Source organism: Floricoccus penangensis, assembly GCF_001832885.1.
Lineage (GTDB): Bacteria > Bacillota > Bacilli > Lactobacillales > Streptococcaceae > Floricoccus > Floricoccus penangensis.
Genome location: NZ_MKIQ01000027.1, coordinates 115,344 through 230,686 on the forward strand (window position 1 = coordinate 115,344; position 115,343 = coordinate 230,686).

At 32.7% G+C, this 115,343-nt stretch carries 134 protein-coding genes, 1 tRNA gene and 2 pseudogenes (2 of these 137 cut by a window edge); 120 read left to right on the forward strand and 17 right to left on the reverse strand.

From position 1 onward, the window contains the following. On the forward strand, positions 1 to 978 hold the 3' portion of the coding sequence (locus BG262_RS05175; protein WP_070787816.1) for an alpha-amylase family glycosyl hydrolase. 591 nt of this gene lie to the left of the window's left edge; only the last 978 of its 1,569 coding nucleotides appear in the window; its start codon lies beyond the left edge, outside the window; its stop codon occupies positions 976 to 978. A gap of 46 nt (positions 979 to 1,024) precedes the next feature. On the opposite strand, the gene BG262_RS05180 is transcribed toward BG262_RS05175, so the two are convergent. From BG262_RS05180 to BG262_RS05195, 4 genes are read right to left on the reverse strand one after another with little or no spacing between them, the layout of a single operon-like run. Then, positions 1,025 to 1,846 carry an energy-coupling factor transporter transmembrane component T family protein gene (locus BG262_RS05180; protein ID WP_070787817.1) on the reverse strand — a complete coding sequence of 274 codons (822 nt, stop codon included), beginning with the start codon at positions 1,844 to 1,846 and terminating at the stop codon, positions 1,025 to 1,027. After that, positions 1,839 to 3,545 carry an ABC transporter ATP-binding protein gene (locus BG262_RS05185; protein ID WP_070787818.1) on the reverse strand — a complete coding sequence of 569 codons (1,707 nt, stop codon included), beginning with the start codon at positions 3,543 to 3,545 and terminating at the stop codon, positions 1,839 to 1,841. The genes BG262_RS05180 and BG262_RS05185 overlap by 8 nt, the downstream gene beginning before the upstream one ends. Before the next feature lie 8 nt (positions 3,546 to 3,553). After that, positions 3,554 to 4,099 carry an ECF-type riboflavin transporter substrate-binding protein gene (locus tag BG262_RS05190; protein WP_070787819.1) on the reverse strand — a complete coding sequence of 182 codons (546 nt, stop codon included), beginning with the start codon at positions 4,097 to 4,099 and terminating at the stop codon, positions 3,554 to 3,556. Positions 4,100 to 4,113: 14 nt separating this feature from the next. After that, complete coding sequence (locus tag BG262_RS05195) at positions 4,114 to 4,974, reverse strand: SAM hydrolase/SAM-dependent halogenase family protein (RefSeq protein ID WP_070787820.1); 861 nt, start codon at positions 4,972 to 4,974, stop codon at positions 4,114 to 4,116. Between the two features lie 156 nt (positions 4,975 to 5,130). Here BG262_RS05195 and udk point away from each other — a divergent pair, with 156 nt between their 5' ends. From udk to BG262_RS05365, 36 genes are all read left to right on the forward strand, one after another. Then, complete coding sequence (gene udk / locus BG262_RS05200) at positions 5,131 to 5,784, forward strand: uridine kinase (protein ID WP_070787821.1); 654 nt, start codon at positions 5,131 to 5,133, stop codon at positions 5,782 to 5,784. After that, positions 5,784 to 6,428 carry a uracil-DNA glycosylase gene (locus BG262_RS05205; RefSeq protein WP_070787822.1) on the forward strand — a complete coding sequence of 215 codons (645 nt, stop codon included), beginning with the start codon at positions 5,784 to 5,786 and terminating at the stop codon, positions 6,426 to 6,428. The genes udk and BG262_RS05205 overlap by 1 nt, the downstream gene beginning before the upstream one ends. Positions 6,429 to 6,497: 69 nt before the next feature. Continuing rightward, a complete protein-coding gene (gene pta, locus BG262_RS05210; protein WP_070787823.1) occupies positions 6,498 to 7,523 on the forward strand; it encodes a phosphate acetyltransferase in 1,026 nt (341 codons plus the stop codon). 243 nt (positions 7,524 to 7,766) lie between these two features. Beyond that, a complete protein-coding gene (gene nifJ / locus BG262_RS05215) occupies positions 7,767 to 11,447 on the forward strand; it encodes a pyruvate:ferredoxin (flavodoxin) oxidoreductase (RefSeq protein WP_070787824.1) in 3,681 nt (1,226 codons plus the stop codon). A gap of 48 nt (positions 11,448 to 11,495) precedes the next feature. Beyond that, positions 11,496 to 12,362, forward strand: coding sequence for a diadenylate cyclase CdaA (cdaA, locus tag BG262_RS05220; RefSeq protein WP_070787825.1), 867 nt, complete (start codon positions 11,496 to 11,498; stop codon positions 12,360 to 12,362). Further along, entirely contained in the window at positions 12,359 to 13,321 is a 963-nt protein-coding gene (locus tag BG262_RS05225) for a CdaR family protein (RefSeq protein WP_070787826.1), read from the forward strand. The genes cdaA and BG262_RS05225 overlap by 4 nt, the downstream gene beginning before the upstream one ends. Positions 13,322 to 13,352: 31 nt before the next feature. Further along, positions 13,353 to 14,705: a phosphoglucosamine mutase gene (glmM, locus tag BG262_RS05230; RefSeq protein WP_070787827.1), complete on the forward strand. Its 1,353-nt coding sequence runs from the start codon at positions 13,353 to 13,355 to the stop codon at positions 14,703 to 14,705. A gap of 146 nt (positions 14,706 to 14,851) precedes the next feature. Continuing rightward, positions 14,852 to 16,171 carry a GTPase ObgE gene (gene obgE / locus BG262_RS05235; protein ID WP_070787828.1) on the forward strand — a complete coding sequence of 440 codons (1,320 nt, stop codon included), beginning with the start codon at positions 14,852 to 14,854 and terminating at the stop codon, positions 16,169 to 16,171. 24 nt (positions 16,172 to 16,195) lie between these two features. Beyond that, complete coding sequence (locus BG262_RS10825) at positions 16,196 to 16,369, forward strand: hypothetical protein (RefSeq protein ID WP_099098622.1); 174 nt, start codon at positions 16,196 to 16,198, stop codon at positions 16,367 to 16,369. A 25-nt stretch (positions 16,370 to 16,394) separates the two neighbouring features. Further along, on the forward strand, positions 16,395 to 17,354 hold the full coding sequence (locus BG262_RS05240; RefSeq protein WP_070787829.1) for a PhoH family protein: 960 nt from the start codon (positions 16,395 to 16,397) through the stop codon (positions 17,352 to 17,354). A 5-nt stretch (positions 17,355 to 17,359) separates the two neighbouring features. Continuing rightward, positions 17,360 to 17,815 carry an HIT family protein gene (locus tag BG262_RS05245; RefSeq protein WP_070787830.1) on the forward strand — a complete coding sequence of 152 codons (456 nt, stop codon included), beginning with the start codon at positions 17,360 to 17,362 and terminating at the stop codon, positions 17,813 to 17,815. Between the two features lie 2 nt (positions 17,816 to 17,817). After that, complete coding sequence (gene ybeY / locus BG262_RS05250; RefSeq protein ID WP_070788076.1) at positions 17,818 to 18,312, forward strand: rRNA maturation RNase YbeY; 495 nt, start codon at positions 17,818 to 17,820, stop codon at positions 18,310 to 18,312. After that, positions 18,296 to 18,697, forward strand: coding sequence for a diacylglycerol kinase family protein (locus tag BG262_RS05255; protein ID WP_070787831.1), 402 nt, complete (start codon positions 18,296 to 18,298; stop codon positions 18,695 to 18,697). The genes ybeY and BG262_RS05255 overlap by 17 nt, the downstream gene beginning before the upstream one ends. A 35-nt stretch (positions 18,698 to 18,732) precedes the next feature. Continuing rightward, the gene (era, locus tag BG262_RS05260) at positions 18,733 to 19,632 is read left to right on the forward strand and encodes a GTPase Era (protein ID WP_070787832.1); all 900 of its coding nucleotides are present in this window, start codon (positions 18,733 to 18,735) and stop codon (positions 19,630 to 19,632) included. Between the two features lie 107 nt (positions 19,633 to 19,739). Beyond that, positions 19,740 to 20,264, forward strand: a complete 525-nt coding sequence (locus BG262_RS05265; RefSeq protein WP_070787833.1) for a DinB family protein — start codon at positions 19,740 to 19,742, stop codon at positions 20,262 to 20,264. 100 nt (positions 20,265 to 20,364) lie between these two features. Then, on the forward strand, positions 20,365 to 21,195 hold the full coding sequence (mutM, locus tag BG262_RS05270) for a DNA-formamidopyrimidine glycosylase (protein WP_070787834.1): 831 nt from the start codon (positions 20,365 to 20,367) through the stop codon (positions 21,193 to 21,195). Between the two features lie 9 nt (positions 21,196 to 21,204). After that, positions 21,205 to 21,822 carry a dephospho-CoA kinase gene (gene coaE, locus BG262_RS05275; protein ID WP_070787835.1) on the forward strand — a complete coding sequence of 206 codons (618 nt, stop codon included), beginning with the start codon at positions 21,205 to 21,207 and terminating at the stop codon, positions 21,820 to 21,822. After that, positions 21,809 to 23,041 (forward strand): multidrug efflux MFS transporter, encoded by a 1,233-nt coding sequence (locus BG262_RS05280; RefSeq protein WP_276526097.1) that lies wholly within the window; start codon positions 21,809 to 21,811, stop codon positions 23,039 to 23,041. Before coaE ends, BG262_RS05280 begins: the two co-directional genes overlap by 14 nt. Then, positions 23,031 to 23,177, forward strand: coding sequence for a 50S ribosomal protein L33 (gene rpmG, locus BG262_RS10385; RefSeq protein WP_075201828.1), 147 nt, complete (start codon positions 23,031 to 23,033; stop codon positions 23,175 to 23,177). Before BG262_RS05280 ends, rpmG begins: the two co-directional genes overlap by 11 nt. Before the next feature lie 189 nt (positions 23,178 to 23,366). Beyond that, on the forward strand, positions 23,367 to 23,687 hold the full coding sequence (locus tag BG262_RS05285) for a GntR family transcriptional regulator (RefSeq protein ID WP_075201827.1): 321 nt from the start codon (positions 23,367 to 23,369) through the stop codon (positions 23,685 to 23,687). Positions 23,688 to 23,690: 3 nt separating this feature from the next. Next, a complete protein-coding gene (locus BG262_RS05290) occupies positions 23,691 to 24,407 on the forward strand; it encodes an ATP-binding cassette domain-containing protein (RefSeq protein ID WP_070787836.1) in 717 nt (238 codons plus the stop codon). Then, positions 24,400 to 25,152 carry a hypothetical protein gene (locus tag BG262_RS05295; RefSeq protein WP_070787837.1) on the forward strand — a complete coding sequence of 251 codons (753 nt, stop codon included), beginning with the start codon at positions 24,400 to 24,402 and terminating at the stop codon, positions 25,150 to 25,152. Before BG262_RS05290 ends, BG262_RS05295 begins: the two co-directional genes overlap by 8 nt. A gap of 47 nt (positions 25,153 to 25,199) precedes the next feature. Next, positions 25,200 to 25,547 carry a LytTR family DNA-binding domain-containing protein gene (locus tag BG262_RS05300; RefSeq protein WP_070787838.1) on the forward strand — a complete coding sequence of 116 codons (348 nt, stop codon included), beginning with the start codon at positions 25,200 to 25,202 and terminating at the stop codon, positions 25,545 to 25,547. A 159-nt stretch (positions 25,548 to 25,706) separates the two neighbouring features. Further along, positions 25,707 to 26,930 (forward strand): FtsW/RodA/SpoVE family cell cycle protein, encoded by a 1,224-nt coding sequence (locus tag BG262_RS05305; protein ID WP_070787839.1) that lies wholly within the window; start codon positions 25,707 to 25,709, stop codon positions 26,928 to 26,930. Between the two features lie 124 nt (positions 26,931 to 27,054). Continuing rightward, positions 27,055 to 28,032, forward strand: a complete 978-nt coding sequence (locus BG262_RS05310) for a 4-hydroxy-3-methylbut-2-enyl diphosphate reductase (RefSeq protein WP_070787840.1) — start codon at positions 27,055 to 27,057, stop codon at positions 28,030 to 28,032. A gap of 159 nt (positions 28,033 to 28,191) precedes the next feature. After that, positions 28,192 to 30,021, forward strand: a complete 1,830-nt coding sequence (dnaG, locus tag BG262_RS05315) for a DNA primase (protein ID WP_070787841.1) — start codon at positions 28,192 to 28,194, stop codon at positions 30,019 to 30,021. Positions 30,022 to 30,031: 10 nt separating this feature from the next. After that, on the forward strand, positions 30,032 to 31,141 hold the full coding sequence (gene rpoD, locus BG262_RS05320) for an RNA polymerase sigma factor RpoD (RefSeq protein WP_070787842.1): 1,110 nt from the start codon (positions 30,032 to 30,034) through the stop codon (positions 31,139 to 31,141). Between the two features lie 112 nt (positions 31,142 to 31,253). Next, the gene (locus BG262_RS05325) at positions 31,254 to 31,586 is read left to right on the forward strand and encodes a metal-sulfur cluster assembly factor (RefSeq protein WP_070787843.1); all 333 of its coding nucleotides are present in this window, start codon (positions 31,254 to 31,256) and stop codon (positions 31,584 to 31,586) included. Between the two features lie 249 nt (positions 31,587 to 31,835). Beyond that, positions 31,836 to 33,533: an endolytic transglycosylase MltG gene (gene mltG, locus BG262_RS05330; protein WP_070787844.1), complete on the forward strand. Its 1,698-nt coding sequence runs from the start codon at positions 31,836 to 31,838 to the stop codon at positions 33,531 to 33,533. A 19-nt stretch (positions 33,534 to 33,552) separates the two neighbouring features. Continuing rightward, a complete protein-coding gene (gene greA, locus BG262_RS05335) occupies positions 33,553 to 34,026 on the forward strand; it encodes a transcription elongation factor GreA (protein WP_070787845.1) in 474 nt (157 codons plus the stop codon). A 74-nt stretch (positions 34,027 to 34,100) separates the two neighbouring features. Continuing rightward, the gene (locus BG262_RS11040) at positions 34,101 to 34,331 is read left to right on the forward strand and encodes a DUF1146 family protein (RefSeq protein WP_070787846.1); all 231 of its coding nucleotides are present in this window, start codon (positions 34,101 to 34,103) and stop codon (positions 34,329 to 34,331) included. Positions 34,332 to 34,501: 170 nt separating this feature from the next. Continuing rightward, positions 34,502 to 36,988 carry a DNA gyrase subunit A gene (gene gyrA / locus BG262_RS05345; RefSeq protein ID WP_070787847.1) on the forward strand — a complete coding sequence of 829 codons (2,487 nt, stop codon included), beginning with the start codon at positions 34,502 to 34,504 and terminating at the stop codon, positions 36,986 to 36,988. 3 nt (positions 36,989 to 36,991) lie between these two features. Then, entirely contained in the window at positions 36,992 to 37,744 is a 753-nt protein-coding gene (locus BG262_RS05350) for a class A sortase (protein WP_070787848.1), read from the forward strand. Between the two features lie 115 nt (positions 37,745 to 37,859). Continuing rightward, complete coding sequence (locus BG262_RS05355; RefSeq protein ID WP_070787849.1) at positions 37,860 to 38,690, forward strand: DegV family protein; 831 nt, start codon at positions 37,860 to 37,862, stop codon at positions 38,688 to 38,690. Between the two features lie 62 nt (positions 38,691 to 38,752). Then, complete coding sequence (locus BG262_RS05360) at positions 38,753 to 39,439, forward strand: YpmS family protein (protein WP_158006646.1); 687 nt, start codon at positions 38,753 to 38,755, stop codon at positions 39,437 to 39,439. A 105-nt stretch (positions 39,440 to 39,544) separates the two neighbouring features. Then, positions 39,545 to 39,820, forward strand: coding sequence for a non-specific DNA-binding protein Hbs (locus tag BG262_RS05365; RefSeq protein ID WP_070787850.1), 276 nt, complete (start codon positions 39,545 to 39,547; stop codon positions 39,818 to 39,820). A 95-nt stretch (positions 39,821 to 39,915) separates the two neighbouring features. Here BG262_RS05365 and BG262_RS05370 read toward each other — a convergent pair whose 3' ends face one another. The 5 genes from BG262_RS05370 to BG262_RS05390 all read right to left on the reverse strand — a co-directional run bounded on the left by BG262_RS05370 (position 39,916) and on the right by BG262_RS05390 (position 43,147). Next, on the reverse strand, positions 39,916 to 41,097 hold the full coding sequence (locus tag BG262_RS05370; RefSeq protein ID WP_233278822.1) for a tyrosine-type recombinase/integrase: 1,182 nt from the start codon (positions 41,095 to 41,097) through the stop codon (positions 39,916 to 39,918). Positions 41,098 to 41,468: 371 nt separating this feature from the next. Further along, positions 41,469 to 41,858, reverse strand: coding sequence for a hypothetical protein (locus tag BG262_RS05375; protein WP_070787851.1), 390 nt, complete (start codon positions 41,856 to 41,858; stop codon positions 41,469 to 41,471). After that, entirely contained in the window at positions 41,830 to 42,051 is a 222-nt protein-coding gene (locus BG262_RS05380) for a hypothetical protein (RefSeq protein ID WP_070787852.1), read from the reverse strand. The genes BG262_RS05375 and BG262_RS05380 overlap by 29 nt, the downstream gene beginning before the upstream one ends. Positions 42,052 to 42,410: 359 nt before the next feature. Further along, complete coding sequence (locus BG262_RS05385) at positions 42,411 to 42,806, reverse strand: hypothetical protein (protein WP_070787853.1); 396 nt, start codon at positions 42,804 to 42,806, stop codon at positions 42,411 to 42,413. 14 nt (positions 42,807 to 42,820) lie between these two features. Further along, positions 42,821 to 43,147, reverse strand: a complete 327-nt coding sequence (locus BG262_RS05390; RefSeq protein ID WP_070787854.1) for a helix-turn-helix domain-containing protein — start codon at positions 43,145 to 43,147, stop codon at positions 42,821 to 42,823. A 282-nt stretch (positions 43,148 to 43,429) separates the two neighbouring features. Here BG262_RS05390 and BG262_RS05395 point away from each other — a divergent pair, with 282 nt between their 5' ends. The 5 genes from BG262_RS05395 to BG262_RS05415 all read left to right on the forward strand — a co-directional run bounded on the left by BG262_RS05395 (position 43,430) and on the right by BG262_RS05415 (position 45,354). Beyond that, positions 43,430 to 43,615 (forward strand): helix-turn-helix transcriptional regulator, encoded by a 186-nt coding sequence (locus BG262_RS05395; protein ID WP_070787855.1) that lies wholly within the window; start codon positions 43,430 to 43,432, stop codon positions 43,613 to 43,615. Between the two features lie 11 nt (positions 43,616 to 43,626). After that, entirely contained in the window at positions 43,627 to 44,298 is a 672-nt protein-coding gene (locus BG262_RS05400; RefSeq protein ID WP_070787856.1) for a Rha family transcriptional regulator, read from the forward strand. A gap of 11 nt (positions 44,299 to 44,309) precedes the next feature. Further along, positions 44,310 to 44,621, forward strand: coding sequence for a hypothetical protein (locus BG262_RS05405; protein WP_070787857.1), 312 nt, complete (start codon positions 44,310 to 44,312; stop codon positions 44,619 to 44,621). Next, positions 44,614 to 44,766, forward strand: a complete 153-nt coding sequence (locus BG262_RS10745; RefSeq protein WP_158006647.1) for a hypothetical protein — start codon at positions 44,614 to 44,616, stop codon at positions 44,764 to 44,766. The genes BG262_RS05405 and BG262_RS10745 overlap by 8 nt, the downstream gene beginning before the upstream one ends. A 357-nt stretch (positions 44,767 to 45,123) precedes the next feature. Beyond that, positions 45,124 to 45,354 (forward strand): hypothetical protein, encoded by a 231-nt coding sequence (locus BG262_RS05415; RefSeq protein ID WP_070787859.1) that lies wholly within the window; start codon positions 45,124 to 45,126, stop codon positions 45,352 to 45,354. A gap of 98 nt (positions 45,355 to 45,452) precedes the next feature. Here the strand turns inward: BG262_RS05415 and BG262_RS05420 are convergent, their stop codons facing one another. Both BG262_RS05420 and BG262_RS05425 read right to left on the reverse strand, forming a co-directional pair. Then, positions 45,453 to 45,833: a hypothetical protein gene (locus BG262_RS05420; protein ID WP_070787860.1), complete on the reverse strand. Its 381-nt coding sequence runs from the start codon at positions 45,831 to 45,833 to the stop codon at positions 45,453 to 45,455. A gap of 12 nt (positions 45,834 to 45,845) precedes the next feature. After that, positions 45,846 to 46,250, reverse strand: coding sequence for a hypothetical protein (locus BG262_RS05425; RefSeq protein ID WP_070787861.1), 405 nt, complete (start codon positions 46,248 to 46,250; stop codon positions 45,846 to 45,848). A 110-nt stretch (positions 46,251 to 46,360) separates the two neighbouring features. Between BG262_RS05425 and BG262_RS05430 the strand changes: the two genes are divergently transcribed. The 53 genes and pseudogenes from BG262_RS05430 to radC all read left to right on the forward strand — a co-directional run bounded on the left by BG262_RS05430 (position 46,361) and on the right by radC (position 85,309). Continuing rightward, positions 46,361 to 46,759 carry a hypothetical protein gene (locus tag BG262_RS05430; protein WP_070787862.1) on the forward strand — a complete coding sequence of 133 codons (399 nt, stop codon included), beginning with the start codon at positions 46,361 to 46,363 and terminating at the stop codon, positions 46,757 to 46,759. Positions 46,760 to 46,767: 8 nt separating this feature from the next. Continuing rightward, positions 46,768 to 47,490, forward strand: a complete 723-nt coding sequence (locus tag BG262_RS05435) for an ERF family protein (protein WP_070787863.1) — start codon at positions 46,768 to 46,770, stop codon at positions 47,488 to 47,490. Further along, the gene (gene ssb, locus BG262_RS05440) at positions 47,480 to 47,911 is read left to right on the forward strand and encodes a single-stranded DNA-binding protein (protein ID WP_070787864.1); all 432 of its coding nucleotides are present in this window, start codon (positions 47,480 to 47,482) and stop codon (positions 47,909 to 47,911) included. The genes BG262_RS05435 and ssb overlap by 11 nt, the downstream gene beginning before the upstream one ends. A gap of 16 nt (positions 47,912 to 47,927) precedes the next feature. Then, the gene (locus BG262_RS10750) at positions 47,928 to 48,878 is read left to right on the forward strand and encodes a Lin1244/Lin1753 domain-containing protein (protein WP_070787865.1); all 951 of its coding nucleotides are present in this window, start codon (positions 47,928 to 47,930) and stop codon (positions 48,876 to 48,878) included. Continuing rightward, positions 48,875 to 49,075 (forward strand): hypothetical protein, encoded by a 201-nt coding sequence (locus tag BG262_RS05450; RefSeq protein ID WP_070787866.1) that lies wholly within the window; start codon positions 48,875 to 48,877, stop codon positions 49,073 to 49,075. Before BG262_RS10750 ends, BG262_RS05450 begins: the two co-directional genes overlap by 4 nt. Continuing rightward, the gene (locus tag BG262_RS10755; RefSeq protein ID WP_158006648.1) at positions 49,072 to 49,233 is read left to right on the forward strand and encodes a hypothetical protein; all 162 of its coding nucleotides are present in this window, start codon (positions 49,072 to 49,074) and stop codon (positions 49,231 to 49,233) included. The genes BG262_RS05450 and BG262_RS10755 overlap by 4 nt, the downstream gene beginning before the upstream one ends. After that, positions 49,220 to 49,567: a YopX family protein gene (locus BG262_RS05455; protein WP_070787867.1), complete on the forward strand. Its 348-nt coding sequence runs from the start codon at positions 49,220 to 49,222 to the stop codon at positions 49,565 to 49,567. The genes BG262_RS10755 and BG262_RS05455 overlap by 14 nt, the downstream gene beginning before the upstream one ends. Beyond that, a complete protein-coding gene (locus BG262_RS05460) occupies positions 49,567 to 49,980 on the forward strand; it encodes a RusA family crossover junction endodeoxyribonuclease (RefSeq protein WP_070787868.1) in 414 nt (137 codons plus the stop codon). The genes BG262_RS05455 and BG262_RS05460 overlap by 1 nt, the downstream gene beginning before the upstream one ends. Positions 49,981 to 50,082: 102 nt before the next feature. Next, positions 50,083 to 50,292, forward strand: coding sequence for a hypothetical protein (locus BG262_RS05465; protein WP_070787869.1), 210 nt, complete (start codon positions 50,083 to 50,085; stop codon positions 50,290 to 50,292). Beyond that, positions 50,279 to 50,731: a hypothetical protein gene (locus BG262_RS05470; protein WP_070787870.1), complete on the forward strand. Its 453-nt coding sequence runs from the start codon at positions 50,279 to 50,281 to the stop codon at positions 50,729 to 50,731. Before BG262_RS05465 ends, BG262_RS05470 begins: the two co-directional genes overlap by 14 nt. Next, positions 50,728 to 51,015, forward strand: a complete 288-nt coding sequence (locus tag BG262_RS05475; RefSeq protein ID WP_070787871.1) for an EexN family lipoprotein — start codon at positions 50,728 to 50,730, stop codon at positions 51,013 to 51,015. The genes BG262_RS05470 and BG262_RS05475 overlap by 4 nt, the downstream gene beginning before the upstream one ends. Continuing rightward, positions 50,999 to 51,698, forward strand: a pseudogene (locus BG262_RS05480) (putative HNHc nuclease). The gene BG262_RS05475 and the pseudogene BG262_RS05480 overlap by 17 nt, the downstream one beginning before the upstream one ends. Next, positions 51,685 to 52,311, forward strand: coding sequence for a hypothetical protein (locus tag BG262_RS05485; RefSeq protein WP_070787872.1), 627 nt, complete (start codon positions 51,685 to 51,687; stop codon positions 52,309 to 52,311). Before BG262_RS05480 ends, BG262_RS05485 begins: the two are co-directional and overlap by 14 nt. 1 nt (position 52,312) lies before the next feature. Next, positions 52,313 to 52,642: a hypothetical protein gene (locus BG262_RS05490; protein WP_070787873.1), complete on the forward strand. Its 330-nt coding sequence runs from the start codon at positions 52,313 to 52,315 to the stop codon at positions 52,640 to 52,642. A 104-nt stretch (positions 52,643 to 52,746) separates the two neighbouring features. Beyond that, positions 52,747 to 53,160: a hypothetical protein gene (locus tag BG262_RS05495; protein WP_070787874.1), complete on the forward strand. Its 414-nt coding sequence runs from the start codon at positions 52,747 to 52,749 to the stop codon at positions 53,158 to 53,160. Between the two features lie 220 nt (positions 53,161 to 53,380). Continuing rightward, entirely contained in the window at positions 53,381 to 54,022 is a 642-nt protein-coding gene (locus BG262_RS05500; RefSeq protein WP_070787875.1) for a hypothetical protein, read from the forward strand. 93 nt (positions 54,023 to 54,115) lie between these two features. After that, positions 54,116 to 54,664, forward strand: coding sequence for a hypothetical protein (locus tag BG262_RS10910; RefSeq protein WP_070787876.1), 549 nt, complete (start codon positions 54,116 to 54,118; stop codon positions 54,662 to 54,664). Next, complete coding sequence (locus BG262_RS05510) at positions 54,661 to 56,007, forward strand: PBSX family phage terminase large subunit (RefSeq protein ID WP_070787877.1); 1,347 nt, start codon at positions 54,661 to 54,663, stop codon at positions 56,005 to 56,007. The genes BG262_RS10910 and BG262_RS05510 overlap by 4 nt, the downstream gene beginning before the upstream one ends. A gap of 32 nt (positions 56,008 to 56,039) precedes the next feature. Next, positions 56,040 to 56,110, forward strand: a tRNA-Cys gene (locus tag BG262_RS05515). A gap of 23 nt (positions 56,111 to 56,133) precedes the next feature. Continuing rightward, positions 56,134 to 57,285 (forward strand): hypothetical protein, encoded by a 1,152-nt coding sequence (locus tag BG262_RS05520; RefSeq protein ID WP_070787878.1) that lies wholly within the window; start codon positions 56,134 to 56,136, stop codon positions 57,283 to 57,285. Positions 57,286 to 57,319: 34 nt separating this feature from the next. After that, on the forward strand, positions 57,320 to 57,760 hold the full coding sequence (locus BG262_RS05525) for a hypothetical protein (protein ID WP_070787879.1): 441 nt from the start codon (positions 57,320 to 57,322) through the stop codon (positions 57,758 to 57,760). Further along, positions 57,753 to 58,028: a hypothetical protein gene (locus BG262_RS05530; protein ID WP_070787880.1), complete on the forward strand. Its 276-nt coding sequence runs from the start codon at positions 57,753 to 57,755 to the stop codon at positions 58,026 to 58,028. Before BG262_RS05525 ends, BG262_RS05530 begins: the two co-directional genes overlap by 8 nt. Further along, positions 58,028 to 58,636 (forward strand): hypothetical protein, encoded by a 609-nt coding sequence (locus BG262_RS05535; RefSeq protein WP_070787881.1) that lies wholly within the window; start codon positions 58,028 to 58,030, stop codon positions 58,634 to 58,636. Before BG262_RS05530 ends, BG262_RS05535 begins: the two co-directional genes overlap by 1 nt. Further along, entirely contained in the window at positions 58,637 to 59,503 is an 867-nt protein-coding gene (locus BG262_RS05540) for a head maturation protease, ClpP-related (RefSeq protein WP_070787882.1), read from the forward strand. A gap of 11 nt (positions 59,504 to 59,514) precedes the next feature. Next, positions 59,515 to 60,810, forward strand: coding sequence for a hypothetical protein (locus tag BG262_RS05545; protein ID WP_070787883.1), 1,296 nt, complete (start codon positions 59,515 to 59,517; stop codon positions 60,808 to 60,810). Positions 60,811 to 60,813: 3 nt separating this feature from the next. Further along, entirely contained in the window at positions 60,814 to 61,503 is a 690-nt protein-coding gene (locus BG262_RS05550) for a hypothetical protein (protein ID WP_070787884.1), read from the forward strand. 198 nt (positions 61,504 to 61,701) lie between these two features. Next, positions 61,702 to 61,884: a hypothetical protein gene (locus BG262_RS05560; RefSeq protein ID WP_070787886.1), complete on the forward strand. Its 183-nt coding sequence runs from the start codon at positions 61,702 to 61,704 to the stop codon at positions 61,882 to 61,884. 3 nt (positions 61,885 to 61,887) lie between these two features. Further along, complete coding sequence (locus tag BG262_RS05565; protein ID WP_070787887.1) at positions 61,888 to 63,180, forward strand: hypothetical protein; 1,293 nt, start codon at positions 61,888 to 61,890, stop codon at positions 63,178 to 63,180. A gap of 157 nt (positions 63,181 to 63,337) precedes the next feature. Further along, positions 63,338 to 64,045 (forward strand): hypothetical protein, encoded by a 708-nt coding sequence (locus BG262_RS05570; RefSeq protein WP_070787888.1) that lies wholly within the window; start codon positions 63,338 to 63,340, stop codon positions 64,043 to 64,045. A 119-nt stretch (positions 64,046 to 64,164) separates the two neighbouring features. Further along, positions 64,165 to 64,569 (forward strand): hypothetical protein, encoded by a 405-nt coding sequence (locus BG262_RS05575; RefSeq protein WP_070787889.1) that lies wholly within the window; start codon positions 64,165 to 64,167, stop codon positions 64,567 to 64,569. Between the two features lie 8 nt (positions 64,570 to 64,577). After that, on the forward strand, positions 64,578 to 65,030 hold the full coding sequence (locus BG262_RS05580; RefSeq protein WP_070787890.1) for a hypothetical protein: 453 nt from the start codon (positions 64,578 to 64,580) through the stop codon (positions 65,028 to 65,030). A 27-nt stretch (positions 65,031 to 65,057) separates the two neighbouring features. Beyond that, positions 65,058 to 68,747, forward strand: a complete 3,690-nt coding sequence (locus tag BG262_RS05585; protein ID WP_070787891.1) for a hypothetical protein — start codon at positions 65,058 to 65,060, stop codon at positions 68,745 to 68,747. Beyond that, positions 68,744 to 69,814, forward strand: coding sequence for a hypothetical protein (locus BG262_RS05590; RefSeq protein ID WP_070787892.1), 1,071 nt, complete (start codon positions 68,744 to 68,746; stop codon positions 69,812 to 69,814). Before BG262_RS05585 ends, BG262_RS05590 begins: the two co-directional genes overlap by 4 nt. After that, entirely contained in the window at positions 69,811 to 70,809 is a 999-nt protein-coding gene (locus BG262_RS05595; RefSeq protein WP_070787893.1) for a peptidoglycan DD-metalloendopeptidase family protein, read from the forward strand. The genes BG262_RS05590 and BG262_RS05595 overlap by 4 nt, the downstream gene beginning before the upstream one ends. A gap of 11 nt (positions 70,810 to 70,820) precedes the next feature. Further along, positions 70,821 to 73,055 carry a hypothetical protein gene (locus tag BG262_RS05600; RefSeq protein ID WP_070787894.1) on the forward strand — a complete coding sequence of 745 codons (2,235 nt, stop codon included), beginning with the start codon at positions 70,821 to 70,823 and terminating at the stop codon, positions 73,053 to 73,055. Beyond that, positions 73,027 to 73,521: a hypothetical protein gene (locus tag BG262_RS05605; RefSeq protein WP_070787895.1), complete on the forward strand. Its 495-nt coding sequence runs from the start codon at positions 73,027 to 73,029 to the stop codon at positions 73,519 to 73,521. The genes BG262_RS05600 and BG262_RS05605 overlap by 29 nt, the downstream gene beginning before the upstream one ends. A 2-nt stretch (positions 73,522 to 73,523) precedes the next feature. After that, on the forward strand, positions 73,524 to 73,700 hold the full coding sequence (locus tag BG262_RS10760) for a hypothetical protein (RefSeq protein ID WP_158006650.1): 177 nt from the start codon (positions 73,524 to 73,526) through the stop codon (positions 73,698 to 73,700). Further along, positions 73,693 to 74,196, forward strand: coding sequence for a hypothetical protein (locus BG262_RS05610; protein WP_070787896.1), 504 nt, complete (start codon positions 73,693 to 73,695; stop codon positions 74,194 to 74,196). The genes BG262_RS10760 and BG262_RS05610 overlap by 8 nt, the downstream gene beginning before the upstream one ends. After that, positions 74,193 to 75,779, forward strand: a complete 1,587-nt coding sequence (locus BG262_RS05615; protein ID WP_070787897.1) for a pyocin knob domain-containing protein — start codon at positions 74,193 to 74,195, stop codon at positions 75,777 to 75,779. Before BG262_RS05610 ends, BG262_RS05615 begins: the two co-directional genes overlap by 4 nt. A gap of 10 nt (positions 75,780 to 75,789) precedes the next feature. After that, positions 75,790 to 76,707, forward strand: a complete 918-nt coding sequence (locus BG262_RS05620; protein WP_070787898.1) for a hypothetical protein — start codon at positions 75,790 to 75,792, stop codon at positions 76,705 to 76,707. A 12-nt stretch (positions 76,708 to 76,719) separates the two neighbouring features. Continuing rightward, positions 76,720 to 77,100, forward strand: a complete 381-nt coding sequence (locus BG262_RS05625; protein ID WP_070787899.1) for a hypothetical protein — start codon at positions 76,720 to 76,722, stop codon at positions 77,098 to 77,100. 12 nt (positions 77,101 to 77,112) lie between these two features. Further along, entirely contained in the window at positions 77,113 to 77,454 is a 342-nt protein-coding gene (locus BG262_RS05630) for a hypothetical protein (RefSeq protein ID WP_070787900.1), read from the forward strand. Then, positions 77,447 to 77,716 (forward strand): hypothetical protein, encoded by a 270-nt coding sequence (locus tag BG262_RS05635; RefSeq protein WP_070787901.1) that lies wholly within the window; start codon positions 77,447 to 77,449, stop codon positions 77,714 to 77,716. The genes BG262_RS05630 and BG262_RS05635 overlap by 8 nt, the downstream gene beginning before the upstream one ends. Continuing rightward, positions 77,703 to 78,443 carry a peptidoglycan amidohydrolase family protein gene (locus BG262_RS05640; RefSeq protein ID WP_070787902.1) on the forward strand — a complete coding sequence of 247 codons (741 nt, stop codon included), beginning with the start codon at positions 77,703 to 77,705 and terminating at the stop codon, positions 78,441 to 78,443. The genes BG262_RS05635 and BG262_RS05640 overlap by 14 nt, the downstream gene beginning before the upstream one ends. A gap of 12 nt (positions 78,444 to 78,455) precedes the next feature. Then, positions 78,456 to 79,397, forward strand: coding sequence for a hypothetical protein (locus BG262_RS05645; RefSeq protein ID WP_083312914.1), 942 nt, complete (start codon positions 78,456 to 78,458; stop codon positions 79,395 to 79,397). A gap of 9 nt (positions 79,398 to 79,406) precedes the next feature. Further along, a complete protein-coding gene (locus tag BG262_RS05650; RefSeq protein ID WP_070787903.1) occupies positions 79,407 to 80,255 on the forward strand; it encodes a hypothetical protein in 849 nt (282 codons plus the stop codon). Between the two features lie 107 nt (positions 80,256 to 80,362). Next, positions 80,363 to 81,091 (forward strand): hypothetical protein, encoded by a 729-nt coding sequence (locus BG262_RS05655; RefSeq protein WP_070787904.1) that lies wholly within the window; start codon positions 80,363 to 80,365, stop codon positions 81,089 to 81,091. 114 nt (positions 81,092 to 81,205) lie between these two features. Further along, positions 81,206 to 81,337, forward strand: a complete 132-nt coding sequence (locus tag BG262_RS10955) for a hypothetical protein (RefSeq protein ID WP_267886989.1) — start codon at positions 81,206 to 81,208, stop codon at positions 81,335 to 81,337. A 171-nt stretch (positions 81,338 to 81,508) separates the two neighbouring features. Next, complete coding sequence (locus tag BG262_RS05660; RefSeq protein ID WP_070787905.1) at positions 81,509 to 81,691, forward strand: hypothetical protein; 183 nt, start codon at positions 81,509 to 81,511, stop codon at positions 81,689 to 81,691. 76 nt (positions 81,692 to 81,767) lie between these two features. Then, a complete protein-coding gene (locus BG262_RS05665; RefSeq protein ID WP_070787906.1) occupies positions 81,768 to 82,124 on the forward strand; it encodes a hypothetical protein in 357 nt (118 codons plus the stop codon). A 61-nt stretch (positions 82,125 to 82,185) separates the two neighbouring features. Beyond that, entirely contained in the window at positions 82,186 to 82,362 is a 177-nt protein-coding gene (locus BG262_RS10765) for a hypothetical protein (RefSeq protein WP_158006651.1), read from the forward strand. A gap of 432 nt (positions 82,363 to 82,794) precedes the next feature. Beyond that, complete coding sequence (locus BG262_RS05670) at positions 82,795 to 84,573, forward strand: putative glycosyltransferase family protein (RefSeq protein WP_070787907.1); 1,779 nt, start codon at positions 82,795 to 82,797, stop codon at positions 84,571 to 84,573. Positions 84,574 to 84,631: 58 nt separating this feature from the next. Continuing rightward, a complete protein-coding gene (gene radC, locus BG262_RS05675; protein ID WP_070787908.1) occupies positions 84,632 to 85,309 on the forward strand; it encodes a RadC family protein in 678 nt (225 codons plus the stop codon). A gap of 37 nt (positions 85,310 to 85,346) precedes the next feature. Here radC and BG262_RS05680 read toward each other — a convergent pair whose 3' ends face one another. Further along, positions 85,347 to 85,997, reverse strand: coding sequence for a redox-sensing transcriptional repressor Rex (locus tag BG262_RS05680; protein WP_070787909.1), 651 nt, complete (start codon positions 85,995 to 85,997; stop codon positions 85,347 to 85,349). A gap of 213 nt (positions 85,998 to 86,210) precedes the next feature. Here BG262_RS05680 and BG262_RS05685 point away from each other — a divergent pair, with 213 nt between their 5' ends. From BG262_RS05685 to BG262_RS05710, 7 genes and pseudogenes are all read left to right on the forward strand, one after another. Beyond that, positions 86,211 to 88,121, forward strand: coding sequence for an ABC-F family ATP-binding cassette domain-containing protein (locus BG262_RS05685; RefSeq protein WP_070787910.1), 1,911 nt, complete (start codon positions 86,211 to 86,213; stop codon positions 88,119 to 88,121). Beyond that, complete coding sequence (locus BG262_RS05690) at positions 88,118 to 89,113, forward strand: GNAT family N-acetyltransferase (protein WP_070787911.1); 996 nt, start codon at positions 88,118 to 88,120, stop codon at positions 89,111 to 89,113. The genes BG262_RS05685 and BG262_RS05690 overlap by 4 nt, the downstream gene beginning before the upstream one ends. A 123-nt stretch (positions 89,114 to 89,236) precedes the next feature. Continuing rightward, positions 89,237 to 90,109, forward strand: a complete 873-nt coding sequence (locus BG262_RS05695; protein WP_070787912.1) for an MORN repeat-containing protein — start codon at positions 89,237 to 89,239, stop codon at positions 90,107 to 90,109. Positions 90,110 to 90,140: 31 nt separating this feature from the next. Next, positions 90,141 to 91,460 carry an LCP family protein gene (locus tag BG262_RS05700; protein ID WP_070787913.1) on the forward strand — a complete coding sequence of 440 codons (1,320 nt, stop codon included), beginning with the start codon at positions 90,141 to 90,143 and terminating at the stop codon, positions 91,458 to 91,460. Positions 91,461 to 91,577: 117 nt separating this feature from the next. Beyond that, positions 91,578 to 91,804: pseudogene (locus tag BG262_RS10390) on the forward strand (MazG nucleotide pyrophosphohydrolase domain-containing protein). Between the two features lie 125 nt (positions 91,805 to 91,929). Continuing rightward, positions 91,930 to 93,288: a 23S rRNA (uracil(1939)-C(5))-methyltransferase RlmD gene (gene rlmD / locus BG262_RS05705; RefSeq protein WP_070787914.1), complete on the forward strand. Its 1,359-nt coding sequence runs from the start codon at positions 91,930 to 91,932 to the stop codon at positions 93,286 to 93,288. Between the two features lie 443 nt (positions 93,289 to 93,731). Beyond that, positions 93,732 to 94,235 (forward strand): cupin domain-containing protein, encoded by a 504-nt coding sequence (locus BG262_RS05710; protein WP_070787915.1) that lies wholly within the window; start codon positions 93,732 to 93,734, stop codon positions 94,233 to 94,235. Positions 94,236 to 94,567: 332 nt separating this feature from the next. On the opposite strand, the gene BG262_RS05715 is transcribed toward BG262_RS05710, so the two are convergent. Beyond that, a complete protein-coding gene (locus tag BG262_RS05715; RefSeq protein ID WP_143602659.1) occupies positions 94,568 to 94,987 on the reverse strand; it encodes a hypothetical protein in 420 nt (139 codons plus the stop codon). After that, positions 94,977 to 96,059, reverse strand: a complete 1,083-nt coding sequence (locus BG262_RS05720) for a DUF4947 domain-containing protein (RefSeq protein ID WP_233278823.1) — start codon at positions 96,057 to 96,059, stop codon at positions 94,977 to 94,979. Before BG262_RS05720 ends, BG262_RS05715 begins: the two co-directional genes overlap by 11 nt. A 111-nt stretch (positions 96,060 to 96,170) precedes the next feature. On the opposite strand from BG262_RS05720, the gene BG262_RS05725 reads away from it, so the two are divergent. The 10 genes from BG262_RS05725 (at position 96,171) to BG262_RS10915 (ending at position 104,860) form a co-directional block, all read left to right on the forward strand. Then, positions 96,171 to 96,971: an LD-carboxypeptidase gene (locus tag BG262_RS05725; protein ID WP_070787918.1), complete on the forward strand. Its 801-nt coding sequence runs from the start codon at positions 96,171 to 96,173 to the stop codon at positions 96,969 to 96,971. Next, complete coding sequence (locus BG262_RS05730; protein ID WP_070787919.1) at positions 96,964 to 97,917, forward strand: helix-turn-helix transcriptional regulator; 954 nt, start codon at positions 96,964 to 96,966, stop codon at positions 97,915 to 97,917. The genes BG262_RS05725 and BG262_RS05730 overlap by 8 nt, the downstream gene beginning before the upstream one ends. Positions 97,918 to 98,149: 232 nt before the next feature. Further along, complete coding sequence (locus BG262_RS05735; RefSeq protein ID WP_233278836.1) at positions 98,150 to 99,439, forward strand: DUF262 domain-containing protein; 1,290 nt, start codon at positions 98,150 to 98,152, stop codon at positions 99,437 to 99,439. A 2-nt stretch (positions 99,440 to 99,441) separates the two neighbouring features. Continuing rightward, positions 99,442 to 101,220, forward strand: coding sequence for a DUF262 domain-containing protein (locus BG262_RS05740; RefSeq protein WP_070788082.1), 1,779 nt, complete (start codon positions 99,442 to 99,444; stop codon positions 101,218 to 101,220). 83 nt (positions 101,221 to 101,303) lie between these two features. Continuing rightward, entirely contained in the window at positions 101,304 to 101,699 is a 396-nt protein-coding gene (locus tag BG262_RS05745; protein ID WP_070787921.1) for a GNAT family N-acetyltransferase, read from the forward strand. 7 nt (positions 101,700 to 101,706) lie between these two features. After that, the gene (locus tag BG262_RS05750) at positions 101,707 to 102,306 is read left to right on the forward strand and encodes a sugar O-acetyltransferase (protein WP_070787922.1); all 600 of its coding nucleotides are present in this window, start codon (positions 101,707 to 101,709) and stop codon (positions 102,304 to 102,306) included. A 49-nt stretch (positions 102,307 to 102,355) separates the two neighbouring features. Further along, positions 102,356 to 102,709 carry a DUF952 domain-containing protein gene (locus BG262_RS05755; RefSeq protein WP_070787923.1) on the forward strand — a complete coding sequence of 118 codons (354 nt, stop codon included), beginning with the start codon at positions 102,356 to 102,358 and terminating at the stop codon, positions 102,707 to 102,709. A 5-nt stretch (positions 102,710 to 102,714) separates the two neighbouring features. Next, a complete protein-coding gene (locus BG262_RS10395; protein ID WP_083312915.1) occupies positions 102,715 to 103,134 on the forward strand; it encodes a GyrI-like domain-containing protein in 420 nt (139 codons plus the stop codon). 93 nt (positions 103,135 to 103,227) lie between these two features. Beyond that, entirely contained in the window at positions 103,228 to 103,383 is a 156-nt protein-coding gene (locus tag BG262_RS10770) for a hypothetical protein (RefSeq protein WP_158006652.1), read from the forward strand. Between the two features lie 523 nt (positions 103,384 to 103,906). Next, complete coding sequence (locus BG262_RS10915) at positions 103,907 to 104,860, forward strand: DUF6287 domain-containing protein (protein ID WP_070787924.1); 954 nt, start codon at positions 103,907 to 103,909, stop codon at positions 104,858 to 104,860. A gap of 196 nt (positions 104,861 to 105,056) precedes the next feature. On the opposite strand, the gene BG262_RS05775 is transcribed toward BG262_RS10915, so the two are convergent. Further along, positions 105,057 to 105,431, reverse strand: coding sequence for a VOC family protein (locus BG262_RS05775; RefSeq protein ID WP_070787925.1), 375 nt, complete (start codon positions 105,429 to 105,431; stop codon positions 105,057 to 105,059). A gap of 189 nt (positions 105,432 to 105,620) precedes the next feature. Between BG262_RS05775 and BG262_RS05780 the strand changes: the two genes are divergently transcribed. The 8 genes from BG262_RS05780 to guaC all read left to right on the forward strand — a co-directional run bounded on the left by BG262_RS05780 (position 105,621) and on the right by guaC (position 113,830). Beyond that, the gene (locus tag BG262_RS05780; RefSeq protein WP_083312916.1) at positions 105,621 to 106,043 is read left to right on the forward strand and encodes an IS1096 element passenger TnpR family protein; all 423 of its coding nucleotides are present in this window, start codon (positions 105,621 to 105,623) and stop codon (positions 106,041 to 106,043) included. 209 nt (positions 106,044 to 106,252) lie between these two features. Next, positions 106,253 to 107,755 carry a carboxypeptidase M32 gene (locus BG262_RS05785; protein ID WP_070787927.1) on the forward strand — a complete coding sequence of 501 codons (1,503 nt, stop codon included), beginning with the start codon at positions 106,253 to 106,255 and terminating at the stop codon, positions 107,753 to 107,755. A 114-nt stretch (positions 107,756 to 107,869) separates the two neighbouring features. Then, a complete protein-coding gene (locus tag BG262_RS05790; protein ID WP_070787928.1) occupies positions 107,870 to 108,547 on the forward strand; it encodes a DUF554 domain-containing protein in 678 nt (225 codons plus the stop codon). 84 nt (positions 108,548 to 108,631) lie between these two features. Next, entirely contained in the window at positions 108,632 to 109,090 is a 459-nt protein-coding gene (locus tag BG262_RS05795) for a DIP1984 family protein (RefSeq protein WP_070787929.1), read from the forward strand. A 313-nt stretch (positions 109,091 to 109,403) separates the two neighbouring features. Then, positions 109,404 to 111,443 (forward strand): copper-translocating P-type ATPase, encoded by a 2,040-nt coding sequence (locus tag BG262_RS05800; protein WP_070787930.1) that lies wholly within the window; start codon positions 109,404 to 109,406, stop codon positions 111,441 to 111,443. 108 nt (positions 111,444 to 111,551) lie between these two features. Beyond that, positions 111,552 to 112,646, forward strand: a complete 1,095-nt coding sequence (locus BG262_RS05805) for an AbrB family transcriptional regulator (RefSeq protein ID WP_070787931.1) — start codon at positions 111,552 to 111,554, stop codon at positions 112,644 to 112,646. 37 nt (positions 112,647 to 112,683) lie between these two features. Then, positions 112,684 to 112,773, forward strand: coding sequence for a DUF1563 domain-containing protein (locus BG262_RS11045; protein WP_353511601.1), 90 nt, complete (start codon positions 112,684 to 112,686; stop codon positions 112,771 to 112,773). Positions 112,774 to 112,843: 70 nt separating this feature from the next. After that, a complete protein-coding gene (gene guaC / locus BG262_RS05810; protein ID WP_070787932.1) occupies positions 112,844 to 113,830 on the forward strand; it encodes a GMP reductase in 987 nt (328 codons plus the stop codon). A gap of 104 nt (positions 113,831 to 113,934) precedes the next feature. On the opposite strand, the gene BG262_RS05815 is transcribed toward guaC, so the two are convergent. After that, on the reverse strand, positions 113,935 to 114,675 hold the full coding sequence (locus BG262_RS05815; protein WP_070787933.1) for an amino acid ABC transporter ATP-binding protein: 741 nt from the start codon (positions 114,673 to 114,675) through the stop codon (positions 113,935 to 113,937). Beyond that, positions 114,675 to 115,343 carry the 3' portion of an ABC transporter substrate-binding protein/permease gene (locus BG262_RS05820; RefSeq protein WP_070787934.1) on the reverse strand. It continues 1,488 nt past the right edge of the window, so the window shows 669 of its 2,157 coding nt (coding positions 1,489-2,157); the start codon falls outside the window, past its right edge; the stop codon is at positions 114,675 to 114,677. Before BG262_RS05820 ends, BG262_RS05815 begins: the two co-directional genes overlap by 1 nt.

The window sequence follows — 115,343 nt, forward strand, 5'->3', positions numbered from 1 at the left end:
TTGAATCTTAAGAATGAAGATGTAAGAACAGAGATAAAAAAAATTACTGATTTCTGGATTAAAAAAGGAATTGCTGGTTTTAGACTTGATGCTGTTGGCGAGTATTACACTGGTGAAACTGAAAAAGATAATGAGTTCACCAAATGGTTTATGGAGACAGTGCAAAAGCAAAATAAGGATGTCTATGTAGTTGGTGAGGTATGGAATGATGCTTATAATATTGAAAGTCATTACGAAAGTGGAATAGATAGTCTCTTCAATTTTCCATTTGCACAGGCTAAAAAATATGGTGTCATAGCTGAAACTGTTCAACTAGGCAATGGTCAAAATTTTGCTGATAAACTTGTAACTTGGGATATGGCAATTAAGGAAAAAAATAAAGGTGCTATAGATGCACCCTTCCTTAGTAATCATGATGGAGATCGCTCCGCTAATACATTTAATACCCTTGAACAAAAGAAGATGGCAGCTAATACCTATCTTTTGATGCCTGGAAATCCTTTTATTTACTATGGTGAAGAAATTGGAATGACTGGCAAAGGTGCTGATGAGAATAAACGTCAACCTATGATATTTAATAATGATGGTAAAGGTCAACCAAAACCATTTGAAAATTCAAGCATGAAGGCTGAAACTGATGGTGGATCAGTTGAAGTGCAAGAAAAAAATCCAGATTCAGTATTAAGTTGGTACAAAAAAGTTCTTCGTGCTAAGTCAAATTATCCAGAAATAGCGCGTGGGGAAATTACAAACCTTGAATCAGATGAAAAAAACATTGCAATCTTATCTTATGAATACGAAGATGAAAAAGTTGCTGTTATTCATAACTTTAGTGATAAGGAAGATTTAACAATAGATCTACCAAAAGAAATTTCCAAATATAAGATAAAAGAAACTTTATCTGCCTTTAAGGGAGAAGCTAAACTTGAAAATGGTAAGCTAACAATTCCCAAGTACACTAGTTTGATTCTTAAATAGCAAAAAAATCTCTCAAATTTGGGAGATTTTTTATAGTTGTTATTAGTTAAATGAATGGATTGTAGAAACGTCCATTATTAACCCAGAAAAGAGAAATTGTGATTAATACTATCGATATTGCTAATGCAAGAACTAAATAATCATTTCTTTTAAATGGCTTGTAAGAATACCATGTTCTTTTTTTACGACTGCCAAATCGTCTAAGTTCCATGGCAGTCGATACTTTTTCAATTCTTTCAAGACTTGAAAAAATTAGGGGTAGTATTAGTTGCACATTTTTCTTAATTCTTGTAATTAAATTTCCTTTGGATGAAAGGTCAATTCCACGCGCTTGTTGGCTAATCTTGATATTATTAAAATCATTTTGAACATCAGGAATATAACGAAGTGCAAGACTTACAGCATATGATATACGGTAGCTAACACCTAAACTATTAAGTGAACTAGCAAATTGGCTAGGATTAGTAGTAAGTAAAAATAGTAGTGCAAGTGGTACTGTACAGAAATATTTAAGTGCTAGATTAAATAAATAAAATAGTTCTTCCCATGTAAGGAAACCAAAGATAACTGTCTTTGAACCATAGAGTCTTACTCCGTAACTTGGGTCAAAAAGAAAGACTACCAAGAGATTTAAGAGGGAAAAGACAACTATAAATTTCATAACAAAAGATATTTGTTTCCACTTGATATCTGATATTTTAAAAAGTACTAAGGAGAAGATACTTATGGCTACTAAAAATCTTGTATCATAAGAAATCATACAAGCTACCGTTACAAGAATGAAGAACAACATTTTTGCAGTAGCATTTATTTTATAGATAAAAGTATTTCCAGGTTTGTAACCGATAATTTGAGATGAATCATTCATTAATCTCCCTCCTTTCTTGCTCATATTTAATAAAGTTTGCAATAAAGGCTTCCTCATCCTTAATACCCACATTTTGAGCTAAGGAGAAGAGACTTGTTTTCTTCAAATGAGCTTCCTTAATTAATTCTTCATTTGTTAAAACATCAGCGGGTAACTTATCAGCTAAGACGGTCTTGTTTCCGAGGACAAGAGTTCGGTCACTATACTCCATCATTTGATGCATATCATGGGTGATAGAAATTATTGTATTGCCATTGGCATTCAATTGATCAAGAAAATCCATAAATTCCGAATAATGCTTGAAGTCTTGACCCGCAGTAGGCTCATCTAAAATAATAAGTTCAGGTTCAAGAACAAGGATAGAAGCGATAGTAACACGTTTCTTTTGCCCATAACTTAAAGCTGAAATAGGCCAGTTACGAAATTCGTAAAGTCCACAAGTTTTTAAGGTTTTTTCAACTTGAGATTTAACAGTATCTTCATCAACATTTCTAAGACGTAAACCAAGTGCCACCTCATCAAAAATCATTGATTGACTAATCATATGATTAGGATTCTGCATAACGAATCCAATCTTACTTGCTCTTTCAGCTATGTTCTCGTCGCTAATATCTTGTCCCTTCCAATAAATCTTTCCTTGGGAAGAAATAAAATTGCAGATAGCCTTGACTAAGGTAGATTTACCAGCACCATTTTGTCCAACAATGGAAACACGTTGACCAGAATCGACTGCTAAGTTGACATTTTCCAGAATTGAATCATCACCATATGAAACAGAAAAATCAGCAAGTCTTAAAAGTTCATCTTTCTTGGTTAACTGACTGGTGTTCTTAATTTCATTTGACCATGTTAGCAATTGTTTCCTTTGATCTTCTGTTAATTGAAGTTTGTTTATATTTGCGATTCCTTTTACATTTGAAACATCTATACCAGCATATTTAAGGGCTGAGACATATAGTGGTTCTCGCAATCCATTTTCTTGAAGAAGATTAGATGATAATAACATTTCCGCAGAATCATTGTAAAGAACTTGCCCATCATTAATCAAAACAATTCGATCAATGTCAGCATGAAGTACGTCTTCTAAGCGGTGCTCAATGATGATACAAGTTGCCTTTGTTTCCTTATGAATTTTGTCGATAAGTTCAATTGTATCTCGTCCAGACTTGGGATCAAGGTTTGCCAGAGGTTCATCAAAAAGTAAAATTGGTGACTCATCAATCAAAACTCCTGCAAGAGAAACTCTCTGCTTTTGACCACCAGATAATTCTTGAGGTTTTTTATTTAGGTAATTTCCAATTTCTACTGTATTTGCCCAAAATTCAACAGCTTTTTGCATTTCTTCTTGCCCAACTTCATCATTTTCAAGTGCAAAGGCAATATCTTCAGCAACTGTTAATCCAATAAATTGATCATCAGTATCTTGAAGGACTGTACTAATTGATTTAGATAAATCAAATATAGAAGAACCAAAAGGCAAGCTGTTTACTAACAATTTGCCCTCTGATTCACCTTTATGTAAATTTGGAATGATTCCATTCAATGCTTGACCCAATGTAGATTTTCCAGATCCACTTGGTCCAATTATAAGTATTTTTTCACCTTCAAAAATATCTAAATTAATATTTTTAAGAGTTGGTTCACTTTGGCTATTATAGCGAAAGGAAAAATTTTCAATTTCAATAATTTTTTCTTGCATAAGATTTCCTAATCTTTTGTTAAACTACCTTCTTTAGTACGAGTTTTTGCATATAAAACAAGTAATGCAGTACCACCAATACCAACAGTAATTATATTTGAAACACTAGCAATCATACCTTGAGTAAAAACTTTGTTACTAGGTTCACTGTAAATAAGTATATCTCCGATTGGAGCGAGTACACTCCAAATAACTATATTACCAATAATTTGAATGATATTAAAGCGAATAATTTGAGATTTGCCAAAGATTCCATTTTCAAGGTCAGTTGAATTAACAGCATAAGCAAGGACGACACCTAAAAGACCACTCGCAATTGACCAAGTCCACCAAGGAGCACCATAAGCTATTGAATCCTTTAAAGTATGACCGATGAAGCCGATTAAGAAGCCAGGAATTGGTCCAAATAAGCCTGCGAAGAGTGAAAGTACTGCATATTGTAATTGAATATCAGTATTTGGGAAAAGTGGAATACGAATAAATAATCCAACAATAACAAATAATGCAGCTCCAATACCTGTTGCTACAACGCTTTTTACAGAAAGTTTTTTCATTAGTAATATTCTCCTTAATATTCAAAAATAATTTTTGGTGCTTTACGAATTTCAATAATCCAATCAGTACCTGTTCCAATATGATATAGCTTGCTAAATGAGTCTTGGTTAATAGCAATTCCGATGTTAACAAGTGAATTCACATAAGCTAATGGTTCACCAATATTAACGTCCGCAAAGCTACGGGCAAATACCATAGTATTCTGATAAACTTTTTTGTCCTCGTGATAAATTGTAACCTGCAATTGGTCGTTTTGATCGATATTTTCATCTTTAGCAAAATCTAGCGGGATATTTGTCCACAGAGAACCGAATCTGACATCCAGCACATCAATTGATCCACGTAAAATATGATTATCTTTTGTTGCTTCAACGATTTTAAGCTTTTCAATTTCAACTAGCTCGATAACATCACCTAAATCTTCGAACTTAATTTCATTACTTGCTAATCGAGCACCATTATACGCATAAATGTCACGTCCATGGAATGTGTGACTTTCTTCAGAATGTGGCAAGCGGCTTTTCACCTCATCAATAGCTCGAACTTCAGCTATGCCGTCATAGTGGGCGATATGAGTGATTGATCCGTTATCGGGTGTTAGAATATAATGGCCGCTTACTGTCTTGATAGCTATACTGCGACGGTCGCTTCCAACTCCTGGGTCAACAACGCTTACAAAAACAGTTCCTTCCTTCCAATATTTTACAGTTTGATATAGACGGTAACTAGCTACCCAAATATCATATGGAGGTATATCGTGTGTCAAGTCCGATACTGTAATAGTATCACTAACGGTATGTGCTACACCGTGCATTGCGCTAACTGCACCATCTCCTAAACCGAAGTCGGTTTGTAAAACTAAAAAGTTACTCATTTTTTCTCCTTAAATATAAATCCTAAATAAACATTGATATCCCATAAGTTTAGCAAAAATTAGAACAGATAGACATAAATTTTTTTAATTGAACCATAAATTTTTTAAATGTGTGTTAAAATAGATGAATAATAAATATTATGGAGTATATTGTCAATGTCTAAAAAACCTATAATTATTGGAGTTACTGGTGGTAGTGCCAGTGGAAAAACAAGTGTATCTAGAGCAATTTTAGATAATTTTAAAAATGAAAAGATTGCCATGATTGAGCATGATTCATATTATAAAGATCAAAGTCATTTAGACTTTTCAGAGCGTTTAAAAACTAATTACGATCATCCGTTTGCATTCGATACAGATTTTCTGATTGAACAATTAAAAGAGCTTTCAGAAGGCAGAGCTGTTGATATTCCGATTTACGATTATGAAAATCATACAAGGAGTGATAAGACTTATAGACAGGATCCTCAAGATGTAATTATTGTTGAAGGAATTTTGGTTCTTGATGATAAGAGACTTCGTGATATGATGGATATCAAAATATTTGTTGATACAGATGATGATGTAAGAATTTTACGACGTATAAAGCGCGACATGGATGAGCGTGGTAGGACTCTTGACAGTGTGGTTAGCCAATACCTTACAGCTGTAAAACCAATGTATCACCAATTCATTGAACCTACGAAACGATATGCAGATGTTATTATTCCTGAAGGTGTAAGTAATACAGTTGGTGTAGATATTATTAATACAAAGATTGCAAGTATTCTAGATATTGATAACCATTCTGACGAGAAAGAGAATGTATAATGAAGAACCATTCTTCTTGGGAACCTTTTTTTGAAATTGAAAGAAAAAAAGATTACTATCACGAATTACAAGAAAAGGTGAAATTATCCTATGAAACAGATGATGTATACCCTGCATTGAAAGATGTTTTCAGAGCATATGATATTACACCTTTAGATAAGATAAAAGTTGTAATCATTGGTCAAGATCCATATCATAACGGTCAAGCCACAGGTTTAGCATTTTCAGTGCGTGAAGGAGATAAATTACCTGCGAGTCTTCGAAACATTTTTAAGGAACTTGAATCTGATCTTGGAATCAAGCGAACAAATGGTGATCTGACTGATTGGGCGGAACAAGGAATATTTTTGCTTAATACGGCATTAACAGTGGTTGCTCATCAACCAGCAAGTCATGCAAAAATTGGTTGGTCGACTTTTATTGAAAATACTATTTCATATTTAAGTGAAAAGCGGCCTGATATTATATGGGTATTGTGGGGGAAACATGCACAATCTTATGAACATTTAATAAGTGGTAAGGTGATTAAATCAGCGCATCCGAGTCCGTTTTCTGCGAATCGTGGTTTTTTTGGTAGCAAACCTTTTTCACAAATAAACAATACACTAATAGTACAGGAGAAAAGTCCTATTAAGTATTCGTAATCGTTTACATTTCACAAGCATTGAGCTATAATTAAAATGAATTTCTTAGAAAAAAAGAGGAGAATACCAATGGATTTATTTGAATCACTAAAAAGCAAAATTTCAGGAAAAGGCATTAAGATTGTTTTCCCTGAAGCAACTGACCCACGTGTACTTGGTGCCGTAAACCGTCTAAGAGCAGAGGGACATATCATCCCAGTTCTAGTTGGTAATAAAGAACAAATCGCTGCTAACTTTCAAGATACAGGGATTGTTTCTGAAGGATACGAAAGTTATGACCCTAAAAATTGTGGGCGTACTGAACTCTTTGTAGAAGAATTAGTTAAAATTCGTAAAGGTAAAGTTACTCCTGAACAAGCGCGTGAATTACTTTTAGACGAAAATTACTTTGGAATTATGTTAGTTCAAATGGGAATTGCTGATGGTTTTGTTAGTGGAGCTATTCACTCAACAGCTGATACAGTTCGTCCAGCACTACAAATTATTAAAACAAAACCTGGAATTTCTCGTACAAGTGGAGCTTTCCTATTACTTCGTGGTCGCGATCAAGAAAGATACATTTTCAGTGACTGTGCGATTAATATTGAACCTGATGCTCAAGCATTAGCTGATATTGCAATTGCTTCTGCTGAAACTGCTGAACTATTTGATATTGATCCAAAAGTAGCAATGTTAAGCTTCTCTACAAAAGGAAGTGGTAAATCTCCAGATGTTGATAAAGTTGTAGAAGCTACTAAACTTGCTCAAGAAGCACGTCCTGACTTAGCTCTTGATGGTGAGTTCCAATTTGATGCAGCTTATGACTCAAATGTTGGTGCACTCAAAGCTCCAGGAAGTGAAGTTGCTGGTAAAGCAACAGTATTTGTATTCCCAGATTTACAATCAGGTAACATCGGCTATAAGATTGCACAACGTTTAGGTAACTTTGACGCTGTTGGACCAATCCTTCAAGGATTAAACAAACCGGTTTCGGATTTATCTCGTGGATGTAATGAAGAAGAAGTATACAAACTTGCTCTTATTACAGCAGCACAAGCTATTGATAATAAGTTAGCTGAAGCTGCTGCAGCAGATGAAACAGCAGGTAATGAATAAAAAAATCTATAGACTAGCTATCCAAATTCTTGGATAGTTTTTTTTTATATTAAAATATTTTTATGGAAATTTTAAAATTTTGATTTTACCATATATGCTGAAATATGCCATAAAACTATAGACTTTTTTGCATTATCGCACAATTTTTGATTAAAAAGTGTTAAAATAGATGAGAATGCTGATTTTACTCAGCAAAATACCAACATATAATATCAAAGACCCTCTAGAGGAGGAAAGAATAAGATGAAAAAAACAATGGATGGGAATATGGCTGCAGCTCATATTGCCTACGCATTTTCAGAAATATCAGCAATATACCCTATCACACCAAGTTCTCCGATGGCTGAGTACACTGACGAATGGTCAAGCCAGGGTAAAAAAAATATTTGGGGTCAACCAGTAAAAATAACTGAGATGCAGAGTGAAGCTGGAGCTGCTGGAGCAGTACATGGAGCTTTAAAAGCAGGAGCTTTAGCGACTACTTACACAGCAAGTCAAGGCTTACTTCTAATGATTCCAAGTTTATTTAAAATTGCTGGTGAATTATTACCAAGTGTAATACATGTTGCAGCAAGAGCTGTTACCACAAATGCTTTGAATATCTTTGGTGATCAAAGCGACATTATGACTGCAAGAACAACTGGTTATGCAATGCTTGCAGAGGCGAGTGTTCAGGAAGTTATGGACTTATCAGCTGTTGCTCATTTGGCAACAATTGAGGCTAGTGTACCCTTCCTCAATTTTTTTGATGGATTTAGGACAAGTCATGAATTACAAAAAATTGATGTAATTAACTATGAAGACCTGGCAGAAATGATTAATCAAGAAAAGCTTGAAGAGTTTAGAAATCGAGCAATGAACCCGGATCATCCTTCAGTATCTGGAAGTAATCAAAATCCCGACATTCATTTTCAACAAAGAGAAACAGTAAACTCATATTACGAAGCAACTCCAGCTATAGTTCAAAAATATATGAGAAAAATTAATGAACTTCGTGGAACAAACTATGATTTAGTTAATTACTATGGTGATCCAGAAGCAACTGAGGTTATTGTATCATTAGGCAGTGTTGGACAAACAGTTGAGCAGGTTGTAGATTATTTAAATGCAAATGGACGCAAGGTCGGTTTTATTAATATTCATCTATATCGTCCATTCCCTGTTGAAAATTTCATAGAACATCTACCTAAAACTGCAAAAAATATTGCTGTATTAGATAGAACAAAAGAACCTGGAAGCAATGGTGAGCCACTTTATTTAGATGTCAAAAGTGCATTGTTCAACCATGATGTTAAGGTAATTGGAGGTCGATATGGAATTGGAAGTAAGGATACAACACCTCAACAAATAATTGCTGTGTATGATGAGCTATTAAAAGAAAAATCTAAAACTTTATTTACAGTAGGTATTAAGGATGATGTGACTAATTTATCACTTGACTTAGGTGAAGAAATTGACTTGACTCCATCTACAACGTATCAAGCTAAATTCTGGGGATTTGGTAGTGATGGTACAGTTGGTGCAAATAAATCAGCTATAAAGATTATTGGAAACAATACCGATAAATATATACAAGGCGCATTTTCATATGATTCTAAGAAATCAGGCGGACTAACTGTCAGTCATTTAAGATTTGGAAGTACACCTATAAAATCAACATATCTGATACAAAGTGCTGATTTTGTTGCTGTTCATGCATCAAATTACCTTCATCAGTATGACGTTTTAAAAGGTCTTAAACCTGGTGGGACATTCTTGCTAAATACTTTATGGAACGATGAACAATTAGATAAGCATTTACCAAGTAAGTTTAAAAAATATATTGCTGAAAACAATATTGAATTTTATACCCTTGATGCTGTAAATATTGCTCGCGAGGTAGGCCTTGGAAGAAGAATAAATACTGCAATGCAAGTTGCCTTCTTTAAATTAACAAATATCATGCCATTTGATCAGGCAATGAGTATTTTAAAACAAGATGCACTAGATTCTTATGCAAGAAAATCAATGAAAATTGTTGAGAGTAACCACTTAGCAATGGACATAGCTGCTGAAAGACTACATAAGGTTGAAGTTCCTGAATCTTGGAAAGATGCACAAGCTCCGGAAAAGAAAAAAGGAAACAAAGGGGAGAACAAATATGTTTTCCAAATTGTTAACAGTGTGAATTCACAAGAAGGTGATGAGCTTTCTGTTGGTGATTTAGTTGCAAATAATATGACTGATGGTCGCATACCTGTTGGTACCGCAGCATTTGAAAAACGCGGTGTAGCTCTCGAAGTGCCTGTCTGGAATGCTGAAGCATGTACGGCATGTAACCAATGCTCGTTCGTATGCCCCCATGCTGCAATTCGTCCCTTCTTAATTGATGAAGATGAAATGAATCAAGCACCTGATGGTTACCATGTAAAAGATTTTAAAGGTAAAGACGGACTCATGTATCGAATACAAGTATCTGTTGAGGACTGTACGGGTTGTGGACTTTGTGTAGAAGCTTGTCCAGCCAAAGAAAAAGGTGCTTTAGTTATGAAGCCATATGAAGAAGTTAATGACCAAACCGTAAATTGGGCATTTTCAATGACTCTAAAACAAAAAGAGAATCCAGCAAGGGAAAATACAGTACTTGGAAGTCAGTTTAATAAACCATTGTTAGAATTTTCAGGTGCATGTTCAGGTTGTGGAGAAACACCATATGTAAAATTACTAACACAAATGTTTGGTGATAGGATGATGATTGCCAATGCTACTGGATGTTCATCAATATGGGGAGGAGCTGCTCCTGCAACTCCATATACCACAAATGAAGATGGACAAGGTCCAGCATGGTCAAATTCTTTATTAGAGGATAATGCGGAATTTGGTTACGGGATGTGGCTTGCAAGTGTAGCACGTAGAGATAAATTAGCCTCTCAAATGGAAGATTTGATTCCTTTTGCATCTGAAGAACTCGCTAATTTGATGAAGGACTGGATTGAGCATCGTTTTGAGTCACAAGGAACAAGACAAAGAGCTGAAAAATTAAAAGCAGCATTGAAAGATGTTTCAGATAATGATGCATTTAAAGAAATTATCAAACACCAGGATCAATTCGTTAAACCGAGTCAATGGATGATTGGTGGAGATGGTTGGGCATATGATATTGGTTATGGTGGTATTGACCATGTAATTGCAAGTGGTGCAGATGTAAACCTACTAGTTATGGATAATGAGGTTTATGCTAATACTGGAGGTCAAGTTTCAAAAGCCACTCCTGCTAGTGCGATAGAAAAATTCTCAGCAGCTGGTAAAGAAGCAGCTAAAAAAGACTTAGGCTTCATGGCAATGACATATGGAAATGTATATGTGGCTCAAATTGCAAGTGGCGCAAATCAAATGCAAACTATAAAAGCATTTGAAGAAGCAGAAAGACATAATGGTCCTTCACTAATTATTGCTTATACCCCTTGTATTTCTCACGGTTTACGCGGAGGAATGAGTAAGACATTAACTGAAGCTAAAGAAGCAGTTGATTCAGGATATTGGCAACTTTATAGATATAATCCAGACTTAGAAGAAAAAGGTAAAAATCCTCTAACTTTAGATTTCAAAAAACCAAACTTTGATCAAATGACAGATTTCATGTTACAGCAAGTTCGCTTTTCAAGTCTAAAATCACTTAGCCCTTCCAAAGCAGAGCTATTATTTGAAAAGACTAAACAAGATGCAAGACGCAAGTTTTTACGTTATGCAAGAATGTCTGGTGATGCTGAGAAATTCCTTGCTAAAGAAGAAAAAGCCAAAGGGATAGTCAAAGAAGAGACTGAGAAGGTTGAAAAACCAGTGAGACGTGAAAAACGTGAGCGAGTTGTTGACCCAGAGGCAGAAGCAAGAAGGGCAGCTAGACGTGCTGAACGTGCAGCAAAAAGAGCAACTAAGGACGAATAAAATAATCTGTTTGTCTTAATAAATCAATTTGAAATCTCGGAGTATATTATGAATGACATTAATCAAATATTTAATCCGCAATTCTGGAGTGAAATAATTCAACTCAATCTCACGCCTTGGCGATTGTTTATTTCAATTGTTGATATTGCGGTAGTGACCTACTTTATTTACCGAATTATGCGTTATGTTCAAGGTAGTAAAGTTGTTACCCTTGTTAGAGGAGTTTTGCTTTTCGTTTTAATAAGAATAATAAGTGAAATACTAGGTCTTACAACAGTAACTTGGCTCCTAAACCAAGTTATTACATACGGTGTAATTGCGGGTGTTATTATCTTTCAACCTGAGATTAGGAGAGCTTTAGAGCAACTTGGTAGAACAACAAATATTTTACGACCGGCAGTTAAAAGAGTAGATTCAAAAGACTATGTTCAAGCATATGAAAAGGCACTTGATTACATGGCTAAAAGAAAAATTGGTGCCTTAATTTCAATTGCTAAAACCCAAAGTTTAGAAGAATTTTCTAACACGGGAATCCCATTAAATTCAGATATTTCTGCTGAATTATTAATAAATATATTTATTCCAAATACACCTCTTCACGATGGAGCAGTAATTGTTGAAGGAAATAAAATTATTTCTGCATGTGCATATTTACCTTTAACGGATAAATCAAGTATTCCAAAGGCATTTGGAACACGACATAGAGCAGCCATTGGTATGAGTGAAGCTACTGACGCCCTTACATTAGTTGTTTCTGAAGAAACAGGTGGTATTAGTATTACAAAAAATGGAGAATTCTATTCAGAAGTATCCAAAGAAAAACTTCATGAGGTTTTAACTTTAGAGCTTGGTGAAAAAACAGAGGAGAAAGATAGTTTCTTAGAGAAGATTAAGAAGGGATGGCTTAAAAAATGAGACAAATAAAAAATTTTTCTTATAGTAAGACATTCTATATTTTAGTTTCCTTGCTTTTTGCATTGATATTATTCTTTAATGCTAACTCTATTCAGTTGAAAAACAGTGGAAAAAGTACACAAAATATGCAGACATATAGTGTCACACTGCAAGATGTCCCTATACAAGTGAAATATGATTCAGATAAATATTTTATTAGTGGATTTGATAATTTAGCTACTGTTTACCTGTCAAGTTATAATCAAGTCAGATTAGATGCTGAAAAGTCAAAGGACACAAGAAGCTTTACCCTTATAGCAGATTTAAGTAATGCAAAAGAAGGAACTATGGATGTTCCAGTTCGTATTCAAGAACTAGCCTCAGGAGTTAATGGCCAAGTTGATCCTAGCTCAATTACAATTACAATTGAAAAGAAATCTTCCAAGACATTTCCAATTACCACTAGAGTTGATGAAAAGTTAATACCAGATGGTTATAAATTATCAAGTGTTTCAATAGATAAAGATAAAGCAACTATTATATCAGGAGCTGACATAATATCTAAAATTGACCATGTTCAAGCTTCCGTTCCTAGTGATGTTATTTTAGATGATAATTACAAAGGTAAGGTTACTCTGCAGGCAGTCGATAAGGCTGGAAAAATATTACCTGCGACTATTAAACCAGAATCAGTAAATATCGATGTTAAAATAAAAAAACCTGAAAAGGAAGTACCTTTAGTTGGGAAAATAACAGGAGAAGTTGATGGTAAATTCTCTGGTTTTAATTTTGATATTGAAACTAAAAATGTTACAATATCTGGTGATCCTACGTATTTAAATGCTATTTCACAAATATCTCTTCCTGTTGACGTAACAGATGTTACAAAAGAAAAGACGATTGAAATACCAGTATCAGCGGATAATGTATTAGTAGAACCATCAGTTGTAAAAGTTAAAGTTACACCAATAAAAAAATAAGAAGAAAAGTATAGATTAGAAGAGGTTTAGTATGGGAAAATATTTTGGAACAGACGGAGTTCGTGGAGAGGCAAATATTGAATTAACACCAGAGTTAGCTTTTAAACTTGGAAGATTCGGTGGCTATGTGTTGAGCCAACATGAGACTGGAACTCCAAAGGTATATGTTGCTAGAGATACAAGGATTTCTGGGCAAATGTTAGAAAGTGCTTTAGTAGCAGGTCTTTTGAGTGTTGGTATTGAAGTTTACACGCTTGGAGTAATTGCGACTCCAGGTGTAGCTTATCTTGTTAAAAAAGAAGGTGCAAGTGCTGGTGTGATGATTTCAGCAAGTCATAATCCTGCCCTAGATAATGGTATTAAATTCTTTGGTGGTGATGGATTTAAGCTTGAAGATGATCAAGAACTTGAAATTGAAGCATTGCTTGATGCTGAAGAAGATAGACTACCTCGTCCTTCTGCAAAAGGATTGGGAAAAGCTCATGATTACAGTGAGGCAGTTCGCAAGTACAATGAATTTCTTGTATCAACTGCTGATGGATTATTTGAAGATTATAATGTAACTCTTGACGCAGCAAATGGGGCTACAAGTACTAGTGTACGAGATGTATTTTCAGATTTAGCTACGGATTTTGATGTTATCGGTGAAACACCAGATGGTCTAAATATTAATGATGGAGTTGGTTCAACTCATCCAGAAAATTTAGCAAAAGAAGTGCTTAAAAATAATTCAGATTTAGGTCTTGCTTTTGATGGTGACGGAGATCGCTTAATTGCTGTTGACGAAAATGGTCAAATTGTTGATGGTGATAGAATAATGTATATTGTTGGTAAGTATTTATCTGAGTCAGGAAAGCTTGCCCAAAATACGGTCGTAACTACTGTTATGAGTAATCTAGGCTTCCATAAAGCATTAGACAATAAAAAAATTACAAGTGTTATCACTGCTGTAGGAGATCGCTATGTTGTTGAAGAAATGAAGAAAAATAATTATAATTTCGGAGGAGAACAAAGTGGTCACATGATCTTCCTAGATTATAATACAACTGGAGATGGTATGCTTTCTGCAATTCAATTAATGAAAGTAATGCGTGAATCTGGGAAAACACTTAGCGAACTTGCTGGAGAGGTTAAGATTTACCCACAAAAACTTGTTAATGTTCGAGTTGAAAACTCTATGAAATCAAAAGCAATGGATGTTCCTGCTATTGCTGAAATTATTGGTCAAATGGAAGAGAAAATGGCTGGTAATGGACGTATACTTGTACGTCCAAGTGGTACAGAACCATTACTTCGAGTAATGGCAGAAGCGCCAACTGATGAAGAAGTAGACCACTATGTTGATACAATTGTGGAAGTTGTCAAAAATGAAATTGGAATTTAAGTAATAAATATATTTAAAAACTTTCTGTATTAAGCGGAAAGTTTTTAATTTCACAATAAATAAAAAGTCATTATATCCCAAGAGATGAGAAGTTTCAGCTTTTATGTTATAATTAGTTAACTATAAGATTTAGAGGAAAAATATACATGTCAATGTTTTTAGATACAGCAAAAGTAGATGTTAAAGGCGGAAATGGTGGTAACGGAATGGTTGCCTTCCGTCGTGAAAAATATGTTCCAGATGGTGGTCCTGCCGGTGGTGATGGCGGAAAAGGTGGTAATGTCATCTTCAAAGTTGATGAAGGCTTAAGAACCCTTATGGATTTTCGCTATAACCGTAATTTTAAAGCAAAACCAGGTGAAAATGGAATGAATAAGGGGATGCACGGACGTGGATCGGCTGATTTAATTGTTTCAGTTCCTCAAGGTACAACTGTAAAAGATCCTGATACAGGGAAAATCCTTGCTGATTTGCTTACGAACGGTCAAGAGTATGTAGCGGCTAAAGGCGGACGTGGTGGACGAGGTAATATTCGTTTTGCGACACCTAGAAATCCTGCACCAGAAATTGCAGAAAATGGTGAACCAGGTCAAGATAGAAGTCTTTTATTAGAACTTCGTGTCTTAGCTGATGTTGGTTTAGTAGGATTCCCATCAGTTGGAAAATCAACACTATTAAGTGTTATTTCAAATGCTAGACCAAAAATCGGTGCTTACCACTTTACAACTCTCGTACCAAATATCGGAATGGTCCGTGTAGGGGATGGAGAAAGTTTCGTAGTAGCAGATATGCCTGGGCTTATTGAAGGAGCTAGCCAAGGTGTTGGATTGGGTACACAATTCCTCCGTCATATTGAAAGAACACGTGTTCTTTTACACGTAATAGATATGAGTGGTATGGAAGGACGTGACCCATACGAAGACTATAAGGCTATTAACGACGAATTAGAAACATACAACCTTAGACTATTAGAACGTCCACAAATCATTGTGGCAAATAAAATGGATATGCCTGATTCTGAAGAAAACCTTAAAGAATTTAAGGAAAAACTTTATGCAAATTACGATGAGTTTGAAGATAAACCTTTAATTTTCCCTGTTAGTGGTATTACACGTCAAGGATTGCAACCAATGCTTGAAGCCACAGCAGAACTATTAGAAACAACACCAGAATTTCCTGTATATGATGAAGAAGAATTTCTTCAAGAAGCAGAAGAAGCATACTATGGCTTCAATGAAGAAGGACCAGGATTTGAAATTGCGCGTGATGATGATGCTTCATGGATTTTATCAGGTGAAAAACTTGAAAAATTATTTAATATGACAAATCTTGACCATGATGAATCAGCTATGAAGTTCGCACGTCAATTACGTGGTTTGGGAGTCGATGAGGCTCTACGAGAAAGAGGAGCTCGTGACGGTGATATAGTTCGAATTGGTAATTTTGTATTCGAATTTGTTGATTGATAAGAGTATTTTAAAGAGGTTAATATGGGTTTTAAAATTATTTCAAATAGAGATAAGGATGGGAATTTTGTAGCAAGTAGTGATGCTTGGACAAAAGAAAAAATTGAAGAACTTTTCAATAAATACAATCCCAACAGAAAATTTCGTATTGAACGAGAGAAATTAGCAAAAGAAAAAAATCAAGAAAAAAATAATTAATATAATAAATATTAGAGGTGAAAATTTGGAAGAAGTTTCTTATGAAATCATCCTAAATCATCCTGATGAAGGAGAAGTTTTATCAGGTGCACATGATAAACATCTTAAATATCTTGAAGATGCTGCAAGTGTGAAGATACATTATCGCAGTGAAAAAATTCAAATTATTGGACAAGCTAAAGATGTTGAAAATGTTCGACTTGCAATTGACGCCTTGCTTGTTTTAGTAAGACGTGGTATGCAAGTTCATACACCTGATATCATTACCGCCTACACCATGGCAAAAAATGGTGAGATTAATAATTTCGTTTCTTTATATGAAGAGGAGATTATTCGTGACTCACAAGGAAAAGCTATCCGTGTTAAAAATATTGGACAGAAAATCTATGTTGAGGCTGTAAAAAATCATGATATAACATTTGGTATTGGTCCTGCAGGAACTGGTAAAACATTTCTTGCAGTAGTTCTTGCAGTACAAGCTTTAAAGCGTGGTCATGTAAAACGAATTATCTTAACTCGTCCGGCAGTAGAAGCAGGAGAGAATTTAGGCTTTCTTCCTGGTGATTTACAGGAAAAAGTAGATCCATATTTGCGTCCAGTATATGATGCTTTATATCAAGTTTTAGGTAAAGAGACAACTACTCGTATGATGGATCGTGGCACAATTGAAATTGCTCCACTTGCGTATATGAGAGGACGTACGTTAGATGATGCTTTTGTTATTTTAGATGAAGCGCAAAATACCACTGTTATGCAGATGAAAATGTTTTTAACACGTCTTGGCTTTAATTCTAAGATGATAGTTAATGGTGATGTCAGTCAAATTGATCTTCCACGTAACGCTAAGAGTGGTTTAATAGATGCCGAACATAAATTAAAAAATATCAAAGCGATTGATTTTGTTTATTTTACTGCTAAAGATGTTGTACGTCATCCAGTAGTTGCAAGAATTATTGAGGCATATGAAGAATCACGTGAGGATTAAATAAAATGGAATGGTGGGAAGATAGAATACTATCAGCACAAAATGGTACAAATCCAATGTTGATTTTAGAAACAAATGCTGGTTATGCAGTTTTTGGTGATGTACAATTTTTACCAGGCTATTGTGTTTTACTTCCAAAACATGAAGTCTCAAGTTTGAATGATTTAGAACTTGAGGAGAGGACACAGTTTCTTCAAGATATGAGTTTGGTAGGTGATGCAATCATAAAAGTTTGTAATCCTTCTAGGGTTAATTACGATATTTTAGGTAATACAGATAAATTTTTACATGCTCATATTTTTCCAAGATACATATGGGAAGATAAGGAAAGACAGAAAATGCCTGTTTGGACCTATGATAAATCAAATTGGTCAAATGAAGAGACTCTTTATTCTGAAGAAAAGTATGGTCAACTCAAACAAATGATAAAATCAAAATTAGATGAGATAGTGAGAAAATGAAAATGTATGTAGAAATGCACGATGAAACGGGTGAAGTTTCAAAAGACATGCAAGAAGATATTGTGAAATTACTGGGGACAGCTGCTCAGAAATTAAACTTATCTAGTGAAAAAGAGATGATGATTACTTTTGTTGATAATGAAAAAATTCAAGAAATTAATCTATATTACAGAGATAAAGATGCACCTACAGATGTTGTAAGTTTAGAGTATAAACCAGAAGAAATATCTTTTGATGAAGATATTGATTTTGAAGGATTTGATGCTTCAGAATTAATGAATGAATTTGATTCATATATTGGAGAGCTTTACATATCAGTTGATAAAGCTCATGAGCAAGCAGAAGAATATGGACATAGTTTTGAACGTGAGATGGGTTTTCTAGCAGTTCATGGCTTCTTGCATATAAATGGTTACGACCATTATACTCCTGAAGAAGAAAAAGAAATGTTTGGTCTTCAGGAAGAAATATTAACGGCCTATGGCCTCAAGAGATAATAGGCGCTGGAAAAATATAACTTTCATCAATTCTTTAGAGTTTGCTTTATCGGGTATTAAAACAGCATATAAAGAAGAGAGAAATTTGCGAAACCATCTTTTAACTACTATCGCAGTTATATTTGCTGGCTTAATTTTTAGAATTTCAAAATTTGACTGGCTTTTCGTATTACTAAGTGTTTTTTTGGTGATAGCTGCTGAATTAATAAATTCAGCAATTGAAAATGTAGTTGATTTAGCAAGTGATTATCATTTCCATCTTCTTGCTAAGAAAGCAAAAGATATGGCTGCAGGAGCAGTATTAGTTTTATCGGGATTCGCAGTTATTGTAGGATTATTTGTCTTCCTACCAAAAATATTTGAACTATTGCTGCAATTATTTTAGATTTAGTAGATAATATAAAAATAGAAAGAAGAACTATGGCATTTAAATCAGGCTTTGTAGCAATTGTCGGACGTCCAAATGTAGGGAAATCAACTTTTCTTAATCATGTTATGGGACAAAAAATTGCTATCATGAGTGATAAAGCTCAAACAACAAGAAATAAAATTCAAGGTGTTTATACAACTGAGAACGAACAAATCGTATTTGTTGATACACCAGGTATTCATAAACCTAAAACAGCTCTTGGCGATTATATGGTCGAAGCAGCCTATAGCGCTATACGTGAAGTAGATGCAATTATCTTTATGGTTGCAGCTGATGAGGCACGTGGTAAAGGTGATGATATGATTATTGAAAGACTTAAGAATGCAAGCGTTCCAGTTTTTCTAGTAATCAACAAAATTGATAAAGTTCGTCCAGACGATTTATTAGCAGTCATTGAAGACTACTCTTCACAAATGGATTTTGAAGAAGTTGTACCAATTTCTGCCCTTCAAGGAAATAATACTAGCCATTTAGTTGATACTTTAGTTGAACATATAGATGAAGGACCACAGTATTTCCCTGAAGATGTAATAACAGATCACCCAGAACGCTTTTTAGTTAGTGAAATGATTCGTGAAAAAGTGCTTCAACTCACTCGTGAAGAAGTACCGCATTCAGTAGCAGTTGTTACAGATTCTATGAAGCGAGATGAGGACACTGGTAAAATGCATATTATGGCGACTATCGTTGTAGAACGTGCGAGTCAAAAAGGTATCATTATCGGTAAAGGTGGGTCAATGCTTAAAAAAATTGGAACACTTGCCCGTAAAGATATCGAAGCAATGCTAGGTGAAAAAGTTTACCTAGAACTATGGGTTAAAGTTAAGAAAGACTGGCGTGATAAACGTTTTGATCTTCAAGACTTTGGTTATCGTAAAGATGATTATTAATGATTAGATGGCTTCTATTTGAAGTCATTTTTTCTTTTAAAAAAAATATTAATTATTATATCTTTGGTTTTTAATTTGATAGAATATAATTAGAAAAGAGGTGGCTTATGGAATATTTAGACATGATTGTTGAAGCTGTAGACAGAGGACATGAAAGGTTTTTGAGTGTATTAGAAGGTTTAACTGCTGAGCAAGTAAATGATTTCCCAGCCAAAAATATCGCGCCTAGTATTAAATCAGTAGCATGGCTTTCATGGCACACTGCAAGAGAAATGGACTATCAAATTTCTGAATTAAAAGGTACAAATCCATTATGGCTAGCAAATGGATGGAAGGGAAAATTTAATTTAGATCTTCCTGATAATACTGAAGATTGGCATCATACACCTGAGCAAGCAGCAAAAGTTAAAGTCTCAGATGTTGATTTATTAAGAGGATATTTAGAAGATGCAGCAAATCTAACTAAAGAATATTTAAAATCAATAAATGAAAATCAGCTTGATGATATAGTGGATAAAAATTGGAATCCGCCAGTTACAAGAGGAGCGAGATTAGTTTCAATTATTGATGATTTGGACATGCATTCAGGACAAGTTATCTACTCAAGAAGATTATTAGGAATAGAAGATTAATTTTTATTATAAGTAAAAGCATGAATATACTTTATGCTTTTATTTTATGTTAAAATTAGAACATATAACATCCAAGAAAAGTAAAGAAAGAAGATATATAATGCCTGAATTACCAGAAGTTGAAAATGTAAGGCGTGGTCTTACAAATCTCGTTAAGGGTAAAAAGATTTCCTCAGTTGAAGCGAGATATCCTCGCATGGTTCTAACTGGAGCTGAGGAGTTTGAAAAAGCCTTGAAAAATCAGACTATTAATTCAGTAGAACGCCGTGGAAAATATTTAATTTTTAAATTAGATGAGGATGTATTTGTAAGTCATTTGCGAATGGAAGGTAAATACAATCTCTATCAAGATGAAATTCCAGAGAACAAACATTATCACATATTCTTCAACTTTGAAGATGGTTCTACACTCGTTTATCAAGATGTAAGAAAGTTTGGAACTATGGAGCTCATGAAAGAGTCAGAACTAGATGATTATTTTTCTAGGAAAAAAATAGGACCTGAACCTACTTTTGAAGATTTTGACAGTAAGGAATTTTATAAGTCACTGCATAAATCAAAAAAAATAATTAAACCCTATCTTTTAGATCAGTCTCTTGTTGCAGGGTTGGGGAACATCTATGTTGATGAGGTATTGTGGCGAGCAAAAATTTATCCAGCTGATCCTGCTAATATTATTCCTATAGCGAATATTGAAAAATTGCATGATGCAATTATTGAGGTTTTACAGCAATCTGTTGAACTTGGTGGAAGTAGCATTAGGACCTATAAAAATGCTTTAGGTGAAGAAGGAAAATTTCAAAATCACTTAAAAGTTTATGGAAAACAGGGAACACCTTGTCCAAGATGTGGAACTACTATTGAAAAGATGAAGGTGTCAGGTCGTGGTACCCATTTTTGTCCAAAGTGCCAACCTAAAAGAACTAAATAGGAGCTTATTATGACAAAAGTTATCGGAATTACAGGTGGTATTGCGACAGGCAAGTCTACGGTAAGTAATTTTTTAAAGGAAAATGGCTATCAGGTAATTGATGCTGACGAGATGGTACATGAGCTGCAAGAACCAGGGCAATCTCTTTATAATGCAATAAATGAAAATTTTGGTCCTGCTTTTTTTAACGATGATAAAAGTATAAACCGTAAAAAATTATCTGATTTTGTGTTCTCGAATCCAGAAAATCTGGCTAAACTTTCAGACATTCAAAACAGAGTGATAAACGAAGAGTTGGAGAATAGGAGAAACCAAGCAGTCGCATTTGATCAAAAAAATAATGGTGGTAAAGGGATAGTATTTATGGATATTCCTTTACTTTTTGAAGGGAATTTCACTTATTTTGATGAGGTTTGGTTAGTCTATGTTCCTTTTGAAATTCAATTAAAGAGATTAATGACTCGAAATGACTTGTCAGATGAGCAAGCAAGGAGTAGAATAGAAAGTCAGATGTCAATTGAGGAAAAGAAACTTTTGACAGATAAAATTATTGATAATTCTACAAGTATTGAAAATACAAAAGAACAAATTAAAAAACTTTTGAAAGGGAGTGGTGACAATTTCTGAAGAAGACAGTAGTTTATACTGGAAGAAAAATCTTTATGTGACCTGGTTAGGGTCATTTTTTACGGCAGCAAGTATTTCGCTTGTCATGCCTTTTATATCTCTATATATTGAGGAGTTAGGAGTCTCAAGAGGATCTCTAGAATTAATGTCTGGTATTGCGGTCAGTATCTCACCTTTAGCTAGTGGTCTTATTGCCCCAGTATGGGGGAGACTTGCTGACCAAAAAGGTAGGAAGGTTATGCTTGTCCGTGCAAGCTTTGTTATGACCTTTACCATGGCAGCTCTTGCATTTGTACCAAATGTTTGGTGGTTACTTGCTATGCGTCTATTAAATGGATTATTTTCAGGATATATTCCGAACTCCATAGCCCTAATTGCAAGTCAGGTACCAAAAGAAAAGAGTGGTTATGCTCTTGGAACCTTATCTACGGGTGCAGTAGCTGGAAGTTTGATTGGACCAACACTTGGTGGTACTCTTGCACAATTGTTTGGTATGAGGGAAGTATTCCTAATATCAAGTGTATTTTTACTCATAGTTACTATTTTGACGGTTGCCTTAGTCAAAGAGAATTTTAAACCAGTAAGCTCAGAACAACTTATGTCAACTAAAGAAGTCTTAGATGAAATTCCAAATAAATCAATTTTATTTGCTCTATTTTTGACAAGTTTCTTAGTTCCGGTTGCTTTCCAAAGTGTGGTACCAATTATGACCCTTTATATTAGGGAATTATCGGGAAACTCAGCAAATCTTATGTTTATTGCAGGTCTAATCGTTTCAGCCCCAGGTCTTAGTGCAATAATGTCCTCAAGTTGGTTAGGAAGAATTGGTGATAAGATTGGTAGTCATAGGTTGATGATTGCAGGATTAATCTATAGTTTTGCTACAGTTTTCCCGATGGCTTTTGCAACAACACCACTTCAACTTGGAATTTTAAGATTCCTTCTTGGATTCGGTACGGGGGCAATTCTACCAAGTGTAAACTCACTACTTACTAAGATAACTCCGTCAGAAGGAATTGGAAGAATATTCAGCTTTAATCAAGCCTTCAATTACTTTGGTCAAGTTGCAGGTCCAATGCTTGGAAGTCTTGTAGCATACTTAGGTGGTTATTCACAAGTATTCATTATAACTAGTGTCACAATATTGATAAATCTCTTAGTTGTATTGATTAGTTTTAAAAAATATTTGAAAGTAAAGGATATAACTAATGCGGGTTAAAATAAATTTGCGTTGTACGGAGTGCAAAAGCAAAAATTATATAAGCAGTAAGAATAAATCAACTCATCCGGATAAGGTAAGAGTATTGAAATATTGTCCTAAAGAACGTAAAGTTACTATGCATGAAGAAGTCTAGCTATTTTTATAGTTCTTAGAAAAAATATAATTTAATTAAGTGTGGAAATCTTCCATGCTTTTTTTATTTTATTTTTTTATATTAATTGTTGACATAAATTAAGTATCGGTGTATTATTTATCTAGAACACTAGTAGAGGAGGAAAAGATCATAGAATTTACAAAAAATAGTCCTATATATCAGCAGATTATGGAATATATCAAACATGATATAGTTGCTGGTAAACTAGAAAAAGACGAAAAAATCCCTTCAGTAAGGGAATTGGCAGTTGAACTTAGTGTTAATCCTAATACAGTTCAACATGCATTAAGTGAGTTAGAACGAGAAAATATTTTAAAAAGTAAGCGTGGACTTGGAAGATTTGTAACTGATGATGAGGGGATAATAAAAAATATGAAAAAAGAAGAGGTAAAAGATTTAGTTGAAAATTTTACGAAAACAATTAAATCACTAGGCTTTGACTTAGAGGAAACTACAAGTTTGGTTGAAGAATATTTCAAGGGGGAATAAGAGATGACTGAAATATTAAAAATAAATGATCTAACATTCAAAAGAGATAGAAAAACAATTTTGCGTGATGTAAATCTTTGCTTAGATTCAGGTAAAATTGTAGGGTTAATGGGAGAAAATGCCTCAGGAAAAACGACACTAATCTCTTTGATTGCTAATTGTTTACCAATAAATTCGGGTGAAATTTATCTTCATGGTGAAAAGAGGAATCAATTGACTAATGAATATGTTTCATATATTTCAGATTTGGATGGATTTTCTAAGTCAATGAAGATTAAAGACTTGATGAAATTCTATAAAAAATGGTATGAGAATTATGATGAGAAAAAAGCTGAAGAGCTAAGACAGTTTTTGAAGCTGGATTTAAATTTGAAAATTTCTCAAATGTCTAAGGGTACAAAAGAAAAAGCCATTATCATGTTTACAATGGCAAGAAAAGTTAACTTGTATCTATTAGATGAACCGCTTAGTGGGATTGATATTTTTGCCCGTGAAAGCATAATCAAAGCTTTGATGAGCTGGTTTAATGAAGAATCAACAGTCATAATTTCTAGTCATCATATTGATGAAATATTTCCTATACTAGATGAGATAGTGGTAATTGATAGACAGACGGTAGTTGGTCATGAAAATACAGAAGACCTTTTGGAAAGTGGAATGACCGCTAATGATTATTTTAAGGAAGTTTATTACGAAAAAGGGGGAGATATAGATGCTTAAAGTAATAAAAAATATTGTAACTGATAATAAGACAGATTTATCCTTGATAGCATTAATTTTTTTAGTAATGGAATTTGCTATTTCATATTTAATTAATCGGTATCTAACGATTGAAAATGCAGGAGACCTTAATGGACAATCTTTTGATGAGTTTAAGGAAATGCTGTTAATATATACCTTTATAATGATATTAGTTATCTATATTATTGTAGTGCTTGTAAGAATTTCAAAGAATCAGAGAAATCTACTGACCGTTGAAAAATATCGATTAACAAATTTCAAAATTTTTGATTTAGTTACAGGGTCCATGATTGGATATCTGATTGATTCGCTAGTATTTTTGTACTTTGTACCAGCAGTTTTTATCCTAATCTTTCAACCTGGGTATAATATATTGAAAATTGATTTCTTTCTTCTATTTATTCTTCAAATGCTTTTGATATTCAGCTATGAGAATCTATTTACTTGCATAAACTCAATTGTAAGCAGATATATAGCTTGGAAGTACATAACTGTAATTCTGTTAGTGGCAATAATTCTTGCACCTTTAAAATTATTGGTACCTTTATTTATACCAGTTGCAATTTTATCTCATGACATATCAATGGAAGGATTTTCTGCAGAATTTGGTGGAATGACAGAACCAATATATTTGTTGATTACTTTTCTAATAATACTAGCTTCAATAATTGTGTCTATTTATATATTACCTAAATTTTCAATTGTGAAATCAAAGGCTAAATAATAATGTTTGTTATTTAGTACTAGTTTAATTATATAAAGGATAAGTTTATGAGTAATCAAAATATTAAAGATAGTAGTGATATGATATTTATAAGTACAAAATTTAAGGATATATGTGTTCCTCTCGATGAGATACTTTATTTTGAAACTTCACCACAACCACATAGGCTGATATTGACTACAAGCACGAATAAATTTGAATTTTATGGAAGATTATCTGAGATTGAAGAAAAATACGATCAATTAATTAGGAGTCATAAATCATTTCTTGTAAATCTGTCCAATGCTATTGAATTGAATAAAAGTAATTTGAGCATTAAATTCATTAATGGTTGTGAGTGCTATGTTTCCAGGAGAAAAATAAAAAAAATTCAAAGCGTTATTAGTAGAAATTGATCATGAGTAATATTATAAAAATTTGGTTCATTATTTATTTAATGAACTTTTTTTATATTTTTGATAATAAAATTGTAAAAAACTTACCTTTATATTGACTTTAAAAAATGTTAAAATGGTATTTAGCAATTTTACTATGAAATATAATTTGAGGTTAATATGAAAACCGTACTAAAAAAAATAAATTTTCTTGATTATACTATTTTAATTCCGTATTTAGTATTATCTGTTTTAGGATTGGTAATAGTTTATTCAACAACGACACCAATTCAGATAGAATTAAACGAAAATCCTATGGGTTATGTTAAAAATCAAACAATTTTTTGGATTTTAAGTTTGATAGTTATTTGGATCCTATACCATATGAAGCTGAGTTTTCTTAGAAATCGAAGACTGATAAAGTGGATAATGTGGATGGAAATAGGTCTTTTATTTGTTGCTCGATTCTTAGCACCTACAAGAAATGGAGCACATGGTTGGATTGGAATTGGTAGCTTTACAGTTCAACCAGTAGAGTACTTGAAAATCTTAATTATTTGGCAACTTGCAGCAGCGCTTGCAAAAAATCAAGATAGAATCAGACAAAATGATTTGCAGGGTTCCTTCTATGGTTGGAGTGGTCAATTTATTATTTCTGCCGCATTAGTTGCTGCAATGCCAGATTTGGGTAATTTATTGATTATTCTTGGTGTAGTAGCAATAATGATTTTTTCAAGTGGGGTTAGTCGGGGTTGGTTCAATACTGCTGTGGGTGTTGGAGCGATAGTATTTATTGTACTTGATTTAATTATCAACGTAACTGGTGGAAAAATTTTTGGTGGACCACTTTCACGTTTTAACTATATAAATAAGCGATTTGTAGCTTATATTAATCCGTTTACCGATGTAACTGGAGACGGGCATCAAATGGCAAACAGTTACTATGCCATTAGTAATGGTGGATGGTTTGGTCGAGGCCTTGGTAATAGTATTCAGAAGAAAGGCTATCTTCCTGAAGCACATACTGACTTTGTGTTTTCTATTGTTATCGAAGAACTTGGACTAATCATGTCCTTACTCATTCTTGCTTTGCTATTTTTCTTAATTTTAAGAATTATGGTGGTTGGGATAAAGGCAAAAGATCCGTTTAATTCAATTATGTGTATTGGTGTTGCAGGACTGTTCTTAATGCAGGTTTTTGTAAATATTGGAGGACTTTCAGGATTAATTCCTGAAACTGGAGTAACTTTCCCATTCCTTTCTCAGGGAGGAAATAGTCTCTTAATACTTTCCATTGGTATTGGTTTCGTATTAAATATCAGTGCCGATGAGAAAAGAAGAGAGATGGTTGAGTTGTCAGAGCAAAATGCATTCAAAGCCGAATTAGAGACTGAAATGATTTAATATAGAAAATATAAATCCTATACTTAGAAAGGGTTTATTTTTTTCTAAAAAAGAAGTAAAATTTCTTGTATTTTGCTAAAATAATGGTTAGAATATACTTTTGAAACAAAAGTTGGAGGTTATCATGAAAATAAAGCATATAACGCCTATGGGATATTGTTATGGTGTAATTGATGCTATGGTTATTGCGAAAAATGTTGCCATGGATGAGAGCCTTCCAAGGCCTATATATATATTAGGTATGATTGTTCATAATGCACACGTAACAGAAGCTTTCGAAAGCGTTGGAATAGAAACAATAGATGGTGAAAACCGCCTTGAAATACTTGATAAAATTGATAGTGGTACTGTTATTTTTACGGCACATGGAGTGAGTGATCAAGTTCGAATAAAAGCTCAGGAAAAAGGACTTATTACGATTGATGCATCGTGTCCAGATGTACTAATAACACATGAAATAGTTAGGAAAAAAATTACTGATGGAAATACGGTGATTTATATTGGGAAAAAAGGACATCCCGAACCCGAGGGTGTGCTTGGTATTGACCCAGAAAATATATATTTGATTTCAAATATTGATGATGTAGAAAAATTGGATATAGATGGAAAAATATTTGTAACCAACCAGACAACTATGAGTATGTGGGATGTTGGTGATATAATGGATGCTGTCTTGGATAAATACCCACATGCAGAAATTCATAGTGATATTTGCCAGGCAACAAATGAAAGACAGCAAGCAGTAGCGGAACAAGCAGTAGGTTGTGATCTAACGATTGTAGTTGGTGATCCCAAAAGTAATAATAGTAATCGACTTGCTCAAGTCTCAGAAGAACAGGCAGGTGTTAAATCATACCGTGTTGCTGATGTAAGTGAAATTAAACCGGAATGGCTTGTTGGAGTCGAAAAGATTGCGGTAACGGCAGGTGCATCTACACCGACAGCAGTTGTCAGAGAAGTTATTTCATATTTAGAATCATTTGATGGAAAAACGTCTGAAAGCCATGTCTTACCTGAAGATATTTTACCTAGAGGTGCCGCACGTGACCTAACTAGAAAACGTCAAAGAAGGTTAGAAAAACTTAGGGAACAAAGTTTATAAGATAAAAGGAGGAAAGGATTCCTCCTTTTATTATTAATTCGTTAATATAGTCATTCATATTTATTACTTTGCTAGAAACTATTCCCTTTACATCTTAAAATTTTGTGGTAAAATAAAACTTGGTAGTTTGCGCTCTTTTTTTAGTTTGGAGGTGATGACATGGCAAAACTCGATCGTGAAAAAATCACTGAAATTAAGCAAAGTGTCAATATTGTTGATGTTATTTCACAGTATGTAGCACTTTCTAAAACTGGTAAAAATTATCTTGGCTTATGTCCTTTTCATGGTGAAAAAACTCCAAGTTTTAATGTAAATGCTGATAAACAATTTTTCCATTGTTTTGGGTGTGGTAAATCTGGAGATGTTATAAAATTCATTGAAGATTATAAACAAGTTAGTTTTATTGATAGCGTTAAAGAGGTTGCTGATTATGCCGGAATAGAACTTGATATCGATGATGCACCACAAAGGGAAAATCCTAATCAAGCATTATTTGAAATTCATACTCAAGCAAGTAGAGTCTATCATATGATTCTTACGTCAACGGAACTGGGCCAAGAGGCCAAAAAATATTTGTATGACCGTGGAATTGATGATGAGATTATTAACCGCTTTGGTATTGGTTTAGCTCCAAATGAGCCTAATGTGTTATACAAGTCATTAGCAAATAAGTTTGAAGAAAAGGTCTTATCCGAGTCAGGTCTTTTTACTTTTACAGAGAATAATATTTATGATTCCTTCCAAAATAGGATTATGTTTCCTCTCATGAATGAGTATGGTCAGGTGATTGCATTTTCTGGAAGAATTTGGCAAGAAAATCAGATTAACCGAAAAGAAGCAAAATACAAAAATTCAACAACAACTCCAATATTCAATAAGAGTTATGAATTATATAACTTGAATATTGCAAAACCATTAATCAATAAATCGAAAGAAGTATATTTGATGGAAGGATTTATGGACGTAATTGCTGCCTATAAAGTTGGAATAACAAATGTAGTAGCTACAATGGGTACAGCACTTACTGAAAATCATGTAAGTAAACTCTCACGTTTGGCAAAAAGTTTTGTTCTACTCTATGATGGAGACAAAGCGGGTCAAAATGCAACCTATAAATCTCTGGATTTACTAAGAGGAAAAAAGGTTCAAATTGTAACTGTTCCTGATCGACTTGATCCAGATGAGTATGAAAAGCAGTATCCAGGTGCGCTGAAGAATTTAATGATTCAGGGTAGGATAAGTGAAGTAGAATTTTTAATTGATTATCTAAAACCAGATAATCTTGCAAGTCTTCAAGATCAAACTAACTTTTTGGATCAAATGATTCCAATAATAGCTAATGTTGCAAGTTTGACAGCACAAGACGCCTATATTAAAAAGTTAAGTGAGACTGTAAAAGATTTTGACTATCAAAGTATTGAAAATCAAGTAAATAGATTACGTCCAAATAATCAAATTTCTGTGCAAGATGATTGGGGTTATCAACCACCAACTGATGAAGATTTTTTCAGTCCAGTACAAGTTGAGCAAAATTTTAATTATGATGATTTTGCAAATCCTGTTATTAAATTATCTGCATTAGAGAGGACAGAGCAGTATTTACTACAAAGGATTATTTCTAATCCATATTTATTGAAAGATATTATGGATGACGAAAAATTTGCCTTTAAACATAAAAAATATCAAAATTTATTTGAAGCCATACTTTTACAATATATGGCTCTTGATAATATTGATGAAATACAATTAGTGCATAGTTTATCTGATGATTTATCAAATCTATGGTATCAAATTAAATCTTTGAATTTACCCGATGAACTAGATAAGGAAGAGATGAGTGATTTACTAAATTCTTTTGAAAAGCAAATAAACATATTAAAGCTTGAAGATTTGAAAAAGCAACTTGATTCAGCTCGCAAAGTTGGTAATAAAGAAAAAGAGACTGAGCTGACCTTAGAAATTATAAATCAAAAGAGACTTTTAGACTGAGGAGATAAATTTGACAACTAAAAATAACAAAAAAGAAGTAACAAGTGTTGATGTAGCGGTAGCAGAGTATATTCGTAGTCACAAAGCAGAAGGAACTGTTATTGATGATGAACTTACAACAGAACTGATTGCTAAACTTGAACTTGAAGCAGACCAAATAGATGACGTTCTACAAAAAATTCAAGATGCAGGTATCTCTATTGTCGATAAAGAAGGTAATCCAAGTGCAATGGCACTTAAAGATGATCCAAGTCTTGAGGAAGACGACGAAGATTTAACAGCTGCAGCTGGTGTTAAAATTGACGATCCAGTTCGTATGTACCTTAAAGAAATTGGTCGTGTACCTCTACTTACAATGGAAGAAGAAACTGCACTTGCAGAAGCAATTGCTGCAGGTGATGAACAAGCCAAACAACACTTAGCTGAAGCAAATTTACGTTTAGTTGTAAGTATTGCAAAACGATACGTTGGTCGTGGTATGCAGTTCTTAGATCTTATCCAAGAAGGTAATATGGGTCTAATGAAAGCAGTAGAAAAATTTGATCATACAAAAGGATTCAAATTCTCTACATATGCTACTTGGTGGATTCGTCAAGCAATTACACGTGCAATAGCTGACCAAGCAAGAACAATCCGTATTCCAGTGCATATGGTTGAAACTATTAATAAGTTAATTCGTATTCAACGTCAATTACTTCAAGATTTAGGCCGCGAACCTACTCCAGAGGAAATTGGTAAAGAAATGGACATGGCTCCAGATAAAGTACGTGAAATATTAAAGATTGCTCAAGAACCAGTAAGTCTAGAAACACCTATCGGAGAAGAAGATGATAGTCGCCTTGGTGATTTTATAGAGGATGAGGTAATTGAAAACCCAGTTGATCACACTACTCGTGTAATTTTACGTGAGCAGTTAGATGAAGTTCTAGATACCTTAACAGATCGTGAAGAAAATGTCCTTCGTTTACGTTTTGGTATTGATGATGGTAAAATGCGTACTCTTGAGGAAGTTGGAAAAGTTTTTGATGTAACGCGTGAACGTATTAGACAAATTGAAGCAAAAGCATTAAGAAAACTCCGTCATCCAAGTAGAAGCAAACAACTTAAGGATTTCTTATAATTGTAATACTTTCACAAATTTGCTATTCTGAATTTATACATAAAAATATATGAGATACTTTTTAAACATTTTAAGAAATGATATGTAATAGTATCCTATAAAAGGAGATTATATGGCTGATAAATACACTGCAGAAGAAGTCGAAGAAATAAAAGATAGAATTCTAACTGCTCTTGAATCAGTAATTGACCCTGAACTTGGAATCGATATCATTAATCTAGGATTAGTTTATGAAATCAGTTTCGAAGACAATGGGTATACTGAAATAAAAATGACATTGACTACAATGGGATGTCCATTGGCAGATATATTAACTGATCAAATTCATGATGCTTTAAAAGAAGTACCTGAAGTTACAGAAAGTGAAGTTAAACTAGTTTGGTATCCAGCTTGGACTGTTGATAAAATGAGTCGCTACGCACGTATTGCCTTAGGAATAAGGTAATCGCGCAAGCGATTCTTTTCTTTTTAAATTAAAGCAATAATTCTTTTTAATGCAATGTTTTTTCGTATAACTGTATAACATTAAAGTTTATTTGTGATATTACAAAAGCTAAGTATTTATAAAATATTTGTGAACTATATACCAATATCTTAGTGTTTTGCTTTATAGAACTTGTGCTTTTATTGAAAAAATGGTATTTTTAGGTATAATTACTAATGTTATGTTTAATATTAAGTTGAGAGGTTAGTTTTGGATAAAAATAAAGAAAATGAACAGCTTTCCCAGGAGAGCTTTAAAAATAAATTATTAGAACAGATGAAGGCTAATAAGGATACAACAAATAGTAATGAAGAAATTGTTGTTGTTAGTGAAGATGTGCCAGTTGAAGATGTTCCGATTTTTGAATCTTCCCCCAATGAAGAGTCGGTCATTAAAAAAGAAAATGAAGAGGAAACAAGTCAAGAAAATGTTTCTGATATAAGAAATGATTCTAATTCATCTGATGATACATCATTAAAAGTTGAAAATGATTCAGTGCAAGAGCAAGAGTTAGAAGAAAAATCTGCAATTCCTGAGTTAACTGAGCCTGCACTTAAGAAAAAAGATGAAGCATTAAAAACATACGCTAAAAGAAATAATAATAGCAGTACAGACGAGGACACTAAAGAGTTAAATAACTTATCAGGTTCGAAAGATATGGATAATGAATCTGAAGATAAGAATTTATCTTTTGGAAACGAACTAGATGATAAATCAGAAAAAGGGCATGATGAGACTGACGAGTCAATAAAATCTCATTCAAGACGTGCACAGAAAAGAAAACAAAAATCTATTGCTGGTAAAATTATTGCTACAATTTCAGTTATATTATTAATTTTAGTTGCAGTTGCAGGATTTTTGGGATATCGTTTCTGGAGTACATCAACAATGCCTTTAGATTCAAAAAGTACAACATATAAAAGTGTAGAGATACCTGAAGGTTCTGGAAATAAACTAATTGGTAATATTTTAGAAAAAAATGGAATTATCAAAAGTGCGACTGTTTTTCAATACTATACAAAATTCAAAAGTAGCGGAAATTTCAAGAGTGGCTATTATAACTTCAGTCCAAGTATGAATCTTGACGAAATTTCAGATAAGTTAGTTGAGGGTGGTACTGAGAAGCCACAAGAACCAGTGCTTGGTAAAGTAGTAATTCCTGAAGGATATACATTGGAACAGATAGCGGAAGCAATTACTAAAAACGCTAACTCAAAAAATAAAAAAGGTAAAACTCCATTTTCTAAAGATGAATTTATCAAAGTATTAACTGATGATAACTTCATTAATAAAATGAAAGAGAAATATCCTTTAATGATGGAATCATTACCCGACAAAAAAGATGTCAAGTATCAGTTAGAAGGATATTTATTCCCAGCTACATATGATTACACTAAAAATACTACAGTAGAATCACTTGCTGAAGATATGCTTTTTACAATGAATACGAATCTTAGTCCATATTATGATGAGATAAAATCTAAAAGTTTAACTGTCAATGAAGTATTGAGTTTGTCAGCTCTTGTTGAAAAAGAGGGAGCAAATGATGAAGATAGAAGGATGATTGCTCAAGTCTTTTATAATAGACTTAATGCTGGTATGCCTTTACAGAGTAATATAGCAATTTTATACGCTGAAGGAAAATCAGGTCAAAAAACTAGCCTTAAAGAGGATGCAGCTATTGACACCAACATTGATTCGCCTTATAATTTATATGTTCATACTGGCTTTGGGCCTGGGCCGGTGGCTAATCCAGGTATTGCTGCAATTAAAGCAGTTATGAATCCAAAAGCAAATGATTATTTATTCTTTGTAGCTGATGTTTCCACAGGTAAAGTTTACTACTCAAGGACACTTGCAGAGCACGAAGAACAAGTACAAAAGTATGTAAATGATCAAATAAATTAAACTAAAGAAAGAAGAAAAGATGGCTGAAAAGACATATCCTATGACCCAAGAGGGTAAGGAAAAATTAGAACAAGAATTAGAAGATTTAAAATTAATTAAACGTCCAGAAGTCGTTGAGAGAATTAAAATTGCTCGCGGCTATGGCGACTTGTCAGAGAACAGTGAATATGATGCAGCAAAGGATGAACAAGCCTTTATCGAAGGTCGTATTTCAACTGTAGAAACAATGATTAGAAATGCTGAAATTATTGATAGCGATGCTGTTGATAAAAATGAAGTTGCTATCGGTAAAACAGTTACTTTCCAAGAATTACCTGATGGTGAAGTTGAAACTTATACTATCGTTGGTAGCGCTGAGGCTAATCCTTTTGAAGGTAAAATTTCAAATGAATCTCCAATTGCTCAAGCTTTAGTTGGACAAAAGAAAGGTGATGTTGTTAAAGTAACATTACCAGTCGGAGAAATCCAAGTGAAAATTACCAAAGTAAAATAGTTAAAAGAAAGACACCTAAAAAGGTGTTTTTTCTTAGATTAATTTTATTTGAAAATCAAAAAAAGGAGAAGATAATGAACATTATTTTTGAAGTAACTAGAATAGTATCACATTTTATTTTTATATACATATCGTTTAATTTTTTATCTGCACTAGATTTTAATAAAATTTTTAAAGCAAACACAAATTATAGAATTATCCAATATTTTGTAATTTTTTTAAGTGTTGCCATTGGATTTTTGGTAAGCAATTTCTTTCTAGAAATTGTCAGTCTATCAAAGGATATATTCACAAGCTTTAAGTGAAAAAAGGCCTTAAATATGTTATAATAAAGTAACTATATTGTTAGTTCAAATATTAGAAAAATATATGTTTAGAAAACATAATTATTGCAAAGAAAAATGAATTATTTATTTTTCAAACTAAATAATATTTAATTTTGAACAATTATAATTTCTAGAATGAGGCCAAAAAAATGCAAGATAAGCACTTAAAAGATGTAAATTTAGCCAGTGAGATGAAGACAAGCTTTATCGATTACGCAATGAGTGTAATTGTAGCGCGTGCTCTGCCAGATGTACGTGATGGTTTAAAGCCAGTTCACCGACGTATCTTGTATGGTATGAACGAGTTGGGAGTAACCCCTGACAAGCCCCATAAAAAGTCAGCTCGTATTACTGGGGATGTAATGGGTAAATATCACCCACATGGGGACTCAGCCATCTATGATTCTATGGTTCGTATGGCTCAGTGGTGGAGCTATCGTTATATGCTTGTTGATGGACATGGTAACTTTGGTTCTATGGATGGAGATGGAGCCGCTGCCATGCGTTATACTGAAGCTCGAATGAGTAAAATTGCTCTTGAAATGCTTCGTGATATTAATAAAAAAACTGTTGATTTCGTTGATAATTATGATGGTACTGAAAGAGAACCGGTTGTACTTCCTGCACGTTTCCCCAACTTATTAGTAAACGGTACTACAGGAATTGCGGTTGGTATGGCTACAAATATCCCACCACATAATTTGGGTGAGACTATTGATGCTGTGAAATTAGTTCTAGATAACCCTGAAGTAACAACAAAAGAATTGATGGATGTTATTCCAGGACCTGATTTTCCAACTGGAGCCCTTGTTATGGGTCGTTCAGGTATCCATCGTGCCTATGAAACTGGTAAAGGATCAATTACTCTTAGAGCAAAAAGTCACATTGAATTAACTTCTACAGGAAGAGAAAGAATTGTTATAACTGAAATTCCTTATATGGTCAATAAGGCTAAACTTGTTGAAAGAATTGGTGAGCTTAGTCGCGAAAAGAGAATTGAAGGACTTACAGCACTTCGTGACGAATCAAATCGTAATGGTATTCGAATTGTTATGGAGGTACGCCGTGATGCGAGTGCGAATGTCATTTTAAATAACCTATTTAAGATGACTAGTCTTCAAACAAGCTTCGGTTTTAATATGCTCGCTATCGTTAAAGGTGAGCCAAAAATTCTCAGCTTGAAAGAAATACTTACGCACTATATAGCACATCAAATTGAGGTTGTAGAACGTCGTACAAGATTCGATAAAGAAAAAGCTGAGGCAAGAGCACATATCTTAGAAGGATTGCGTATTGCACTTGATAACATTGATGAAGTCATAAAAGTAATACGTGACAGTGATACCGATGCAATTGCTCAAGATGAATTGATGCAACGTTTTGGTCTTTCTGAGCGTCAGAGTCAAGCTATATTAGATATGCGTCTCCGTCGCTTGACTGGTTTAGAACGTGATAAGATTGAAAAAGAATACAATGAATTATTAGAATTAATCGCTGATTTAACAGATATTTTAGCAAAACCAGAGCGTGTTCGTATCATCATTGAGGAAGAACTTGAAGAGGTTAAGAAAAAATACTCAGATCCACGTCGTACTGAATTGTTGGTTGGTGAAGTAATTTCAATTGAAGATGAAGATTTGATTGAAAAAGAAGAAGTTCTTATAACTTTATCAAATGAAGGATATATTAAACGTCTCACTCAGGATGAGTTCAGGGCTCAAAAAAGAGGAGGGCGTGGTGTTCAGGGAACTGGGTTGAATGATAATGATTTTATTAGTCACTTGGTTTCAACAAGTACCCATGATCATCTACTATTCTTCACAAATATGGGGCGAGTATATCAACTGAAAGGATATGAAATTCCCGAATATGGTCGAACTGCTAAAGGGCTTCCTCTTGTTAATTTGATTAAACTAGAAGAAGGTGAAAATGTTGAAACAGTAATTAATGTTTCGCAATCTGATGAAGAAAGATACTTATTCTTTACGACTAGAAATGGTCTTGTTAAAAGAACAGATGCTAAAGCTTTTGCTAATATTCGACAAAATGGATTAAAAGCAATTAATCTCCGTGAAGGTGATGATTTAATTAATGTTTTATTAACTGATGGTAAGCAAGAAATTATCATTGGTACACATGATGGATATTCTGTGCGATTCAAAGAAGAAGTTGTACGAGATATGGGTCGTGGAGCAGCAGGTGTCAAAGGTGTAAATCTTCGACCAGGTGATTTTGTAGTTGGTACAAGTATTATTTCAAATGACCAAGAGGTACTGGTTATTTCAGAAAATGGTCTTGGTAAGCGTACAGATGCAGAGCAATATCCAACTAAGGGCCGTGGTGGTAAAGGAATTAAGGTAATGAATGTTACTGAAAGGACTGGTAAATTAGCCGGTCTTGCTACCATAAATGGTGATGAAGATATAATGGTTATTACTGATACTGGTGTTATAATCCGTACGAGTGTTGAGAATATTTCTCAAACTGGTCGTTCTGCTCAAGGTGTTAAGGTAATGAGGCTTGATGATGATGCTAAAATTGTAACTTTTGCTTTAGTAAATCCTGAAGTTGATGATTTAGAAGAGAGTACAAACAGTACTGGTGAAGTTACTGAAAGTGGTACCAACGAGGAATAGTACATGGGAAAAGAAAAAAAGAAAAAAAGAAATTTAAAAAATATTGTTATTAATATTTTAATTTTTCTATTATTTGTTGTTGGAATTGCCTTAGTTTTTAATAAGGACATACGAAATGTTTTCATGAATAATACTACAACTCAGTATCAAGTTAAGAATATTTCAAATGATGAAGTTAAAAAAAATCAAAAGGCTGATGTGTCTTTTGATTTTGATAAAGTAAAATCAGTTAATATACAAGATGTAATGAATTCACAGTTTGATCGTACAGTAGTTGATAACCTACCAGTAGTTGGTGGAATTGCAATTCCAGATCTTTCACTTAATTTACCAATCTTTAAAGGTGTTGATAATGTAGCATTATTTTACGGTGCTGGAACTATGAAGGAAGATCAAGTTATGGGTCAAGGAAATTATGCTTTAGCTAGCCACTATGTTAGCGGATATATTTCTAACGGTTCTAATTTACTTTTCTCACCACTAGAGCGTGCCAAAGTAGGTATGAAGATTTATCTAACTGATATGAATAAAATTTATGAATATGAGGTTAGCGACATGGGAGTTTTTGATCCTTCAAGAGTTGATTTGATTGAAGATGTTGATGGAGAAAAAACTATAACATTAGTAACTTGCTCTGATTTGGCTGCTTCTGATAGAAGAATAGTGTTTGGAAAGTATGTTAAAGAATACGATACTAGTAAAGCAAGTCAAGATGTTACTAAGGCATTTGATACCAGCTTTAATAGCGTAGACTAATTTATAGATAATAATCATATTCACAAATATGATTATTTGACAGAATTCATAGGCGACAGTCTATGAATTTTTTGTTATAATTAATCATATAATATGTATAGGAATGTGATGTAAAATGTCAATAAAGATTGTAACAGATTCAACGATTACTATTGAACCAGGTCTCGTAGAAGAATTAGATATTACAGTGGTTCCCCTTACTATCCTAATCGATGGTGTTTTATATAAAGATACTGACTTAGACTCAGAAGAGTTTATAGAAAAAATGCAATCTAGTAAAAATTTACCAAAAACAAGTCAACCTCCAGTTGGAGTTTTTGCGGAAGTATATGATGATTTAGGCGCAGATGGAAGTCAAGTTATATCAATTCATTTAACAAAGATTTTGAGTGGTACTGTTGAGGCAGCAAGACAGGCCTCTAATTTAACAAATACTGATGTTACTGTCATTGATAGTGAATTTATTGATCAGGCGCTCAAATATCAAGTAGTAGAAGCTGCTCGTTTAGCTAAAGATGGTGCAACAAAAGAAGAGATTCTTGCTAGTATTGAAAATGTTAAGAACAACACTGAATTATTTATTGGTGTTGCTACTTTAGAAAATTTAGTTAAAGGTGGACGTATTGGTCGTGCTACTGGTATGGTTGGTAACTTATTAAACTTTAAAATTATTTTGCAGTTAACCTCAGAAGAGCTTGCACAAGTTGCAAAAGGAAGAGGAAATAAGACTTTTACTAAATGGGTAGATGAGTACGCAAAGAGTCTTGAAGGACGAAACGTTAAGGAGATTAGTATATCACATGCAGGATATCCTCCAATTGCTGATTATGCTAAAGAAAAGTTACAGCCTTATGTTGAAAAAGAAATTATTTCATTACCAACTAATTCAACAATTGCAACTCATGCGGGAATGGGCGCATTTGCTGTAATGACAGAATTTGAATAATAATTATTATTGTAAATTGCTATCTTATGATAGCAATTTTCTATATCAATAGTGGAGGTTCAATGGAAGAAAATAAAGATAGCAATTTAAACGAGCAAGATAATCAAGATTCAATCAAGAATAAAAATAGCTCAAAAAATAAAAAAAGTCGTTTTATAAGTAAAGATAAAAAAATAAATTGGTGGAAATATCTCTTTATTGCTTTGTTAACAATTAATATAATTTTTGTAGGTAGTATCGCTGGAAAAATATTTATGGGATATAACAGTAATGTTAATCCTAAAATTGAAGAAAAACATGAGTTAGATGTAGCAAACAAAGTTGCAAAAATTGAAATGACTTCCTCACAAGTTAATAACTTAGTGAATTCATATTTGAAAGATTTTCAAACTTCTAAAATGAAATATAATTTTTATCTTGGGGATGTAGCAACGTTTACTGGTACTTATAAATTTTTATTTATGAATATACCATTAAGTATAACCTTTACACCCCTTGCCATGGATAATGGAGATATAGAATTAAAGGTTGAAAATATTTCTGCAGGAAGTATAAACTTACCAAAAGATAAGGCTTTGGACTATATTAAGTCAACATATGACTTTCCAAGTTTTGTAAGTATCAATGGACAAAAAGAAAAAGTAACTATTGCCCTAGCACAGATGGAATTACCTAATAATTTTTTAGTTGAAGTTGATCAAATTGACTTAAAGAACGAAAAATTGTCATTTAACTTGTTACAAAAATAATAAAAAGCCCAAAAAACCTTATAAAAGCTTGCTTTACAAGGATTTATTTGATAAAATTAAAATGCCTTAGGGTAAACAAATATACAATTTCGGAGGAAATTAATAATGGCTAATAAGCAGGATTTAGTTGCAAAAGTTGCAGAAAAAGCTGAACTTACTAAAAAAGATGCAGAACTTGCAGTAAACGCAGTATTCTCATCAGTTTCAGAATTCTTAGCTGAAGGTGAAAAAGTACAACTTATCGGATTTGGTACTTTTGAAACTCGCGAACGTGCAGCACGTACAGGTCGTAACCCTCAAACTGGTAAAACACTAGAAATCGCTGCAACTACAGTACCTGCATTTAAAGCTGGTAAAGCTCTTAAGGATGCAGTTAAATAATTTCTTTACAAAAGCCCTACAACCGCAAGGTTCGTAAGGCTTTTTAATTTGAATTTTTGAGAAAAGTAGCAAAAAGGTAGCAAATATTTAAAACATTACTTAACTTTTCTTGAGTGTTTATTATCAATTTCATCTAACAATTTAGTAATATCTTGCTTCATTGATTTAGTAACATGCGTATATATTTTTTCAGTGGTCTTAGAACCATCACTATGACCAACTCTTGCTTTAATTGCTTCCAGTGGAATTCCTTTTTCAGATAAGTAACTTATTAAAGAGTGTCTGAATATATGGCTAGATAAATTCTTATTAATTGGATTGTTTAATCTTGAATTAGCTTTTTGAATAGCGAGGTTAAATGAATTATTTGCTAGGGGGATTCCATTCTTTGATACGAATATGAAATTCATATCTTGATATTTTGAATTTGTCATTTTAGTATATTCGTTCAGTTCTATAAACTCATCTAGTATCTCGATTTCTCTTTTTGAAAGAGAGACAGTTCTATAGCTCGCAATTGTTTTTGGTGTAGTTTTACTTCCAAGCCTATATCCTACAGTTTTATCAAGAGTCCCGTGGATATCAACAGTTTTTTCTTTTTTATTATAATTTTCTTTTTTGATTGCTATTGCTTCCCCAATTCGACAGCCGTTCAAAGACATGAATTCAGCAAGCAATGCTATTCGATACGTTTTTTTTGTTTGGCGTAGTTCCCCAATAAGCAATTCTAACTCTTCACGTTCTAAGTATTTCTTTGTTACTGATTCATATTCTTTTATAGTTATTATTTTTCTAGGTAGTTTTACATTTCTTGATGGATTAATTTGCAAAAGATTATTATCGACTGCATAATCAAACATTAAATTTAGCATAGATTTCATTCTTTCTTTACTTCCATGAGTTGTATCGAAATTTATTAATCTTTTTTGTATATACTTAGTTGTTATATTAGAGATAATTGTTTCTTTATCAAATAACAACCTCAATTTTTTTACTGAACTATTTAAACTAGATATCGAAGATTGTTTAATACCTTTTTTATAAAATTTCCACCAATCTTCTAATAAATCTATAAATTTAATATTTTCAGTTACAGGAGAGTCCTTTAACTTTTCTTTGACCTTATCTTTGAGAATAGTTGAAGCTTGATTCTCAGTTTGTTTAGTATTCTTATTCATTGTCACGGCTACATATTTTTTTCTGCCTGTATAAGGATCTTTATAATCCATGACAAATTTTGTTTTTCCGTTAGGTTGTTCTACCGGCCACATTGCCATTGTTAATTCCTCCTATTTTATGATAAAATAGGGTACAAGAAAACTACCCTATTCAAGTGGTTTTTCAATTTAAACGTCGCCTCGCTCGCCAAAGTAAGGGTGGCGTTTTTTTGTGTTTTTCTATTTAAATAGATATGTTATAATAAATGTACAATATATATGACATATTAGAAAGGCGATATAACCATATGAAAAAAATTAAACATACAATTAATTCAATGACATATAATGAGCAAATCAACTTAAATACTATGCTGCGAACATTTTTAAAATTAAGCAGCAACACTAAAGAAGCTTATGAATTCAGCGTTTTAAACTATGAAATTATTGATACTGAATTAGAAAATAATTTAAATGCATTATTTAAAATTTCAAGTAGTGATCTTTTCAACAACATCTCCGATAACAATAGGGTCAGTATATGAACCACCGGTAACTTGATCTAAATCAACATCTAACCTTTTGTAGTCTGTCGTTGACCCACTTAGAGCATTTGCAACATTTAAAATACCACCTTCTTTTTTCACTAATTCTGTTTCACAAATAGTAAATTTATCATATATTTTTTTCGCGATTATCGTACCCTTATCCAAATCGTAAGATCCTAAGCTTTCTCCAGTATCAGGATCTACAATGTTGAATTCATCGGGTTGAATTATCTTGAATTTATCACCAAGTTCTATCCCGTTGTCAGCTCCAGCTGTAATTACAAAAGAATAATCATTGATTATCTTAGCTATTTTTATTTGTTTTTTCACCATTATTTATTCCTCCGATAAGAATTTTTGCATCTTTTTCTAATTTTTGTTGTGATTCTTCAAGTATTTTTTTATCTTTGCTTGATAAAAGCGAGAATGCTCTATCATATAGCGCTAATAATATAAAAACTTTTTCTCTTGTACTTGTTAACTCTGATTGTGTAGTTGCTAAGTCTTTCTGATATCCTGTGACCATTTCCTTGAGACCTTTAGCGTTTGATTTTTTTTGCAGAATTTTTTTCTGTAAAGAGTTGTTTTCTATTGATAAAAACGCTATATATAGGATCGAACAAATAATGATACAAACCAAATATATTATTAAATATACTAATTTCCAACCGTCTTTGAATAGCGAGCCTATAAATGCAACTGTAGAAATATTAAAAAACCATATGCTAACATCTTTTAGTTTGCTAGTTTTCAGTTCCTTCTCCTTTCAAGATTCATTCCTTACCACAGTCCATGTGGTTTTATTTTTTCAAAACTTCCAAAATTTTACTTTTAATTTCTTCCTTATCTTCTTCAGATAAGGATTTTATTTTTTCTTCAATTTCTTTATTTTTCATATGTTAGATACTCCTTGAATAATTCTTCAGCAATATCATAATAACAGCTTTTGATGTGATAAACATTCAGAAAACGATATATATCAACGTATTCTGGCATTGAGTCATATAGTGAAAGAAAATCTTTAACTCTTTCATTAATCCAATACTTATCAGCTTCGGCTTCCTGTTTAATATGTATTGTTGGAGCTGAAAGTGATGTGAACTCATGACCATTAACTAAATGCCCTAGCTCATGAAGTATAGCATTCTCTATTTCTACACCTTTAAGATATCCGTTTATCATTATCGAATTAACCTCAGGAATGTATAATCCATGAGTATCTAAATCGTAAGAATAAATAATAGAAATGCCCTTTTCCTTTAATTCTTTTTGTATATCCATAAAAAACCTTAAATTTACTTATTAGCAAAATATGCTTTTAGAAAATCTTTTACTACCTTTCTATCATTATCTGATAAAGGCTTACCACCAAAGCTCATCGCATTATCTGTCATTCTTTCTAAATCTTCTTCGGTAGGTGCTGTATTCTCATCTCGTCCTAGCAAATAGTCTGTAGATACACCAAAATAATCAGCTACTAATTGTAGTCGTTCAGTTTTAGGAACTCTTTTTTTCCATTGGTAAATAGTATTTGAAGGAATTCCCAATTTGTCTTCTAATGCTGAAATAGTTATTCCTCTTTTTTTACAAAGTTCTTTAATTCTTTCAAGTAATATATCCATAAAAATCCCTCTAAATCCTTATGGATTTTAACTAATAAAAATATTAGTTAAAAGTATTGACAACTAATATTTTTATTAGTACAATATACCCATAAGCTAATGTAATGAGCTAACAAAAAGCATAAAAACTATCTCTAAATCAATTCAAGGTCGGCAAACTAAGAATGTTAATTTATGTGGTCGTTTTATGTCTTATTTAACTATGTATTTATACTAATATATTTATTAGTTATTGTCAATTATTTTTGTTAAAAATATTAGCTTATATAGAAAGGAGATTAAATGAGAGAAAATTTAGCTATTAAAGTAAGAGTCGCACTAGTTAGAAAGAATATGACTCAGTCTGATTTAGCGAAAATTTTAGGTATATCAGGAGCGTATTTATCTGATATCTTAAATGGTCGTAGAAAATCTGAAAAACAGATAGAACTTATCAAAAAAGCTTTGAATATTGAAGATGATAATTGAAAGGAGAATAAATGAATACGTTAAATTTAGAAAGAACTTTAACAAGCAATGAAGTTTCTAAAATGATTGGTAAAGAGCATTCGAAACTAATGAGAGATATTCGTACTTATATAACATATTTAGACGAAGCCAAAATTGGCTCGGTTGATTTCTTTATTGATTCTACATACCAGGATTCAAAAAATGAAACTAGACCAAATTATTTACTAACAAAGCAAGGTTGCGAAATGGTTTCTAATAAATTGACTGGAGCGAAAGGTGTTCAGTTTACAGCAATGTATGTTAGTAGATTTAACAAAATGGAAGAAGATTTAAAAGCTATCCCAACTAGTCCAAGAGAATTAGCAAAATTAGCTCTTGCAGCAAATGAAGAAGTAAACGAACGAGTTGATAAGATTGATACTCGACTAACTGAAATTGAAGAAAATAAACCTATCAATACTGAAGATTATGGAACTATTGGTAGAAATGTTTCTAAGAAAGTTCATAAAATAATTTCTGAACGACATTTGGAGGTTGAAGCAAGAAAACTTTTATTCAAGGATTTGAACTCTAGCATCAAGCAAGTATTCAATGTTCCAAATCGTGGCCGTATAAAAGATAAAGATTTTGAAAAAGTTCTTGATTTTATTAGAGGTTGGGAACCATCTTCTGTGACTAATGCAAAATTGAAAGAATTATAAGTGAGGTAATTATGAATAAAACAGTAATTGGTAGAGTAGTAGAAGTAGATATAGAGTCTCCTTGGATGACTGATGAGGAATTAAGGAAACTATATAAGAAGAAGAAGCTCAGGAAAATTCAAGAAGTTGCAAGAGCTATGCAGAATCATCCAACTGCTAGTCACTGGGTAAGAACTGGAGAAGTTAGAACTTGCCATATTGATGCATATGATGAATTTTATGATTGGTATCAACGATATAAAAATGTTCCTAGAAAACCTGAGTTAACTTTTACTAAAAGATTTAGTGCGTGGAAAAGGGCAAAAGGAGATGAAAATGAGTGACCTATTCGGAACATTAGCAGTATTATTAACAATCTTTCTATTCTGCGTATTCTTCTCAGCGTTACAAGTGAGTAGAGAGTACGAAAAAGAAAGAAAAAAGAACGCAAAAAAAGCCACACGGACGGCAATCCATAAAGTGGCTTAGGAAAGTTTATAGGTAAAGTATAACATGAAAAAAGAAATTTGCATATTGGAAGGAGTGTCATGCCTTTCAGAACAATAAAAATAAAAAACAGATCAAGAGCCTTAAAGAAACAGGCTGATAAATTTGAAAAACTATGTATTAAAAATGGTTATTCATATGAGATTGTAATAGATAATACACTAAACCTCATACCTCGTGTATACGACGAGAATGGGAAACTAATTACTAGTCCAGGCAGTTGCAGAATCGAACTTGATGACGAAAGCAGGATTCTAACTTATGAGGATAGATGTAAACATAGAAGTTCGATACTCAAGCTTGCTTTAGATAATTTAAACAAATCTAAGGGAGATTCATATGAAATTAACTGAGGAACAAATATTAGCAAACTATAATGTCGCTTATGCAGCAATTGAAGAAGATATATCAACTCTAAGCTTGAACGATTGGGAAGACACATTAATCGTATATAGTCAGCTATTTGGAATTGACGTAGATAGTATTGATTACGATAACAATGGATTTTATCAGCTATATAAAATCGTATACAAAATGCTTGAAGACAAGTATGGCGATTTAACATTTTAAAGGAGAAAACATGAGTATATTCGAAAAAATATTAATTTTAATGAAGACAGTAATTGGCATATCTACCATAGTAATTAATATATTAATTATAAAAAAACTTAAAGAGTTGAGAGATTAGGAACTGATGATAAAGGATATCCCATTTCAATCAAAGCTTTAAGTTCGAACAGTTCTTTTTGAGAAACATCTTCAACAGTTTTCAATGACTGATTGTCCTCAATGTTGATAACAGTATTTAAAAATATTTGTGAATGAAGGGAGTTGGAGAAAAGATCTAATATTTCTCCATATAGTAATACATATGTTTGGTTTTTATATACACCGAAGTAAGAGTTATTAGGATTTATATGCTGGTATTGTTCCGCGAGAGGAGTACCATTAATCATTAACTTAACATTTGGATCATTTATAGTTTTCCATTGAATTTTGTGATTAAGAGTCTCTGTTCGAAGTTCATTAATTAGTGGAGTATTTTTCATAATTGCCTTTCGTTATTTAAAAATTGCAAAGAATTGTTCAAATGGTTCTATGAAGTCAATATACTTTATATTTTGTTTCCCTTTAAACTTTTCTATATTTTTAACTATTTTAGCTATATCTTTCCTTTTAGAAGTTATAGGGTAGTTACCTTTAAATTTAGCCGTTGTCTTAAAAAGTATAACTACCGAGTTTTCCTTAATTACTTCATTCTGACTTGTTGCATTTTTTAAGGTTGTATCTATTGCTGAAAGGGTTCCATAGTATTCATCTTTACTATGTGCAAAATTAGTTTCTTCTTTAGCAATGTCTAATTTTCTTTTAGTTTTAAAGGATAAATATAGTGTGAGCAATGTAGATATGAATCCTATAACTCCAGTAAGTGAATTGAATTTATCTAGCGAATCCCAAAAATCCATCAATGTACCCTCCTTTAATATCAACATTATATCACATTAAAATACCATTAAGTTTTAACTATAAAGAATGTATACAAATAAATAATATTTATAAATGAAAGGATAAATAAATGAATTTAATGATAACAGCAATAGATAGAGAAACTGGCGAATTTGCAGATTTTGATTTAAGCATAATTAAAGATTTGTCCAATGATGATGTAGCAAATTTACGAGTAGATACAAAGAAAATTGAAGCAATTGGTAAAGCTGCAGATAAGGAAATCAAGGAGCGTCTTGATAAAGGTGAAAAGTTCACGAGAGTCTCATACGGAAATCCTCAAGTAACAAGAAATCTTATATTAGACGAATCTGCTAAAAAAGCATTAATAAAAAAATATGGTTGGGAAAGTGTTGAACCATTAACGATTGCTAAATTAGAAAAGAAATTTGGAGAAAAAATTACCGAAGATCTTGAACCATACATAGTAAATGTTCCAAAAAACCCAGCTATTCAATGGGATAAGTGAGGTTAGTAATGGCTAAAGAAACAAAAGAGTACGGCGATATCTATGAGGCTCTCTCAGCAGTTCAACAAGCTATTGTACAGCCGTCAAAAGATGGTAGCAACCCAATGTTCAAATCTGATTATGTGACCTTAGATGGCGTTGTAATGGCTATAAATGATGCGATAAAAGAAGCTCAAGCAAAAATATTTTGGACTAATTACATTGTTGATAATGTAATGGTCACAGATATTCGAGGTTATGGAGATCAAGTAGTTATTGAAGGAAGTCCAGTTGCAACAAATCTTGGCAATCGTGGGACAAATGAAGCTCAAGCAATGGGAAGTGCATTAACTTATGCTCGTAGATACAGTCTTTCTATGGCATTTGGTATCACTAGCAACGTTGATGACGATGGCAACGCTGCTAAAGGTAATACAATTCCACCAAAGAAACAATCGAAGCCTAAGAAGAATGATAACGGCTTTACTGATAAAGAAAATGGAATATTAAGTAAATTGAGGCAAAAGTTATTAGACATGGGAATCAGTCCGCTAGTAATAGATAAAAATATGCCAAAAGAAGGCTCAACTTTTGATGAATTTAAACAAGCGTTTATAGACTTACATGAGAAAAATGTTAAGCCATTGAAAACTCCTGAAGAAGTTGCAAAAGAGGTGACAAGCGAAACTCAAGAAGAGCTACCTTTAGATTTGAAATACACAGTAGAGAAGGAAGAAGTAAATGATAAATAATGTTGTATTAGTCGGTAGACTGACTAAAGATATTGAACTTAAACAGACGGCTAGTGGACAATCAAACACAAGTTTCACTTTAGCAGTAACTCGTAACTTCAAGAACCAAAATGGTGAGTATGAAAGTGATTTTGTTCAAGTAGTAGCTTGGAGACAAACTGCAGAGTTCTTATCTCGTTTCGGTGCTAGGAAAGGCAATCTACTTGGTGTTACAGGACGTATTCAGACTCGTAATTACGAAAACCAACAAGGACAACGTGTGTATATTACTGAGGTTGTTGCTGATAATGTGACTTTCCTTGAAAGCAAAGCAGTAAGAGAAAATGGTCAAAGTCAGCAACCTACACAACAATCAAATAATAACGATCCATTCAGTGGTGGAAGTCCAGTCAACATTGATGATGATGATTTGCCATTTTAATTAGAAAAGAGGGGACATGGCTAGACCAAAGAAAATAGGTCTTGATTACTTTCCTATGGATGTTGATTTTCTAAGAGATATAAAAATTAGGAAGATAGAAAAAGAATGTGGTAGTGAATCTATCAAGGTACTGCTTTGTTTACTAGGCAATATATATAGAGACGAGGGGTATTACATTAATTGGGATGAAGATACTGCATTCTTAATTTCTGATGAAATTGGCTTAAAAGAAGAAGTGGTCAAGGAAGTTGTTAATAAATCTTTGCAAGTTGGATTTTTCAGCAAATATCTTTTTGATGAAGAAAATATTCTCACTTCAAAAGGGATTCAAGAGAGATATTTAGAAGCAAAGAAAAAAAGTAAAGGTATAGTTATTGACGCAAAATATACAGCACAAAGGGAGTTTATGGAACTTAATTCTCCAATAACTACACTTGAAGATGAATTTAAGGGAGTTAATTCTCCGAAAACTAGGGTTAATGAGGAAATAACTGGGGTTAATTCTCCGATAAGTACACAAAGTAAAGTAAAGGAAAGTAAAGGAAAGGAAAGTAAAGTAAAGGAGAGTAAACAAAATCCTCTTCAGCAGATATTAACTTTCTACAACGAAAACATTTCTCCTGTTACTCCCTTTGTCAGAGAAGAAATTGAATTTGATTGTAAAGACTTTGGATATGAACTTGTTCAAGAAGCTTTAAGGCGTACAGTTTTAAATTCTAAAACGAGCTATAAATATTCTCAAGCAATCTTAAGAGATTGGAAGAGTAAAAACTACAAGACTTTAGAGGACGTTGAGACTACATTGAAAAGAAATAGCAATCAGCAAAACGTTTCTCAAAAAGATGCAAATACTAAATCAAGTGCCAAAGTACCTGATTGGCATCAAGAAACTCAAAAGGACGATGACAGCAATAGAGAGCTAACTCCTGAAGAGATTAAAGAATTATTCGGAGAGGATGCATTATGAAATTGACAGGGAAAAATGCTAATCCAATGATAATAGATTTCTTCTTGAGTGAAGTTCCTGGGGCGACTAAAAAAGACTTTCTAGAATGGATGCAAAGTGAAGAGACAGTGCAGAGTCCTATTAGGTTCTATGCATTCGTCCATAAAATAAGCATTCAAGAAGCTATGAAGATAAATGGATTTGAGGTAGAGGAATGAAAGTAAACGATAAAGTCATTTACACACCGACAGATGAAGTTGGAACAATAACACGAGTGTACTTCAATTCTCTATTTCCTTTTGAAGTTGATTTAGGATATAGGGTTGTGAGTGCTAGGTTGGAGCAGTTGAAGGAGATTGAAGATGAGAGAGATTAAATTCAGAGCATGGTATACACCATTTAAGAATCACAATATCGGTCAAGAAATGAAATATGGCAGCGCAGGTTCAATATTAACTTTTGCAGAAATGAGTCCTGAGAAATATAAAGTAATGCAATATACAGGATTTAAAGACAAAAACCGAGTTGAAATCTACGAGGGAGATATTATAAAAAATGATTCAGATAATCATTTTGAAGTACGTTATATAGATGGACTATCAATGATAGTTTTTAAGGGTTTCAAGTATATTATGCTTCCTAAGATGATTGAAGATTTTACTGTAATAGGAAATATTTACGAGAACCCAGAACTTCTGGAGCATAAATAATGAAATTTGAATTCGAGCTATATAGAGCTACTTCAAAAGCTAAAGTACCAACATGGCAGAAGTTGATTATCAACTCTAACGACAGAATGCATTATCAACAAAAGGCTAAAGTCACCAAGAAATTACGACATATGGCTAAACTTCAAGCTTATGAAGTGAGTTTCGGAAGAACATATGAGAAATTCAGTAAGAATAAGCCATGTGGAGTTACTTTAACAGTCTATACACCAACTAAACGCAGAAGTGACCCAGATAACTTACAGCCAACGTTAAAAGCTATTATGGACGGATTTACTGAAGCGGAACTATGGGCAGATGACAATCATGACGTAGTGAAATATACAAAACATCAGTTTGGTGGGTTGTCAGGAACTGATGCTTACCGATTGGTAGTAGAAATTGATGAACTGTGACCACAGAAACAAGCCAAATTGAGCGATTAAATGATAAATAAGGTATTTATACCTAAAATATTTTACTCGCTTAAAACGGCTTATATGAGCAAGGAGGATGAAATGGCAGTAAGTGAATATGAAAATGCCTGGGAAACAATTGTTGTAAATAAGCCATTTGAAAAGAAATTGCATATAGCGCTAGGTGCAATTGATTCTGCAATAGATGATATTGATATGAAGGACTATTGGCATGCTAAAGATATATTGCGCTCAGCAATAATTGAAATAGCAAATGAGTTGAATAAAGGAGAAAACAATGGCATTAAGTAAATTAATTAAGAAAACAGAAGAAGTAATTGATACAAGTGTAGTTTACCGGTGCAAGAAAAAGAGTGATTATAAAGCTTTGATGAAGGCATTGAAAGAAGAAGGGTATATGTGGTCTAATGGAGAAAAAATATTTGAAAATGATGAATATTTTTGCGAAAACATTTGTATTTATTTAGAAAAAGATAAAGGAATTGCTAGGTCTGATTATGAATATGGTCTTAAAAATTATAATGATAAAATCGTCCGTTTCAAAGCACCGAAAAAGATGTATGTGTTGAAAAATAAAGAAGATGTATATTATATAAAGACTACATGTTGGGACAGTGGTCAAGACCTTAATTGGATGATTAATAGCAATAAAGAAGATAGTCCTCGTTTTACTAAAAAAACGGCTAAGGAGCTCAAACGAGTTCTGAAATGCCAAATGGAGGAAGCATGAAAAAACTAATTAAAATCTTGCTACTGACAATTTTCGTGACGTCAGGAATAATGCTAGCAGGTTGCAGTAAGCAAGAACGAAAAGTTGAAGAAAAGAAACGATTAACTTTGGAGCTAGTAACATTAGTGCCTGTAGGAGATAGTGATAAGCCAGTGCAGTTAGTCAAAGATAGCGAAACAGGAATGGAGTATTTTATTTATAACGGTAATATGACTCCTAGGCTAGGAGACAAAATCTCATATATGAGATGGGAGGAGAAAAATATGAGTGAAATATCAAACTGACACATACTCAGCTAGAGTCAGAAACGTAGACGGAAATAAACTAGCTGTAGAAATAAATGAACAGATTAACCTTGAACGACTTAAGACAATCTATGACGGATATGTCGGTCCACGAGAAGTAGAGATAAGATTTACTGATCCGAGAAAGTTCACTAAACAGCAGAGATACTTCTTCTTTGCCTTAGTAAATGATATTAATGCATTTACTGGGCAACCGTGAGATTTCTTTGAAAGAAATGTTTTACTTCCTTTATGAACAGGAGACTGGAAGAGAAATAAGCTTGAAAAATACGTCTAACGCAAGTGTCTCTGATGTTGTAGTGTTAACAGATTTAGTAATAGATTTTATATTCGAGAATGACATACCTTTCAAGGATGGGTATGAGATATTACCAGGACATCTTGATTATTATTTCTACAAATGTGTGATGAATCGAGTATGTTGCATCTGTGGTAAGCAAAATGCAGACATAGACCATTTCAGTGAACCTGTTGGAATGGGGAACAATCGCAACAAAGTAGATGGTGAGAAATACGACTACGCTGCACTATGTAGAGAACATCATACGATTAAGCATTCAATGCCGTTGGGGGAGTTCAAAGATAGATATAAAGTAAAAGGTGTTAGATTGACGCAAGAAGAAATTGAGAAAATCAGAAAGGTGAGTTATGAGGGAATTTAAAGTTGGAGATATTGTAAAAGTAATCAATAAAGAAAGATTCAGTTTTGGAAGAGTGGGAGTTATTAAAGAGATCAATAGTGCTTCTGCTCCTTATAAGGTTGAATTACCTATTGGTACCATATGGTTTTATGAGAATGATTTGGAACTAGCCAAACCAAAAATCGTAGTGCCAAAATGGTTTGATAAGTGGTATAAAGAGCAGTTAAAAGAAGATGGAATTGATAATAGAATTTTAACAGGCAATATGTTTACCGTTATCGGTAATTTAAAAAAATTATATGAAAAATGCGGTATGTACTCACCTAAACAATTTTCAGATAAATATTTATATATTGATACACACAAGCTAGACCTTATCCGTATCATTTTAGGAGACCTTGAATATGAAGTCGAGAAAGTTGTTAAATGGACTGTTGAAGTGTTAGATGATGAAAAAGATATTCATAGAGTTGTGGAAAATAGAAATATGAAATATTCTACACTAAGTTGTCTAGCTATTTGTTACAACGCAACAGTAGAAGATGCTTATAAGTGGGACACAAAAGAAGAAGCTAAACTTTACATTGAAGTGAACAAAATCGAGGGTGCAGAAGCTGTGCCTGTGGAGATGTGATATGGATAGTATTGCAATTGGAGTGGTTTTAGCTTTAGCATTCCTCGTGCTATCATTCGGAATATCATGTGTTAAATCATATGTCAAAAACTTGGAGAAACTTTCAAAAAAATATAAAGATAAACCAGAAATGAAAAGAATAATTATCGAATATATTGTAGCTCCTACAACTTTGCAATCCATATTTAGCTCAATGGTAATGATTGAAATATTAACTCTTGGTAATGCTCCAAGCATAGTTGGAATATTGTTGGGCGCTTCAGTAGTACTTTCATTTGTATATATTTTCTATTTAGTAGACAGGGATATGTACTATCAGTATCACTTCTAAAATATAAAGGATAATAGAGAGGATCAAATGTTAAAAATAGTTATTGGAATAGTATTAGTCGCTGTCGTGATCTATTACGGTAGCAAGTAGGAAAGGAGGGGCTAGTGATAGAGTTTGATGAAGAACGAGCCTTACGTGAAGCTCGTAAAGTTTTAAAAAATTATCGAGTCCAAAAAGAAAGATATCAAAAATTAGAACCTGTGATTAAGTCCCCTCATTTTGGAGAAAGAGTAAAAGGTGGTATTAAGCAAGATAGAATTGCTGATTGGGCTGATGCAGGTCGTGAGATAAAAGAGATAGAACGAGCGATTGATAGTTTGTCAGGCTATGGGATGCAATATAGTTTGGTTTTACAAGTCAACTATGATATTCAAAGTAGTGATAAAAAAAGAGATCTGCTCGAAGAACAGATCAATTACTCAAAAAGTGGATATACTAAGATATTAAGAAAGGCTCAATTGATGTTTGCAGATAGCTATAAGAATAGTCAAATTGCTATTAGTTGTATGTTGATGTAAGTAGCATTTAGTGTGTCATTTGCCGTAGCATAAAGAGTAGCACAAAACACTAGAATTAAGTGGTATTATGATATTGTAAATATTTGTAGCGAGAGTAGTGTCTCGTGATTGGTGCAAATATTCGGGTCACCTCCTTATGTAATATAAAGGTTAAAAAGTCTGACGAAAGTTGGGCTTTTTGTTGTATAATAATTATATTAAAAATTAGGAGAAATAAATTATGAAAATTGACCAATCGACGGCAACTATTATCGCAGCTTTAATAGCTGTGTCGGGTGTAATAATAAGTTTATTAAATTCGTGGATAGTTTACAATAAACAAAAAAAAGTAAATGAAGAGCTTCAAGGTAAGCAACAAAAATTTCAAGAAAAAATTGAAAAAGGTAATAATGAATTTAAAAAAGGATTGCAAAATCAAGTTATAGCGTCAGAAAGTCAAAAATTTATTATAGATACTATAAACCAACCTGCCGAAAAAATAAACGAAAGCATTTCCTATATAAGAGAAAACTTGATACATTACATAACCTATTCTCAAATGATAGAACCTGATTTAGGACATATAGAGGTTTCAAAAAGAATAATTGATTTCAATAACAATATAAGTACAATAAAGTTATATTTAAATTATTTTTCAGATGAGAGCTATAATTCTTTTGTTTTGTTTATCAATGAAATTGATAGATTGTCAATAGAAATAGTAAATTTATATAAAAACAAAGAAAATGATAATGATTTGATAATGCAATCTACTAAAGATGCAGTTAAAAAAGGAAGAGAGAAACTATCAGAATTCGAAGAGATTTATGGTAAAGAAATAAAAGAATTAATCAAAACCTTGAAAGAAGAACTAAAAAAGTAGTTTAATACATGAGCAAATAAAATAAAACATGAAGGAGGTGAAAAATCACTTCCTTTTATTGTACTCAAAAACATAAGTCGGAAAGGAGACTGCATGGCAAAACCAAAATATGAAGAATGGCTGACAGAAGAAGGACTTTTGAAAATAGAAGGTTGGGCTAGAGATGGTCTCACCGATGAACAGATAGCACACAACATGGGAATATCTAGAGCTACATTGAATAATTGGAAAGTTAAACATGTAGACATTTTAGACACCCTAAAAAGGGGGAAAGAAGTAATTGACAGACAAGTTGAAAATGCGTTGTTGAAACGTGCATTTGGTTATGACTATACTGAACGACAGGTTAAGATAGTTAATAGAGATAAGGATGTAGTTGATGTCGAACGCAGAAAGTTTCAAAACAAGTTTAAGTTAGATAATCCAGAAGCTACTCAACAAGAGATAATCGATGCATCTATTGAAGCTATTCCAACGACTGAACGAATTGTTCTTTTTGAAAATGATAAGCATATGCCGCCAGATACGACCGCAACTATTTTTTGGCTTAAGAATCGCATGCCTAAAGAATGGAGAGATAAACGAGATGTATCGCTTGAAGGTAAAGATGGCGAGGACTTGAATATCAATATTAAGCTATGAAGTTTGATAGCAATACTGATGTGATAAGCAAGCACAAGCCACTGTTTGATAGGATAGCTAATAAGAACGACATTGATAAATTTGTATTAAGCGGTGGCCGTTCATCGTTTAAGTCTTACGACACTTGCTTGGCCATACTAATAGATATGCTTGTACATGCTGAGAAAGGAAAGCAAGCTAATGCAATTATCTTTATGCAAAAGCGTGAAGAAATTCGTGACGGTGTATTTAAGCAATTTGAAGCAGTGATTGATAATCTTGATTTAAGAAGTTTATTTTCAATTAAAGTCAGTCCATTCGAGTTAAAACTAAATGCTACAGGATCAGTAATTAAGTTCTATGGTCTAAATAAACAACAAGGGAAAAAAGCTAATGCGATTGATAATATAGCTTGGCTTTGGTTTGAAGAGTTTGACCAATTCGATAGTGCTGAAAGCGTAGGAACTACATTAGCAACATTTCTACGACACAACATACCTGGAGAACGCATTAAACAAGTATTCTCTTTTAATCCACCTAGAAGCCCAAAACATTGGGTTTTTTCTTATACGAATAATCTAAATGCTAAGAAGATACATACAACATATTTAGATGATGATACTGGAAAAGATTTAATCACTCCTCAGCAACTTGATGAAATAAACGAGTTGAAAGAGCGAGATTACGCATGGTATAAATGGGAGTATCTCGGAGAAGTATTAGAAGATACTGCTATAGACTTCCCTAACTTAACACATGCTAAGAACGATTTAGAGCTTACTGGTAACGATTATATCTTTATTGGTGTTGATAGCTCGACGACTGGTAAAGATAGCACAGTCGCTTGTATATTGGCATATAACGATAAGAGTAAACTGATTAAGTTCATTGGTTATGAATATTTAGACAATGTTTGGGTAGATGGGTATAGCTCGATTGAAGCAGGTAGTCATTTGGTTAATTTAGTTCGTTCAGTTAATGCTGCTGCAGTTTATATTGATAGAGGATATGGACAGCACTTGATAGATGCAATGATTATACAAGCGCCAGAAATACCATGTAGAGCGATTAACTTCGGTGGCAAGGATTTAATAGCTAAGTCAAGTGGACGTGCAGAATTGGCACTAAATAATCGTGCAGTGATGTATCTGAATGCTAGTGATCAACTTCAAAGCAAAAGAGTAGTTGCATATGCTGATTGTGAAGAATTAGAAAGACAATTAGGCGCAACTGAATTTGAAATTACAAGTAAAGAATACAAAGTAATTTCTAAAGACACGATAAAAGCTCGTATAGGAAAGTCGCCAGATGAAGCAGATAGTTTCGTGTTGGCTACACAAGGAATATACGACTTAATTTTATAATTAACAGCCCCTCATCGAAGGGGATTTTTGATGTTCCTATAGCCAAGAGGTAAGGCATGGCTCTGCAAAAGCTTGACCGTCGGTTCGAATCCGACTAGGAACTTAAATTAAAGAAAAGGAGGGAAAATGGTACGAGGTAAACAATGCGATATATGTAATAAAGTTAATTGCCATGGCGAATGTATGAATTATCTTATTGAGATGGTGGAACAACTCAGTAAAGAAAGCAATATGGATGAATTCAATAGGATATTCATGCAGATACCCGATTTCAACTATCGTTTGGACGGAAAAATCAACGCTGTTTTCGGTACGGATTTAGAGGTTGCCAAGAATGGTGAACGTGATGAAGAATTATCCAATAGGTGGGACGAGATACTTTATAAAACGAATAGGCAAGGAAGCACTAATTTAGCTGAGATTAAAAAGTTTTATAGATATAAAGAAGTGTTTGGAACATCTTATTTATTCATTGATGATAAAGAAGAACAATTTAGATTAGTTAAACCAAATTTAGTATCTGAAATGGCTCTTAAAACTGATAATGATATTTTGGGAACAGAAATAGTTTGGTATAAACTTGGAAGTCCAGAGATAAACGATTCTTATTCATTAAGAAAAAATCAAGGTTTCGAGTATTTCCCTTATTCTGGTGGATATGCAGTAGCACCAAGTAATATTATTAAAATCCATGATGATAGCTTTATTCTTAACTCAGATTTATTGAGACTACAAATCTTGTTAAGTATGCTTCTCAAGATATTATGTGCAACGACTGATAGAGATTATGGTGATTTATTTGTATTTACAGAGCAACCAAAAGAAAAGCTTCTATCAGCAGTAGCTAAAAGAACAAAAGATGCGGTAGCAAATGCTGTAGAATCAATGAGAGTCAAGCTTGCTGAATTTATAAAGCAAAACAAGACAGACGACAGTAATGTCGTTATCTTTGATGAGCAATACAAAGACATTAAACAAATTGCACCAGTAACACCAATAAAAGATTTTCAATTTATTTACGATGATTTGGACAATATTTTATCCAGTGTTACAAATTTTCCTTCGATTCTAGTAGATAGAGGAGACATTGGAAGAAATGTAAGTAATAAGAACTTATTATCTAGCGCTAGAGCTGGATGGCTTACACCTCAAAAGAAAGAACTGGCTGTAGCTGTAACTCCTGCGGCTAAACTTCTTTTAAATGACAAAGATTGTTACTTGCGTTTTAAAGATTATCCAGAGGACTTAACTGGAACTGAGGAAGAAAACACGCTATGACCGAAAAGTCGTTAAACTTCATGAAAGGAGATAAATGTCTTTAGTTTTTAGAACTTCGGGTGGTCGTATGGCTATCCCAAATACTGAAATGGATAAAATCCAACGAAAGAATTTAGAATCTATCAAACATTACAAAATGGAGATAGAAGATGTTAGAAATCTAGCTACTTATGATGAATCAGTTAGATTTAAAAATATTTTTCGCGAAAATGCAGATGGTAGTAAAGACTATATTATCAGCGCAGAAGTCGTAGATGAATTACCGACAGGTTCTTTCGTAAAAAGAGCATATAAAGCTCTAAGAGTTGCACCAATTGATAAGAAGAAACTTCCGATCGGTTCAAAATATAAATATTCAATTATTACTGTTCCGAGTAAAGATATCTTAGCTGAATTCAATATGAGTTTAACGACTGATGAAATGCGAGAAATCTTGGAAGAATCTATTAAGAAAGGAGTTAATTATTTTGGCTAAATACAAATTTTTAAAAGGTGAATTGCATTCAAATGCTGAAACTCTAGCGCTTGATACGCCTACTTGGGCAGAACGTGTTTATAATGTTTTCCCTAAAAATGGTGAATCGGAAAATGAAGATGGTACAAAATTACTCGTTCACTCAGTGAATGGCGATGCGTTTTTGCTTTTGGATATTAATCCTGAATCAGATAAGTTGGGTGAAAAGCCACAATGCAACAATGCCTTTGAATGTCCACCAACAACAGAAAAGAAAGCTGGTGAATAATGGACGAACTAACTATTAAAGAAATTAAGGAACGCTTAGATAATCTAGGGGTTCCTTTTAATGATCGTGCAAAAAAACAAGAGCTTTTAGATTTGTTAAACCAGCATGAAAAGTCACAAGAAAACTTTGTTCTTGAAGATGAAGTGGCAGACTCAGCCCATGAAGAGTTAGAAAAAGAGGTGATCCCTAAATCTACTAGTGTAGTTGATAAAATCAAAGGAGCTATTAAGCTACCTGAAGAAGCAACTCCTCAAAAAGAAACTCCACTAGTTTACAAAGTTAAGGAACACGAAAAGACTACAAGTAAGCCTTTGACTAATCCTCAACTCATTTTATTAGCTAAAGCAGGTATGGATTCCGCAGAATATCAAAGTGTTGAAAACGGTATTGATGTTCGTATATCTGATAGAGCTACAACTGGATATCGAGTAGTTGATATTGCTGGTAAGCAACGAGCGAGATTATTAGTAGATAAAGTTTATACAATGTCTGAAGAAGATTATAAGGTCGCTAAAAATGAAACCATGCAAGTTAAAACAAAAGATACTGTTAACTTATGCTGCGGTCGTGCTCGCTGGGAACATATTTCTGTTCTCGAGGAGGTTTAAATGGCTGACTTGAGGTTATCGGGTGTTGTTGGATGGGAAATTACTGCTGATAAAGTAGATAGTTTCTTGAAAGACAATAAAGATGATGAAATTACTGTTTATATCAACTCCCCTGGTGGAGATGTATTTGAAGGACTAGAAGTCTATAACCTTTTGAGAGCAAGCGGTAAGAAAGTTACAACTGTCTTAACTGGTTTAAGCGCAAGTATGGGATCAATAATCTTCTTAGCTGGAGATGAACGAATCGCTATGACAGGTTCGCTTTATATGGTTCATAAGCCTAGCTCCATGGCTTGGGGCGATGCAAACGATTTGAAGAAAAGCGCTGAAGTGCTTGATAAAGTCCAAGAAAGCTTAGAGGCTATCTATAAAGAACGTGCTGGTATATCTGATATATCGGACTACATAAATAATGAGACGTGGTGGGGAGTATCAGAAATGACTGATAAGGGCATTGCTAACTCTGATAAACACGTTGAATTCAAACTTGATGAAGAAGAAAGAAAGGAAGAAGATTTGGCAACAATTGAAGAACTAAGAGCGCAGTTAGAGGCCGAAAAAATAAAAAATCAAACTCTAACAGAAGAAAATGAAAAGGCAGAACTTGAAAAACAAATTGCTGATTTAAAGAAAACAAATGAAGATATCGAAAACGCTGCAAAAGTAGTTCAAGAACCTAAAGCAGTTGAAAACCCTTCAACCGCTGGTGATATTTCTGTAGAAATCAAAGCGAAAGAAATCGCTGATAAAATGATTGCTGATTTCAAAAAAGAACATTCAGAAGCGATCTTGGCTGCCGAAACAAAAGAAGTAGAAGACAGTAAAATTGTAAAACCAACTGGTTATGCATCTGCTTCTAAATATTAAGCGAGGTAAAAATGAAATTACAAAATAAAATTGAAATGAAAAACGGTCTACCATTCGTGAAGTCGGATTTGCAAGATATTAAAATCAACGACTTTTTTACTGGTGGACAATTAGGCACTAATTTTGACCAGTCAGTTTTTGCGACTTTGATTGAGTCGGACGATGTATTTAAAGCATTGCTTAATACTCCAATGTCACGTATGCTACGTGCAATGCGTAACGCTTCAGCAAACGAAGGAACTTTACCGATGATTTGGGAAGAAGTCGTTAATGAAGATGGCACTAAAGATTTAGCTCTTAAAAACATCCCAACTATGTCCTTTAGTCCAATGACTGCTAAGCCTGACGACTGTTGTGTGGTTCCAGGTGAATTACAAGTATGTCAAGATATTACAATCCTTAAACCTTTGTGTATTGAGCAATGTGAAGAAGGAATTACTCTAATGGCTCGTCAAATGGGTATGCCTAGAAACTCGGTCGCTTATGCAGCATATTTAGCTCTATTAAAAGAAACAGGAGTTAATACTGATTTACCTACACAAGAAGCGTTTGATCAACTAAGTCTTATTGCACAATTTGTATTACTTAACATGCTTACATTTTTAAATGGACTATTAGACGTTGAGCAAAACGGAAACATTATTCGTCGATTTAATGGATTGATGCAACAATATGCTGATCCCGATATTTATACTATTGATGGTTCTCTAGGAATTCTAGAAGCATTTAAACAATCTTTATGCCGTATTAACATCGTTGGTTGGGAAGGTTTCCAACAAGGATTCTTTGCAGCTGATTTTATTGCTTTTCAAGCTCTTCAACAAGAAATTGTTAAAAAAGATAATGGAGAGTATCCAGTTGGTTGGAAAGTTGTTGAAGGAACAGAAACTAAAAACGGTGTAACATATCCGAAAAATTATTATTACTTCAATGGAATTCCAGTTTTAGAGTCAAGAAATATTACTGTACCTGATACTATGGTTGGTAATATTTATTTTGTACCACCAACTGAGGGTGTCTTCTCTGCAATTCCGCTTGATTTCCCTGAACAATTCATCATGAATGAATGGAAAAAATCTGAAAAAGATACTGCGTTTATCCATTGGGATAGAAATAAAGTCGCATATCCAACTTGTTGGTCAGAGTGTGTGGCCATTACTAACTTCGGTGGGGTGTTTAACGCTAATCCAAATCATTTGATGGTTATTACAGCTATCAAGTCAGTATGTGGTGTAGATGCATATAAAGGTGTTGAAGGTCTAATCAATCCAAATTCACTTGCTCCTTACATTGGTAGAGCAAAATAAACTATGGTAAGTAACTTTAAAAATGCTGAAGCATATGCGATACAAATTGATTCATTCGTTCAACAAGTACGTGAATGCTGTAGATGTTTTGAATGTGCTAGTGATGAACAATGGCGACAAGCTATTATCTCGGCACTTCAAAACTGGGGTGACTTAACTTGTGGAAATTGGATAGACAATCATGATATTAACCTACAAATCGAGCTATCTAAGCAATGTGGGGGTTGTTGTCCTAATATTTTTAGAGTTAATTTACCTGAAGAATTTGTACAAGTTGACACAATTCGAGTGAAAGTCAGAGCTTGGGAAGGTATTAAGGTTCGTGAGATTGATGTAGAAAGCATTTATGACGAATATACGCATACTTTATCTATTGACTTAACTAATGCTATGAATTGTTGTAATTGCTGTGAGACTTATGACTTGATTGTTGATTACACAGTTGGTACTGATGAGATTCCTCCTGAGCTGTGTAGATGGTTCTGTGCAATCGCAAAACTTTACATGGAACTTGAGGAAGTCGAATGTGCAAGTTGTGGATCAATGGAAAGTTTAAAAATTATTGAAGTTGATGGAATGAAAGATTTATCAGCATCAATCAAATATATGGCCATGAAGTATTTTCAAGGAGTTATTGATGAGTATTCATTATGCTTCTTAAAAGGCTACAAGGATTGGAGTGTGGTAGTTTGATAACACTTGAGTATATCGGAGAGTACCTAGACGGCACACCGCACTGCAACTGTGCTAGCCGTGTAGGGCAAACCGTGATAACTAAAAAGAAAATATTTGGAGATATTTGGGAGGTTGGGAGACCTAAACAAGTATCTCTTTTAGTTTTCGATAAATATATGGCGACTGAATTGTTCAGAATCGTCTAGAGAGGTGAATATGGCAGTAAGAAAAGCAGTTGAAGAAACTGAAGAAAAAGTTGTAGAAGAAGTGAAAGAAACTCCTACTACTAAGAATAAATTAAGCTATGCAGAACTACTTGAAGCTCGTGCACAACGAGGAGGTATGACACACCAAAAGAAACTTGCAATAGCTGCATTACAAGCTAAGGAGGAAGAATAATAAATGGCATTACTTGCAAATTGTAGAGATAAATTACAATCTTGTGCGATTGGTGAATTGAAACCTGATTCAGTTGTTTGGTTTACCAGAATTCGTGCAGTAGACGATTGTAATATCTTTGGCTTTAAACACTCGAAGACTGAAAATGGTCGAGGTTTGTATTCTAATCAATATACTGATAGACCTGAAGAAAAGATTTGCGGTCTAAATAAATGTGATATGACTGGAACTCTTATAGTTAAGCCTGAAACTGGTAAAAATGCTAAGGTTACCACAGGTGTTCTAGTTGCTGGTGAAAAGTTCCAATTTGGATATCAACGTATTCTTATAAATGGTAAGAAAGGAGATAAATTCAAATTAACTATCAAGAATAAAGGTGACAGCACAAATGGAAACATCTATAACGTTACGCTTACTCAAGATGGTTGGAATGCAGTCATTGTAGAATTATTTAGTCCTGATTCAACTCTTGGGACTGGATGGATAGCTGACGAACGTAGTTATCAATTAGAAGTTGAGGCTCAAGAAAGTAAAGAGTTTAGGCTATCTACAATTGAATTATTTACACGTAGAACTGATTTAATCAGAAATTCAACTTTTGGTTTCACTTGTATTACTGATTTTTCTGGTGATCCAGCTTTAACGATTACTGAAGAACTATGTGGTTCTAAATCTTACGATGAAAAAGCTACTAAAATTGAACGATCTATTACAGCTAACAAGTTTATTGGTGAATTTGCTGAAATGAATCCATTAGCTAGTAAAAATGATACGACTGACTTTGATATCATGACTTCGCAAGAATTTACTGCTAAACTTGAAACTAAAAATGGTATTGAGTATGCAGTAGTTACTTTACCTGACTTAGCTGAAATTACTTGTCCAAAAATTATCGTTCAACCTCAAAATTGTGCGAATGGAGTGCTTTCTGACTTAGGTATTGGTGGAAATGTTCAAAAACTTGGATTAACTGCAGATGATTACTTCTTAGAAGACAATAAGATTTACATGAAATCTGATTGGGAAGGTGTAAAATTTGTTATTGCTTATCCAGTAATGTACGAAGGTACTGCTTGGGATTTAATTACCGAAGATATGAACAAATATCATTACTACATGGAAATGGAGCTTCCAATTTGTAATGATTTATATATCCTCAAGGCTTATAACGTATTCTTAACTGCAGTTCCGATGACGTGGACTAATGCAGCAGGTGCTATGACAATTCCTTATACTATGAGCGAAGATGACAATGGAGTTCTTGGTCAACTTATAAAAGTTGATAGTAGCAAATAACATATAACTAGAATAGATTTTAAGGGGGCTGTGACAATTTTTTTGTTTTCTTGTACAATTATCCGAAATCATCAGAAAGTCATTGCTACGGCTCTTAGAATCAATTCTTAAAGCTTTGGCAGTCTATAACGGACTGCCTTTTTTGATTGGAGAAAAAGTGGATGAAATAATTAAATATATAACATTGCATAACGAAGCTCCTCCATTCATTGGGCAAGATGACAAAGGTAATTATGTATTGCAGGGTCGTTCTGATTTAGCGACAGGAGAAGTTTTCGAGTATGAATGCGGAAAAATGAAGCTGACTGCTAATAATCATACGAACACGCTTCTATCGCTTATGAAGTTTATTGCAACTGCTGATGAATTAGATGATCATGAATTACTTGATTTGAGTGATAAGGAAGTTGTTAAATTTATGGAACGACTATTTGAAAAGGTACTTAGAGCTTACTTCGGAGAACCCCAAACTTTCCATAAGGTTACAGCTTTAAAAATATTAACTGACAATCCACAAATTGTTAACGAAGCTATATATAATCTTGTAAGTGATAGCAAAGAAACCAAAAGAGATTATGATTCGATAGTCAATGGATTAGATGGAGAACAATTTAATGATCCATATATTTCTATGGCCTATGAGTTAGCTAATCACTATAAAAAAAGACCATATGAGCTGATAGCAGAATGGTCTACAAGTGAATTAGTAGTAGCTTATGCGAAGATATCAAATGATGCATCACTTAGTAATTATCGAAGTTGGTCAAGTAGTCAGAAAGAATATAAACCCAAACAACCTAAGAAACAGGTATTTTTCTTTAAAGAAGTCGAAGGTGAGGTAGAAGATGATAATAATCAGACCTAGACCAGCGAAAGCAACAAGAAATAAAGCTTTAGATTCCTTTGATACAGAATTTAAAATGCTTGAGTCTGAACTTAACGACAAAAATGTGAGTTTTATCAAACGTATTAGAGGTATTTTTAATGGCAGTTAATCCTTTTGGTGGAAACGTTTTCGGAGAAATGTGGGAGGCTGTGGAAGAAAATGTCGAAGAACGAGCTAAAGAGTGCGAAAAGATAATGAAAAAGGTTATCAATGAAGATACAGGAGCGCTAAAGGATGCTGTAGAACGTGCTAAATTACCAGACGGTAGTTGGATTGTCGGTATTAATCAAGAAAAGCTGAGAAATGATATTAGGAATAAATATAATATCGATTACACTGCTTTTTATTATTACGGAACTAGACCTCACTATATCTTTCCATTGAACAACGAAATGCTACATTGGGTTGATAAGCAAGGTCGTGATCATTATGCAAAAATGGTAAAACACCCTGGTACTGATCCTCACAATTTTCTACAAGAAACACTAAATAAAATGAAATAGGAGATGAAATGGCAGAAACAAGAGAAGAAATTGAAGCGAAATTAAAAGCTTTAGATGAAATCGAAGCAAAAAACAAACCTTACTCAGTTCTAGTTGAAGACAAAGGAACGTTAGCAGACGCTAAAGCACGTCTAAAAGACATGACTGAAGATGATAAAGCAGATTTACTTTCTGGTGCTGGAGATTTTTCGTTACGAGTTGGTCAGATAAAACAACAATTGGAAGATGGGAAAAACGAAGATATGACTTTTGGATACATTCTGAAAGTAACTTATCTACTAGATAGACCAATCAAAAAAATGCTTAACGCTGCATTGAACGTAGAAGACGACAGGTCAGTCACAGGCCTTTCAAATATTGATATGTTAGCTATTATTCTTGAAAACAACAAAGATTGGCTTCAACTAGATATAGAAAGCACAATGTCAAGTTTTGAATATGTGGTGAATAGTATTAAATAATTATCTTTTTAAAGAAAGGAGGTATTGATGGCAGCAAGTGGAATTGGTCAATTTTCAATTAATGTTAAATCAAATTTAAAAGATTTCTACGGAACTCTTTACAAAACAAGTCAGACTATGGATGAGTTGACTAAGAAAAAACATCAATTGCAAATTGATAGCAAGAAGCTCGATGAATTAAGAGATAAGTCTCAAAGAATCGCTGCCGAAATGCGAGATTTAAGACAACAAAAGACTGAAATTCGAATCGGTATTAAAGATACTAAAATTGCTCAAAAAGAAATTGAAAAAATTGATATTAAAATCTCTAAACTTAGAGATGAAAAAAATAGTATTAATCTAGACCCTTCAAAAGTCAAAGATGCATCTAAGCAAGTCGGGATGATTGATAAAGAATTGAATGCTTTATCTAATAAAAGACATAGCATTTTGATGAATACTGTAAATATTGATGAGGCTCAGAAGAAATTGAATGAGCTTGATAAAAGTATCGCTAGTAAAAATGGTGAGAAGTTAAAGATTGAAGCAGATATACAACCAATTCGTACCGCAAATGCTGAATTATATAAAGTTGACCAAGAAATCGACAGAATAAATAATTCAAAGGTTAAGGTTGATTTTGGTAGTATGGCTAGTGGTTTAGATGCTATTTCAGGCAAAATAATGGAAGTTACTAAGGCTTTAGCTGGTATTGCTTCAGCAGGAGCAGCAGCGACTGCATCTTTTCTGAAGGATAGTGTTAATGCTGCTAGTGATCTTGAACAAAATACTGGTGGAGTTGAAAAACTTTTTGGAGCTTCATCTCAAAAGGTTCTTGAAGATTCAAAAAAAGCCTATAAAGAGGCTGGAATAAGTCAGAATGAGTATTTAGAACAATCAACAACTTTCTCTGCTAGTTTAATTAAAGCGTTCGAAAACGGTTCAACTGAAACAATTGATAGCAAAGGTGAAAAAGAAGCTTTAAAAAAGAAAAAAGCAGATATTGAGAAAGAAATTAAAGAACTCAATAATAAAGGAACTCAACTAAATATCGATTCCGAACCAAAGTATATTTATAAAAATGGGAAAAAGAAAAAAGTTGATGATACTGATAAAAAGGCTACTTTAAAAGACTATAAGCAACAAGCTTTAGATTTAAAGAAACAAAAAGAACAAATAGATGAGCAAATAAATAACTTGCCTGGTAAATCAACTAAAACGACAGGCAAACTTTCAAAAGAGGATGCTCAAAGTGAAGCGGCCAAATATGCTAATCAAGCGATAATTGACATGTCAGACAATGCGAATGTTTTTGGAACTAATATGTCTGAAATTCAAAATGCTTATAATGGATTTGCGAAGAATAATTTTACAATGCTAGATAATTTAAAGTTAGGATTTGCAGGATCACAAGAAGGTGCAATAGAGCTTGTAAATGCATATGGTGGTTTAGACCACGAAGTTACTAGCATAGGGCAAGTTACGATGCCTTTGATGATAGAGTCTATTCATAATGCACAAGAAGCTATGAAAATTACAGGCACAACTGCTAAAGAAGCTGCCGAAACATACGAAGGCTCTATGAAGATGATGAAGTCTGCGTGGCAAGATTTCTTAGCTACTGGGGATGCAAGTAAGCTTTTGGATGCTATTCCAACTTATTTGACAAATCTAGATAAAAAATTAGAAGAGTTAACTCCTAAAATTATTGAAAGTTTTAAAAAATTAGCTAAAGAATTACCTGAAAAGATAAAACCTATTTTAGAAAAAATGGGAAGTGCATTAAAAGAGATTTTGGACAGTGTGCTAGGTGAAGGTTTTACAGATAATTTTGTAAATGGCATGAAGCCTTTTTTTAATGGAATAAAATGGCTGTTTGACGTAGGTAGCAAGACCTTTGGTAGTGGAGACAAGAATTTTGCATGGATAGGGACTGCTATACCTGCTTTGCTCAAGTTGGTTATTGGTCTAAAAGTTGTTAGTGGTATATTGAAAACTTTAAATTTCTTAGGGAATTTCAAAATGCCTGGTATTGGCAGTCTATTTTCTAGCTTTGGTAAGGATAAAGAAGGTGGTATTGGATCAGTAGGCAAAATTGATTTAGGAATGCTTAAAAAAGTTGGTACAGGTTTATTAGTTATAGCTGGGATCGCTGGAACAATTTGGATAGTAGCGAAAGCATTCCAAGAAGTCGCAAACATTGATGGAGACTTTGGAAGTATTGCAGGTAAAATTGGTGCTATGACGCTCGGTATTATTGCCATTGGTGGGTTAGCACTAGTTGTTGGAGCAATAATGTCGACTGGTATCGGAACAGGCATTCTTATTGCTGGCTTGCTTGGTATATTAGGTATCGTAGGCACTATTTGGCTAGTTGGTAAAGCTTTTAGTTCTTTAGTGAATATGAATCTTGATAAAGAATCAATTAAGACAGCTATAATTGCTATCACAGATTCGCTCGATGTATTGCGAGATAGTTTCACTGGTTACGGATTAGGAGAATTCTTTGATGACATAAAACATATGATAAGCAACTTTATGGACTCGTTGATAATCGATCAATTGATTGGCATCGGAAATAACTTACAAAAACTGGCTGAATTACAACTTGATTCTGCATCTATAAAGTCGACAATTATTGCAATTACTGATTCGTTGGATATTATGCATGCAGGATTTACAGGATATGACTTTAATTCATTCTTTGAAGACGTCGCAAACCTAATTAGCAATTTCATGGATGCTAAATTATTAGATCAAATAATGTCCATGGGTGAAGAATTAGCTAAATTGCAAGAACTAGAACTAGACAGTAAAGCTATCTCTTCTACATTCAATGCAATAAATACTGCTATAGAATCAATGGGTAGTGATGACGAAAGCATTTGGGATAAGCTAGGTAGTTTATTTGGAGGGAAACTTGATGAAGGAAATTACGGAGAACTAGCTGAAAGCTTTGCTAAGTTAAACGAGATTGCAGTAAGCTTACAAGCTATTCAATCTGCCAATCTAGATGAAAAAGAGCTACCTGCCAAAATAAAAATACTAAAAGATGCTATTGAAAGTATCTCAACTATTAATACAACTGATATTACAAGTGACTTACAGGGTGTAAGCAATGCTTTAGATGCAATGATTCAAAAAATAAGCAAAGACTCACCGCCTAAATTCTTAGATTTAGGTAAAAAACTTGCTGATAAAGTCAACCAAGGATTCTCGCAGAACTTAAATCTTAATAATGCAATCAAAAATAGCATTATGAGAGTGGGAACAAATCAAATTGAAGATTTAGGCTCGAAATTAGCTAGAATGCTAAATAATTCATTCTCTAAGAATTTGAAGATTGGTAGTAGTATCAACAATGCGACAAAGGGTACTAAATTCAGTTTCTCAGCATCTGATGGAACTCCAAGAGCTACGATGGCAAGTGGTGGATTAGCAACAAGAGATGTAATTCTTAACGATAGTCCTGAACATCCAATGATTGCAAATGGCGAATGGGTTGTACCTAAAAAGATTGTTGACAAGTTAGGAACTGGATTTCTAACTAGATTAAATCAAGGAACAATTTCAAGAACTTTCCAAGGTCTAGGACAAAGTATTTCTAATGCTACATCAAGCATAATTAATAATAACTACTACAATAATTACAATGAAGAGAAGAATGTGAATATTTATAATGGAAATTCTATGAGTGAGCAAATGATAGATAGTAGATATGCAGGAGGCATGGTATGAAAAAGTTAGTGCAATTTAACGAATTAGTTTTTAATCATACTGCATTTGTAGCCGCTTATCCTGACTTTAAAACGGAATTTAGAACTACTAGAGAGCAGTACTCATACCGCAATGGAGATTACAGTCCAGAGTCGTGTAGAGCAAGAACAGTAAATTCAAAAACATTCGATGTAGAAATGACAATCGATAAGAGTAAATTCCCTTGTGAGGACAGGAATATCATTGAGCAATTTGTTCTCGATAATCTTTATAAAACTGGAAGGCTTTGGGCTATACAAGGTGATTTATTGATGTGGTCACTTGCCAAAGTTGATTCGATATCCGAAAAATTTAATGAAAAGCCAAATCATATAACTTATGTAGCTACCTTTTACCTACAAGAGGGTATTTGGCATATCGCTGAGCCAACGGCGACATACTTTAATGATTATCATACATGTGAAGTTACAGACTGCTATGAAGCTTTAAATAGGCCTCTATGCGATTGTTCAATGTGCAATATTGGATTAGCTCCTAGAAAGTTTTGCCCCCCATGCCGTGGTCAAAGATTATGCGATATACCAAAAGACCAACTGATCTCAATAATTGGAAATTGTGGGGATACGAAGAAAATATCATATTCTTGTCATTGCCAAGAACCTACTGCAGTTGCTAAATCAGCATATAATGACTCAACGGCAGTCTTATCTTTTAATTCTGGAACAATGTATCCTACTGATGATGTAGTCATTGAGATTAATGGAGAATTCACGGATTTAGTTATTGATTTCAATGGGCAAAAGTCAAAAATCGAAGGTAATTACAAAGGCAAGACATTTATTAATAGCGGAGTAGTTGAAAATAACTGCAAAGCTATCGATATTGATAAGTTTTACAGTATTTGTTCAACAGATTGTAGCCCAGTCGATAGTTGCGATGGTAATCCATTGGCTATAAATGTAAAAGAAAAAATTCATGGCATGGTTAAATGGTCTTTACCAAAAGGAACGTCTAATATTCTATTTTATGGATTTGCTGAAGATGATATTCAAGAAGTGAAGATTTATGTGGGAGGTATAGCAGTTTGATAGATATTGATACTGTAGTTTCAAATATGAAAATGTTGCAAGGTAAAGGAGTTAAATACGGAATATCAGATAGCCGTGACGGAAGCGGAATGACTGCTGATAACTCCGGTGCGATTTATGGTTCATTAATTAAAGCAGGAGCTAACTTGAAGATTGGAGACTGCAATAAACTATTTGATGACTTGCTTGATTTAGGATTTGCTCAAAGCGATTCTAAGCCTTCATATGGAACTATTTTTATACTTGGGATAAAAGTTCAAGCCAATGGTTTAGCAGGTCAGACAGGCGTATTTTTAGACGAAAACAATGTTATTACAATGGACTATGAAGAAGGTAAGATGATTGTAGATGATATTGAAAACATCAAAAAAAAATACGGTTATCCACCAGTCACAAATTTTGATTTAGTTAAGTATAGTACATATGCTGATGAAACTTCTAAAGATGAAGAAGAAACTCCAAAAACTGACAATATGGGAGAGATTGAGCAATACTCTTACATCGGTAATAAACTTTGCTTCAAAGGTTGGCATTATGTAGTCAATAATGAGAAACCAGTTGACCCAACACCCGACCCTAATCCAAACCCTGGTGATGAAACATGGAGAAGTCCCGTGCATCTACCTGTCACTGTCACTCAAGAGTGGGACCAAGAAGGGTGGGGAACACCTGGGGAAGTTCACGGAGGAATTGATTTAGCTAGCGAAAGCCAGCCTATTTATGCAGCAAGAGCTGGTAAAGTTTACAGAGCAGCAACTGGGAACATAGAAGGTAATTATGTGATAGTTCAACATTCTGACAATTATTGGACGTATTATGGACACTTAATGTCTTTATTTGTGAAAGCTGGGGACGATGTTACTACTAATTCTGCACTTGGACCGATGGGACAAACAGGATTAGCAGATGGTGTGCATCTTCATTTCGAAGTTCGAGTTGGTACAACTTGGGAAAATGCACAACGTATTAACCCTCGTGATGTTATTAAGTTCTAGAAAGGAAATTTATGCCAAGTTACAAAAAATATTCGGTAGATGAATATACAGCATTTCTGAAACAACCATTTTCTAAGAATTTTGGAATGAGTGAGGAGCAAGTTGCTGACTGGTTTATGAATGAAGCTGGGTCTTATCAAATCAGAAAAAGTTATGGAGTTACTAAAGCTAATCTGTTAAGTACCTACATTCCTCGTTTAAAACAAGCTTTTGACGGTGGATATTTTGTCTTTCTAGCTATTGCTGCCGGAGAAGGTGGTGGAGCAGGAAATTGGATAAACCATTTTAGTTCTGATACGAGTGTCGGTGGACTAAATTGTATGAATGATGATATTGCATACATTCAAGGATTATCTAAAGCAAACGAACCTGCAATGGAAGCGCCAGAAGTCGCTGGAAGATACGTAGAAGATGTTGCAGGAACAACTCAAAGAGTTTACGATATTGTGCCAAATAAATCTATTGGTGCTTACTTCATTCCGTCTACAATGGCTGGTAATTCTTGGTCATTCGGAGAAAAATGGTCGCTAGCTCACCAAGGACCACGACCACCAGCAGTTTATTTTGGAAATCCATACGACAAAATAATTGATGTAATTAAAGAGGCAGGAGCTGACCCTTTTGATGGAACGGGTACAACTCCTAATCCATCCGATCCAAAACCACCAATCAAGAAATGTACTCAAACAGAAAGAATTCAAATATTCGATGCTGAGACAGATAAACTACTCAAAGAAGTATTTGTAGATTCTAAAGAAACTAGATATGACTTAAAAGATAAATATACTGATCTAAAGGGAATTGAAAGTTCAGGTTTCGATATTTGTATAGATTTTGAGTATACAAAACCTTTTTATGTAAAATTCCATAGAGTCATGGAAGATTGTAGCGAAGGAGATTTAAACTTACAGCAAATATTCTTCCCGCATTCATATTCAAGAGAAAATAAAGGCGTTGATTATTGTAGTGATTTCTGTGGCGTATCTATTGTTTTAGGAAAAGGGAAAAGTCAAAGATACTATAAAGGCGAACTACTTGGAGGCGTAAGTTGGACATTGAAGCCAAATAACGTTCCGTCATGCACGATTAAAATTCCTTCGTTTTATCAGCATGAATTCGAATATCATGACGATATTAAAATTATCATTAACGATAAAATGTTCGATGGAATTATTATTGATATAGATGCTAGTGAAGATAATCAGACATCCAATGTAAAAATAGATCATAAAATTGCTGAGTGGGAATATAGGCAAATCCCTAATAACTATTTCGTAAGTGAAATAAGCCCTTATGAACTTATGAAGCAATCACCTTTTGTTTATTCTGCAGAATGGTACATTGATAGTAATGTCAATGATTATCAAGAAAAAATATGGGATTATAATTTTCCTAAAATGAGCCATTTATCTGCACTAAATAAGGCAGTCGAATTGACATGGTATAACTGGTGGCGAGTAGGAACTCGTTACGAAAGGTATCTTGAAATCGGAGAATTTGGTGAGAAGAAAAATTATGTATTTTCAAAATATGGCAATTCAAAATACCATATTCCGATTTTAAGCGATGTTAAGATTACTCAATCTGCGGCCAATGTTTATAATGTAGCAACAGTATTCAATGATAAATCAGATGATAGTGTTGATGGTTTAAGTCTTAAATGGGCCTATCTAGAACAACAAAAACTAGGATATCCGATTGAAGAAGGATTTCCAATTGTTATTCTTGATCCAGTAAAAAAAGATAAAGAAACTTGGCAAAACATATCAAATATTGCCGCAGATACTACATTAGAATTTGCAGTACTTAACGAAAAAAGTATCATTGAAGAGCATGGTGTTCTAATAGAAAAAGCAGTCAGTATCAGCGATATTTCACAGTATTTTGTATATAAAGGTGACGATACAGTACCAGAAGAAATTCAAAAAAGTGCCTCAATTCAAGCTTATAAGAGAATAATCAGTTCTATGAAACAAAAAGGAAAAAGATTATCAATTAATCAATTTAAAGTGGGTAAACTTCCATGCAACATAAATGTCATGGATAAGGTATGGTTTGACCACAATAATGTTATTTGTATTGAAGAAGATTGCAGATCTAAAAGTAACTGGACTTCAAGGAAGTCTGGTTGGTTTTATATTACTCAAATTGATACTACCTTTGATCAAAATCTAGTTGAGACAAATACTATTACATTGAGTAAGGAGGTGTATAAAGATGGCGATTTCTATACAAACAACAAGTAAGAAGTTAATTGACTCTGTGATATCTATAATTGATAATGAGCGTGAATCTAAGAGGCGTAGTAAGGTAGTTTCGTCATCAATTGATATTCAGTTCAAAGAGCTATTAAAAGACCGTAATAAGGTTTATACAGGCTACAGCATACCGAAGAATATATTAACTATTCTAAAGTATGCTTTTAGTTTGCATTTCAGAAGTGATGTAGATATCAGTGAACTAAGAATCATATTTGCAGATATTGATATTACTGATGCCTTGAAAATTGAATATGAAGATAAGTTTGAGATGATGAATGGATATTTACCAGCTAATGTTGATTTTGAAGTTCTTGATATCCTTGATTATCTATATCCGTGGCAAAAGTCAGCAATCATCTCTTCTGGTCGAAAAGAATTCGAAATAAGAGGTATCGATGATATTGATTGTGACTTTAGTCTGAACATAATTTATAAGAAATTCGAGGAATAATTATGAAAGATACTACAAAACTTGAAAAGCATCTAGTAGAACATCCAAAAGATGCACAGGCACAAATCTCATTATTGAAAATAAAGTCAGATAATATATTCAATAAAATCGAATTAAATACAAAAAAGAAGCAAGAAAGACTTCAAGCAATTCAAAGAAAGAGGAGAAAAAGTGAGTAAACCAGTTAATTATTTAGCACAAACAGGAGCTTTAGAGGATTTGGTTTGGTCTATCATGAATGATGCTGAAACTGAAGCACATTATGATAGATTAATTCAGTCATTTAAGCGTGATTTAAAAGCTACTCCTGATGAACAAGAACAAGAATATCATGCAAATGAAATATCAAAGGCAGAACAATATAAGCAGTCAGTAAGACAAGCGAGGTATTCGAAAACAAATATTGCATTAGCTCTAGCGAATAAAGTAGCAGGAGTAAAAGCAAAAGATAAATATTCATGTATATTCAAGCATCAATTATTATCAATGGCAGAAATGCGTGATAGCCTAGCAGTTATTGATGATGATAATTTACTTGTAGTTGCTGAAGAAGCTTACGACTTGACTGTAACTAATGCAAGTATTTCAATTGCTGAATTTCTTGGCCTTGAAGTTGAATCTTGTATGGCTTGCTTATTCGAGAAAAATAAAATAGAAAAGGCGGTAACTGAATGAAAATTTTAACATGCCCTGACAATTGTAAAATGGTTATTGAAGACCATAAACATGTCAGCAAAGATGAATCAGTAATAATAACAGGAAACGATACTCTTGAAGTCAACTTCGAGGTTAGCAAAGAAATTCAAGACCAAATTGAAAGCAATAAAGCGGCTTCTAAAAAGAATTCTGATGATATTGATAAAATCAGAGATAAAGTTGGGAAAAATACAATTGATATCATTGATTTAACTGAGCAAACGAATAAAAATACTGAGGATTTAACTGTGCTCAATAGCCGCTTTGCTCACAAAGTACGTTTTGAAGATAATGGGGACGGAACTTACAAGACCATTTACGATGATAAGGTTCTTTATGCTTCAACTCCTTACGATGATAATGAAGCAGGAGTTCCTATACAAGAATATCTAAATAAAGACTATCCAAGCAGTGAAGTTGGTACTGATGGGACAATCTATCTGCAACCTCTTATCAGAGATATTGATGGTGTCAAAACTATTGTTCAGTTCATAGCTACTAAAGATAAAGTTACTATTGAGAAAAATGATAGTATGCCAATTGACTTATTGAATAGAATTGGAGAACTCGAAAAAAGCGATAATATTCAAAATCAAAGTATTGAAAAGCTTGAAATAGACTTCTTGAATCATCTTAAGCAAAAAGCTTGGACAATCCTTACTGGAAATGTAGACCTCAATAAGATTACAAAAGACGGTAAATATTTTTTACAAACAAATGCTACCAAGCTAAATGCTCCTCGTTCTGGGTGGGCGTACTTATATGTATCAAATCCAATGGGAGATAGTAGTAGGATTCTTCAAGAATATTTCTATGATATCGCTAATGATAATTACAGTCGTGTATATCGTAAAGAGCAAGACAAGTGGACCGACTGGAGTAAAACTGTAAATACACCTTTGCCAACACCAATTGAATATGCAGATCAAATACGTTTTGAAAAATCAGCAGAAGATACTTATAAAGTTATCGTAAATGGTAAAAATGTTTCTGAAAATGCTACCTTAACTAATGCAACTAATCCTCAAAAGAGTTTTGAAGGCTATTTGAATGCTGACATACCTGCGATTAATTTTGAAGGCAGTTACATTGCTTCATCAAATGAAATTAACGGCGTAACACAAATTATGTATATTTTGTCATCGAATAGTATATTTTTTGTTAATTCAAACTTTGTTGGTGCAGTTGTAAGCACTAATGGCTCTTTGAACGTGACTACTTCGCCACTCGGAATAGTTGATTTGAAAGTAAATCCTAGTAGCTTACCACATCCAACTGCTCATTCAGCTAGGGTAGTGTTAGTATCAACTGGAAAATATGATATTTATTATGATGGTGTAAAAACTTTTAGTGGAGTAACCGGTACTTCTAAAAATTTATACTATATGAGTGCTAATACTCTAGGTCAAGATATGCCAGCATTTAAGCAAAATGATGGAACGATCATTATCAGTCCTGTTATGTATTCAACTTCTGGTGTTCTCGGTGGAGATTATATAGCTTCGTGGACTATCAATAACACAAGCATTACAGAGAAGTATGCGAAAATGACATTGATTTAAAGGAGACAAAATGAGAATTGTACAATGCCCAGGCACGGGTGAAAAGATAGTCGTAGAAGAAGTTTGCAACTGTACAGAAGTAAAAATTGATAGTCCAAATAAATCAGTAGATATAAAAAAAGATGACAAAGGTTATCATCTTGAAGTTGAAAAAGGTTCTTTAGATAAAGTTGTAAGACCAGCTGAATATAATACAAATCCAATTAAATACTATAAAGAAGGTAGAGATAGCTTCACAGGCGAAGGTGCATTCTTACCTTGGTACGACTATACAGGAAATGTTCCAGAAGATGTCATTTTAGTTAATGATATTAAAACAAGAATAGGCTCTGCTGATAGTTTAGGTAATGGAGTTGAAGGGACACCAGGAGATGATTTAATTAGGTTAAATCAGAAGACTAGTAAAAGCAATACTATTTCTTATGACACTTCAAGGCCATTTTATTTATGGGCTATTGAACAATTTGAAACTTTATTTGCTGTAAAAAATGGAATCGTTACTCATGTTGGGAAAAAAGCTAGATGGATTGGCAATAATGAAGATGAAGCAACTGGTAAAGTCCAAATCAACTGGACTAGAGTTAGCGAAGATGATTCTAAAATAAGGAACTTTAGATTTACTGATGTTGTTTGGGGAAGTGAAGGAGATGGTGCAATAGCATTTACGGCTACTATATTATTAAATGACGAAACTATTAATGATGGTATATATCAAGCAGAAGTTAATTATAGCGGGATTACAAAAGAACAAGCTAAAGATTTTGTTAATTCAAACAGTCAAATGGGTTCTGTATTTGAAATAACATTGTCATATCCAATATATGATTATCATATAAATAGTTATTTAGCGGCAGTAGAACGTTATTCTGCAAATTCACTAATTATTAGACAAACTAAAATTTTAAATATTAGTTTAATTGGAAATTAAAGGAGAAAAAATATGCACTCGTTAGAAATAGAATTTTATTTAGGCAAGAAGAAAAAAGAATTGGAAAAAGTTAATTATGTCCTTGACACATTTCCTACTTTTAGAAAGTATCAAACTAAAATTTTAGGAGAGAAAAATCTAAATAAAATGGAGCAGGCTTATAAAGATGAAAAGGTTAAACTAGAGTCTGAAATCGCTCAGCTTGAAGAAGATTTAGCAGAAGCACGCAAGCGTGAAGAACTTGAAGATGCAAAAGAATCTCAAATCATTAAGATTAATGAATCTAGTCTATCTGATAAGGATAAAGAAAAGTACATTAAACTAGTTCAAGAATCAAAAGATATAACTTTGTTACAAAAAATAATTGATGTTTTACTTAAATTGATTGGTTAGAAAGAAGGGAAGATGGAGTTTTGGAATAAAATACTAGAAGTAAATAGTTTAGTTTTGATGTTAGGGTTTGGAGGCATTGGAGCAGGATTTAAGTGGGTAATCAGTCAAATTAAAGCTTTGAAATCCAAGTTTAAGAATCTTGAATATGCAAATGTTGCAATCTTGCATGATAAGATTTACAGTCGATGCAATGAAGCTTTGCGAGACGGATGGATATCAGTTGATGATTTAGAAAACCTTGAATATCTTTGGAAAGGATATAAGAATTTGGGAGGTAATGGTACTGGCGAGACTATTTATAAAAAAGTTCTTGCTTTACCTAATCTGCCTATTAAAGGAGTAGAAAATGGATAAAATTATTGCAGTTGTACCTGTAATTGGCACATTGGTCTTTGCAGTTACAAGTTTGATTAAAAAAGAATTACCTAACAATAAACACTTACCAGTCATCAATTGCGTGACTGGTATTTCTTTGGGCTTAATCTATGCATTAACAATCGTGCGTGGAGAATTCGCAATTTATGGATGGGCTGGTTTTATTGCTGGTCTAAGTGCAGGAGGCTTTTATGACTTAGGAAAGTCATACTTAGGAGGTAAAGATTATGGCAGTAGATAATAATAAAGTAGTGCAATGGTTTAGAAATCAAGTTGGTAAAATAACTTACTCGATGTATGGTAGTAGAAATGGCACTGATGGTACTGGTGATTGTTCAGGATGTGTTGTTCAAGCAATTAGAGATTCAGGAGGGAAGCCTTATGCATACTTATATAATACTGATAGTATGCACCAATACTTGCTAGACAATGGTTATAAGTTGGTTGCTGAAAATACTGAATGGAATGCAAAAGCTGGAGATGTCTATATCTTTGGGAAACGCGGACAATCTGGAGGTGCAGCAGGACATACAGGAGTTATTTCAACAAATGACCCGAATGCTAAAGAAATATCATGCGATTATTCGACTGGTGGAGCAGTAGGAAGTGCTATTCAAGAATATGTATTTGATCAATATTATGGATGGGATGGAGAACCGTATTTTTATGTTTATAGAAATGAAAACAGCACACCTACAACCCCACAAAAGCCTACAGAAAGCTCTTGGGTTAAAGAAGAGGGTATTTATACCCCTTACTCAAATGTTGTGCTTAGAAAAGGTGCTAGCACCTCTGATAGTGCTATTTCAACCATCAAAGGTGGAAACAAGATTAAGTATGATGCTTATAAAGTTGATGCTAATGGCTATGTATGGATTAGACAACCTCGAGGCAATAATTATGGCTATATAGCAACTGGAAATAGTAAAAATTGCAAACGCTCAACATGGTGGGGAACGTTTAAATAGGAGGTATCAAGTATGGGATGTAGTAGTTGTGGAAGTAGTGGAGGAAGTATCAACGGCGTGAATACAACTGGTGATTGTAGCGACAGAAAGTTAGTTGATACTGAAAAAGCAAAAAAAGTAATTCAAAACGGTAATTCAAATTTTTGTTTTTCAGAAGTAGATGATGATATTTGCAAGTCGTTAGCGAACAACGAAGGAATTAATCCAACCGAAAAAAGCAAACATTCCGATTGTGAAGATTTGAAAGCTTTAAACGATTTAGGAATGGGAGATGTACATAATTCGTTGAAATTTCTAGATATGTGTGATGTAGAAGCATGGAAGTGTTGGTTATTTAGCTTAGTTACTTGGATTTGGAATATCAACAAAGCTATGATTTGTGCTATTTGTGGTTTATGGGATGCTCTAGATAAGCAGAATTGGGAAATCAATACTAAGTATGAAATTACTGAAGAAACACCAGGAATGTCAGTAACAATTGACAGAACGACTGGAGATTTTGAGTTCAAGTATTCAGATTGGATTAAACCAAGCGACCCTACGTCTAGGATTGGGCAAGGGATTATCACAGGTACTGTAAATTTTGGTATGCGTTCTGCAGACAATGGAGCGTTCGATTGGCAGATTAGAGATGTTTTAGTTAAAAAAATTGAATATATTTCAGATGGCAAAAATGCAAATATTGATTTCGTTATACATCTGTATGTTAAAGATTCTTCTGAACAAGAAATCTATACTAAAGCACATAATTCAAATAGCAGTTTCTCAGAAAATATCAATAAAACAATAAAAATTGATAAAAAAGGTACTGTAAAAAAAGGCGAATCAAGTGGTTGGATTCAATTCTTAGAATTGTACAATGATAATTTGCAAACTTCGCTAGATGATAGAGCAAATGTAAAGATTGAATTCAAAAATAATAATAAAGGTAATCCACCAGCATATATAGAATAGGAGACAAATATGGGATGTAGTTCGTGTGGGCAAAATAATAATGTATCAACATATACATCTAATGCTAGTATAAGTGTAGCAAGTGATAATTCAGATAAAATCTCCATTGATACAAATAAGGCGTGGCAACAAATATCAAATGGAGATTCAAGTTTCTGTTTAAATGAAATAAATGAAGAAATTTGTAAAAATATCGCTGCAGATAATGGAATTCATCCGTATAAAGGGAAATCAAATAGTTCATGCGACGATATGAATGCATTGAACGATTATGGACTAGGTACTGTGATGAATGACTTAAATTCTTTAAGTCTATGCGATATAAATTCTTGGAAATGTATTTTTGTTAAATTGATTTCATGGCTTTGGAATATGAATAAAGCTATGATTTGTTTTATTTGCGGAACAATTGGTACAATAGCTTGTCAAAATAAGAAAATTGATCTAATTATTCAGTCGTTTGGAGAAAAAGGATTACCAACTCCGACAACGATTTTTGATGGTGGCTTGGACGGAGTAGCTCAGAATAGCTACTCTTTTCCAAACTATGATGATTTTGATAGCGTGGAAATTGAGTGGCGTAGTGGTTCATCAAGAGGCATTCAAAAGTTTGCTATTGAAAGTTTAAAAAGTGATAATGCTCACTTATATGTAGGTAATATGAATGATGAAATTGATGAAGACTATACTTATGAAGCATTCACCAGATTAGAAAATGGAAATGTCTTGTCAATTGATAAAATGCATACAAAAATTGATACTGAGCAAGGTAAAATTTTCAGATGGGAGAATAACGGAATATTCATATGTAAAATAATTGCGTATAAATATATAAAGCCACAAGATATAAAATGTTAAAAAGCTCTAGCTTATGCTAGGGCTTTTTTTGATGCTTAAAAATACAATTATTATATATTTTGCTAATTGTATAGTATAATAAAATAAAAAATGATAAAGGTGTAATTATGAAAAAACAAAAGAAGTTAATTGCATTAGTTGTTGTACTTTCTGTTTTTATTGTTGGAATTGGTGCATATGCTTTGAAAAGTAATAGCGATAATCATAAACAAGCTGAAAGATACAGGACTGAATTATCAAAAGAAAAAGAAAAGAATAGCCAATCATCAAGCACAACTAAGATATCTAGTTCTTCAGAAAAATCGTCAAGCTCAAGCACTACGATTTCAACTGAACAGCCTATAGAGAGTGTACCTCAGTCAACAAGTGAAGAAGCTATTCCTGAGACTACACAATCAAAAAGATTGGATGGACTAGTTGCAGATAGTAATTATATATTATCATCTGATATTTCTAATGAGTCTATTGTTATCTTTGTTTCTGATGACTTTGTTGCACTAGATGATAACACTAAGAGTGAAATAATTACTAGCGTTCTGAGTCCAGGAAATATCGTACCGGTATACATTAAGACTGGTAATGCCCTTAGTCAAACCCAAATAGGTATGTCAGACCCATTATCACCTTTGAAGATAATTTGGAAAGGTTCTGAGCCACAAAAAGCTAATCAGACTACTAATCAAAGTCCTAATAATCAAAACACAGATAATGGGCAAAGTGAATATACGAAACAAAAAAACGATGATTTAAAGAAACAATTAGACAAGAACGATAAGAAAATTAACGAAGGACTTGAAAAAATGAATAGAGAAGAATCTGAAGCTAAAGAAGAATAACCCTTAAATGGAGGGTTATTTTTTATTGGTTAAAAATTAATTAAAAATTTAACACTTTTCTCTTGACAATTATACTATTGCATAGTATAATATAAATATAGAAAGGAGTAAGAAATGAAGCGATCGGAAAGAAACAAAAAAGAAAAAGCTTCAAGAATTAAAACAGCGTTACTGATAATTAGTTTAGTTACTGGAATAATAGAACTAATCAATCAACTACTAGAATTAATCTTGAAACTTAAATGAAGCGAGGGGCGAAAGCCCCAACCTTTATTGTAGTTTATCATAGATTATTAGAAAATGAAAGGATAAACTGATGAAAAATAATAACAAACTAATAAAAGCAGTGGTTATAGTGTGGGTATTAGTTATAATTTTAATGTTAATAAATAAATTCATTTAATTGGAGGTATAAGTATGGCACAACCACAAACTGAAGCAAACAAAAAATGGCAAGAAAAAAATAAGGAAAGAACAAGATATTTGAACGAGCGTTCTCGTACTCGTGGATTTATCAGAAATAAAGCAACTATTGAAGATTTAAAAGAACTGCAAGAGCTAATCAACGAGCAATTAGACAAAAATGTGAAAGCAGACTAATTATCTGCTTTTTTATCGTTGCAAATACGCTTTAAATCGTATATAATGCTTCTATTATCATTAAGAGGTGTAATTTATGGTTGACCGTTCATATAGTAAGTTCCCAGAAATACGTGATTACCGCGATAGAGGAATGAAAAAGTGGCAAGGATTCTTCATATCAGAGCATAATACTGCAATGAAGCAAGATAAATTAAAAGTAAATCCTGACGAGTTTATTCAAGCTGAAGAAGATGAAATAATGCTATTGCTTAATCAAGCGTTCTTAAATGAACTACAAATAAAATTAGTTATAAGAAAATCTGATGATGACATTGAAATTTTCATAGGAAAAGTAATTGAAGTAACTATGAATAGAATTATCTATTTTAAGACAAGTGAGATGCAAAAGATTTCAATTGATAAGATTATAAGTATTGAAGAAGTTGATTAATTTCAACTTTTTTTGATATATTCTTTCTTATTTTTCGTATATGAATTTAGGAGGAAGTAAAATGAATGAAATGTATGGAATTTTTAAAGATAATGAACTAGTTAAATCATTTGAAAGCATTTATGAAGTAGCTGATTACATTGAAGAAAATATTGGTTCAGATGAGTTTACTAAAAATTATAAACTGATGTGCGTGGCAGAAAGTAATGGGGAAATATTATTTGTTGGTAAGTTTTGAAAACAGTAATAAACATAAATACGCATATATAATAGAAGAAAGATGAAAATATTATAATAAAATAGGTAGCGAAAAGGTAGCAAAAAATGTGTAAAACTGTACAGAAACGTGCATTTTGCATATAAATAAGCATGTATATAAATGTTGAAAACTGTCTATTTTAAAGGAATTACAGTAATAATAAGATGAAAACATTCTTAATAATAAAAGGATGCAGTTAAATAATTTCTTTACAAAAGCCCTACAACCGCAAGGTTCGTAAGGCTTTTTAATTTGTATTTTTGAGAAAAGGGGCAAAAAACTAGTATAGAATAGAGTATATTTTCAATATGCGATAATGATAAAATTTGAATTATTTACATAAATTTAGTAGACTAATTAATTAGTAGATTTATTTACAATTTTTAGTCTAATAAAGGAGATTCATATTGAATGTCATCTTTTTATAATAAGAGATATTTTTCAGAGATATTTTCTGTATTAATAATTATCATTTTTTCAATTGCATTGCAGTTCTACCAATTAAAAACTCAGTCAATGCAGTTGGGAATTGATTGGCTTTTTCACTATAACCGATTTTACGATACAGCAATGCAGATAAAGAATTTTGATTTCCAACCTTATATATCTATATATGGATTTCAACAATCTGGAAGAATAATAAATGTCATTTATGGGCCAGTATTTGCTTATTTAAATGGATTTTTATTAATTATTTTAGGAAGTTGGTATAAGTATCAATTATTTACAAATTTCTTAATAACATTTCTCTCGGCATCAAGTATGTATTTACTACTTAAGCGGTTTGCTATAAGAACTAGTATCTCTCTTCCGTTATCATTGATGTATTCTAGCTTGTATATCGTTCAAGCATGGGCTATCAAAGAATATTTTAACAGTTGGGGAAGCTTTATTATTCCGATTGGTATAATTTCAGGCATACAATTACTCGAAAATAGAAAAAAAATAAATATCTTTTTATTGACTTTCGTCATTTCAGTTGCTGTTCAAGTTCATATGTTGACAGCATTATTATTAGTAATTTTATTCGCAATATTTTTTATTATTGCACTGTTTATAAGAGAAGATCGCCTTGATATGTTTAAAAGAGTTGTCATTTCAGCACTTTTTACTATACTATTAACAGCAAATGTCTGGTATCCACTAATTGATTTGTATAGCAAAAATAATTTACTTAGACCATTTGTGAATATGGACATGTCATCTGATGCGGTAGGATTGCAATTTGAAAACTTGCTTTCAGCAGGACAAACAGTTAGTTTTTTACCTATGTCATTGTTACTTCTTTTTGGATTACAGCTTCTTTTAGTGGTATTTAATAAAATAAAAAGTACAATACCACGATTGCTTACTATTATATCCTTTATTTTATTAATTCTATCTTCTAAAATTATAGACTGGACTGGCTTGGCTGAGAGAGTCCCTTTCGTGACTATAATTCAGTTTCCATGGAGGTTGCTAACCCCAGCAGTTTGTTTACTTATGCTTGCATTTGCTTTTACATGGGAAAATACACTCAGTGAGGGGCTAAATGGTAAAAAAAACCTCAAAAAAATTTCAATGCCCATAATTTTAACGCTACTGTTGATAGGAAGTACGGGTCCTTCACTTGCTTTATCAAGACAAGCAAGTGATATTTGGTCTAGTGATCGAGTAGTACAATCAAAGAATAAAACAACTTTTTCAACCACTGATCCAGATGAGCTTAGAGCGAGTTTTGATTCTACCTCAGATTTGTATGCTCCGTTTGAATTAATGAATAAGAGTACACCAGACTATCTACCGTTAAAATACGCATCATTGATGGATGAGGATGATTTTTATTCTTACAAAGAGTATGAGAATGTGGCGATTTCAAATCCATTATTAAAAGTCGTAGAAAAGGAACAGAAGGATGGGAAATTATTGATTTCTTTTAATAGTGATGATAAGGAAGAAGTTTTACTACCTTTCGTTGTATATAAAGATACTGTGGTCAAATATAATGGTAAAGAAGTTTATCATAAAGATTTGAATTTAAATAATATAGGTGCTCCACAATTTGAAGTAGGGAAAGAGAAAAATCAATTTGAGATATCCTATAAAGTTCCCAAACTCTACTTTGCTGCTTTATTTACTACAATATTATCATGGTTTGCATTAATTATCCTAGGATTGAAAAACATAAAAATATTTAAAAAAGGAAAATAATATTTTTCTTTTTTTTCGTATTTATAATTAATATGAATTATAAGGAGAATCTAGTATTATGTATGAGATTAAAGAAGAAAATATTGCTTTAATGCCCAGGGAGAGATTATTGATAAATGGTGCAGAATATCTGAGCGAGCAAGAACTTTTATCAATTCTTCTAAGGACAGGAACAAAAGAACTATCAGTCGGTCAGCTCTCTCTCGAAGTTTTAGAAACATTTGAGACACTAGATCTATTAAAAAAAGCAACTATAGAGGAGCTGCAGACAATAAAAGGTATTGGCAAGGCTAAAGCAATTGAAATTAAGGCAATGATCGAGTTAGGAAAAAGGGTGCAACTTTCAGCACCAAAGAAGTTCGGCTCCGTCGTGTCGAGTGAAGGGTTAGGAAATATGCTAATACATGATTTAGGTGATCTTTTGCAGGAGCATCTTGTAGCATTGTATCTTGATACTAAAAATAAAATAATTAGAAAAAAAGTCATTTTTATTGGAACTGTTAACTCATCTACTGCTAATCCAAGAGAGATATTACATTTTGCAGTAAAATATATGGCAACAAGTATCATCGTTGCACACAACCATCCTTCAGGTGATAGTAGACCAAGTAAAAATGATAAAGAGTTTACAAATAAAATAATGGAAGCTTGTGATATTATGGGTATAAATTTTTTAGATCACATAGTGGTTGGGAAAAATGGATACTATAGTTTTAGAGAAAATGATTTAATCTAAATAAAAAAGGCCAACTGGCCTGTCAAAAAATAATTTTTTAATCTTTATTCTTCATGAAGAATAGAAGTGTTTGTAATTCACTTGTTAAGTCTACTGATTGAATAACAACGTCATCAGGAACTGAAAGTCTTTGAGGAGTAAAGTTAAGAATACCCTTGATACCTGCATCCACTAATATATCAGTAGCTTCTTGTGCGTGTTGACTTTGAACAGATAAAATTGCCGTTTCAATATCATCGTTAGCAAGATTCTTTTTAATATCTGAAATATTGTAAATTGGTATATTATCATCTGTAGTTGTACCAACGAGAGGGTTTCCAGCTACATCATATGCCTGAGTAATTCTCATCTTATTTCTTTCGTGGAAACGATAATGAATAAGAGCACGACCCAAATTACCTACTCCAACTAATGCAATATTAGTTTCTTGACCGTCATTAAGTAGCTCAGAGAAGAAATCTCTTAATGTTTTTGTTTCATAACCGTAGCCACGACGTCCCAGCTCTCCAAAATAAGAAAAATCTCTACGGACTGTTGCTGAGTCAACTCCTAAATTTTCTGCGATTTGTTGAGAATTAGTACGCTCTACATTATCATTATATAATTTCTTAAATAATCGATAGTAGGCTGGCAAACGTTTTGCGGTTGCTTTTGGCAAAGCTTCATTATTTTTAGTTTTTGTTTGCATATTTTCCTCCTATAATCCTTGTAATAATAATAACAAAAGTTTGTAATTTGTTCAAACATTAGCACATATAAGATTAGTTTTTTAACAATATTACTCTCATATAATTTTATTGTGAATTTTACTTTTAGAATAGATATTTAAGCTATATTATTGTTAATAATTATTCAATATATAATGTCTTATATGTTATAATATTTTTTAAAGAGGTAAAAAATGATACTACTACAAGGAAATAATATAGAACGAAACTTTGGGGGAGATGTCCTTTTTGAAAATATAAATTTTTCAATTAGTGATAATAGTAAAATTGCACTTGTTGGGAAAAACGGTGCAGGAAAATCAACCCTGCTTAAAATAATTGCTGGTGAGGAGTCTCCTAATAAAGGGGAAATTTCTAAGGCTAAAAATTTATCAATGAGTTACTTAGCTCAAGATAGTAATTTTTCATCAGACAAAAATATTTATGATGAAATGCTATCATCATTTAATGATCTAATAAACATGGAAAAAGAACTCCGTAATATGGAATTACAAATGTCAGAGGTCAGTGGCGAAGAATTGGACTCTTTGATGTCCCGTTACGACTCTTTAACAGAAAAATTTAGATCTCTTAATGGTTTCACTTATGAATCTGATATAAGAAGTGTACTAAATGGATTTAAATTTCCAGAAGAAACATGGAGTATGCCTATTTCTAGTCTTTCAGGTGGACAAAAAACTCGTCTTGCTCTAGCTAAAATGCTAGTTGAACGTCCTGACTTATTGATTCTTGACGAACCAACCAATCACTTGGATATTGACACACTTTCTTGGTTAGAAAATTATTTGAAGAATTATCGAGGAGCATTATTAATTGTCAGTCATGATCGATATTTCTTAGATAAGGTTGTTACAGAAACGTTTGAGTTATCACGCGGTGAATTGAGCCGTTATGCTGGAAACTATTCAAGATATGTTGAATTGAGGGCTGAAAAACTTGCAAGTCAACTTAAGCAATTTGAAAAACAACAAAAAGAAATAGCTGGTCTTGAAGATTTTGTGAATAAAAATATTGCACGAGCTAGTACTACAAAACGTGCACAATCAAGACGTAAACAACTTGAAAAAATGAATGTACTTGATAAGCCTATTACTTATGAAAAATCAGTTCATTTTTCATTTGTTCCTGATAAAGAAAGTGGAAATGTAGTTTTAACAGTCGATGATGCTGCTATTGGTTATGATTCAATTATGAGTAAACCAATAGATTTTGAAGAGAGAAAATTTGATTCGATCGCTATTGTTGGTGAAAATGGTATTGGTAAAACTACACTAATTAAGTCAATAATTGGTCAAATCCCTTTTATTGAAGGAAATTCAAAATTAGGTGCAAATGTTTCTCTTGGGTATTATGACCAAGAACAAAAAGATTTAAATCCAAATAACACAGTATTAGAAGAGCTTTGGAGTGAGAACCGTTTAACTCCGGAAGCAGATATTAGGACACGTCTAGGATCATTTCTTTTTTCTGGCTCAGATGTTGAGAAAACTGTCGGAATGTTAAGTGGAGGGGAAAAAGCAAGATTACTTTTGGCTAAACTATCAATGCAAAATGATAACTTTTTGATTTTAGATGAACCAACTAACCACTTAGATATAGATAGTCGTGAGGTTTTAGAAAATGCTTTAATTGATTTCGATGGAACACTATTATTTGTAAGTCATGATAGATACTTTATTAATAAGGTGGCAAGTAAGGTACTTGAATTGAGTCATGATGGTGGGAAAATGTATCTAGGTGACTACGATTATTATATTGAGAAAAAAGCTGAGGAAGAAGCATTAAGAGAGCTTGCTGAGCAAGAAAATAATACAAAGTCTAATACTGTAATTGAAGAAAATGATTATCAGTTGCAAAAGGAATCTCAAAGACAACGTAGAAAAATAGAGCGTGAGATCGCTAGTGCTGAAGAACAAATGGAAAATAATGATTTAGAGCTTCAAAAAATAAATGACATGATGTTAATTGAAAAAGATCATGTTAAGCTAGCTGAATTGCAAAATAATCTGGATAAAATTGAAGAGAATCAGGCTCATATGCTTGAAATTTGGACAGAAAATATGGAGAAATTAGAATCACTATGAGTCAGGAAAAATTATTAGATTTAATGAAATATGCTTTTCATAAAACACCAACGGGTGGTGATGAAGCGTTTTATAAACTATTAACATTTTCAAAAGCATATACGAATGAACAAGACGGGCAATTAACAAGTGCTATTATTGATTCTCAATTTAACATTTTTTATGGGGGAAAAAATGTATCAATGTCTGGAATTGGCTATGTAGCAAGTTATCCAGAGTTTAGAGGCAAGAGTTACGTTTCTGATTTAATGCTTGAAATTTTGAAGGATAACTATAAACAAGGAACAGTATTTTCGTATTTAGCCCCTTTTTCTTATAGTTTTTACCGTAAATTTGGTTATGAGTATGTGTTTAATCAAAAAACATATGAAATACCGTTCCAGTATTTTCCTAGGGGGCTAAAGGGAAGTGGTAAGGTTGCTCGCCACAATTTTAAAGAAGCACTTCCACAAATGAACAAAATTCATAAGTTAGTTGGTGAGAATGGAAGCGTGAATCGTACACAGGATCAGTGGTCATATTATTTTGAATATAAAAGTAAACCAAACTTTGCTGTATATTATGAAAATGATCTACCAGTTGGTTATATAATTTATGAATTTTCAAGCAATAACTTTGTAATTCGTGAGCTCACTTTTTTAACTGATGAAGCTAAAGATGCACTTTATTTCTTCGTTTCAAGCCATGCAAGTGCTTTTGAAAGCGTAAAATATAAAGCATCAGAAAAAGAAATAATAGAATGGGAAATGTCTGAACCATCCCAAGCAAGAATTTCGTTAAATCCATATATGATGGCAAGAATTGTCAATATGGAGGAATTTATGAAAACATCACCTATCATTAAAGGTAGAGTAGAAATTGTAGATGAACAATTACCTGAAAATAATGGAATTTATGGAATTGGTGATGGGGAAATTAGGAAATTATCAATTGGTAAATTCACACAAGAAATGTTGAAACAAGAAAATGTGATTCTTAGAGAATATTTTTAAAAAAGATAGAACTTTGGTCTATCTTTTATTTTTGAATAATATTATGATATAATTTAAAATACTGACTAAGAAGGTTAGGATATAAAACAAAAAAATACGAGTAAGATATAAGAGATAGATGATATGAGTGATAATTTAAGAGAGAAGCTTGCTCAGATTCAAGAGGAAGCACTTAATAAACGTAGTGAAGAAGTAAATGATTCAGTAGATTGGGCAGAAATTTCATTTGAAAAAGATGATAAAGAGTTCGAATTTCAATCAATGAGCGAATCTTTTGTAGAAGACAAAAACTTAAATAATGATACTAAGGTATTAGGGCAAGATAATGTATTAGACGAAACTGATAATTATATAAACGAGCAAGATGAAGATGAGAGTTTAATTACTCAAACCGAGTCAGCAAAGAAATATATATCAAAAAATAAATCAACTAAGTTAAATTTCTATACAAATATCTTTATGGTAGTAAGTGCAGTTTTAATGGTAGCTTTTGCGGTAATATCTTTAGATGTCTTTTCTATTGGAAACTCCGCTAAAAAAATTGTAAATGATGATTTTACCTATGAGGGTAGGATTAAAAATGGAACTTATAATGGACCAGCTAAAATAACATTTAAGAACGGTAATGTATTAAATGCTAATTTCACTGGCGGAAGATTAGCTGGTAAATTTAAATTTGTTGATGCAAGTTCAAAAACAAAAGTTGATGGAGAAATTAGCAATCATATTAAGGCAGATATAATATTACCATCGAATCAAAAAATCTCTTATTCAAACGAAAAGTACAAAAGTAAATCGGAAAAATATTCATACAATGGTGCATGGGATATACATGGTTTGACTTATAAAGGCGATTTGAAATTTGTAAATGATGCTAAATATAAGGGAGAGTTTTCTCTAGGAATTCCAAATGGTCATGGAGAATATAGTGCAATTGATGGTCAAGTTTTAAAAGGAAACTTTGTAAACGGAGTACTGACTGACGAACAGAAGTAAGACTTACAATGATTAGAGGTTATAAGAAATAATGGAACAAAAATTTAAAAGACGGAAGGATTATTTAGAAAAAAATTTCAAATATCTTACTGCAAATGAAAAAATTGAGCTGGAGAGACTAAAAAGACTTGAAGCAAAAGAGCTGGAAAATCAAGGAAATAAAACTGAAGAACTCCACAAATATGATAGAAGAGGCAATGCTCAGTCAAATATTCGAAAAACTATCAGTAAATCAGAACCTAAATATGAAGAGACATCTAACATAGAAACAAATTATGATGAAGATACTTCAGTAGATGACAAGGATTTAGAAAACGAAAAGATTCCTAAAGAAAAAAAATCTAAGAAGCCAAAGAAAAAGAAATCTTTTTTACGAAGATTAAGAAATTTTTTAATTATTGTATTAGTTCTAATCATTGGATTCTTTGCTTATGGGTACTTTCGTGTAAAAAATCTTCCTACTGCAAATTTTAGCGTTGAAAAATTTAATGGTAAAAAGGCTAAGAATGGTGCAACAAATATCTTAATTCTTGGTACTGACCAACGTGACTATCAAACTACAGATGATGCTAGAAGTGACAGTATGATGATGTTACAGATTGGTGGACCTGACAAGAAAGTTAAGATTGTCAGTTTCATGCGTGATACACTTGTTGAAATACCTGGATTCAGTTACGAAGGTTATCCAGATAGCAAGTTAAATCTTGCCTATAATTTAGGTGAACAAGATAATCATAAAGGTGCTGATCTAACAAGAGAAACGATTAAAAAGAACTTTGGCATTGATGCTGAGTACTATGCAATGGTTAATTTCAGCAGTTTTGCAGAAGTAATAGATTCACTTTTCCCAGCAGGTGTAAAAATTGATGCACAATTTTCTACTGTTGACGGAGAAAAAGTTAAGCAGGTTGAAGTACCAGATGATCTTCGATATGGGCCGAATAATTTGGATCCAAAACAAACTATTAAAGTAGGGAAGCAACGTATGGATGGAAGAACACTTCTTAACTATGCACGTTTCCGCAAGGATGATGAAGGAGACTTTGGCCGTACAAAACGTCAACAACAAGTTCTTGAAGCAATAATATCTCAAGCTAAAAATCCAGCAACTCTATTCACTGGACCAAGTGCTATTGGGACAATTAAAGCTTTAACATCTACTAATGTACCAAACACTACTGTAATTACCAAAGGAATTCCAGCAATTCTTAATGCTAGTAAGGGCATAGAAAGTTATACTGTTCCGGAATTAGGTGATTGGCAAGATGTTGAAGACCAGTATGGTGGAGCAGCATTATTAGTCGATTTTGATAAATATAAAGCAAAATTAAAAGATACATTTGGTGAGTAATTATATACTTTTATCAAGTTAGATAATAACTCTAGAAAATTGAAACTTGTACATAGATGTAAAAATCTATTTGCAAGTTTTTTTTGATATAATTTTTCTAAGAGAAAAGGAGATTGTATGAAAGAATTACAAAAAAGAGTTTTACAAAATAAGATAAATCACATGGATTTAACACAAGTGATATAAAATTTGAACTTCTTTGTTTATATGGGGAGACAAATGAACTTTTCAAAGCATGGCTTAAGGATGATGAGGAAAATATTAAAGAAGAACTAGCAGATGTTGCTATCTTTTTACTAGGAATTTCTGAAATGTTAGATGTTGATTTAGAAGCTGAAGTTTAAAAAAAGATGGCAATAAATGAAAAACGTGTCTATAAAAATGATGGTGAAAAACAATAGTGATAAATAGAGTTCTTATATAAGACAGTAAGAAACTTTTTTGTTTTATTCTGTGGTACAATATAGTTATGAATAATTTTAATAAAAACGACATTGTCGAAGTAGAAGTAATTGATTTAACACATGAAGGCGCAGGAGTTGCCAAAATTGACAACTATCCCTTCTTTGTAGAAAATGCCCTTCCAGGTGAAGTGATTAAAATGCGAGTTATGAAAACTGGCAAAAACTTTGGATATGGTAAAGTAGAAGAATATGTAAAAGAATCTGATGATCGTGTAGGCGATGTTAATAGTCAATACCTACGTACAGGTATTGCGGATATTAGCCATCTAACTTATCCAGCACAGCTTGATTTCAAGAAAAAGCAAGTTGAAACAGTACTTTCAAAAGTTGCTAAGAAGAACGATATCAAAGTGATGGATACTCTTGGAACTGAAAATAACACTGGATACCGCAATAAGGCACAGATTCCAGTTCGTCGAGTTAATGGACAAACTGAAACTGGATTCTTCAGAAAAAATTCTCATGATCTAGTACCAGTAGAAGACTTTTTGATCCAAGATAAAGAAATCGACCAAGTGGTTCTCTATACTCGTGACTTGCTACGTCGCTTTGATATCAAACCATACCATGAAATCAACAAGACAGGTCTTATCCGCAATATTATGGTAAGACGTGGACATCATTCTGGTGAGATCATGGTGACGCTTATCACTACTAAGAAAAAGATTTTTAGAATCGACCAGATTGTTGATGCCTTGACTGAGAAATTCCCTAACATCGTGTCTATTATGCAAAATGTTAATGAAAGTCATGGGAATGCCTTATTTGGACCAGATTGGTTTGTTCTCTATGGTAAGGAATATATTGAAGACCAAATGCTTGGTAATACATATCAAATTTCAGGACCATCATTTTATCAAGTAAATACTGAAATGGCCGAAAAACTTTACCAAAAGGCTATCGATTTCGCTGATTTAAAAGAAGATGACGTGGTAATTGATGCTTATTCTGGTATTGGGTCAATTGCACTTTCAGTTGCTGACAAGGTTAAAAAAGTATATGGTGTAGAAACGGTTGAATCTGCAGTAATTAACGCTGGTAAAAACGCTGAACTAAATGACATCAAGAACGTTGACTTTACAGTTGGAAAAGCTGAAACTACAATGGCAAGATGGCTTGAAGAAGGAATAGAGCCAGATGTAATTTTTGTTGATCCACCAAGAAAAGGACTAGACGAAGAATTCATCAAGTCAGCTACAAAAACAGGAGCACGTAGCATCGTCTATGTATCATGTAACCCATCAACATTCGCGCGTGATGTATTACGATTCGAAGAAGAAGGCTATAAACTCCAAAAAGTACAACCAGTAGACCTATTCCCACAAACCCATCATGTCGAGCTAGTCTCTCTATTTACGAAGTAAATAGCAAGAGCTAGCCGTGGCAGAGTTTCCAAAGAATACGAGCATAAGCGAAGTATGATTTGAAGAAACTTACGGCTGAATTAGTATCATTATTTACAAGGAGCTAAGCGACAAAGTAAATGATAGATACCAACCATGGCAGGTTTTACCAAGAAGTCGAGACTAAGAACGAAGACTGATTGGAATAAAGCTACGGCCGAGCTAGTCTCTCTATTTACGAAGTAAATAGCAAGTGCTAGCCGTGGCAGAGTTTCCAAAGAATGCGAGCACAAGCGAAGTATGATTTGAAGAAACCTACGGTTTATAATACCTAAAAATATAATTAATAGAAGGAGTGCATTACAGCATTCCTTTTTTTGTGAAAAAATATTAGTTTTAAAATTTCATTGTATTAATAACTTTAATATATTAAGATTTAGTTAACAGTATTTAGGAGAATTTTAATGGATAAAATGACAATTGACGAGATTATTTTTACACTAAACTTAGTTCCTTTAGTAAATGAGGGAGGTTTAGTTGCTCAAACATATCTTAGCGAAGAAACTTATGAAAATAGAAGATGTGGTTCAGCAATATATTATTTTTTAACAAAAGATTCATTTTCACATTTGCATAAACTTTCGGCGGATGAAATATGGCATTATTATTATGGTGATACCGTGGAAATTCTTCAAATTGATGATAAAACTGGTCAACATAAAATCAGTAAGCTAGGAACTAATCTATTGGATGGGGAAACTCCTCAAGTTTTAATCAGAAAAAATACATGGCAAGGTGCTCGAATAAAAAATGGTGGGGCCTTTGGATATACATTGATGGGAACAACAATGTCGCCTTCTTATATGGAAAAAGATTTTATATTGGGTGAACAAAAAGAAATGTTAAAAAGATTTCCAAATATTAGTGAGGAAATTAAAAAATTCACAGGTGAAAAAATATATAAATAAGAAAATGATATCCGCAAACATATGTTTTAGTCAATATATTTAATTTTATAAATAGTAAAATTAGTAGAAATTTAATGTTGTAAACTAAAAATTAACCATGATTAAAAAATAAAGCAACCCTAATTCCCAAGATTAAACAATTAAGGGAACTGGGGTTGTTTTTAGAAAATGCTTTTATCTAAAATCATAAATGTTTTTGCATCATAAGTTATATATATTGCTTTACTTAAAGTATTATCTTCAGATTTATTCCAAGTAGCATATATCCTTTCAGGATAACCATAGTCGGCTCTTTGTACTTCTTTATTTGATGGAGCACCGACAATTTTTTTTTAATCTTTGTAATTATCTCCACCATCAAAAATATATTTTCCTGTTTTTGAATCATATTTTTGTCTAGCTATTCTGATATCGTCATATATTTCTTGTGTCCATTTTCTGGGAAATTTTCTTTCATTGGACTCTCCAATACCAAAGTTAATACGAGTTGATGGAGTCGTCTCTATTGTTTCAGTATCCTTCAAATTATATTTTTTTTCTAGAATAAAGAATGAAACGAAGATAGTTGTTAAAAGAAATATTGCGATAGATTTGGGAATGAATACTTTATTTTTTATAGGAGAAAATTCAACTGCTTTAGATTCCTCAATTATTGGAGTCGGGTACGGTGTTTTGCAATAATCACAGTACCATATTCTATTTTTTTCGTGAAATTGAGTACTTCCACAATTTCTACATTCCTTATTTTTCATGATAATATCCATCCATTCCATAGTTTGAAGGAAAATCATCAGGATATTTTCCGAGTCCCTCTTTGGGATATTTTTCAGGAAGTCGTGGGAAGAATACATATCTTAAAATCGGAGTTACATATGAAACATTATCATTTTCAAAATATACATTTGGTTTTCCCTGACTTTCGTATATGAACTCTTTAGAGTAAGTACCATATGTGCTATCGTTTACCTGAGCGATAAATGATCTAAGTTCTCTCCAAGTAATCTTCCCACCTTTCCATTGCTCTTGGAGTACTTTAGTTTCATAGTTGTTGGGATGTTTATTTTCTCCAAAATCTATTGATAAACTTTTTTTTATCTTATCTGGATCCGTAATTACTTTATCCGGATGTCCCCATAAATTAATTATATCTTGACTAGTATATTGGTTGTAGTCACCATTATATGCTAAAAATGATCCTCCTTCCCTATAATAGGTTGTAATTGAAAATTCAGAGTCGGGGTTATCAATGATCATATCAGGTTTAGGTGGAGTTACAACTCTATTTTTTATTTGTTCGTCATGCTCTTTTTGAGCTTCATCCAATAATTTTTCAAATTTTTTAGTATCGTCGCCACCATATTTTTTTACTGACGCCCGTGCTAAATCAATTTCAGATTGTACTAAAGAAAGTTCAGCTACCTTAACACTATGATCAGGATTTTTAAGCAGATTATCATCGTAAGTGTTTTTTATAATATCCGTTCTAGAACTATTACTAGTTGTATTTTTATAATAAGATGTTGAGCTTGAAGTTACTTTATCTTTATGTGAATTAAAATTCGTTAACTTACTAAATACAAAAGCAGTAATTGAAATAAAGACAAACAATCCAGCAATGAAAAGGAATATTTTATTTATTTTTTTACTTTTGTGATTCTTTATAAATAATTCGGTACTATCATTATCCTTTTCGTAAACGGCATGGCAATATAAGCACTCCTGACCTATCTTGGTTTTCTTAAATTGACTACTACCACAATATTTACAATTGAAATTGTCCATAAAACTCCCATCAAACATGATTAATTTAAATAATGATATCATTTACATATTCTTGCTACAAGAGAAAATATAATTTTATTTTCAATACATAATCATTCTAGCTGATAATTTCTAAAAATAGTATAATGAAGAAAATTACTTGAAAGGAGTCCAATGAAATCAATAGCAATTGTAGCATGTTCAAATCCACTAAGTCTTTCATCTGGAGAGTCAAATGAAAAACATTTTGAGCTTTTAAGAAATGATGGTAGAAATTTACTGATTAGTAAATGTATTTATGAAGAGAAAAATAGATTTTCTAGTAGTGGAAAAGAACGTGCATATGAACTCATGAAATTCTTTTCTAATCCAGATGTTACTAATATTTATGATATTTCTGGTGGTGATATGGCAAATGAACTTCTTGATTACCTGGATTTTGAAATTATTAGGAAAAGTCAGGCAGTCTTTTGGGGATACAGTGATCTGACTACAGTAATAAATGCAATTTACAGTCAGACTGGCAAATCAAGCGTTCTATATCAAATAAAGAATATTTTGCATGGTGAACCTGATAGCCTTTTTAAACCCAAATTTGAAATTATTCAAGGTCAAGGTATTGAAGGAACCGTTGTTGGTGGTAATATTCGTTGCTTCCTAAAACTTACAGGTACAAAATACTTTCCAGATATGAATGGTAAAATTTTATTATTGGAATCATTAGGAGGGAGAGTCCCTCAGATGATTACTTATCTATCTCAGCTGCGTTCAATGGGAGTTTTTGAAAAGATTAACGGAATAATCCTTGGAACATTCACAGAAATGGAAAAGGAAAATTGTAGTCCTAATATGAATGAACTTGTTCAAGAATTTGTGGGTCCCAATATGCCAATAGCAAAGACTTGTGAAATCGGCCATGCAAGAGACTCAAAAGCAATTTTGATTGGGAAAGAGATTGAAATAAGAAATGAATAGTCAAGAAAGAATTTTAAAAATATATACAAGACTCAATAAAGGAATTCAGTTAAGTAAAAAAGAACTATGTAGAGAATTCAAAAAAGATGAGAGGACAATTCAAAGAGATTTTAGTTTAATTGAGCAGTTTATTGAAGAAGAATCAAATTATTCTTCAAAACTAGAACGAAAGAATAACTCATACTTTATTTCAGATAAATCTGTATTAAAAAAAGAAGATATCCTTGTTATTATTAAAATATTGTTAGAAAATCGTGCTTTTAATAAAAAAGAAAATGATAAGTTAATAGATAATTTACTTTCATTGGTTACTAAGGATGAGAAAAAAGAAATAACTGATATTATTGGAAGTGAAAAACTGAACTATGTTCCAATAACTTGTGAGGAAGATAGAATTGATAAGATATGGGCTTTATCTGAATCTATAATAAAAGAGGAAGTGATAAATGTTACTTATAAGAGCCCTTATAGAGAAGAACAAACTTATAAAATTTTTCCTATGGCACTTTATTATGATTCTCATTATTTTTATATAGAGGCATTAAGTATCAATCGTGAACGACATCCAACTCTTAAAATTGATAGAATAATATCTTTTGAAAAAGTTAATGATATCAAACCAAATATTTCATATGGTAATAAATATCGCGATGGAGATAATAGAAATCTAAAAGTTGACGCATTTTCGGGGAAAAAAATCACAGTAAAAGTAGAGTTTAATTACGATCCAACGATTGTTCAAGACCAATTTCCTAATGCTAGAATACTTTCTCAAAATAATGATAAAACAATATTAGATTTTGAAACTCAATACACTCCTGGCTTAATGCGATGGATTTTTAGTCAGTCAGAAGGATTAAAAGTTTTATATCCTGATTTTTTAGTTAATGAAATTAGAGAATTTTTTCAAAAATTCGTTAATAAGTATGAAGAAAATGATTGCTAAGCAGTCTTTTTTCTTTGGGTAGACAATATATGTCTATGTAATGATGTATAATATATTTATCAATTGATAATTTAAAATTATGAAGGAGAAAATCTACGGCAAGTGATATGATTTATATAAATCAGTTAGGAGATGGAAAAGGAAATTGGCTACTTACAAAAACTGTTGTTAATTATGAAATAAATGGACTAAAAATTGAAAATAATATTATAAATTGTATAAAAAATAGGTGGTGAGAAGTTTGGCATTATTAGAAGAAGAACTGAATATATGTAATATTAGTGAGCTTTTTGATATGAATTTGAAAATCCCAGAATACCAAAGACCGTATACTTGGTCAACGGAGTCAGTCAGTACGATGTTTTCAGATATTAAAAATGCTTTTAGTAAGAATATTGAAGAATACAGATTAGGTACAATCATTCTTCATAAAGTCGGTGAATATTACAATATTGTGGACGGGCAACAACGTATTACAACGTTGTCAATTTTACTTTATTATTTAAATGAAAATAACAAATTATTAGATGAGGAATATTCTAATCTTTCGGTTGAAAATATAAATAGAAATTCAAGTTTGTTAAAGAAATTAGTAAAAGAAGTAAATAAAAGTGAGTTTAAAAATTACTTGTTAGGTAATTGTACACTTGTAAAGATCGTTACTGATGAACAGCAAGAGGCATTTCAGTTTTTTGATTCTCAAAATACAAGAGGGAAAGCATTAAATCCTCACGATTTGTTAAAATCATACCATTTGAGAGAAATGAATAGCGATTCTGAGGAGAAAAAAATAAATGTAATTTCTAAGTGGGAAAATATAGATCAAAATAAACTTGATAAACTGTTTAGAATTTTTTTATTTCCAATTACTCAGTGGTATAAAAACAAAAATGGTTTAAATTATTCAATAAAAGATATTTCAAATTTTAAAGGAATAAAGAAAAATAATAATTTTAATTATTCAATTTATCATAAATCAAGTAATTTATTTATTGAACAATTAAATTCAACAGGAATAAATGAATTATTTGAAAGTGAACAAATTAATCAATTTCAACTAAATCAACCTATTGTTGCAGGAGATAGATTTTTCAAATGGACTGTTCATTATTTAGAACTTTTAAAAAAGATTGAAGATAGAGTTAAAAATAATTATTCACAAGAAGAAATTCCAACAAAAAATAGTGGAGATAGGTATGTTTACCAGTTATTTTTATCTGTTTTGCAATTTTTTGCAGATCGATTTGGTATTGAAAATATGGATATCAATGTGATGGACTTCTTTTATACTTGGAGTTATTCCATTAGGTTAAAGATGCAAGCAGTTTATAAGGAGACAATAAACAAGTATGCACAAGGAAAGCATGATCGAATTAATAAAGAAATAGACATGTTTAATATGATCAATGAAATGAATTGTCCAAGAGAATTAACTGCAATAATATTTGAAGAAGTTACTGATATATCTAATAAAAAATATGAAGAAATATTTAATAAAATTAAGAAAATAAACGGATGGTAAAAATGGTTGATAATTTAAAACTTATTTCAGTATCAGAAATATTTAGGAATGATTTCTATGAAATACCTATTTATCAAAGAAATTATGCTTGGAAAGTTGAACATATTGAACAGCTTATTTATGATATAGAATCAGCAGAGGATATTTATTTTTTAGGCAATCTAATTGTAAACAAAAAAGACAATTTTTTATATGAGGTAATTGATGGTCAGCAAAGATTGACTACATTGTATTTGCTTGAAAAATATTTAAAAGTGCCTTTTTCGGTTGATAGTTTGAAGTTTGAAGCAAGAGAAAAATCAAATAAAACACTTAGACATTTATGTGATGAGGATTTTGATGAGAAATTTATGTCTACAGAAATTGTTGATGGATATAGAATCATAGAAAATTATTTTCTAAGCAATCCTAGTATAGATAAAGATAATTTTATTAAAAAACTAGAAGATATTAAGTTAGTAAGGATACAAGTTCCTGAAAAAATTGATTTGAATCATTATTTTGAAATTATGAATACCCGAGGTGAACAGTTAGAACTCCATGAAATCGCTAAAGCTAGTATTCTAGGGAACTTACAACAAAATGATATGCGAGTTGCTTCAGAAATATGGGATAGTTGTGCAGATATGGATTCATATATTCAGATGAACTTCACTCCACTTATAAGAGGAAAATTATTTGATGATTCATGGTCTAATTTAAAGGAAGAAATACGTGATTTTGACTCCTTGAGTTCTTTATTTAATAATGAAAATAATGATGTTAGTGGAATTAATAGACAAAAACTATCAGAAATTATAAAGAATCATACTACTAAATTTAATGCTTATGAGGAGAACTCTTTAGATTCGGAGAATTCAGAGAATGAAAGATTTGAATCAATTATATCTTTTCCTAATTTTTTGCTCCAAGTAAATGCTGTGATAGCAAGTTTAGACGAGCAGGATTCATCACTTGATGATATTAATTTTCTGTCAAATTTAGAAGAAAATTGGAGGGATGAAAATTCTGCTAAAAACTTTATTTTTAATTTGTTAAAGCTTAGAGTTTTGTTTGATAAATATATTATTAAGAGAGAATTTTTGTCATCTTATGAAGATTCGGGGAAGTGGTCACTTAAAAAAATAGAAAAAAATACAAATAACCGAAGTTTAAAAGCTATTTACAAAGCAACCATAAATGGAGATAATAGTCAATTGAGAACTCTTCAGTCTGCATTGCGCGTAACTTATACTTCTCCTAAGACCATGCATTGGATCTCTTATATATTGAAAAAGTTAGTAGATGGAACTGAAATTAATCTCATAAATATTTTAGAAAAATATGCTATTGAGAAGGTGATAAATTCTGATTATAAAAATGCAACTGGATTCAAATTTGATAGAATTATTTTCACGTATTTAGATTATTTGATATATAGAGACAGCTACACATATCAAGGGAAAAAAATAGAATTAGAAGGCAATTGGCAATTCCAGTTTAGGAATTCTATTGAGCATTTCTATCCGCAAAATCCATCAGAGAATGAAAAATGGGATTATGAAAGTTTGAATTCATTTGGTAATCTTGCTTTAATAACAGTTTCTGGAAATTCAAAATTTAGTAATACGATGCCTGCAGGTAAAGTAAGTACATACAGTAGTGTTATTAACCAAAGTTGGAAGCTTAAAATAATGTATATTATGATGGAAAAGAACAATATGGAGTGGACGAAGGAGCTGTCACAAATTCATAAAAATCAAATGTTCGAAATCTTAGATCGTGAAACTAAAAAGTTTTAACTGAAAATGTAACCTTTAATTTTAGCAACGAAAGTTAAGGGTTTTTATTGTATAATTAACAAAAAGAATAAGGAGCCATCAATATGATTGAATATAAAAGAAACGAAAAAATTTCTGTTGAAGCTTTTCGTCAGGTCTTGATTAGTTCAGGCATTAATCGACCTGTAAATGATATCCCAAGACTTCAGGCAATGCTAGATAATTCAAATCTTATCTGGACTGCATGGGATGGTGATAGGCTAGTTGCAGTAGCAAGGAGTCTTACGGATTTTTCCTTTGTCTGCTATATGTCTGACTTAGCTGTTGCCAGTGATTACCAAAAGCAAGGTATCGGGAAAAAGTTAATAGATAAAACTAAAGAGGATCTTGGATCTACTGTTGCCTTTCTTCTCTTATCTGCTCCGAGTGCAATGGAATACTACCCAAAAGTTGGTCTGAAAAATATTAGTAACGCATTTTTTACACCTAGAAAAGATTGAGATATTCATGAATTTAGAAGAACAAAGACAACATATTTTATCCGGACAAATCTACAATGATTTAACACCAGAGCTTATTAAGGCACGCGAGAGAACAGTTTTATTGACAAATGAATACAATGCTTCTTTCGGACAAGGCCCAGAAATAAGAGAAGGTATCCTAAAAAGATTGCTTGGGAAGGTTAGTACTGGTGCATATTTTGAGCCAACCTTTCGCTGCGAGTTTGGCTACAATATCTCGCTTGGGAAGAATTTTTATGCCAACTTTGATTGTGTAATGCTAGATGGTGGAGGAATCGAGGTAGGTGATAATGTACTTTTTGGTCCTCGAGTAGGTATTTACACTACAAATCATGCTATTGATGCCAGAGAGCGTGCTACAGGTGCATGTTATGCTAAGAAAGTTACAATTGGAGATAATGTTTGGATTGGTGCAGGAGTTCATATTAATCCAGGTGTGAATATTGGTAGTAACACAATAATCGGATCAGGAAGTGTAGTCACAAGTGATATTCCTGCAAACGTCATTGCAGCAGGAGTTCCGTGTAGGCTTATTAGGGAAATTACAAACGAAGATAAGACAGGTTTTGAGCCTGATCAATATTAATTTATTTATTTGACTTTAGATAACTAATATTAGAAAAAATGGAGATTATATGATTTTACATTGCATAAAGAAAACCGATTGGGAAGACCGAAAAAATAAAACTTCATGGGGTGAAGAAGAACTAGCAAAAGATGGCTTTATTCACTGTTCAACTATTGAATTATTTTGGCGTGTAACTAAGTTTTTTGAAGAAGTTGAAGATGAGTTAGTAATTCTTTGCATTGATGAAGATCAATTAGAATCTGAAGTTGTATATGAAGATACAGAGAATACTGGAAAACTTTTTCCTCATGTTTATGGACTCATTAATAATGATGCTATTGTAGATGTTCTTCCTTATTTAAGGGACGAAGAAGGACAATATATCAAAAATAAAGAATTTATAAAATTTGAAGATGAGTGATGTAGATGAATTATAAAATCATTAATATAGAGGAACAAAAATTCTTAGGCAAATCTTGTGGAAAAGTTAATACTGAAACTGATTTTTCTATCTTTTGGATGAAATTTTATGAAAAAAATAAAAATTATGATGGTATTACTTACGGAGTAAGTTCAGATTTTATGGATAATGAATTTACCTATACGATTTGTGTTCCACTTACTGAAGAAGATAGAGTTAAGGATTTTCAGCCAATAGTGGTTGATGCTGCTACATATGTGATTTTTGGACTTGTAGGACCAGCGAATGAAACAATTCCAAGCGCGTGGGATTATGCTATAAAAAATTTCGACCTCGCTTATACTTCTAACATCGAAGTATACTACTGTGGAAATCGAATGGATGTCAACTATAAAATGGAGCTTTGGATACCAATAAAAAAATAAATCTCTTTATATATGAGCGCTTATCCTATATAATGAATATATTCATCATTTCCATGAGTGATTTAAATTTTAAGAAGTAGGTAATAAGGATTCATGACAAATCAAACAAATGATAAGCCAATGACTGCAAAGGAAAAAATGGCGGAAATTATCAAAAATAAACAAGGCGGTGGTCGTTCAAAAACTATGCCATCACCTAAAAACGACCGTACAAACATGCGTAAAGGTCCAAAGATTTTTAATAAATAATATAGGTAGTACCAGCTGATAAAGTTGGTGCTTTTATTTTGAAGCTGTGAAATCTCTATATATGTGTATATCGATGTTTAAACAATAAAAAAATATTTATAAAATTATTGACATATGATTGTAATAATGTAATAATTGTATAAAGAAAGATAAAAAGTTAAAAGGGGGAGGCTAAAGTTTAAAGTTTAAATTTTATTTATAACTAAGTCTAGAGTAACAGTCTGTATCTATCAAAATATACATTAGTGGTAAATCAAGATTTTTCTTTTCATAAGTATTATCCTGAAATTAGAAAAATTTTTCAATATTACATTTGTAATATTTGATAACTGAAAAGTATTAATTATATATAAAAATTTTTAAACTAAAAATATAAATTATTTATCGTAACGAAAAGAAAATTTTAAGATAGCATTCACATATTACATATTATATGTATTTGTTATGAAAATGGGGAGATTTATTTGCTAATTTTAATGCGTAGTGCATAAAATCAATAAGTAAGAGGGTATTGGAAATTAAAATGAAAAATAAAAAAATTATATTTCTATCAGTTGTAGTTTTATTAGCCGCTGCTGGGTGCTCAAACAAGAAGTCAGATGCTAAAACATCAACTTCATCAAGTACTTCAATATCAAGTACAAAATCAAGTACAGCTTCAACTACCAACTCAACTATTCCAGAAAGTGAAATTGATAATAATTCAGATGTTCAAAGTTCAGATGTACAAAATTCTGAAAATGATCAGAATGGTGAAACTGGAAGCAACGCACAACAACCTACTATTACAGATGGTGATTTAGATATTCAAGCAATTAATAATGGCGATTTTTCTACTCTTGTTGGTACATGGAAAAATGGAAAAGGGAATATAATTACAATAAATGCAGATGGAACTACAAACGGCAATATGACAATTAAAGCTGTTAAAGACTCTGACAAAACTAGTAAGGTTCCATATGTAGGCATTAGTAATGGCGAGACTGGGGCAGCAATAGGGCTTTTTAAAATCGGTTTTAAAAATCCAGATGGAGATCAATCTGACTCTAGTAAACCAAGATTAATTATTACCCAAAGCTCAAATAATTTTCCAGCAGACGAATATTACTATCGCTCTTCAGAAGAAGTACAAGCACCTACTGAAAATACTTCACAAAATAATGCAGATTTAGATATTTCAGCTATCAACAATGGCGATTTTTCTACATTAGTCGGAACATGGAAAAATGGTAAAGGTAATTTAATTACAATAAATGCTGATGGGACTACAAATAAATATGGGTCATTACACGCTGTTAAAGATTCAGATAAAACAAGTAAGATTCCATATGTAGGTATCAATGGAGCAGCAATCGGGCTTTTTAAAATTGGCTTTAAGAATCCAGATGGAGATCAATCTGATTCTAATAAGCCAAGATTGATTATTGCTCAAAATGGTGGAAATTATCCTGCAGATGAATATTATTACCGTCAGTAGTATTCAAAAAATATAAAAGAAATTTATATAGATAAAGATATCAATCATAGAACTGATATCTTTTTTTTATATCTATGGTATTGTTTTTATCGAATTATATAAATAAGCGAAAATCCATATTGGAAAAAGAAAGTTAAGAGAGGAATATTTTAATAATTTCAAAAAAAAATACAGCCATTGGCTGTATAATATTATCTTAACTTTGAGCATATATTCTTAATAGATTACCATCAGGATCTTCAACCATCGCAAAACGCTCACCCAACTTATTTGTAACAGGTTGTTGAAAAATTTTGATACCTGCATTAGTAAGTTTATGACATAGATCATCAACATCTTGAGCTGAATCACATAAGAAGGCAAGATCGATTTTGCTTCCAGATGACATTGGAATAGATCCGTAGATTGACTCATGGTAACTAGGAGTACTAAGCGAAAGTTTTACTCCTTTATTATTTAAGAAGATACAATATTCAGTATCTCTAAGTAAAATCGAAAAACCTAGTAATTCATAAAATTTAAGTGACTCTTTAATATCATCTGTTATTATTTCTACCATTCCTAATTTCATAATATATAACCTCCTATTAAAATAAATTTTATAAGGACATCATATCATATACATAGAGATTTTTCATGAATTAAAAATGATATAATACTAGTAATAAATAAGGAGACTGAATTATGGCTAAACATGATATATTAACTTTTTTATGCGGAACTTGATGAATATGAACCTAAAATGTGACGCACTTTCCAGATTAATGGTGAGAAAACTATTGCGGAACTTTCATACGCATTAATGACCATGTTTGAAATGCGAGCATATCACTTATTTTCACTAAAGCATTTTAATTTTGAAAGCATCTCTGAAAAAATAAAAAATGAATTTCCAAATAAATTTATGGATGACTATATAGAATTGAATAAGAATAATTTTTTATTTATGGATAAATTGTATAAATTTGAAGATGATGATTTCTATGGAAGTCATACTATAACTCTTGATCCTTCTGATACAAAGATATCAAGTTTGAAAAACAGTGTAGGTGACAGATTTGTGTTCAACTATGATTTTGGGGATGGATGGCAGGTCAATCTTGTTTTGAAAAAATTTGAACGTGAAGAAGTATCACTTTCGACTTTACCTAAAGTAAATGAATTTAAATTCAGAACCATTTAATATTATAGAATGTGGTATCAAAGATATAGAATCTGCAAGTCCTCATGATATGGATTATTATTATTCAAAGGAATAAGATAAGTACGGAGTTCGTGGAATTGAACTAGAAAAATAAATATCAAATGGTTAATATTTAAGGATTAATTGTATTTTTAACTTTCTAAATATGTGATAAAATAGTCTTTATAAATTATTAGTAAGGAAGTATTATGACTGAACAAGAATTTTTACAAGAATTAAAAGAAATTAATTTAATAAATCAAGCATCGACTGTTCTTAACTGGGATAGTTCAACTGGAATGCCAGATAAGGCTGCAGAAGATCGTGGAGAAGTAGAAAGCTACTTGGCTGGACTTGCTTTTGAAAAATCAGTTGGTCCTAAAATCAAAGAAGCAGTAGAATATTTTTCTGATGAAGAGCATAAGAAAGAATTGTCAGAAGTTGGACTAGCAGCATTTGAACTAGTTAAGGAAGATTATGAATTAAATAATGCAGTACCTGCAGATTTAATGCGTGATTTCTCACGTGCGACTTCAAAAGCTTACAGTGCATGGCACAAAGCTCGTACAGCAAGTGACTTTTCACTATATCGTGATGAATTAGCTGAAAATATTCGTATTGTTAAAGAGCTACTTCCATATTGGAAAAAAGATGAAGCAACTGACTATGATGTCCTTCTAAACAAATATGAACCAAAAATGACTTCAGAAAAACTTGATAAAGTTTTTAATCAAGTCCGTGATGGGATTATGGAAATTCGTGAAGTTTTAGCCAAAGAAGGAACAGAACCAAATACAGATTTCTTAAATCGTAAAATGACTGAAGAACAACAACGTAAATTTGTAAAACAAGTAGTTGCTGATCTAGGATTTGATTTTACTAGTGGTCGTTTAGATAATACAGTTCACCCATATATGACTGGGATTAACAATAATGATATTCGTATTACAACTCGTTGGGATGAAGAATTTTTCCCAGCAGGGGTATTTGGGGTAATTCACGAAGCAGGTCACGGTATGTATGAGCAAAATATTGATAGTAAGTATGCATATACACCAGCTCTATCAGGAACTTCAATGGGAATCCACGAATCACAATCGCTTTTCAATGAAATTATCATCGGAAGCAACCGTGAATTTTGGAAAAAACAATATCCATTCTTCCAAGAATGTGCTGAAGGTACATTCGATGATATTTCATTTGATGACTTCTATGATTCGCTCAAGAAAACTCAAGCAAGCCTAATACGTGTAGATGCTGATACTTTGACTTATGTACTGCATATTATTATCCGTTATGAGATTGAAAAGATGATTATCAATGAAGATATTAATATTGATGATCTTCCTCAAATCTGGAACGATAAATATGAAGAGTATCTAGGTATTCGACCTGAAAATGATGCTGACGGTATCCTACAAGATGTCCATTGGTCTGGAGCAGATTTTGGATACTTCCCATCATATGCCCTAGGTTATATGTATGCTGCTCAACTTCATAATGCTATGAAGAATGATGTTGATGTGGATGCTGTACTTGCAAGTGATGACTATTCACCAATTAGAAAATGGTCAACTGAACATATACATCAATACGGAGCATCTCGTAAGCCAAATCAATTAATCATGGATGCGACTGGTGAGGAATTAAATCCTCAATATCTACTTGATTACTTGAAAGAAATATATTACAGTGTATATAAAGTAAAATAAGATAATTTGATTATATGAAATTGAGATTTTGATTTTTCTCGAAAATCTCTTTTTCATTTTTTATGTGCATTTATTATATTTTTAACTTAATATTTAAGGAATGGGAGAATTAAAATGATAGGTATAATCACTAATACCTTAGCAATAGCATTGGGGAGTGTTATTGGGGGAGTCTTTAAAAAAGGAGTAAAGGAAGAATATCAAGATAGCCTTATGGCAGCTATGGGTCTTGCAGCGCTTGGTTTAGGTATAAACGCAGTTGTTTCAAATATGCCTAAAAGTGTTTACCCTGTTCTGTTCGTAGTTTCACTTGCTGTCGGTTCATTACTTGGAGAAATTTGGAATTTGGATGGTAAATTTACTAAACTTCTAGATTTATTTTCACTTGGTAATTTAGGAACAGGTATTTCAACTGGAATCTTACTTTCGTGTATGGGATCTCTATCAATCCTTGGTCCGATTGAAAGTGCATTGAACAATAATCAAACTTACCTCTTTACAAATTCAACTCTTGATTTTATAACATTCATTGCCCTTGCAGCAACCTATGGAGTAGGTATGATATTTGTAGCACCTGTATTATTTACATGGCAGACATCAATTTTCATAGGAGCAAGATATCTAGAGCCATTTATGACACCACAATTTATGGCAGAACTTTCAATTGTAGGAGGATTCCTCATTTTTGCGTCAGGACTATCAATCTTGAAAATCAAAGAATTTAAGAGTATGAACCTACTTCCAGCACTATTAATTCCAATAGTATGGTTTACAATAATAAACTTTTTCTAAGCAGCCAAGCAAGAATCTTCTTGCTTTTTTTGTGGCCATGTACTAGTATTTAAGTAACAATATGAAATGTGAAGAGGTGGAATTATGAAACTTGCAGAACTCTTGATGGAGCGAAAAGATATTCAGATGAAACTTGCTGAAATTAAAGAAAGAATAAATTCAGTAGTTCGTATACAGGAAGGTGATACACCAGAAATTGATCCTTTAGTGTTAATTAAGCAGTTTGAAGAGACTAACAAAAGATTAGTTAAAGTTGTAGAAACCATCGAAAAAGCAAATCAAGAAACTCTTATGGATAAGGGACAAACTTTAGCTCAAGTACTTGTTGCACGTGAAGGATTAAGAAGACAACACCTTTTTTATACCTCAGTAATCAATCAAGCATCTGAAAAAGTACATCGATATTCTAATTCAGAAATTAAAGATATCGTGACAGTTGATGTTGCAGACCTACATAAGAAAAAAGATCAAGTTGCTAAAAAATTAAGAGAAATTGATGCGAAAATCCAAGAAAAAAATTGGAATGTAGAAGTGGAAGTTTAGGAATTTAGTGTGCGAGTATAAAAATGGATGTGTCCGTCCTGTATCTACGGTAAAGATTCAAACTACAATGGAGACTGAAACGAAGTCATTTTAATAACAGTTTATCGTTACATTTGACATTTCAATAGACACTTCCATGTGGAAAGTTTACAAATTACATATTACGACTATGCATCAATTTATACTTGAGGTTGGGTTTGGGGTGGCTATCTGGTTTTACTAGGTAGCTTTTGTATTTTTAATATCATTAATTTGACAGCGTGAATAATTTAGACCACACTAGTATATATGCTAACAATTAAGGAGAAGAAATATGGATCATAAAAATATGGAAAATCACGATCATCATATGGATAGTAATCAGAAACAAATGTCTAATATGTCTAAAGATGATATGAGTGATATGGATATGTCTTCAATGGACCATGGTTCTATGCCAATGGGACACATGAATCACGGTGATATGAAAAAGAGGTTAATCATTTGTATATTCTTGATGATTCCAATCTTACTTTTAACACCAATGATGGGTATGAAGTCATCAATACTTCATTTACCATACCAAGAAATAATAGTCTTGATATTTGGTACAATCATCTTTTTTTATGGAGGAAAACCATTTTTTGAGGGAGCAAAATCAGAACTAAAAAATAAAAAACCTGAGATGATGACCTTAGTTACATTAGGTATCTCCGTTTCATATTTATATAGCGTATATTCTACGATTATTAATATGACAGGTGGACATCAAATGGACTTTTGGTGGGAACTTTCTACCTTAATCGTTATCATGTTACTTGGTCATATCATTGAAATGAATGCCATAATGCAGGCTAATTCTAGTATGACTGAAATGGTTAAACTTTTACCTCATGAGGCACATCTTACAAGTGGTAAGGATATTCCCATTAATCAGGTAAAAGTAGGTGATTCTCTTTTAGTTAAGGAAAATGAAAGAGTACCTGCTGACGGGACGATAACTAGTGATAAGGCCATGCTTGATGAGAGTATGATAACTGGTGAATCGAGTGTCGTGCAAAAGAAAAAAGGGCAAGAAGTATTTGCTGGCTCACTAAACAAAAATTATCCTTTTGAGCTGAAAGTTACTGTCGTTGGTAAGGATAGCTATTTGTCTCAAGTTGCTAAGCTGGTGGAAGAAGCTCAGGGGAAAAAGAGCAAGGCAGAGACTATGGCTGATAAGGTTTCTAGCTGGTTATTCTATGCTGCCCTGATATTTGCCATCCTAGCCTTAATCATCTGGTCTGCAATCAACGGTCTCTCATATGGTATCATGATGGCGGTGACAGTGTTAGTAATTGCCTGTCCTCACGCATTGGGACTTGCTATACCTTTGGTCGTGTCAAGAACGAGTACCCTAGCTGCGAAAAATGGTCTTTTGATTCAAAACCGTGAACCTTTAGAAAATGTGTCTAAGCTCAAGTTCGCCTTAATGGACAAGACAGGAACATTGACTGATGGAGATTTCAAGGTTCATGATTATATGACTTTTTCTAAGGAATTTAGCCAAAAAGATATAGCGCAAATTATGGCTGCTCTTGAAGAAGGAAGTACTCATCCTCTTGCGCAAGCATTAGTTGAAGCGGTTAGTGATAATTCACTTAAGGCAAACAATATTGAAAATATTCCTGGCGTAGGCATTGAAGGTAATATTTCGGGAAAAGAATATAAAATCGTTAATGAAAAATATTTAAAAGAAAATGGAATAAATTATAATAAAATTGATAATGAGGATAATCTGACAGTTAGCTATCTAATATCTGGAAACGAGGTCATTGGTTTAGCGACACTCGGTGATAAACTTAAACCACAGGCTGAAACTCTTATTAAGGAACTGAAAAATCGCGGAATTGAACCTGTAATGCTAACTGGTGATAATGAAAAAGCAGCTCAAAAAGTTGCATCAGAATTAGGAATAAATGATTTTAGGGCTCAATTAAAGCCAGAAGATAAAGCAAAAATTGTTAAGGAATATCAAGAAAAAGGAAATGTTCTATTTGTCGGAGATGGGGTTAATGATTCACCAGCACTTGCCACAAGTGATTTAAGCTTTGCAATTGGAAGTGGGACAAGTGTTGCCATTGCAGCGGCAGATGTAATATTAGTCAATTCTAATCCTGAAGATATAATAAAAATGCTTGACCTTGCTAAAAATTCAAATCGTAAGATGAAAGAAAATTTGTGGTGGGGAGCAGGATACAATATCATTGCCATTCCTCTTGCAGCAGGTGTCTTGGCACCGATAGGAATTGTTCTATCACCAATTGTAGGTGCCATAATAATGAGTTTCTCTACAGTTATCGTAGCCATAAATGCAATGACATTAAAAGTTTAAGACCAACTTATGTTGGTTTTTCTTTCTTGTGTTTTACTTGGTTTCTTTGATTTTTGTAATTTTATCTTTGTTATTTATGTTACAATGATTTCAAAGGAGTAAGCTAATATGATTTATAAAGTAATATTAACCATGCTAGTGGGAACCTTTGGTGGTTTTCTAGCTAAAAAAATAAAACTTCCAGCCCCTTTTATGATAGGTAGTATGCTTGCAGTAGCAGTCTTTTCCGTAATTAGTGGACAGATGTATGCTCCGACAAACATCAAGTTGTTTGCGCAAATTGTAAGTGGTGCCTTTATTGGTCAGCAAGTGACTAAGAGTGATTTGAAAAATTTTCCAAGCTTGGTAAAGCCAATTGCTCTACTGATGTTATTTTTTACCATCAATACCTTTGTAATGGGATTTATCTTTAGTTATTTTTACGGGATGGATGCAGTAACAGCCCTCTTGTCTTGTCTACCAGGAGGCATAATGGACGTCTCACTCATTAGTATAGATATGGGTGCTGATTCAGGTGTTGTAGCAGTTATGCAACTTGCTAGACTCGTTGGTATGCTTTTAATCTTGCCATATTGGACAAAATTTATTATTAATAAATTCGGTAGTCAGGCTGAGAAAAAGAATAGCAATATTGAAGAGATTAAGGAAGAAGAAGAGATACTAGATCAAGAAAGTGACCAAGAAAGTACAGATGATAAATCCTCTGTATTTTCAAATAATGTGTTAGTTTTAATTGTATCAACTATTGGTGGATTGTTAGGAAAATGGATTGGAATTCCTGTTGGAGCATTAATATTTTCTTTGATATTTTCATTGGTCTTAAAGGTAACTAGAGATACAAAACCTCTATCAAATTGGATAAGATATATTGCACAAATTTCTGCTGGTTCAATAATTGGCTGTAGCTTTACTAGAGAAAATATGGAACAACTTTCAAAATTGATTATCCCTGTAATTCTTTTACTAATAAGTTATTTAGTAGTAAATGTAGTGTTTGCAAGAATAATTTATAAAAGGAACATCCTTGATTTACAATCAGCCTTATTTGCTTCATCACCGGCAGGAGCAACAGACATTTCACTCATTGCAGGTGAATTAGGTGGGGATATGCCAAAAATTGCTGGTATTCAAATAAGCAGAACACTTTACACTGTAATTGTCTTACCATATCTAGTAAGAATATTTTCTGTATTCTTAGAATAAAAATAAAAACCGAACGTTAAGATTAAAAAACACTATTATTGGTGTTTTTTTCTTGTGTATATTGAGTAACTTGTATACAATATATAAGGAAGCTTCATTAAAACAGGGATATTTGATGGTGAAGTAGCGAAGCCGTTCGCTTTTATGCGTTGGCCAGGTCGGTCCCCTGAACAATAAAGCCTAAGTCAGGAGATAATATGAACAATACACCAGTTTTTGATTACGAGGACATTCAACTAGTACCTAACAAATGCATCATTAAGAGCCGTTCTGAGGCAGATACAAGCGTTAAATTTGGTAAACACACATTTAGATTACCAGTTGTTCCCGCAAACATGCAAACTATTATTGATGAAGAAATCGCTGAATATCTAGCTAAAAATGATTATTTTTACATCATGCATCGTTTTGATGAAGCAGCTAGAAGACCATTTGTTGAAAAAATGAAAGCACAAGGATTAATTTCTTCAATTTCTGTTGGTGTTAAAGATAATGAATATGAATTTATTGATGAACTTGCAGAAGCAGGTTTGGTTCCTGACTATATCACGATTGATATTGCGCATGGCCATTCTGATTCAGTTATCAATATGATTAAATACATTAAAGAAAAACTTCCTGAATCTTTCGTTATTGCAGGGAACGTTGGTACGCCAGAAGCGGTACGTGAACTTGAAAATGCAGGTGCAGATGCAACAAAAGTTGGAATCGGCCCAGGTAAAGTATGTATCACTAAAGTTAAAACTGGATTTGGTACAGGTGGATGGCAATTAGCCGCAGTTCGTCTATGTGCAAAAGCTGCTCGTAAACCAATAATTGCTGACGGAGGAATCCGTACTCATGGTGATATTGCTAAATCTGTTAGATTTGGAGCAAGTATGGTTATGGTTGGATCATTATTTGCTGCTCATGAAGAATCACCAGGTAAGACAGTAGAAGTTGATGGACAATTATTTAAAGAATACTATGGTTCTGCAAGCGAGTACCAAAAAGGTGAGCATAAAAATGTTGAAGGTAAAAAAATTCTCCTTCCTCATAAAGGTAATTTACAGGATACCCTTACTGAGATGGAGCAAGATTTGCAGTCTTCAATTTCTTATGCAGGTGGGAAAGATTTAGAATCACTTACGAAAGTTGACTACGTAATTGTTAAAAATTCTATTTGGAATGGCGATTCACTATAATAATAAAAAGGTGTACTCTTGAATTTTCAAGAGTACACCTTTTTTAATTTGTTAAAATTCAATATTTTTCATAAATAAAAAGTGATCCTAAGATCTCTTTTTATTTATGCGTGAAGTACTCTATTCAAGAAGTCTTGTAAACGCGGATTTTGAGGATTATCAAAGATTTGCTCTGGTGTTCCATCTTCAAGAATTACACCACCATCGGTAAATAGTACTCTATTTGCAACTTTACGAGCAAATCCCATTTCGTGAGTTACAATTAACATTGTCATACCTTGTTTAGCAAGATTTTGCATAACGTCTAGTACATCACCAACCATCTCAGGGTCAAGTGCACTTGTAGGTTCATCGAAGAGCATTACATCAGGCTCCATTGCTAAGGCACGAGCGATAGCGACACGTTGTTTTTGACCACCTGATAGTGAATCAGGCATGGCATCTTTTTTATCTAAAAGTCCAACTGTTTCAAGAAGTTCTTCAGCTTTCTCACGAGCTTCATCAGGAGTCATTTTCTTTAGTTCAACAGGAGCATAAGTAATGTTATCAATTACACTCATGTTTGGGAAAAGGTTGAAGTGTTGGAAAACCATTCCAACATTCTGTCTTACTAAGTTCAAGTCAGTATTTTTATCTGCAAGGTCAAAATTATTAACTAAGACTGAACCGCTTGTAATTTTTTCAAGTCCATTCAAGGTTCTAAGAAAAGTTGATTTACCAGAGCCAGATGGTCCAATAATACAAACAACATCACCTTCATAGAATTGAGTTGTAATACCTTTCAAAACTTCATTATTACCAAATTTTTTATGTAAATCTTGAACATCAATTTTTAATTTAGCCATTATTTCATGTTCCTTTCTAATCTTCTTGCATAGCGGATAAGTATGTAGATTACGATTAAGTAAATCAAACCAACGATTCCGTATACTTTAAATGATTGGAAATTACGAGCAACAATAATTTTACCTGCTTGAAGAAGTTCCACAAGTCCAATTGCACTAATGATTGTTGTATCTTTCAAAGTAATAATAAATTGGTTAACTAAACTTGGAATTGTAATTTTAACAGCTTGAGGTAAAATTACTTTTCTCATTGTCCTTGCATATGGAACACCTAAACTACGACTTGCTTCCATTTGGCCAGTTGGTACTGCTTGAACACCAGAACGGACAATTTCAGCTACATATGCTGAAGAGTTAAGTGTTAGAGCAATTACACCAGCAACAAAGTCATTGAGTGGGCTAGCATGTCCAGTGAGCATTTCAAGTAAGTTTGGAATTCCATAGAAGATAAAGATTGCAAGTACCATTAATGGAACACCACGGATTAAGTCAACATATAATTCAGTAATCTTACGTAGGAAACCACTTGGACTCACGGAGAATAATCCAAAGATTACTCCAATAACTAACGCAAGAATAAATGAAACAACAGCTAGAAGGATTGTAACTCCAAGTCCTTTCAATAATTGTTGCCAGTTATTTTTAAGAATTCCAATTACTGTAGTTTC

Bases quoted from the DNA above. Each gene is read 5' to 3' on its own strand.
- BG262_RS05710 (WP_070787915.1), top strand. From the start codon at position 93,732: ATGGATAAAATGACAATTGACGAGATTATTTTTACACTAAACTTAGTT.
- BG262_RS05420 (WP_070787860.1), bottom strand. From the start codon at position 45,833: ATGAAAAATACTCCACTAATTAATGAACTTCGAACAGAGACTCTTAAT.
- rpmG (WP_075201828.1), top strand. From the start codon at position 23,031: ATGCGGGTTAAAATAAATTTGCGTTGTACGGAGTGCAAAAGCAAAAAT.
- BG262_RS05620 (WP_070787898.1), top strand. From the start codon at position 75,790: ATGAGAATTGTACAATGCCCAGGCACGGGTGAAAAGATAGTCGTAGAA.
- BG262_RS05545 (WP_070787883.1), top strand. From the start codon at position 59,515: ATGAAATTACAAAATAAAATTGAAATGAAAAACGGTCTACCATTCGTG.
- BG262_RS05460 (WP_070787868.1), top strand. From the start codon at position 49,567: ATGAAATTTGAATTCGAGCTATATAGAGCTACTTCAAAAGCTAAAGTA.
- BG262_RS10825 (WP_099098622.1), top strand. From the start codon at position 16,196: ATGGGTTTTAAAATTATTTCAAATAGAGATAAGGATGGGAATTTTGTA.
- BG262_RS05550 (WP_070787884.1), top strand. From the start codon at position 60,814: ATGGTAAGTAACTTTAAAAATGCTGAAGCATATGCGATACAAATTGAT.
- BG262_RS10915 (WP_070787924.1), top strand. From the start codon at position 103,907: ATGAAAAATAAAAAAATTATATTTCTATCAGTTGTAGTTTTATTAGCC.
- BG262_RS05615 (WP_070787897.1), top strand. From the start codon at position 74,193: ATGAAAATTTTAACATGCCCTGACAATTGTAAAATGGTTATTGAAGAC.
- BG262_RS05600 (WP_070787894.1), top strand. From the start codon at position 70,821: ATGCCAAGTTACAAAAAATATTCGGTAGATGAATATACAGCATTTCTG.
- BG262_RS05565 (WP_070787887.1), top strand. From the start codon at position 61,888: ATGGCATTACTTGCAAATTGTAGAGATAAATTACAATCTTGTGCGATT.
- BG262_RS05430 (WP_070787862.1), top strand. From the start codon at position 46,361: ATGAATTTAATGATAACAGCAATAGATAGAGAAACTGGCGAATTTGCA.
- BG262_RS05205 (WP_070787822.1), top strand. From the start codon at position 5,784: ATGAAGAACCATTCTTCTTGGGAACCTTTTTTTGAAATTGAAAGAAAA.
- BG262_RS05290 (WP_070787836.1), top strand. From the start codon at position 23,691: ATGACTGAAATATTAAAAATAAATGATCTAACATTCAAAAGAGATAGA.
- BG262_RS05700 (WP_070787913.1), top strand. From the start codon at position 90,141: ATGGAACAAAAATTTAAAAGACGGAAGGATTATTTAGAAAAAAATTTC.
- BG262_RS05605 (WP_070787895.1), top strand. From the start codon at position 73,027: ATGGCGATTTCTATACAAACAACAAGTAAGAAGTTAATTGACTCTGTG.
- BG262_RS05185 (WP_070787818.1), bottom strand. From the start codon at position 3,545: ATGCAAGAAAAAATTATTGAAATTGAAAATTTTTCCTTTCGCTATAAT.
- BG262_RS05575 (WP_070787889.1), top strand. From the start codon at position 64,165: ATGGCAGTTAATCCTTTTGGTGGAAACGTTTTCGGAGAAATGTGGGAG.
- BG262_RS05300 (WP_070787838.1), top strand. From the start codon at position 25,200: ATGAGTAATCAAAATATTAAAGATAGTAGTGATATGATATTTATAAGT.
- dnaG (WP_070787841.1), top strand. From the start codon at position 28,192: ATGGCAAAACTCGATCGTGAAAAAATCACTGAAATTAAGCAAAGTGTC.
- BG262_RS05800 (WP_070787930.1), top strand. From the start codon at position 109,404: ATGGATCATAAAAATATGGAAAATCACGATCATCATATGGATAGTAAT.
- BG262_RS05310 (WP_070787840.1), top strand. From the start codon at position 27,055: ATGAAAATAAAGCATATAACGCCTATGGGATATTGTTATGGTGTAATT.
- BG262_RS11040 (WP_070787846.1), top strand. From the start codon at position 34,101: ATGAACATTATTTTTGAAGTAACTAGAATAGTATCACATTTTATTTTT.
- BG262_RS05560 (WP_070787886.1), top strand. From the start codon at position 61,702: ATGGCAGTAAGAAAAGCAGTTGAAGAAACTGAAGAAAAAGTTGTAGAA.
- BG262_RS05225 (WP_070787826.1), top strand. From the start codon at position 12,359: ATGAGACAAATAAAAAATTTTTCTTATAGTAAGACATTCTATATTTTA.
- BG262_RS05725 (WP_070787918.1), top strand. From the start codon at position 96,171: ATGAAATCAATAGCAATTGTAGCATGTTCAAATCCACTAAGTCTTTCA.
- BG262_RS05640 (WP_070787902.1), top strand. From the start codon at position 77,703: ATGGCAGTAGATAATAATAAAGTAGTGCAATGGTTTAGAAATCAAGTT.
- BG262_RS05630 (WP_070787900.1), top strand. From the start codon at position 77,113: ATGGAGTTTTGGAATAAAATACTAGAAGTAAATAGTTTAGTTTTGATG.
- BG262_RS05665 (WP_070787906.1), top strand. From the start codon at position 81,768: ATGGTTGACCGTTCATATAGTAAGTTCCCAGAAATACGTGATTACCGC.
- nifJ (WP_070787824.1), top strand. From the start codon at position 7,767: ATGAAAAAAACAATGGATGGGAATATGGCTGCAGCTCATATTGCCTAC.
- BG262_RS05385 (WP_070787853.1), bottom strand. From the start codon at position 42,806: ATGGATATACAAAAAGAATTAAAGGAAAAGGGCATTTCTATTATTTAT.
- BG262_RS05245 (WP_070787830.1), top strand. From the start codon at position 17,360: ATGGAATGGTGGGAAGATAGAATACTATCAGCACAAAATGGTACAAAT.
- BG262_RS05375 (WP_070787851.1), bottom strand. From the start codon at position 41,858: ATGGTGAAAAAACAAATAAAAATAGCTAAGATAATCAATGATTATTCT.
- BG262_RS05785 (WP_070787927.1), top strand. From the start codon at position 106,253: ATGACTGAACAAGAATTTTTACAAGAATTAAAAGAAATTAATTTAATA.
- BG262_RS05425 (WP_070787861.1), bottom strand. From the start codon at position 46,250: ATGGATTTTTGGGATTCGCTAGATAAATTCAATTCACTTACTGGAGTT.
- BG262_RS05355 (WP_070787849.1), top strand. From the start codon at position 37,860: ATGTCAATAAAGATTGTAACAGATTCAACGATTACTATTGAACCAGGT.
- BG262_RS05715 (WP_143602659.1), bottom strand. From the start codon at position 94,987: ATGAAAAATAAGGAATGTAGAAATTGTGGAAGTACTCAATTTCACGAA.
- BG262_RS10955 (WP_267886989.1), top strand. From the start codon at position 81,206: ATGAAGCGATCGGAAAGAAACAAAAAAGAAAAAGCTTCAAGAATTAAA.
- BG262_RS05490 (WP_070787873.1), top strand. From the start codon at position 52,313: ATGGATAGTATTGCAATTGGAGTGGTTTTAGCTTTAGCATTCCTCGTG.
- BG262_RS05470 (WP_070787870.1), top strand. From the start codon at position 50,279: ATGGCATTAAGTAAATTAATTAAGAAAACAGAAGAAGTAATTGATACA.
- BG262_RS05590 (WP_070787892.1), top strand. From the start codon at position 68,744: ATGAAAAAGTTAGTGCAATTTAACGAATTAGTTTTTAATCATACTGCA.
- coaE (WP_070787835.1), top strand. From the start codon at position 21,205: ATGACAAAAGTTATCGGAATTACAGGTGGTATTGCGACAGGCAAGTCT.
- BG262_RS05365 (WP_070787850.1), top strand. From the start codon at position 39,545: ATGGCTAATAAGCAGGATTTAGTTGCAAAAGTTGCAGAAAAAGCTGAA.
- BG262_RS05305 (WP_070787839.1), top strand. From the start codon at position 25,707: ATGAAAACCGTACTAAAAAAAATAAATTTTCTTGATTATACTATTTTA.
- ybeY (WP_070788076.1), top strand. From the start codon at position 17,818: ATGTATGTAGAAATGCACGATGAAACGGGTGAAGTTTCAAAAGACATG.
- BG262_RS05465 (WP_070787869.1), top strand. From the start codon at position 50,083: ATGGCAGTAAGTGAATATGAAAATGCCTGGGAAACAATTGTTGTAAAT.
- BG262_RS05740 (WP_070788082.1), top strand. From the start codon at position 99,442: ATGGTTGATAATTTAAAACTTATTTCAGTATCAGAAATATTTAGGAAT.
- BG262_RS05695 (WP_070787912.1), top strand. From the start codon at position 89,237: ATGAGTGATAATTTAAGAGAGAAGCTTGCTCAGATTCAAGAGGAAGCA.
- BG262_RS05670 (WP_070787907.1), top strand. From the start codon at position 82,795: ATGTCATCTTTTTATAATAAGAGATATTTTTCAGAGATATTTTCTGTA.
- BG262_RS05795 (WP_070787929.1), top strand. From the start codon at position 108,632: ATGAAACTTGCAGAACTCTTGATGGAGCGAAAAGATATTCAGATGAAA.
- BG262_RS05775 (WP_070787925.1), bottom strand. From the start codon at position 105,431: ATGAAATTAGGAATGGTAGAAATAATAACAGATGATATTAAAGAGTCA.
- BG262_RS05625 (WP_070787899.1), top strand. From the start codon at position 76,720: ATGCACTCGTTAGAAATAGAATTTTATTTAGGCAAGAAGAAAAAAGAA.
- ssb (WP_070787864.1), top strand. From the start codon at position 47,480: ATGATAAATAATGTTGTATTAGTCGGTAGACTGACTAAAGATATTGAA.
- BG262_RS05435 (WP_070787863.1), top strand. From the start codon at position 46,768: ATGGCTAAAGAAACAAAAGAGTACGGCGATATCTATGAGGCTCTCTCA.
- BG262_RS05655 (WP_070787904.1), top strand. From the start codon at position 80,363: ATGAAAAAACAAAAGAAGTTAATTGCATTAGTTGTTGTACTTTCTGTT.
- rlmD (WP_070787914.1), top strand. From the start codon at position 91,930: ATGAATAATTTTAATAAAAACGACATTGTCGAAGTAGAAGTAATTGAT.
- BG262_RS10770 (WP_158006652.1), top strand. From the start codon at position 103,228: ATGACAAATCAAACAAATGATAAGCCAATGACTGCAAAGGAAAAAATG.
- BG262_RS05680 (WP_070787909.1), bottom strand. From the start codon at position 85,997: ATGCAAACAAAAACTAAAAATAATGAAGCTTTGCCAAAAGCAACCGCA.
- BG262_RS05190 (WP_070787819.1), bottom strand. From the start codon at position 4,099: ATGAAAAAACTTTCTGTAAAAAGCGTTGTAGCAACAGGTATTGGAGCT.
- BG262_RS05525 (WP_070787879.1), top strand. From the start codon at position 57,320: ATGTCTTTAGTTTTTAGAACTTCGGGTGGTCGTATGGCTATCCCAAAT.
- BG262_RS05265 (WP_070787833.1), top strand. From the start codon at position 19,740: ATGGAATATTTAGACATGATTGTTGAAGCTGTAGACAGAGGACATGAA.
- obgE (WP_070787828.1), top strand. From the start codon at position 14,852: ATGTCAATGTTTTTAGATACAGCAAAAGTAGATGTTAAAGGCGGAAAT.
- BG262_RS05720 (WP_233278823.1), bottom strand. From the start codon at position 96,059: ATGATATCATTATTTAAATTAATCATGTTTGATGGGAGTTTTATGGAC.
- BG262_RS05380 (WP_070787852.1), bottom strand. From the start codon at position 42,051: ATGGTCACAGGATATCAGAAAGACTTAGCAACTACACAATCAGAGTTA.
- BG262_RS05415 (WP_070787859.1), top strand. From the start codon at position 45,124: ATGAAATTAACTGAGGAACAAATATTAGCAAACTATAATGTCGCTTAT.
- glmM (WP_070787827.1), top strand. From the start codon at position 13,353: ATGGGAAAATATTTTGGAACAGACGGAGTTCGTGGAGAGGCAAATATT.
- BG262_RS05580 (WP_070787890.1), top strand. From the start codon at position 64,578: ATGGCAGAAACAAGAGAAGAAATTGAAGCGAAATTAAAAGCTTTAGAT.
- BG262_RS05455 (WP_070787867.1), top strand. From the start codon at position 49,220: ATGAGAGAGATTAAATTCAGAGCATGGTATACACCATTTAAGAATCAC.
- BG262_RS05390 (WP_070787854.1), bottom strand. From the start codon at position 43,147: ATGGATATATTACTTGAAAGAATTAAAGAACTTTGTAAAAAAAGAGGA.
- BG262_RS05535 (WP_070787881.1), top strand. From the start codon at position 58,028: ATGGACGAACTAACTATTAAAGAAATTAAGGAACGCTTAGATAATCTA.
- BG262_RS05645 (WP_083312914.1), top strand. From the start codon at position 78,456: ATGGGATGTAGTAGTTGTGGAAGTAGTGGAGGAAGTATCAACGGCGTG.
- BG262_RS05585 (WP_070787891.1), top strand. From the start codon at position 65,058: ATGGCAGCAAGTGGAATTGGTCAATTTTCAATTAATGTTAAATCAAAT.
- BG262_RS05485 (WP_070787872.1), top strand. From the start codon at position 51,685: ATGAGGGAATTTAAAGTTGGAGATATTGTAAAAGTAATCAATAAAGAA.
- BG262_RS05360 (WP_158006646.1), top strand. From the start codon at position 38,753: ATGGAAGAAAATAAAGATAGCAATTTAAACGAGCAAGATAATCAAGAT.
- BG262_RS10765 (WP_158006651.1), top strand. From the start codon at position 82,186: ATGAATGAAATGTATGGAATTTTTAAAGATAATGAACTAGTTAAATCA.
- BG262_RS10395 (WP_083312915.1), top strand. From the start codon at position 102,715: ATGAATTATAAAATCATTAATATAGAGGAACAAAAATTCTTAGGCAAA.
- guaC (WP_070787932.1), top strand. From the start codon at position 112,844: ATGAACAATACACCAGTTTTTGATTACGAGGACATTCAACTAGTACCT.
- BG262_RS05395 (WP_070787855.1), top strand. From the start codon at position 43,430: ATGAGAGAAAATTTAGCTATTAAAGTAAGAGTCGCACTAGTTAGAAAG.
- BG262_RS05755 (WP_070787923.1), top strand. From the start codon at position 102,356: ATGATTTTACATTGCATAAAGAAAACCGATTGGGAAGACCGAAAAAAT.
- BG262_RS05285 (WP_075201827.1), top strand. From the start codon at position 23,367: ATGGAATATATCAAACATGATATAGTTGCTGGTAAACTAGAAAAAGAC.
- udk (WP_070787821.1), top strand. From the start codon at position 5,131: ATGTCTAAAAAACCTATAATTATTGGAGTTACTGGTGGTAGTGCCAGT.
- BG262_RS05685 (WP_070787910.1), top strand. From the start codon at position 86,211: ATGATACTACTACAAGGAAATAATATAGAACGAAACTTTGGGGGAGAT.
- BG262_RS05475 (WP_070787871.1), top strand. From the start codon at position 50,728: ATGAAAAAACTAATTAAAATCTTGCTACTGACAATTTTCGTGACGTCA.
- BG262_RS05405 (WP_070787857.1), top strand. From the start codon at position 44,310: ATGAATAAAACAGTAATTGGTAGAGTAGTAGAAGTAGATATAGAGTCT.
- BG262_RS05180 (WP_070787817.1), bottom strand. From the start codon at position 1,846: ATGAATGATTCATCTCAAATTATCGGTTACAAACCTGGAAATACTTTT.
- BG262_RS05350 (WP_070787848.1), top strand. From the start codon at position 36,992: ATGGGAAAAGAAAAAAAGAAAAAAAGAAATTTAAAAAATATTGTTATT.
- BG262_RS05400 (WP_070787856.1), top strand. From the start codon at position 43,627: ATGAATACGTTAAATTTAGAAAGAACTTTAACAAGCAATGAAGTTTCT.
- BG262_RS05510 (WP_070787877.1), top strand. From the start codon at position 54,661: ATGAAGTTTGATAGCAATACTGATGTGATAAGCAAGCACAAGCCACTG.
- BG262_RS10755 (WP_158006648.1), top strand. From the start codon at position 49,072: ATGAAAGTAAACGATAAAGTCATTTACACACCGACAGATGAAGTTGGA.
- BG262_RS05660 (WP_070787905.1), top strand. From the start codon at position 81,509: ATGGCACAACCACAAACTGAAGCAAACAAAAAATGGCAAGAAAAAAAT.
- radC (WP_070787908.1), top strand. From the start codon at position 84,632: ATGTATGAGATTAAAGAAGAAAATATTGCTTTAATGCCCAGGGAGAGA.
- BG262_RS05520 (WP_070787878.1), top strand. From the start codon at position 56,134: ATGGTACGAGGTAAACAATGCGATATATGTAATAAAGTTAATTGCCAT.
- mutM (WP_070787834.1), top strand. From the start codon at position 20,365: ATGCCTGAATTACCAGAAGTTGAAAATGTAAGGCGTGGTCTTACAAAT.
- BG262_RS05650 (WP_070787903.1), top strand. From the start codon at position 79,407: ATGGGATGTAGTTCGTGTGGGCAAAATAATAATGTATCAACATATACA.
- BG262_RS05370 (WP_233278822.1), bottom strand. From the start codon at position 41,097: ATGGCAATGTGGCCGGTAGAACAACCTAACGGAAAAACAAAATTTGTC.
- BG262_RS05195 (WP_070787820.1), bottom strand. From the start codon at position 4,974: ATGAGTAACTTTTTAGTTTTACAAACCGACTTCGGTTTAGGAGATGGT.
- BG262_RS05635 (WP_070787901.1), top strand. From the start codon at position 77,447: ATGGATAAAATTATTGCAGTTGTACCTGTAATTGGCACATTGGTCTTT.
- BG262_RS05325 (WP_070787843.1), top strand. From the start codon at position 31,254: ATGGCTGATAAATACACTGCAGAAGAAGTCGAAGAAATAAAAGATAGA.
- BG262_RS10760 (WP_158006650.1), top strand. From the start codon at position 73,524: ATGAAAGATACTACAAAACTTGAAAAGCATCTAGTAGAACATCCAAAA.
- BG262_RS05815 (WP_070787933.1), bottom strand. From the start codon at position 114,675: ATGGCTAAATTAAAAATTGATGTTCAAGATTTACATAAAAAATTTGGT.
- cdaA (WP_070787825.1), top strand. From the start codon at position 11,496: ATGAATGACATTAATCAAATATTTAATCCGCAATTCTGGAGTGAAATA.
- BG262_RS05690 (WP_070787911.1), top strand. From the start codon at position 88,118: ATGAGTCAGGAAAAATTATTAGATTTAATGAAATATGCTTTTCATAAA.
- BG262_RS05500 (WP_070787875.1), top strand. From the start codon at position 53,381: ATGAAAATTGACCAATCGACGGCAACTATTATCGCAGCTTTAATAGCT.
- BG262_RS05805 (WP_070787931.1), top strand. From the start codon at position 111,552: ATGATTTATAAAGTAATATTAACCATGCTAGTGGGAACCTTTGGTGGT.
- BG262_RS05255 (WP_070787831.1), top strand. From the start codon at position 18,296: ATGGCCTCAAGAGATAATAGGCGCTGGAAAAATATAACTTTCATCAAT.
- BG262_RS05730 (WP_070787919.1), top strand. From the start codon at position 96,964: ATGAATAGTCAAGAAAGAATTTTAAAAATATATACAAGACTCAATAAA.
- era (WP_070787832.1), top strand. From the start codon at position 18,733: ATGGCATTTAAATCAGGCTTTGTAGCAATTGTCGGACGTCCAAATGTA.
- BG262_RS05750 (WP_070787922.1), top strand. From the start codon at position 101,707: ATGAATTTAGAAGAACAAAGACAACATATTTTATCCGGACAAATCTAC.
- BG262_RS05450 (WP_070787866.1), top strand. From the start codon at position 48,875: ATGAAATTGACAGGGAAAAATGCTAATCCAATGATAATAGATTTCTTC.
- BG262_RS10910 (WP_070787876.1), top strand. From the start codon at position 54,116: ATGGCAAAACCAAAATATGAAGAATGGCTGACAGAAGAAGGACTTTTG.
- BG262_RS05540 (WP_070787882.1), top strand. From the start codon at position 58,637: ATGGCTGACTTGAGGTTATCGGGTGTTGTTGGATGGGAAATTACTGCT.
- greA (WP_070787845.1), top strand. From the start codon at position 33,553: ATGGCTGAAAAGACATATCCTATGACCCAAGAGGGTAAGGAAAAATTA.
- gyrA (WP_070787847.1), top strand. From the start codon at position 34,502: ATGCAAGATAAGCACTTAAAAGATGTAAATTTAGCCAGTGAGATGAAG.
- BG262_RS10745 (WP_158006647.1), top strand. From the start codon at position 44,614: ATGAGTGACCTATTCGGAACATTAGCAGTATTATTAACAATCTTTCTA.
- pta (WP_070787823.1), top strand. From the start codon at position 6,498: ATGGATTTATTTGAATCACTAAAAAGCAAAATTTCAGGAAAAGGCATT.
- BG262_RS05790 (WP_070787928.1), top strand. From the start codon at position 107,870: ATGATAGGTATAATCACTAATACCTTAGCAATAGCATTGGGGAGTGTT.
- BG262_RS05295 (WP_070787837.1), top strand. From the start codon at position 24,400: ATGCTTAAAGTAATAAAAAATATTGTAACTGATAATAAGACAGATTTA.
- BG262_RS10750 (WP_070787865.1), top strand. From the start codon at position 47,928: ATGGCTAGACCAAAGAAAATAGGTCTTGATTACTTTCCTATGGATGTT.
- BG262_RS05745 (WP_070787921.1), top strand. From the start codon at position 101,304: ATGATTGAATATAAAAGAAACGAAAAAATTTCTGTTGAAGCTTTTCGT.